Raw genomic sequence first — 115,343 nt, forward strand, 5'->3', positions numbered from 1 at the left:
GATCTCTCCCGGCTTTTATAGCTACATTGTCATCGCCGTTGTCAAAAGTTACATTTTCGATTAAAACATCTTTTGCATATTCAGAATCAATTCCGTCATTGTTATAGTTTAATGATTTATAGCTGATGCCTCGAACCGTTATATTTTGTGATTTTAAAAGATGCAGACACCAAAATGGCGAGTTTTCAATTCTAACATTTTCTACTAATATATTTTTGCAATTTAAAAACTGGATCATCTGCGGACGCAAAAAGTAACCTTCTCCAAACTTTCTGTCGTTTACAGGAACATTACTATGATTCATTTCCCTGCTCAGATTTTTACCTGGTCCTTCTTTAGCTTTAAAACTTTTCCATATTTTCCCTCCCTCGCCGTCAATTGTCCCTTCTCCTGTTATAGCGATATTGGTACAATCAACTGCATAAATCAACGGACTATAGTTATAGAGCATTGTACCTTCCCAGCTTGTCAATACTAAAGGATAATCCTGAGGGTTGTCACTGAATTTTATTTTTGCTCCTTTTTCTATTTTCAGATTTACATTACTTACTAAATGAATAGGTCCATTTATTTTATAAATTCCTTTTGGTACTATAATAGTTCCTCCGCCTTTCTTTTTACATAAAGCCATTACTTTATCAAAAACAGCTTTATTATTTGTAATGGAATCTCCTTTTGCTCCTAATTTTAAAACATTAACCTGATAAGCCGAAAATACAGGAGGCTGAATTCTGCTTATTATTGAATCAACTTTTGCTCTTGGAAAATCATTTTGCTGAGCAAATGAAACACAGGAAATTAATAGTAGAAGAAGATATTTCATTTTTTTAGGTTATAAGGTTCTGAGATGCTAAGGTTCTAAGGTTTTAGGTACAGATATTCTAAGATATTAAGGCTAATTCAGATACTTAGCATCTTAGAATCTCAGTACCTTAATTTAAATACCAATTTGTCACTGTATCTTTTAAGATATTTTCTATTGAATATTTATCGGCTTCCTTTTTGGTAAGCTGATGTGACCATGTTACTCTTTTCTTTGGCTGAAACCCTTCTCCAGTGTTATTGTATTCGGCATAAAAGGTATTTTTCTCTGCATCTGGTTTTGACCAATTTTCCCAGCCTTCAGATTTAATTTGTTTACCTAATTCGCAGTTTAGAAAAGCTGTTTTTGCATAAATGCGCCATGGTCTTCCTAGATAAACTGCATTTGCTGCAGTTTCAGCCGTTAGTTTACAGTTCTTAAAAACAAAACCAAAATCTACTCCTTCAGGAGTTGAAGCTGCTGTAACATACGAACTTTTAATACTGTGAATAACACAATTTTCAAATAAGGCTGTAGCACCTCCAAAGATAAAATCGGTTGTACCTTCTATATAGCAGTCTTTAAAGTACTGCTTTGCATTTTTTCCTGATAAGTATAAGGTATCCTGATTTCCTAAAATAGTACAGTTGGAAATTTTAGCGCGAGTTCCGGTAACAGATAAGGCTATTGCTTGTCCTTTATCACCCGAAGCATTTTTGATAGTTAAATTAGATGCTGAAAAATCATCTCCTTCTACTAAAAGCGTTGATGTATAAAAAGTACTGTTTCGTCCTAAATTGATTTTTGAAAAATTATCATCAAAGGTAATGATGGTATTCTCTTTGCTTTCGCCTTTTAAAATCACATTATTATTCCATTCCGGAATTCGGACTTTTTCATTGTAAACTCCGTTTTTTACATAAATTGTAACTTTCTCATAAGGAAATGCCGGACAGGCATACACTGCATCTTGTATTTTGGTAAAATCTCCTGATCCGTCCTGAGCAACTGTAATTAAACTGACATTTTTCTTTTCAGAAGCTGAAACTTTTGTACCGTTTTTAACTGCCCAGTCTGGAAATTTCTTTAAGACTTCTTTTGGCGCGTCTGTATACCATGAATAACCGTTTCGTCTTTCGGCGCCAATTTGATCTATTGACTTCTTTTTAATACCGTCACGATCACAGAAAAAAGGTTCATTTGTTTCTAAATCCATAAATCGAGCCCAAATTGGTCCCGCATTTACAGCAGGAATCATTTTTTTGTCTACAACTTTTCCTGCGTCGTTTAAAACTCTTTTTTCTTCTAAATTAGTAATTTTAGTTTTTTCGAACCATTCAACAGCACTTTTTACGGCGATAACTATTTCTCGTGAAGGTTTTTCAACAGCCATTAACAGCAAAACAATTTTTGTTGATTCGTAACCGCTTAAGGATGCCAGTTCAAAAGCTCTTGCATTTGCAGGGGCAAAAGTAAATTCATCATGCTGCGCGCACCACGCTGTTAAAACACCATTTTGTTTGTATTGTGTTTTTAAAATACAGTCAATTCCTTTGTCAAAAGCTTTTTTACTTTTTTCAACAATATCTTTTGAAGGTTTTATACTGTAGTAATCGGTTTCGTCTGCAACAGCTTTTATCACATTCATTATATTGATCATCGAATCATCATTATAAGTAATGTGTGTATAATATCCTTTTTTTAATGGATAAAACTGAGGCCAGCCTCCATTTGCATATTGTGCTTCGAGTAAATAATTTAATCCTTTTAAAAATGATTCTTTGTATCGCTCGTCTTTTACCTGCACATACATTTTAGACATAAAGAGCATTTCCTGAGTAGTTGCTCCGTTGTCTGTTGTGGTTTCTTTTGTGGTCTTTTTAATTTCAAGCAGATCCTTTTTTTGCGCAGGAGTCAGTTCATTCTGCATTTGAATGTTTTTTGGCCATCCGCCAATATCTCTTTGATAAAGCAGTACATTTTCGGCAATCTTTTTAGCTTCATCACTGCCAAACCATGATGCATCACTTTTACGAATTATATCCGACCAGTTTTTATATGTATTCTGTGCCTGGATGCTAAAACTCAAAGCAATACTAAAAAGTAATATGATTTTTTTTAACTGAATCATTTTAAAATTTTATTTCGTTACCCTAAACCAATCAACGGCCACATTTCCAGAATCGTTTGTTACTTTTTCGCTTAAAGCAAAAAGTCCCATTTTAGCACCAATCCATTTTCCTTCGGTTGAAGTAAAATCATTTCCAATAGGCTGATAGTTTTTATCGTCTAAGCTGTAAAAGAAACTGCAAATGCCGCCTTTTTTAACTTTCACTTTCAAATAAATTGTATTGTTGGAAATCAAAACCGGTTTTGTTTCGGTTTCTGAAACCGTTTTATTAAAAGTTCCTGTTTTTTGATTTAGATATAATTTACCGTTATCATTTTTAAAACACAAATAACTATAATCCAATCCCATTATAATTAGTCCCGTCGATTCTCCGTTGAGCCTTGTATTAAAAGTTAATTTGGCTGTCGCCGAAAATTCTTCAGCAGGGAACTTCTGTAATAATAAATTTGGAGCTTCAAAAATTCGTCTGCTGTCTTTAATAATTGTCATGCAAAACAAATTCAAATAGCCCATACTTGTAGGGAAACCCCAGTTTATTTGGGAATTTGCCTGCCACTGCCATTGCAATCCTAATTTTGGTTCGTTAAATTCATCTGATGCAGCCGGATTTTCAATTGGATATTTTTTGCCAACATTTGGTTTTTTATAAGTTGTAACAGGTTCTCCAATTCCGTTTTTATCAAAATCCTGCCCCATTACCGGCCAGTCTTTTTCCCATTTCATAGGCTGTAAATGCACAATTCGTCCGTAAGCGCCTTTATCCTGAAAGTGAATAAACCAGTCTTCTCCAGTTTGTGTCTGCACCCACGCTCCCTGGTGCGGACCGTTTATTTTCGTTGATCCCTGTTCTAAAACTTTTTTCTTCTCATAAGGACCAAAAACATTCTTCGATCTTAAAATCGTCTGCCAGCCAGTAGGCACTCCTCCTGCCGGAGCAAAAATATAATAGTAATTGTTTCTTTTGTAGAATTTCGGGCCTTCGATTGTACCTTCGCCGTCATGTCCGTCAATTACCATAACTTCATCGCTATTCGCAATTGTTCCTTCGGCATTCATGCTGCATACTACAATTAAACTTTTAATCTGTGCACGGCTTCCGGCAAATGCATGTACTAAATAGGCTTTTCCGTCATCATCCCAAAGCGGACTCGGATCTATAAGTCCTTTTCCTGCTTTTACTAAAAGAGGTTCTGACCATGGGCCTTCGGCTTTTTTTGATTTTATCATGTAAATACCAAAATCAGGATCTGGATAGTAGATATAAAATTCATTGTTATGATAGGTTATGCAGGGTGCCCAAACGCCATTACCGTGCTGCACTTTATCATAAGTATCAAACGGAGGCTGTTTTGGCAGTGCATAACTTAGAATTTTCCAATTTACCAAATCTTTAGAATGCAGGATCGGCAGTCCGGGAATACAGTTAAATGAAGATGCTGTCATATAAAAATCATCTCCAACCCTTACAACATCTGGATCTGAATAATCGGCATGAATAATAGGATTTGTGTAAGTTCCGTCTCCATTATCCGGTGTCCAGGCTTGTGCCGTATTTTTTTGAAAAGAAAAAACGGAAAGGAGAAGAATAACGATTTTTATATTTTTCATTTTTAAATTATTATTTTATTTAACCCGACAGTCCCGAAGTCTCGGGATTAAAACCTGTCGGGTTTGTGTAATTAAGACGTCTGGAATTAGTTTGAGGACTTACTCTGCCATTCTTCGACTTAGCTCAGGAAGACAATAAAAGCCACACAATCCAGAATTAATAATTGATAATTAACAATTATAAACTATCTATTCAATTCTAAAGCTGCCAAAATAAAAGGACCAGTTGCTTTAGGGTCGTTATCTTTTTTTCTTTCGTTTACATAATATTCATAAGAACCATCACGATATGGAGTTCCTCCTAAACCTGCAACTTGACAGCAGTTTGTTAAAGTAATCCCGCCATCTTCGTCAACTTTTTTAATTAAAACTGTTGTTAATCCGTCAAACGCTTTATTAGCCAGTTTTTTATATTTTGATGGTAAATATCCTTTGTTTGCTCCTTTTGCAAAAGCATACGCAAACATAGCAGATCCTGAAGCTTCTAAATAATTTCCTTTTTCTCCTCCTTTGTCTGTAACCTGATACCACAATCCAGATTTGTCCTGATATTTTGCCAAAGCTGCAGATGCGTTGTTTAAGTATTTTATCAGCTCTGGTCTTTTTGGGTGATCTTTTGGAAAATAATCTAAAACATCTACCAATGCCATTACATACCATCCTAAAGCTCTAGACCAGAAATTTGGAGAATTTCCTGTTTCTTTATTTGCCCACGGCATTGCTTTGCTTTCATCCCATCCGTGGTATAACAGTCCTGTTTTTGGATCTGTAGCATGCAACTGAATTAATTCAAATTGTTTTGCGATATCATCAAAACTTTTTCCGTTTTCAAATGTCGCAGTATATTCTGCATAGAATGGTTCTCCCATATACAAGCCGTCTAACCACATTTGGTTTGGATAGATTTGTTTGTGCCAGAAACCGCCGCTCGCAGTACGAGGCTGTTCTGTTAACTGCTGGCGAACCAACTGCATTGCTTTTAAATATTTATCCTGTTTAGTTTCGGCATAAATAGCAAAAAGCAGACGTCCAGGAACCACTAAATCAATATTGTATTTGTCTAGTTCATAGGTTTTAATTGTTCCGTCTTCCTGTACTAATTCATCTACATAACCTCTTATGTAAGCTTTGTAACGAGGATCTGGATTTTTCTTGTTTAATTCTTCAATTGAATGCAGGACCAAAGCATGAACATAATCCCATTTTGGCTTTTTGGCATCATCAAGCATATAGCTTTCTGGATGACGTTTCATTAAAGTTAAAGCCATTTTATCTGACCATTTCATGTCTTTCGAAATAACGATTTCTTTTTTTGTCGTTTCTTGTGAAGTTACTTTACAGCCTGTTAAAGCCATTACGCAAACTAATAAAACCGACATAAAACTGTGTTTCCTACTATTTTTCATTTCAAAATATATTTAAATTCTACTATTTTTCTACTTCTAATGCGGCCAAAATAAAAGGCCCTAATCCGTGTGAGTTGTCTATTTTAATTTTCTCCTTAATATAATATTCAAAAGAACCGTCTCGGTATGGATTTCCTCCTAAACCTGCACTGGCACAAACCTGTGTAATATGAATTTCGCCGTCTGCATCAACTTTTATTAGTTTTTCAGTTATGGCATTAAAACCTTTTTGAGCTATTTTTTTATACTTTGCTGGTAAATATCCTTTATTTACTCCTTTCGCGAAAGCGTAAACAAACATTTCAGATCCCGAAGCCTCAAGGTAATTCCCTTCTTTATTTCCCGCATCTGTAACCTGATACCATAATCCTGATTTGTCCTGATATTTTGCCACTGCTTTTGAAATATCATTTAGATACTGAATAAGTTCTTTTCTTTTTGGATGTTCTTTTGGCATGTAATCCAAAACATCAACCAGAGCCATCATATACCAGCCAATAGAACGCGACCAGAAATTGGGTGAAACTCCGGTTTCTTTATTCGCCCAAGGCATCTGTTTGCTCTCATCCCAGGCATGAAAAAGCAGTCCGGTTTTTTTATCGAGCGTATGCAGATGTATTTGTTCGAATTGTTTGGCAACATCATCTAAATCTTTTCCATTATCAAATTCAACGGTATAGCGTGCATAGAAAGGCGTTCCCATATACAAACCATCAAGCCACATTTGATACGGATATATTTTTTTATGCCAAAATCCTCCTGAATTTGTTCTTGGATGGGTTTCCAATTGTTTGCGTAGTGTCTGTATTGCTGTTAAATAACGATTGTCGTTTGTTCTTTTATAAAGATCAAACAAAAACTTACCCGGATTTACATAATCGATATTATAATCTTCAAGTTTGTAATTCATAATTTCTCCCGAAGGATTAATTACTGTTTCTCCGTATGCTTTGATGTAATCTGCATAAATAGGATTATTTGTTTTTTGATACAGTTTTTCAAAAGAAGTCATCAATAAACCCAATTTATAATCCCATTTTGGTTTTTCGTTATTATCAACCTGCCAGGCCTGCGGAGCACGTTTGATAACAGAAAGTGCCATTCGCTCTGACCATTTTAAATCTTTTGAAATGGTATTTGAGGATTGTGCCAAAAGTGCATTCAATGAAAACAGCATCATACTTATAAGCATGATTTGGGCAAAACTAAAATGGCTTTTCTTTATCATCTTAAATCAATTTTACTTGTTTAATTCTACTGCACTCAGCAAAAATGCTGCTAATGCCGGCGAACTGTTGTCTTTTGTTTTGCTTTTAGCATAATATTCGTTTGTGCCATCACGGAATGGTTTTCCGCCTAATCCTACGTTTGATGAAACATTTGAAATTGTAATTTCATTATTTTCATTTGTTTTGACAAATTCTTTTACAAATGCATCAAAAGATTTTTGTGCTGTTTTTTTATACGAAGCGTTTAAATATCCTTTATCTGCTCCTTTTGCCAAGGCATAAATAATCATTCCTGAACCTGATGATTCTAAATAGTTTCCCTGCAATTCTGGTTTATCAGCAACCTGATACCATAATCCTGACGGACTTTGTGCCTGAACTGCGTTTTTTGCTATTTCATTCAAATAACTTACCAATTCTTTTTGTTTTGGATGATTTTTAGGATAATAATCCAGCGTTTCGACCAAGGCCATCATATACCATCCTATTCCTCTGCTCCAGATTGTTGGTGATGTTCTTGTTTCTGCGTTTGCCCAGCCAATTTCTTTACTTTCATCCCAAGCCTGATAAGGCAGTCCTGTTTTTTTATCTACTATATAAGTATGAACCAATTCAAACTGTTTTGCAATATCATCTAAACTTTTACCATTTTCATACTTAACAGTATACTGCGTATAAAAAGGTTCTGCCATATACAAACCGTCAATCCACATTTGATTAGGATAAATCTGCTTGTGCCAGAATCCGCCGCTTGCTGTTCTGGGCTGGCTTTCAATCTGCGTTTTTAATTGTTTGATAACTGTTAAATAGCGATTGTCTTTGGTTACGTCATATAAATTAAACAACAGTTTTCCCGGATTTACATAATCGATATTGTATTCTTTAATATCATATTTGGCAATATTTCCATTGGCGTCAATTAGTTCATCAGCATATTCTTTTATGTAATTGAGATATTTTTTGTCTTTCGTTTTTAAATACAATTTTTCAAAAGCAGACAAAGTCAAGCTCATTTTATAATCCCATTTTGGTTTCTCAGTTCCATCGATCTGCCAGGCTTTTGGATATTTGTTCAGTATTGTTACAGCTGTTTTTTCTGACCATTTTGCTTTTGCCGAAACAGCAATTCTACTTTGATTTTCATTGTTCTGACCTACAGTAAAAATGCTGTACAACAGGAAAAACGCAAAGACTGTTTTTTTATAGTTCATTCTTATATTTTGTTTTGAAATAAGGCTTTGCCTTTAATCTTCGTTTTTTATTTTATGGTAATTATTTGAAAATCTTTTTTAAAAAATGGGTTGTAAAATCAACAGTCTGGTCAAACCAGGGTTGAAAAAACCAAAATGAGTGAGGTGAATTTTCGATTGTATGAACCTCACTGTAAATTTTATATTGATCCAGAATTTTTATCATATCATCTCTTCCTGCATGAAACCTCGAAATACTGCTGTTTATAAACAATATTGGAGGCGTATTTTTATCAGTGTGGCTTAAAGCCGATGCATTCTTCCAGTTTTCTTCTTTTTCTTCATAAGAACCTCCAAGCCAAAACGATGCCATTTCTCCTTCTGATGATTCGGGATGCCTGAATGCTAATACGCCGTCTACATTAATAATAGCATTTACTTTTGATGATTTACTTTTATTTAACGGATCATCAAAAGCTGAAATTCCATTTGTTGTACCAATCAAAGCTGCCATCTGACCTCCCGAAGAACAGCCTAAAACCGCAATTTTGTCTGGATCTACTTTGAATTTCTTTGCATTATCTTTTATAAAACGAATGGCATTTTTTACATCATATACTCCGTATGGATATTTTGCTTCGAGCGACAACCTGTATTCTATTGTAAAACAAGAATAGCCTTTTGAAGCAATTTCCTGTGCCAAAAGATTCATCTGATTTTTATTTCCTGAACGCCATCCGCCGCCATGAATCATGATAACTGCAGGATTTTGTTTTTGCTTATTATTTACAAAAGCATCCAAATGCAGTATTCTGTCTTTTGATGTAAAATAAACCACATCGCTAATCTGGTTTACATTTTCATTTTTGGCAATTTCCGGTATTGTTATTTCCGGGTATTTCTTTATCAATTTATTATAAGTGCTTTTTACGGTGTACGACGTATCGACACTGTAAGTACGCTGTGCATTTACTGCACAGGAAAAGCATAACAAAATGAATACAATTTTTCGCATTAAAATCAATTTACTTTTTAGTTAAGAAAGGAGTCTGGCACTTTGGCCAAACTCCTTTTTAACTTCTTCAAAAAAACAAATGTTCTCAAAAAACTAACAAATTACTAATAACCAGGATTTTGAGGAAAATCTTTATTTTGGTTTAAATCCAATGCCGACTGAGGTATTGGTCTTAAAATTTTAAGCTGACCGTCTACACCAACAAAATTTGCTGCTTTAATTTTATAATTATATGCAGAAGCTCTTGCTACTAAAGTTCCGGTGCGTTTTAAATCAAACCATCTTTTATATTCTCCTAATAATTCTCTTCCTCTTTCATCTAAAATATAATCGATGTTGAATTGCCCGATTGTTGCATTGGCAACTCCTGCTCTTCTTCTTACTTCGTTTAAACGATCTAAACCTGTTGAAGGCACACCTGCTTTTAAATAGGCTTCGGCAGCAATTAAATAGGTTTCTCCTAATCTCGAAACAATAATATCTCTCGTACTTACAGGACCTGTGCTAGAAGGTGTAGTAGGATCCGGATCATCAAATTTCTTAACCGGAATAGTATAACAGTCTAAGTTTTTGATTAATGTATGTGCTGCAGAATACTCTCCCCACGGGTGGTAAACAAACGTAGCCGATAATCTTGATGCATTTGCTGTCATCCAAGCCGTTTTATCTGCTGGTGTAAACCATTTTGGCTCGTAAAAGTGTCTAACTTTTAGTGAAGCAGGATTTGAACTTCTGTAATAAGGATAGTATAAAATTGTTTTTGTTACACCATTTGTTGTTTCAGGACCTTCTACAATTTCTGTCATAAAAGTAGCATTCCATCTTGCATCACCTTTTTCATATAAACCTAAAGCATAATCTGTAGGGCATAAATTATAGCTTCTTAACGGAGCTCCAGTTTCTGCTCCTCCTAAATACGAACTGAAATAATAAAATTGGTTGTTTCCTAATTTTGTTGGGTCTGTACTTGTAGAAGCTTTATCATATTGAACAGAAAAAATAGTTTCAGCATTTAAATCGTTTCCTGGTTTAAACAACTGATCGAAAGCAATTGCAAGGGTCTGTCCTCCAATTGCTGCATCGGCATAAGCTGCTGCTTTTGAAAAATCATCGGCTTTACCATAAGATTCATATCCTCTGGTTAAATACACTTTTGCTAATAAATCATTAACCGCTCTTTTGTTTACTCTTCCGGTTGTACTATATGATGTAGTTCCAACATTTGCCAAAGCAAAATCTAAATCAGATATTATTTGTGTGTAGACTTCTTCAGCAGAATTTCTTGTAAAAGATAATACAGGAGTTGTAACATGTTCGTTTACAATTGGAACTCCGCCATAAGTCTGTACTAACAAAAAGTAAGCTTGTGCTCTTAAAAAACGGGCTTCACCCAATAATGTATTTAAATTGGCTGTCTGCTCTGTTACAGATGAATAATAAACTGCTTTATTTACTGATTGAATTAACTGATAACAAGGACGGTATAAATCTGCCACGTTATCTGAAGTAGGAATTAAAAGCGCGTACTGGCTCAAACCTGCTGGTTCCGGAGTTCTTCCTTCTGCATACATATCTGTTCCTGATTCAAACAACCACGGATTTCCTCCGTAAATGCTTTTAAGCCAGGCATAATTTGTATTGATTAATAACTGAAATCCAGATGCGGTTTTATAGGTTGCATCGGCAGGAACATTTGATAAACTTTCCTCCTCAATATAATTGCTGCAAGAACTTAAGCTTGTAACAATCATTCCTAACATTATTATTATTTTTTTCATTTGATATCTTTATTAAAATTTAACACTTACTCCCAATTGCGTTGTTATTGATGCCGGACGATTTACTCCAAAAGATGAAGCTGCCCATTCCGGATCGTATCCATCAAAATTTGTAAACACAAATGGGTCTAACACATTTACATATATTCTTAAATTACTGATTTTTAGTTTTTTCAATAATTCAGAATCCAGTGTGTATCCTAAAGATATATTTTTAATTTTCACGTAAGAAACGTCTCTGTAGTAAGCAAATAATGAAGTCCAGTAAGCTCCTGCTCCTGTTGCTACAGGTCCTGGTCTTGGATTTGTATTGTTAGCATTAGCTTCGATTCCTGCTCCATTTGTTGGAATAAAATAATCCATAGCTAATTTTTGGCGTCCTCTGTCACTTACATCTGCAAAGTTTTGGTGAAAAGTACTTAATACTGTCTGCCCCTGACTGGTAAGAACTGAGAAATTGAAATCAAAATTTCCAACAGTCAGTTTAGAATACAAACTTCCCTGCCATTCCGGATTTGGGTTACCAATTACCGTTCTGTCATCTGTATTAAATTTACCATCACCATTAAGGTCTTTTGGTTTTGCCTGACCCGGAAGCATGTTATAAGTTGCTGCTTCTGCTGCCTGGCTTTCCTGCCATACACCATCATAAACATAGTTGTAGTTAGGATTTAAAGGAGATCCTAAAATTAATTTATTACCAATATCACTTACCTGATCCTGGTTGTAAATTGACTCTAATTTGTTTACGTTTTTAGTAAAAGTAAATGTAGTTTCCCAGTTTACTTTTTCGCTTTTGATATTTTTTGTTGTTAACAAAACTTCGACTCCTTTGTTGCTTACAGAACCCACATTAGCAAATGTATTTTTGTATCCTGTTTCAAGTGGTAATTCTTGTTTGTAAATTAACTTATCTGATAATCTGTCGTAAACGTCAACACTACCAGAAATTCTGTTTCTTAAGAATCCGAAATCAAGACCAAAGTTAAGTTCTCTTGTTTTTTCCCAAGTTAAAGCCTGATTGGCTAAATTTTCAGTCTGCCATCCCGAAACTACATTAGCTCCGTTAGCATAAAAAGTCTGCTGATTTAATAATGCCTGAGAAGTATAAGGTGCTACGTTATCATTTCCTGTATATCCTAAACTCGCACGAAGTTTTAAATCTGAAATTACTGAACTGCTGGCAAGGAAAGATTCTTTGCTGATTTTCCATCCTAAAGCTACAGAAGGGAAACTCTGCCATTTATTGCCTTCAGATAAAACAGAAGAACCATCCCATCTTGTAGAAGCTGTCAATAGGTATTTATCTCTAAAGCTGTAATTTACACGAACCGCATAAGAGCTTAATGTATTTTTTTGATATCCTGAATTGATATTATAACTAGTCTGCACTCCAGATCCCATATTATTTGAACCAACATCAAAAGGCTGATTGTTAGAATACATATAAGATGTTTTATCTGTATTTGAATACAAACTCTGTAGTAATAAAACGCTGAAATCATGCACTTCATTAAATGTATGTTTCAAATCAATTTGATTATCCCATGTATAATTGAAATTGTTGAAGTTTTTAATTGAAGCAGAATTTTTTCCGTTTAATGTTACTCCGGCATTAGTTTGTGCTTTATATGATGCGCTTGTTTCTGTATTTTCAATTCCTCCGGCAAATGTTGTTTTAAACGAAAGCCATTTTAAAGGCTGATATTGGAAGAAAACGTTTCCAACTGTCTGCCAAGTTTTTTCTGTTTGAGAAGAATTTGCAATTTCCATTAACGGGTTTACCGTTGATGTTTTGTTAATTGCCCAAGAACCATCAGGATATGTTAGTTTACCAGGCAAAAAGAACAAAGTTCCCACCTGCTCATTTCCTTGTGCATCAACTGCCCATGGCGACATAAGCGGACTAAGTCTGAAAGCATCCTGCATAGCCAGATCTGAACCTAGTTCTGTATCCAGACGAGCAATCGTAATATTTGCTCCGGTAGTAAATTTGTCGTTTATTTTATGATTTAATCCTAATTTAAAAGAATATTTATCTGTTGAATCGTTATCGATAAGTCCTTCATCACTTTGTATACCAAATCCTAAGTTATAACTTAAACCAGAATCTGAACGTCCTGTAACATTTAAATAATTATTTTGTGTCATACCCGGTTTAAGTACCGCATCTGCCCAGTCAAAATTGTAACCACTGTTAGCTCTTGAAACTAATAGCGGACTTTGATTTCCTGCTAAAGCTGCCAATTGAGCCGGAGTTTGTGTTGCTGGCGTAGCACTCATATAAGCTACCTGATGAAATTTCCACCATTCTTCTCCATTCATCATTTTTGGCATTCTCGCCGCTGTTTTTGTACCGTAAGAAGAATCAAAAGTTACATTGATTCCCGGTTTTACATTAGCACCGCTTTTTGTAGTTACGATAATAACACCGCTGGCACCACGAGAACCATAGATTGCAGCAGATGAAGCGTCTTTTAAAACATCCATTCTTGAAATATCCTGCGGATTCAAAAAGTCGATATTATCAACAGGAACACCATCCACTACATATAAAGGAGATGATCCTACTAATGAGTTATTTCCTCTAATTACAACTTTAAATCCGTCACCAGAACGTCCTGATGAAGATGAAATCTGAACCCCAGGCGTGCTTCCCTGAATTGCCTCAAGTGCGCTTGTAGTATTTCTTTCTGTAATTGTTGCAGCACTAATTGTACTTACAGATCCTGTAAGGTCTGTTTTCTTAACAGAACCGTATCCTACAACCACTACTTCGTTTAATGAATTGGATTGTTCTGCAAGGCTTACGTTTACTTTTGTTTTTCCGGCAACGCTTACTTCCTGCGTTTGAAAGCCTAAATAGCTGATAATTAAAACAGCTTTGTTACTGGTTACATTTATTTTAAAACTTCCTTCAAAATCTGTCGAAGTTCCATTTTTAGTACCTTTTTCCTGGATATTTACACCCGGCAGTGATAGTCCGGCAGCATCAGTAATTTTACCTTCTATTGTGGTAGATTGAGCGCTCACTGTATGGCTCACCAGAAAATTCAGGAAAAATAAAAATACAAGATTGTATTTTATTTTTTTCTTTAATGATTTTTGAATGTTCATAATTTTGTTAAGTGGTTTTTTGGTTAATAGTCATTAGTATTTAGTTTATTCTACTTTTTTTTCATTGATGTAGGTATTTATAAAATTGATATTTTTTACATTCTTTAATAAATAGATCGAGTCTACTTTTTGGATTTTTACGTTTTTCAGCGTGATATTTTCTACAGGAGATTCTTTATAACCTTCGGCCCAGATACTGTATTTTCCGCCATTTTTTACGTTTACATTTTCAAGATTGATGTTTCTTATTACTGGTATAAAGTTTCCGGTTTGTGACCCGTAAACGTTATAAAACATATTCAGTTTTAATACACATTCTTTAACTGTTCCTACTTCAAGGTTTCTAACAAATACATTTTCGATAATACCGCCTCGTCTTGAATTAGTTTTAATTCTTATGGCACGATCCAGATTTGGACTGTCCATTACGCAATTTTCTACAAACACATTGTTTACTCCGGCAGAAATTTCACTTCCAATAACAACACCGCCGTGCCCGTCGATCATTTTACAATTTTTTACTATTATATTTTTACTCGGAATGGCTACTCTTCTTCCATCAGCATCACGTCCGGCTTTAATAGCAATACAATCGTCGCCGGTATTAAATGTGCAGTTTTTAATTACAATATTTTGTGAATACTCAGGATCACAGCCGTCATTGTTTGGTCCGTGGCTGTTTACCGTTACACCGTCAATAATCATATTGTTTGTTTTTATGGGATGTAAAATCCAAAAAGGAGAATTGATAACCGTAATATCTTTTACCAAAACCGTATTACATTCAAAAAACTCAATAAAATTTGGACGCAGGTATCTTCCTTCTCCAAAAATTCTCTGCTCAACCGGAATGCCTTTTTCTGCCATATCAACCAAAACTTCACGATTTGTCGGGTCGTTTTGAGACGGAATTCCTTTTTTCCAGCCATACATTTTTGCACCAGACCAGATCCACCAATTAGTACTATCAGCCTGACCATTTAAAATTCCTTTTCCTGTTATGGCAACATTAGTTTTGTTTTTAGCATAAATAAGCGGTGAATAATTCATTAATTCAGTTCCTTCCCATGAAGTATGAACCATTGGATAATCTTTTGGATTTAAACTGAACAAAATTTCAGCTTTATCTTCTAAATGAAGGTTTACATTGTTTTCTAAATGGATGGCTCCGGTTAAGTATTTTCCGTTTGGAACCAAAACTTTTCCACCCCCATTTTCAGTACAAGTCTGAATAGCCTTTTCAAATGCCGCAGTGTTCAAAGTTTTACCGTCTGCAACAGCTCCAAAATCATTAATATTATAGGTTTTATCCTGAAAATTTGTTTTTGGGAGGTTTTTTATTGTTAATTCCATAGTTTTCCACGGATCAGTTTCAGCTTCAGGAGTAATTTTTTTTGAGCACGATATAGTCAAAATGACTGTTATGCTTAAAAAAACAACTGATTTGAGCGCTATAACCTTATTTGTAATCATTTGTGTGGAATTTCTAGTTTAACGAGGTGAAAAGATCAATAATTATGTAATCGATTACACGAAAATAGAAAATATGTTTCAACGAACCAAATTTATTTAGAAATAAATTGTATTTTTAATTTTTATTAAGAATTATAATTACATTTAATGCAAAAATTATTATAATTTATTATCATTGTAGAATATAAAACGTTGTAGTAATTTGTTATGGTAATCGATAACATTAAACAACAGATTATATAAAAAAAATGTATTTTTGTCGTAGAATTTAACTTGTAAACCCCTTTTTAATGAGCGAAAAAGTAACCATTTATGATATTGCCGAAAAACTAAATATCACTGCAGCTACTGTTTCCAGAGCGTTGAATAACAACCCGAAAATAAAAGAAAGCACTCGTGAGTTGGTTATTAAAACTGCTGCCTCAATGAACTACAAGCAAAACAAACTTGCTTTAGCATTAAAAAGCGGCCGAAGTAATAATATTGGAGTGATTGTACCACGTATTGACAGCAACTTTTTTGCTTCTGTCATTCGTGGTATTGAAGAAGAATTACAGCCTCACGGTTATCAGGTAATTATCTGTCAGACTCATGAAAGCAAACAGAGAGAAAATGAAAATCTATATACTTTAATTGATGCTCAGGTAGACGGCATTCTGATGTCAGTTACTGATGTAACCAGCGAAAATGATGATGCTTTCAACAATGTATTACAAAAGAATGTACCACTTATCTTTTTTGACAGGAGCAAACATATTGACGGCGTAAGCTCTGTAACCATTAACGATTTTAGAGGCGGTTATTTAACCACTAAACATTTAATTAACGAAGGATGCCGTTACATTGCCCATTTTTCTGGAGATCAGTCTTTGGAAATCTTTAAAAACAGGTTTTTAGGCTACAAACAAGCCCTTTTAGATCACGGAATTGAATTTAAAGAAGAATATGTAATACCGGTAAAAAGTATGGTTGACGCCGGAAAAGAAGCTGTCGATAAACTGCTGCAATTAGAAACTCCTCCTGATGCAATATTCTCATCGAGTGATTTTGCAGCTTTAGGAGCAATTCAGGAATTAAAAGAAAGAAATATTAGCATTCCGAATGAGTTTTGTGTGGCTGGTTTTAGTAATGAACCTTTTACAAAATTCATGGAATTATCGATTACATCTGTAGATCAGTCGCCGCTTGAAATGGGGAAAATGGCCGCACGTGTTTTCTTAGAACAAGTCGATAAAACAGATACTATTAAAATAGAAAAAAAGGTAGTTCTGGCACCTGAATTACACATTCGTAAATCATCTTCGAGAACAAACTTTTAAAATATATTTTACCTTCATAAATTATAAGCTCATTTAACGATGAGCTTATTTTTTTTAACCATAAACAATAATAAACCATCCCTATGGAGCTTTTATCATGATGACTCTATTCTTCTACTATAAATATTCAGCTCCTCTGGAGCTATCTTACGTAAATTGTATTCATAAAAAAAGACGCACTGCTGTGCGTCTCTATATAAACTTTTGATACTTTGTATCTCTGTACCTTCGTACCTACAAACTTAAAGCGAAACTCCTCTTTTCCAAGGAATAAAGTCGTTTTGGTTTAAAAGTGCTGCTTTGGTTTTAATTGTTCCGCTGGCAACATCTATAATAAACTCTAACATTTCATCTGCCATTTCATCGATAGATTTTTCACCAGTAATAATACCTCCAGTGTCAATATCGATAATATCTGACATTTTGTTTGCTAATTGAGTGTTTGATGAAATTTTTACAACCGGAGCAATTGGGTTTCCTGTTGGAGTTCCTAAACCTGTTGTAAACAATACCATATTAGCACCAGAACCTACCATTGCAGTTGTACACTCAACATCATTTCCTGGTGTACATAGTAAAGTTAAACCTGGTTTAGTGATATATTCACCGTAATCGAATACTCCGGTAATAGGTGAAGTTCCACCTTTTTTAGCAGCTCCTGCAGATTTCATTGCATCTGTAATTAAACCGTCTTTAATGTTCCCCGGAGAAGGATTCATATCAAATCCTGAACCAGCATCAACAACAGTTTTTTCATACCACTGCATTAAGTCTAAGAAACGTTTTCCGCTCTCGTCTTCAACACAACGGTTTACTAATTCCTGCTCAACACCGCATAATTCAGGAAACTCAGAAAGAATTGTAGTACCGCCTAAAGCAGCCAATAAATCTGAAGTTACTCCTAAAGTAGGGTTTGCAGAAATTCCAGAGAATCCGTCAGATCCACCGCACTCTAAACCAATTCTTAGTTTAGATAATGGAGCTGGTTCTCTTTTTATTTCGTTTGCTTTTTTAATCGCTTCGAAAGTATCTTTAACAACACTGCTTAACATCTTTTCGATAGTTCCAATTGACTGCTGATCGTAGATTAAAACAGGTTTTTTACTGTTTGGATTGATCGCGTCTAAAGCATCTTTAAAAATCGAAATTTGAAGATTCTGGCATCCTAAACTCAAAACTGTTGCTCCGGCAACATTTGGATTGTTTACATAACCAGCCAATAATTTAGCAAGACTATGAGAATCCTGACGAATTCCGCCGCAGCCTCCTTGGTGTGTAATGAATTTTACCTGAATATTGTTGAATAAATTCGCATCATTTGAAGCTTCCTGATTTCCTGCTCCTCCTGTTTCTGATTTTACCAAAGAACGTAACAATAACTGATAATCGTTTTCTTTTGGTTTCATCAATTCTTTCTCAAAAATATCTTTTAAGATTTCGATGTTTCTGTTTTCACAAAATACTAACGGGAAGAATAACCAAACATTTTCAGTTCCAACTTGTCCGTCTTCTCTGTGATAACCCTGCCAGGTTCTGTCTTTCCATTTATCAATATTTGGAGCATTCCAGCCAATCGTTTCTGTTTTACCAGTAACTTTATCACTTTCGTGTTTTACATTTGCAGTAGAAAGCAATCCTCCTCTTTCGATTCTTGCACTTGCTTTACCTACTAAAACTCCGTACATAATGATTCTGTCCCCTACATTAAAAGGAACCATTGCAATCTTATGTTTCATTTTTACATCAGACTCAACTGTAACTGATTCTCCTTCGAAATCAATTACTTCGCCTGCTGTAAGATCCACCAAAGCAACCGCTACATTGTCGGTTGGGTGAACTTTTATCAATTTTTTCTGCGCTGCCATAATTAACCCTTGTTCTTTTTGTTTTTTTTATCTTTTTTTATTTGATTCTTTCCTGAAACTTAGCAAAACCAGCTTCAATACCATTAGCATCAATTTCTTCTAAAGCAATTGTAATTGCTCTTGTTAATCCTGATATTTCAGTTAAATCTTCATCCCAGAAATTTTTGTTCTGCAAAGTAAGTCTTGCAATTTTCTCATAATCATCTGATTTCCATAAACCATCAAAGAAAGTTACAATATCGTCACTATCATTTACCGGTAAACTTTGTCCGTTCCAAGTTCCTTTGTAGAAACGAATCAACGCTGCAAAAGCAAATGTTAAATGAACTGGAAGTTTACCGTGAATATCTACATATCCTGTTAAACTTGGTAATACACGAACTTTAAATTTAGAGATTGAATTTAAAGCGATAGATGATAATAAATGTTTCACAAATGGATTTCTGAAACGGTCTAAAATTTCTTCAGAGAAACTAGCCAATTCTGCTTTATCCATGTTTAAAGTTTCGTTGATTTCTTCAAACAATGCTTTATTGATAAAACCACCAGTAAATTCATTATCAACTGTTTCTTTTACAGTTTCATTTCCGTAAAGTAAAGAGAATGGCACCATTGCTGTGTGCGCTCCGTTAAGGATTCTAACTTTACGAGTTCTATATGGCTGCATATCAGAAATGATTTTTACATCTAAATCTGTTTTGTCAAACGGAAGTTTTGCTTTCAGTTTGTCATCACCTTCAATTACCCATAAAAAGAAAGTTTCTGCACTTACAATTAAATCATCTTTATATGAAAGCTGTGCATTATATTCTTCAATCTGATCTTTTGGATAACCCGGTACAATTCTGTCTACTAATGTGTTATGCCAAGAACAGCTGTTTGTTAACCAAGATTCAAATTCTGCACCTAATTTCCAGTCTGCACTGTATTTAAAAACGATCTCTTTTAAAGTATCTGCATTATAATTAATTAACTCGCAAGGAATGATTGTTAATCCTTTATCTGCTGCTCCATTAAAATGCTTAAATCTTTCATTTAAAAGCACTGTTAATTTTGCAGGAAAAGATACAGGAGGCGTCATTGTTGGAAGATCAGAAGCAATATATTCAATACCCGCTTCAGTAGTATTTGAGATAATAAAAGCCAGCTCTTCTTCTTTAGCTAAAGACAAATACTCCTGAAAAGAAGCATAAGGATCTACTGCTTTTACAATATTGGTAATCAATTCTTTTTCCTGAATTTCTTCGCCTTTTTTTACACCTTTCATGAATAAAGTGTATAATCCGTCCTGTGCATTGATCATATTCACAAGCCCTTTATCAATAGGCTGTACAACTGCAATACCAGCATTAAAATCTGCTTTTTGGTTTAATTTCTGAATAGCATACTCAACAAAAGCTCTTAAGAAATTACCTTCTCCAAATTGTACAATTTTAATTGGAAGCCTGTTTGAAAACTCTGAATTTGATCTGTTAATTTTTTCCATTTTAATTCTCTCTTTAAAAGTGTTATAAATAATCACTTAAACCTTATTCGTTCCTTTAAAACATTGTAAATGAAACATTACACCTGATTTTAAAATAAAACCTGCTGTGAGGAGTGACAGGAATTATTTTGCAAGCGTAATGCTCAATTACAATCTCTAAAATCTAAAAAAAACGCATCTAAATAAGGGTTGGCATGATTACTCCTTATTTATTTTCTTATATTTTTTATGATGTCAAGAACCTGACTTACTTTGGCTGTTAAACCGTCAAAGTCTTTTTTGTCTAATATATCTTTTGAAATTAATTGTGAACCTAAACCAACACAGGTTGCTCCTGCATTAAGCCATGAACTCAAACTTTCAACAGTTGGGTAAACACCGCCTGTAGGCATAATGTTTGTCCACGGGCATGGTCCTTTTATGGCTTTTATAAATTCTGGTCCGTAAGTATCTGCCGGAAATAATTTTACAATTTCACAGCCTAATTCTTCTGCTCTTGCAATTTCGCTAAGCGTACCGCATCCAGGAGACCATAATACTTTTCGGCGGTTGCAGGCAATTGCAATGTCTTCTCTGAATACCGGAGTTACAATAAAATTAGCTCCTAAACTCATATATAATGATGCCGAAGCTGCATCTGTAACAGAACCCACTCCTAAGATCATTCCCGGAAGTTCTGCCAAAGCGTATTTATTTAAAGCACCAAAGACTTCATGTGCAAAATCACCTCTGCTGGTAAATTCCATTAATCTGGAACCACCGTCGTAACAAGCTTTTAAAACTTTTTTACTTAATTCAATATCAGAATGAAAAAACAACGGCACCATTCCGTTATCTTTCATTGTCTGCGCAACCTCTATTCTTGAATATTTTGCCATTTTTCTAATTAATTATCTTGATACTAATGCAGAACCATCACCATCAATCATATTTTCAACTTCTTTTAAAGTAACCAGATTATAATCGCCTGCAATTGTATGTTTTAAACAACAAGCTGCCACAGCAAAATCTAAAGCTCTCTGGTTATTATTTTGATATTCTAACAGTCCGTAAATTAGTCCTCCCATAAAAGCGTCGCCGCTTCCTACTCTGTCAACAACAGGAGTTACCTCTTTTACAGCTGCCTGATAAATTGCTTTTCCGTCAAACAAAACACCACCAATTCTTTGGTGTGAAGCACTTACAGAATAACGAAGTGTTGTTGCTGCCACTTTTAAATTCGGGATTAACTGAAACAATTTTTCGTATAAAACAGGAAGCGATTTTTCGTCCTGATAATTCGGATTTACTTTCGGAATTCCTAACATAAAATACGCTGTATCAATGTCTCCTAAAATAACATTGCTGTATTGCAGCATTTCCGGCATAACTTCGCTTGGCGCTTTACCGTACTGCCATAATTTTGATCTGTAATTTAAATCGCAGGAAATTTTAATTCCCAGTTTATGAGCCACTTTAATAGCTTCTAAACAAGCTTCTGCAGCAGTTTGTGAAATAGCCGGCGTAATACCGCTCCAATGGAACCATTCAGCTCCTGCTAAAACTTTCTCCCAGTCTACCTGCCCTTTTTCAATAGATGCCATTGCACTGTGTGCACGATCGTACACTACATTACTGCCGCGTGTTCCGGCTCCGGTCTCCAGAAAATAGATTCCTAAACGCTCTCCTCCGTAAACAATGTTTTTAGATTCGACATTCATTTTTCGTATTTCTTTCAATGCCGATAAACCAATCTCATTTTGAGGCAATCTTGTAACAAATTCAGCATTTACACCATAATTTGCCAGAGAAACACATACATTAAATTCTCCGCCTCCGTATGTAGCACCAAATGCTGTTGACTGCGAAAAACGTAAATGTCTTTCTGTCGATAAACGCAGCATGATTTCTCCAAATGCAACTACTCTACTCATACTATCTTTTTTATATTTTACCATTAAGACATTAAGAAAATTAAGCTCTACTTTATATTCTTTTTGCAATTAAAGGTTAAGTTTATTAAGCCAATTTGCTTAATTATCTTTATTACTTAAGTAACTATTTATTAAACCAAAAACTTAATTTTCTTAATGTATTAATGGTTTAAAAAAAATTAAAATTTGAAATATTCTTTAGCATTATTGTATGAAATATCAGAAACTAATTTCCCAATCCATTCCATATCATTTGGAAGTTCTCCGCGTTTGATTTCGTCTCCAAGAAGATTACATAAAATACGTCTGAAATATTCGTGTCTTGGGAATGATAAGAAACTTCTTGAATCTGTAAGCATTCCAACAAAACAGCTTATTAATCCCATATTAGAAAGTGCATTTAACTGCTTTGTCATTCCGTCTTTTTGATCTAAAAACCACCATCCAGAACCAAATTGTACTTTTCCGCGAACGCTTCCGTCGTTGAAGTTTCCAATCATTGTTGCCATAACTTCGTTATCAGCTGGATTTAAGTTGTAGATAATTGTTTTTGTCAATTTATCTTTACTGTCTAAAGCATTTAAAAAACTAGATAGTTTTTGTGCCTGCGGATAATCTCCAATAGAATCCCATCCTGTATCTGGACCTAAAATTCTGTGCATACGAGCATTATTGTTACGCAATGCGCCTAAGTGAAATTGCTGCACCCATCCAAACTCATGATACGTTTCTGATAGGAATACCAAAACAGCACTTTGGAATTTTAAAGCTTCTTCTGGCGTTATAGTTCTGTTTTCTCTTTTCTTTTTGAAGATTGAACTGATTTCAGATTCTGTAAAATCTTCAAAATAAATTTGGTCTAAACCGTGATCGCTTAATTTACATCCGTTTGCATTAAAAAATTCAATTCTGTTTCTTAATGCTGCCTGTAAATCAGCAAAAGTATTAATTGCAACTCCGGACACATCCCCTAATGTGTCCAGATATGCATTATAACCATCATTAGCAATTAAGATGGCTTTATCAGGTCTGAAAGCCGTACTCATTTTAATTCCAGTCGAATTGTTGGCGAATTTTTTGTGAAATTCTAAACTGTCAATTGGATCTTCAGTAGTACAAACTAATTCAGCGTTTACTTTTTTAAGAAGGTTCTGCGTGCTGTAAGCCTGAGAATTTATTTTCTCTGTTGTTTCTGTATAAATTTTCTCAGCTGATTTTTCATTCAACAGATCATAAATATCAAAATAACGAGCTAATTCTAAATGCGTCCAGTGGTACAAAGGATTACGCATTGTATAAGGAACTGTTTTTGCCCAGTTTAAGAATTTATCTTTATCAGATCCGTTTCCTGTTACAAACTGCTCATTGATTCCTAACGTACGCATTGCACGCCATTTGTAATGATCGCCGTTAATCCATACATTCGTAATGTTATCAAAAATCTTGTCCTCTGCAATAAACTGCGGATTTAAGTGATTATGGTAATCAATAATCGGCTGATTTTTAGAGTAATTGTGATATAACTCTTCAGCGTATTTATTTTCTAATAAAAAATTGTCGTGTATGAATGTATTTGCGCTCATGTCTTTTTTAATATAATTTGAGAATTATTCTTCGTTTGAAGGTTTTCCAATTGTAGCTAAGATTCCACCGTCAACATATAAAATATGCCCGTTTACAAAATCACTCGCTTTGGAAGATAAAAATATTGCTGCTCCGGCTAAATCACTTGGATCTCCCCATTTTGCAGCAGGAGTTCTGCTTATGATAAAATCATTAAACGGATGTCCGTCAACTCTAATTGGTTTTGTCTGCTCTGTTGCAAAATAACCTGGCCCGATTCCATTGATTTGAACGTTATATTTTGCCCATTCTGTTGCCATGTTTTTCGTCAGCATTTTTAAACCGCCTTTTGCAGCAGCGTAAGCAGAAACCGTATTTCTTCCTAATTCGCTCATCATAGAGCAAATGTTGATTATTTTTCCCTGACGTCTTTCAATCATTCCTTTTGCAACATGCTTAGAAACGATAAATGGACTTACTAAATCAATATCAACCACTTCTCTGAAATCTGAAACTTCCATATCCAGAAGCGGAATTCTTTTAATAATTCCGGCATTGTTAATCAGTATATCGATTGGTCCAACTTCTGCCTGAATTTTAGCAACAGCATCTTTTACTTCCTGTTCTTCAGTTACATTAAATTTGTAACCAACTGCATTAATTCCTTCACTTTGAAGTTCTTTTACAGCGTTATCAATTTTATCCTGAGATGAATTTCCGTTTACAACAATTGTTGCTCCGGCTTGTCCAAGTCCTTTTGCCATTGCCATTCCCAGTCCGTGCGTACTTCCTGTAATAAGGGCAATTTTTCCTTTTATGTCAAATAAGTTTGTCATTTTCTTATCTTAAATCAGTGATTTTACAAACATCCATATCTCCGTAATCTAAGTTTTCACCCGCCATTCCCCAGATAAAAGTATAGTTGCTGGTTCCTGAACCTGAGTGAATTGACCAAGGAGGCGAAATTACTGCCTGATGATTGTTCATCCAGATATGTCTCGTTTCTTGCGGTTGCCCCATAAAGTGGCAAACTGCCTGATCTTGCGGAATATCTAAATAGAAATAAACTTCCATTCTACGATCGTGAACGTGTGCCGGCATAGTGTTCCAAACGCTTCCTGGTTTCAATTCTGTCATTCCCATTTGCAATTGGCAGGTTGTAACAACGCTTCCAATAATCATTTGGTTAACCGTACGGTGATTTGCCGTTTCCATTGTACCCAATTGTAGTTTATTAGCTTCAGCTAAACTTACTTTCTTAGTAGGATAAGTTGTGTGCGCTGGCGCAGAGTTTAAATAGAATTTAGCAGGATTGTTTTTATCATCACTTTTAAAAACCACTTCTTTATTTCCAGCTCCAATGTATAAAGCATCTTTAAATCCTAATTCATAAGTTGTTCCTTCAACAACCACAGAACCGCTTCCTCCTACATTAATAATCCCTAATTCTCTTCTTTCTAAAAAATAAGGCGCTTTAAGCGGATCGATTGTTTCAAGAACTAAATCTCCTTTTACCGGCACTGCAGAACCTGCAATATATCTGTCGTAATGTGAATAAACCAATACAACTTCATCTTCCTGCATTAAATCATCAATTAAGAATTCTTCTCTCAATTGCTGTGTATCATATTTTTTTACAGCTTCTGGGCTTGACGCGTATCTTGAACTATATTTTGTCATAATTTTTATTTAATGTAATCGATTGCACAAAATTAATTTTTTATATTGAAAAACCATAATTCAAATGAAAAAATTATTCAATTTAGAAAAATTATCCATTACAAATTTGTGATCGGACTGTATCTAGGAACTAAAGATTTCATTACAATCCATCCTGTTAAATAACATACAGCACAGATAGAGAAGATGATAAAATACCCTGCTTCTATTCCTTTGAATCCCATAAAAACCATTTCAGTTTCTTTAGCATAATCAAACAAAACTCCAGAGCCTTTATTGATTAAAGTCGATCCTACTCCTCCTGCTAAACCACCAATTCCTGTAATTGTTGCAATAGCTTTTTTAGGGAACATATCTCCTACTGTTGTAAAAATATTTGCCGACCAAGACTGGTGTGCCGCTCCTGCAATTCCAATGATGATTACCGGAACCCAGTAACTGATATATCCTAACGGTTGTGCAATTAAGGCCAGCAATGGGAAGAAAGCAAAAATTAACATCGCTCGCATTCTTCCTTCGTATGGGTTCATTCCTTTCTTTTCTACAAAATAAGTTGGAAGCCAGCCGCCAATAATTGATAATAATGTAATCATGTATAAAACAAATAATGGTAAAGCTGCTTCTGTAGAATCCATTCCGTAAACTGAGCTTAAATAAGCCGGAGTCCAGAATAAGAAAAACCACCAAACACCATCTGTCATAAATTTACCAAAAGCAAAAGCCCAGGTTTGTTTGTATTTAAAACAGTCTACAAATGAAACTTTTGAAGTTGTTTCCGGAACATAACCTTCTAATTTGCTGTCTGCAATATCATCCTGCTGAATATAAGCTAATTCTTCAGGACTTACTCTTGGGTGTCTTTCTGGTTTGTCGTACATGAAAACCCAGAATCCCATCCATATAAAACCTAATGCTCCAATAATGATGAAAGACATTTCCCATCCAAATGATTTTGCAATAAACGGAATTGTAATTGGAGCTGCCAATGCACCAACTGTGGCACCAGCATTAAATATACTTGTAGAAAATGCTCTGTCTTTTTTAGGAAAATATTCTGCTGTCGTTTTAATTGCTGCAGGAAAGTTTCCAGCTTCTCCAACTGCCAAAACAAAACGAGCAAAAATAAACAAAGCCACACTTACATTAATTACAAGTCCCGTGTCGTTTATTGTACTTATAATTTCTTTTGATCCATGAAATCCTACCAGCCAGTTTCCGGTAATAATTCCAGAAGTAGCGATACCGCAAAATGCATGTAAACAAGCTCCTATAGACCAAATTCCAATTGCCCACAGAAATCCTTTTTTAGTATCCATCCAGTCTATAAATCTTCCTGCGAATAATAAAGAAACGGCATAAAAAATAGAAAATAAAGCCGTGATATTTCCATAATCGTTATTTGTCCAATGAAATTCCGGTGCAATAAAATCACTCCAAGTTAAAGACAAAACTTGTCTGTCGAGATAATTAATAGTGGTTGCAAAAAAAAGCAGAGCACATATACTCCAACGATATCTTCCTGCGGACTTAACGGTTTGATTTACTGTAACAGCATCGGTTTGACTCATGGTAACGGGTTATTATAGTTAGATATTTTTTTTGGAAAAATCTTATACACACTACGCATAATTTAAACACATTAAAATCAATATTTTAATTTTATAAAACCGTAATAATGTAATCGATTGCACAAATATAGTTTTTAATCTTTATATTCCAAATAAATTATATATAAAATTATTTTAACTATGTAATTTAATATATTGCATAAAAAAAAGAACTCAAAATTACACATTAAACAATATATATGTTAAAAGTCAACAGGTGAAATTTATACGTTTTTAGGGGTAAAATTGTCCTAAAACAAGATAGTTTTGAAAGAGTTTTATCCTATATTGTCACTTTTAAAACAAAAGCTGCAAACAAGCAATAAATCATTGTAAAACAACTAATTAAACTTAAAATTGAAAAACACAAAAACCCTTTATTTACTCACTGTCCTGCTTTTTTCAGGAATTGTATTACATTCAAGTGCTCAAAATCAGGTTATCCCGCTTTGGAATAAAATACCTGATGAAATCAAATCTGCCGACTATAAAGAAAAAGAAGTTACAACAGATGGAAAAGTACAAAGCACCAGTTTAGTTACAATACCCACCTTAACTGCCTTTTTTCCGGCTGTAACAAAGCCAAATCAAACTGCTGTAATTATTCTGCCGGGCGGAGGTTACCAGCATTTAGCCATTGATAAAGAGGGAACAAAAGTCGCGCAATGGTTTAACAGATTGGGGATTCCGGCTTTTGTGCTTAAATATAGACTTCCGAGTGATTTAATTATGAAGAATAAAAATGTTGGGCCGTTACAGGATGCACAAGAAGCTGTGCGTTATGTAAGACAAAATGCAGCAAAATGGAATATTGATCCTAATAAAATTGGAATATTAGGTTTTTCTGCCGGCGGACATTTAGCATCAACTGCCTCAACACATTATGATGACAAAGTGTATGAGTCTGCATATAAAGTAAGTGCGCGTCCGGATTTTTCTCTTTTAATATATCCGGTGATTTCAATGGAAAACGAAACGACGCATAAGGGTTCTCAGACTAATTTATTAGGAAATAATCCGTCTCAGGATTTAATTAACTCATTTTCAAACGAAAAGAAAGTCACCGCGCAGACACCGCCTGCTTTTTTAATTCACGCTACAGATGATACTGTTGTGATACCGGAAAATAGTATAAATTATTATTTAGCACTCAAAAAAAATGGTGTTACAGCGGAGTTACATTTATATGAAAAAGGAGGTCATGGTTTTGGTTTAGGCGTAAAAGATACAAGCAGATTCTGGACTAGAGACTGTGAAGAATGGCTTAAAGCAAATGGTTATAATTAAAAAACAGAAAAGGCAAAACGTAATACGTTTTGCCTTCTATTTTAAAAAAAAACAAAAAAAAGAAATTAAAAACCAATTTTAATTTTTCCTAAGCAGTCACTTCTTGTTCTGCAATATTTTTCTTGGGAACCGGAACTGCTTTTGCAGCCACTTTTGGTTTTGCTGCTGGCTTCTTTTTGCCAAATTTCTGTTTTCCCCACCAGATAATAAATCCGGTAATAGGCAGTGTTGCAGAAATCAAACTGGCAAAAAAAGCAATAAATTTCCCTGTAAGCCCCAGTACGCTTCCCACATGAATATCATAGTTCATTCTGCGGATTTTATCCGGAATATTTGCATCTATATATTTTCCTGAAAAAGGTGTTTTAATCGAGATTTCTTTTAAACTCTGCTGATCAAAACTATAACGGTCCATATTATAGAATGTATTTTTTTGTTTGTAAACAAAAGCTCCAATAGGATCTGCCGGTTTTGACGGAATTGATATCAAAATTCCAGATGCCTGCGGATTTTCTTTTTGCATTTTAAGCAAAACTTTATCGGCAGTAGTAATATCAAAAGCTTTAATATTAGTTGTATCAGATTTTGGAGATTCACGGTTTTCAGTCAGTGGTTTTCCTCCAGAAGTAACCCAATACAAGGATTTACTCCACCACCCAAAACTCCAAACCAAACCGGTAACAGCAATAAAGAAAAGAAAAATACAGCTGTAAAAACCCAGTACATTATGGAAGTCATAATTAACACGTTTAAAACTCGCATCCAACTTAATTTTAAAACTCTTATCGATAATTGATTTGATCCATTTGGTTGGCCACCAAAGCACTATTCCTGAGATCAAAAGCACAACGAAAATTAAAACTGCAACACCTACAATTGGTCTTCCAATATCATACGGAAGCCATAAAGCACGGTGGCCGTTTAATATCCATCTGAAAAAATCCGGAGAATCTCCTCTAGAAAAAGTTTTTACGTTTAATATTTCTCCTGTATACGGATTCATATAAACGCTGATAAAAGTTCCTTGTCGTCTGCCTTTTTTAGGCTTTTCTCCCTTTTTCCCTTTAGCTTTTTCAGAAGGCTTTTCCTGAGATTTTATCTCTCCTTTTTCACCTTTATTTTCAGCGATATCATTTTTTCTGCCTTTTCTTTCACCTTTTTTATGTTCCCCCTTTTCTCCTCTGCCTTTTTCGTTATCTTCTTTTTTTTCAACAAAATAACCTATAATGGCAGCATCATCTTTTTCACCAAAAGTAACACTTGCAGCATGCTTGTTCTTCATCTTTTTATCGGCTATAGTTACCAATTGTGAGGGAAGTAAAAATGCTTTTTCCTGAGGCTCTACAAAACGCCAGTCTTCGATAAAATCTTTTATTTCATTTTCAAAAACATAAATACAGCCCGTAAGACTTACAATAACGACAATAATTCCAGATGCCAGACCAAGCCATAAATGAAGCCAGGCCATAACACGCTTAAAAAGCGATTTTTTGCTTTTTTTCTTAGTATTAGGTTTTGGTTTTGAAGAGGAAAACATATTTTTTGATAGATAAATAGAATAAATAAAACCGCAAGTCCCCGCCAAAAGACTCACGGTTTTAAAAAAATAATTAATATTTTAATTTCTGAATTGCAGTAATCTGACCGCCTTCAACTTTCATACCTTGTGTAGCTGCTGCAGAGGTACCATTGATGGTATAAATCCAGTTTCCATCAGGTGTATTTACACCAAGAACAGCAGAATTTCCATCTTCTGTAGCAATATTGTAACGAGTAGTAGCACTTGTTAATAAAGCCGGGATGCCCGTAACCCATTTAAAGGTTTGGTTGTATACATCAGCAACAGCTAACTTAACAGCTCCAGAATTAGTCCCAGGAGTTCCGTACATTAATAATAAGAACTTACCATTTGAGATGTAACTTGTTGAAGAAATTTTGTACCCTCCTGATTTTTCCTGAACATTAAAGAAGTAAGATTTGTCAAATTCTGTAGTGCCTTTATTAATTCTAACAACAGCCGAAGGTTTTGTAGAACTAACTACACCATTAGCTGTTCCAACAGCTCCAGAAAATCCGTAAGCATCTCCTTTTTCATCCTGAAACAATCCATTAGTAAAATAAGCTCCTAAGTAACTTGTACGGTCATCTTTAATTACTTTTTCTAATTTTAGGTCTGGATAACTATATACAGCTACCCAAGTACTATCAGCATGTCTTGTTCCAAAAGTATCCGGAGCAATACCATTAATTTTCATATAAGGCATAAATACTTTATCTCCCACCTGAGTTGCCCAGGTAAAATGAGCTCTTTCTGCTAAATCTGGATTTTTATTTCCAATTAAAAGTCTGGTATCTTGTGATACGGTTCCTGTAAGTATCGACTGTTCTGCATCAACTTTATACATATAAGAAATTGAAGCCCCGCTTCTAGGTACTTTTACCATTAAAATATCTTTGTTAACGGGTGCAAAAACTTGTACTGTTTCCGCCTGGAAATTTGAAGTCTTAGTTAAATCTCCATTCGCAGTTAAGCCATAAGTAGTAACAGCTCCCGGATTTCCCTGACCGTATAGAAAACTAAAAAATTTATTTTGCGTTGATAAATAGTAACGATAAGTACCGTCTTGTTCTAATCCATTTCCTGCTGTGGTAATTGATCCTTTTGTAATGTCGTCAGCAGTTAATAAATAATCTGCTACTCCAGTTGCTCCTGTAGAAACAGTAACTATATATTTTGATTTTCCAGTTTCTCCACTACTTCCTTCATTTTTTTCGTCGTTACTTTCACATGAAGTAAAAGTGAAAGCAAACGCAGCTAATAGTAAAGGTAATTTGCTAATTGTTTTCATAAGTATTAAAGTTTATATTAAATTATTTATTTGACTTGTTAAAGAAGTATCTAAATTTTAGATAAAAAGCACGACTAGGTTTTTGAAGTGAAAAATTATCTACAAGCTCATTATCCAATAAGTTTTGACACTCTAAGGCGATATTGTATTTTCCATCGGCCATTGTGTAAACCAAGTTTAAATCATGCTTAAACTGTACTGGAATATCGTGTTTACCATTTGAGCCTCCTCTACTTGGCCAGTACAAATAATAAGCATGTACATAAAGAAGATTATAGCCTGCAGATAAATTATTTCCTTTTTTAAATACATCGTTGAAAAAAACTGTTCCATCCAGATTACCAAATAAATAAGGAATATTGGGTACTCTGTCCTTGTAGTAATAGGAAACAAAATTTTGCTCTGGCTCATATTTGGTCATATTGCGTATATCCTGATAAGTCATATTAATACCAGATGTAAAACGCTTTTTGTAAGAGTATCGAATCTCTCCATCAATACCTTTTGTTCTTACACTTCCCTGATTAACAGTTACAGTTTTGTTCTGATTATTATTAAATTCAGTACGAATAAAATCAGCAGCATTACGATATATACCATTTACATCAAATGTTAAGGCATTAATATCATTAAAACTAGTTTGATAACTTAAACCCAAATTAATATTGTTACTCGATTCTGGTTTTAAATTATTATTACCCTGTAAATTATCATTGGGATCACCAAAAATTTCATTCGATGTAGGTAATCTATAGGTTTTTTCATAAGAGGCTTTTAGCTGCAAATTTTGCTTTAAATAATAGCTGCTTGCTCCTCCATAACCTAAAGAAGATGATTTATCATTTAACTCCATATAGGCAACATCTCCCCAGTTTCCAGAAGGATTATAACTTCTGGTGAGAGTAGTTTTTAAATCATAATTCTTTAAAAATAATGAGGTACTCCATTTTTGATTGAAGTCAAATTTATAGCCCAATGCCAAAATATTCTTTTGCAGCTTTTCAGGCTGCTGATACGTTATGGACTCAGGATAAAGTTCATCACTTCCTTTACGGTCAAATGTGTTAAATGTATTGTTTATTAACAAAGAATGACGTTCTCCTATAGCATAAGACGCATTGAAAGTAGCTATTCCATTGTTGTTTTTAAATTTATACAGAGATCTGCCGGCTTCTCCACCCGGGCCAGCATTTGTTGTATATTGCCCAAACCAATTGTATCGTCTATTTACAGTATCTACAGTTTGTTCATAACCAAAATTAAAATTTCCCGTTACATCCACATTCAGCCCTTTTGTAAACAAATCTTTTACCTGGTATTTTAAAGTAGGCATCAAAGTATTCCCGCGTATATACCTTTCACCAAAAACTGCTACCATTCTGGCTCCGGTTTGAATATCCGCCTTATTTTGTCCGGCTGTAAAACCAATCATTAATTTATCGGCATATTTTTTACCTGTAATTCCAATATTAAAAATTACAGTTTCATTATGGTAATTATCATGAAATCTTCTTACTCGTGTTTCTGGATAATATTTACCAGTTTCCAAATCATTGGTTTCAACATTTACCCAATAATTATTATCCGAATAATTTTGAAATGCATTAATCTCTGTCGTAAAACCACTTTTTGAAATATAGCCCGCGTTTACAGCAGTTTTAAACGTATTGAATGATCCAAAGGAATAAGAAGCATCCACATATGTTCGAGGTTTGCTGTTCGTTACAATATTAACAGCTCCTCCTAAAGCATCTCCACCCAGCCAAATAGGCACAACACCTTTATAAACCTCTACACGATCTGCCAGGTTAATTGGAATATTATTGATTTGAAAAGACGAGCCGAAATTATCCATCGGCACACCATCAATAAAAATTTTAATCTGGTTCCCAGAAAACCCATTAATGGATAATTCTGATCGGGATCCTACACCTCCAGCCTCGCGAAAACGTACTCCTGAAACCCTATCTAAGGCATGTGCCAGATCTAAAGTGGAGTTATGCAGTTTTTTTGCATCGACGGCAGTTACGTTATAAGCTTGTTTATTGATCTTTTCAACTGCCGAACGTCCTAGTACAGATACATTTTCTAATTCCTGTAATTCGTTGTCTAATTGAACCGGAATATTTATACTAGTTCCAGAAACTTCTATACTTTTTTTAAAGCCCGAAAAACCAATTGCAGAAACTTTTATAGTATACCTTCCCGGTTTAACATTTTTGAAAGTAAACTTTCCGTTTTCGTCGGAAATCATACTTAAGTCAGTTTTTTCTATTACTATTGTTGCGAATGGAACTGTTTGCCCAGATTTTTCAACGACTTGTCCGGTCACTGTAACCCCTTTATCTTGCTGGGAAAATGACAAGAACGAAAAGAAGAAAAATAAAATAAAAAATAAAATTTTTGGCGTTGACATATATTTAATTAGACTAATTATAAATAACTTTGGCGCAAAAGTACTCTCAACTGCTTTAAAAAAGTTAGGGAAAAACGGATTATTATTTTGTAAAAACGGATTATATTTTGAAGATCAAATCGAAACTATCAGCCCATGAAAAACCAATTATTAATATTGAAATCAAAGACCATTACGATCCAAAAAGTATTCTTACAGAGGAAATTATCGACATAAAAAAGGAAGAAACAGATGAAATAAAAAGTCACATATTATCTACTGACGGAATGGTTCTTATTGATACTCGAATATGTCTTAGTAAATCGCAGACAGATGTTTTTGAGATTAACGAAGAATGCGTTGTAATGGATTTTGTAAACTCCGGCAACATCGAAACCAATATCGAACTCCCTGAATCAGATAAATACATTAAGGAAAGTACACACAATATTTTTTACACCACAAAATTTAAAGCTACTTATACTATACCCGCATTTGAACAAGTAAATTATTTAGCTATTATTTTCTCTAAAGAATTTTATTATAACATAATCAATGAGGACTGGAAAGTCCATGAAAAATTCTCTAAAAACATTCATTTAAAAAAATCAAGTTATCTCACAAATAAATACATTCCATTTACTCCGGCAATACAATGGATAATTTCTGAAATTAGAAACTGTAACCGAAAAGGTGCGCTGAAAAAAATGTTTCTCGAAACCAAAATCAGAGAACTTTTAATACATCAGCTCGAAGCCATTATTACACAACCCGGACAAAAAGACAAAATTGACGATGAAGATTACTCTAAACTTCTGGAAGCAAAACTAATTCTGGAAAAAGATTATGTTCACGCTCCAAATCTAACTGAACTTTCGAGAATGATTTCGCTGAATGAATTTAAATTAAAAAAGGGTTTTAAAGCCTGTTTTGGAACAACTGTTAAAAGTTTTATTATTAAATTACGAATGGAATATGCTAAAGAATTATTTAAGGATAAAGCCTCAACAGTAAGCGAAGTAGCCTATAAATGCGGTTACAAAGATATTTCTCATTTCTCGGCTGCATTTAAAAGTTTCTACGGCTCTTCTCCTCAAAAATTTAAAAGCAATTGGGACTATATTTATTTTTGGATTACCGGAATTCTGATATTTAGCTAATAAAAAAGGATTTTAGATTAAGGCTGAATAATCAGCCAAATCTAAAACCCTAAAAAAATTAGACAGTATTTGTATAACTATTTTCTACAAGTTACCCACGATCAAATGAATATGTCAAATTTTAAAATTAAAAATCGTCTCTCCAAAAACATTTTTAACCGCAAAAACCATAAAAGCGCAGCAAAAAAGGTAAAACGCTGTTCTTTGATTTCTACGCAGCAAATCTATGCTCAGTTTTTGAAAAATCATTACGGCTTTCCGCATTCAGCAAAGATTTTTTCTAAAAATTTTGAACCTCCTAAAACACAAGGAATCTAAAACTTTAAACCTCATACTTTTACAATTTATAACGAAGTTTTTAGATTAATAAAATACATTTAAAATTATCAAAACACAGAAAATAGCCCCCAAAACATCTTTCTTGTTCTAGATTAAGCTGAATTGAAATTGGAACCAATAAATTTGCAATATAAATTACAAGTTTTGTCAAAAACCAAAATCAAAAAAAGAAAAACTTAGAATCTTAGTGTCTTAGTACCTTAGAATCTTAAAAAAAATCTTTCTTATTCTAGATTAAGCTGAGTTGAAACTGGAACCAATAAATTTGCAATATAAATTACAAGTTCTGTCAAAAACCGAAATCGAAAAAAGAAAAAACTTAGAATCTTAGTGCCTTAGAATCTTAAAAAAAATCTTTCTTGTTCTAGATTAAGCTGAATTGAAATTGAAACCAATAAATTTGCAATATAAATTACAAGTTCTGTAAAAAACTGAAATCGAAAAAGAAAAAACTTAGAATCTTAGTGTCTTAGTACCTTAGAATCTTAAAAAAAATCTTTCTTATTCTAGATTAAGTTGAGTTGAAATTGGAACTAATAAATTTGCAATATAAATCACAAGTTCTGCGAAACTGAAATTTCAAAGTGAAGAAAAAACTTAGAACCTCAGTATCTTAGAATCTTAGAAACTAAAAAAAAATGAAAACACTTGAATTCTTATTACTCGGAAAAAACGAAGCGATCCTGGCCATTTTACTTCGCCTTGTAAATGCTTATGAAGACTGGAACGCAGTCGCATTTAGCAGCGAAACAGAAGCTCAGGACTATTTTCAGAATCACAAAATCGACGTTGTTCTATTGAGCTCCGGAATCGAAGACCATGTCGAAAAAGAGTTTACTTTATTTTGCTTAAAACAACAGCCAGACGTAGAAGTAATTGAACATTTTGGCGGCGGAAGCGGATTATTAAAATCAGAAATTCTCCACCGCTTACATCTAAAAGGAAAAATCTAGGCGCCGCATTTTTCTCTTTTAAAAATTCACTAAAAGCTTAAATAATAATCTATTAACGAATATTCGTCGCTAAATCGACGATATATCGTCAGGATCACTATTGCCTTTTCTGAAAACCTTTTAAAATCAAGACATTAAAAACAAGGCATTTATTTTGAATGCAAAACACTGAAAATCAAATACAAAATATTTCAAAACCTTTATTTAACAACAAAATCAAATTATCATGAAAAAATTAATCCTTACAGCAGTTTTATCTTTAGTAACTTTTATCGGATTCGCTCAAAAACCAAGTCCGGCACAGTTAGATCCAACCAACCATACTTTAGTCTTAATTGATTACGAAAGCCAGATGGCCTTTGCAGTAAACAACATTCCAATCGATCAGCTTAGAAACAACACTGCTTTAGTAGCAGGCGCATCAAAAATATTCAAAGTTCCAACCATTGTAACAACAGTAGCCGAAAAATCATTCAGCGGACCCGTTTTTAAAGAAATTGAAGAATTCTACCCGCAAAAAACATCAAACTATATCGACCGTACTTCAATGAATACCTGGGAAGATATTCCTGCTCACAAAGCTATAGTTGCAAAAGGTAAAAAGAAAATCGTTCTTGGCGGTTTATGGACAAGTGTTTGTATCGTAGGGCCAGCTTTATCAGCAATCAACGAAGGATATGATGTTTATGTAATTACAGATGCAAGCGGCGACATTTCTAAAGAAGCTCACGAAATGGCTGTAACCCGTATGGTTCAGGCTGGTGCGCACCCAATTACTTCATTACAATATTTATTAGAATTACAACGTGACTGGGCTCGTCAGGAAACTTATGTTCCTGTGACTGATTTAGTTAAAAAATACGGCGGAGCTTATGGTGTAGGTGTTCAATATGCTCACGAAATGTTGAAACACTAATTTTAGATGGAACACGGATGAAACGGATTCGCTATCGCTAAGACGCAGATAAAAACGGATTTTAAAATTCATAAATAAAAACCTGCGCAAATCCGCGCCTTTGCAAAGCAAATCAGTAAAATCCGCGGGCCAAAATACTTCCAGAAAAACAAAGAAAGGCTGTGTAACCGCACAGTCTTTTTTTACCCAAAACCAACTTAAAATACCACAACCATGAAACTCTCTTTTAAAATAGCCGCTTTTCTTTTAATTATCTCCCTTCCTATTTTCGGGCAAAGCAAAAAAGCAACTCTAATCGTTCATCATGCTGTAATTCACACTTTAGACAATAAAAATACAATCGTTGAAGCCATGGCTGTCGCCGATGGAAGAATCCTAAAAACAGGAAAAAACAGCGAAATTTTAAAATTAAAAGACAAAAAAACTACCCTAATCGATGCTAAAGGAAAAATCATTATTCCCGGAATATTCGATTCTCACATGCACATCATCCGCGGAGGAAGATTTTATAATACCGAATTACGCTGGGACGGCGTTCGTTCCTTAAAAAGAGCTTTGGCGATGCTGAAAGAACAAGCACAAAGAACTCCAAAAGGACAATGGGTTCGTGTGGTAGGCGGATGGAATGCTTATCAGTTTGAAGAAAAAAGACTTCCTACTTTAGCCGAAATCAACGAAGCAACTGGCGATGTTCCAGCTTTTATTCTTCATTTATACGGACACGCTTATTTGAACAAAGCAGGTTTAGAAACTTTAAAAATCGATGCTAATACGCCAAATCCAAATGCGGGATTGATTGAAAAAGATCCAAACGGAAATCCAACCGGATTGTTAGCTGCAGAACCAAATGCTTTTATTTTATACTCTACACTTGCCAAACTTCCAGAATTGACACAAGAAGAAAAATTCAATTCGACCAAACAATTTATGACAGAAATGAACCGTCTTGGCGTAACTGCTATTATGGATGCAGGAGGCGGATTCCAGAACTTTCCTGACGATTACGGTGTAACTAACGGTTTGTGCAAAGACAGCGATTTAACGATCAGAATGCCTTATTATTTGTTTGCTCAAAAAGCAGGAACAGAATTAAACGATTACACAAAATGGATGCAGACAGTCGAAATTGGCGAAGGCTGTGACGACGATCATCATTCAGATAAAGTAGAATATCACGTTCAGGGTGCGGGAGAAAATTTAGTTATGAGTGCCGGAGATTTTGAGAACTTCGACAAACCAAGACCAGAATTAAGCCCGGCAATGGAAGGTCAATTAAAAGAAGTTTTATCCTTATTAGTAAAAAACAGATGGCCGTTTAGAATTCACGCTACTTACAACGAAAGCATTACAAGATTTTTAAATGTTATTGAAGACATTAATAAAGAAACACCTTTAAACGGACTTTTATGGTTCTTTGATCACGCCGAAACAGTTTCTACAGAAAATTTAAAACGTATTAAGGCTTTAAACGGCGGTATTGCAATTCAGCACAGAATGGCATATCAAGGTGAAAGTTTCATTAAAAGATATGGAAAAACAGCTGCTGCAAACACCGTTCCGCTAAAGAAAATGTTCGAATTAGGAATTAAAGTGGGAATGGGAACAGACGGAACCCGTGTAGCAAGTTACAATCCGTGGGTTGGTTTATACTGGCTTACAACCGGAAAAACTTTAGGAGGTTTAAAATACATGAACGACGAAAATATTGCAGACCGAACCACAGCTTTAAAATTATTCACTTACGGAAGCGCACAATTAATCAATATTGAAAAAGACAGAGGAATGCTGACTGCAGATAAATTAGCTGATTTCTCAATCCTTTCTGATGATTATTTTACTACTTCTGAAGAAAATATCTTAAACATCGAATCAAAACTTACAGTTGTAAACGGTAAAGTAGTTTATGCTGATAATGACTTTAGAACTTTTGCAAACGAAAAACCAAAAGCAATTCCAGACTGGAGTCCGGTAAATTACTTTGGAGGTTATCAAAAAAATTAAATCAAAATGAAAAACACATTCTTCTTATTGTTGCTTTTGGGAATCCTTTTTTCTGCAAACGCACAACAAAAACCAGTTTTCCAAAAGCTGCGATATGAGGATGATTTCACTTATCTAAAAGCTGATTCGACGAAAACTTTTTACGAAAAAATCAAATATATTCCGTTAGGAAAAAACGATAAATATTATGCTACAATTGGCGGAGAAGCAAGACTGCAGTATACTTATACCGTTAACAATAAATGGGGAGACGAATCTGACGACGATGGATATTTACTTTCACGTTATCTGCTTCATGCAAATGTTCAACTGGGCGTTTTTAGAACATTTTTTCAATTGCAAAGCAGTTTAGCAAACGGTAAAACAGATCCAAGTCCGGTTGATGAAAATCAGTTAGACATACATCAGGCTTTTTTGGATATAGATTTTATCCGAAAAGAAAATGAGCAGTTAACCCTGCGTTCTGGAAGACAAGAAATGTCATACGGTTCCCAACGTCTGGTTGCCGTGCGAGAAGGTCCAAACAGCCGACTTGCTTTTGACGGATTGAAACTATTTTATAAAAAAAACAATTGGCAGTCAGATGTTTTTTTTACACATCCTATTGCCAATAAACAAGGAACTTTTAATGATAGTTTTAATGAAAATGCCAAGTTTTGGGGAAGTTATACAGTAATTCATAAAGTGCCGTTTATTCAAAACATCGATTTATATTATTTGGGTTTATGGAAAAGCCGAGCTGTTTTTGATGATGCCGTTGGTGCAGAAAATAGACAATCGATTGGAACACGAATCTGGAAAAACAAAGGAAACTGGAAATACGATTTTGAAGGTGTTTATCAATTCGGGAACATCAATCAAAAGACAATTTCAGCCTGGACCATTTCTTCTTTTGCTTGTTATACTTTTGAAAACATAAAATACACTCCGGAAATTGGATTAAAAACAGAAATCATTTCTGGTGATAAAAATTCTGGCGATGGCTATTTACAAACTTTCAATCCGTTATATCCAAGAGGCGCTTATTTTGGTTTAGTTGCCCTTATAGGTCCATCAAATTTAGTTGACGTTCATCCTTCAATCAATTTTAGTTTGTCTGAAAAATGGGGACTTGGTATTGATTATGATATTTTCTGGAGACAAACCATAAGTGATGGTATATACGCACCAAATATGCAGCTTTTATATTCCGGAAAGGATACAACGGAACGTTTTATAGGTTCACAGTTAATTTCAAATGTAAACTACGACCTCAATAATCATTTAGGTTTTACATTAGAAACCGGCTGGTTTAATGCAGGTTCATTTTTAAAAGAAGTCGGTTCAGGAAAAGATTATTTTTATGCAGCATTGACGGCACAATTTAAATTTTAATAAAGAACCATAGGTTTTGTACATTTTGCAGGGATGGATTTTAATCCGTGTATAGATCAAGATTATTTTTATGCAGCGCTGAAAGCACAATTTTAATTTTAAATTTGTGTAATTCAAAATCCTAAAAATGGAGAAAACATATTCGGTTGTATTTTATTCTAAAACATTGGTTGAGCCTGTTAAAAAATTGAAAGACTTTTTAAGAAGCAAAATTAAATGGTACAACAGCTGCAATTCTGAAGCACATATTACGATTTGTGAATTTACAATTGATGATTCTCAACTAGATTCATTCAAACAAAAGCTTGCTAAAATTTCAGATACTTTTACGCCTTTTCAAGTAAATTTAGATCATTTTGATTCTTTTCCAAATGCTGGTGCTTTTTTTATTGGTGTAAATGAAGATTCAAAAAATCATTTCGTCCCAATAATGAAAAAGATCCATGAAACTTTAAAGTCTTTAAAGCATAAAAGTGATAATCCGCATCTGTCAATCGGACGAAAATTAACTCCTGAAAACCTTAAAATTGCTTCTGAACTTTTTACCACAATTGACCTTCAATTTGAGTGCAATGAAATTGTTTTAAGAGAATTTGATCCCCTAGTAAAACAGTTTTTTGTAATTGATGCTTTTAAATTTGGAAGTAATCCAGAACCTGAGTTTGTTCAGGGAAGCCTTTTTTAACCGCAAAGTATGTCATTGCGACGAACGAAGCAACCACACTAACAAAAATCACAAACTCATTCAGCAAAATGAGATTGCTTCGTTCCTCGCAATGACCATGCAAATCAGTTTAAATCCGTAAAATCTGCGAGCCAAAAAATTTCGTATATTTGAATTTTACAATTCACAAATATGAAATCCCTAGATTCATTTTACAAAGATATTACTGAAGGTTCAACAGTAGAACCCACTTCCCTATTACCAAACGACATTCAAAAAGAGATTGGTCATTTTAATGTTTTTGATATTAAAGAACTTCTGGAACGTATGAAAGGAAAGCCTGGAATGCCTTATGACAGAAGAGCTTATTACAAAATAAGTTTAATTAGAGGGAAAAACAGAGCCGAATATGCTGATAAAGTAATCGACATTGAAAAACAGGGATTGTTATTTGCAACTCCAAAAATTCCGTACAATTATTTACCGCAGGATACCAATCAAGGCGGACAATTTTGTGTATTTACAAGCGAGTTTTTATCTAAAAGTAAAAGCGGCATTGATTTAGACGAACTTCCAATTTTTGCTTCAGACGGTTATCCTATTTTTCAGTTATCAGATGAAGAAGTGGAAGAAGTTGCTTTGATTTTCAAAAAGATACAAAAAGAAATTAATTCTGATTATATTTACAAATACGATTTAATCCGAAATTATGTCGCTGAACTAATTCACTTTGGACAAAAATTACAGCCCATAACAGCACTTTATTCTAAACACAATTCGGCAGCAAGAGTTTCTTCTTTATTTGCCGAATTATTAGAAAGACAATTTCCAATTGAATCACCCAATCAGCGTTTAGAACTAAGAACTGCGAAGGATTTTGCCGAAAGATTATCGGTTCATGTGAATCATTTAAATAAGGTTCTAAAGGAAAACACCGGAAAAACCACGACCGAATTAATCAGCACCAGATTAACAAACGAAGCTAAAATACTTTTAAAGCAGACAAACTGGAATATTTCTGAAATCGCCTATTCGCTTGGTTTTGAAGAATTAGCGCATTTTTCAAACTTCTTTAAAAAACAGACTTCTTATACGCCACTGGCTTTTAGAGCTTAAATTTTGTTTCAAGTTTCAAGTTGATATTCTTTGTGTGTTTTAACCGCAAAGAGCGCAAGGTTTTTTCTAAGCTTTATGTTATATAAACATAAAGTTCGCAAAGCTTTACGTAAAAAACTTTGCGAACCTTGCGTAATCCCTAGCGTTCTTTGCGGTTAAACCTGAAGCTTGGAATTTGAAACTTCTAAAAATTGGAATTTATCACTTGTGATTTGAATTTCGCAAACATCGGTTTGATATTTACAATTCCCCAAGTCTGCTTCGCTCCTACCTTTGTCTTATCAATTTAAAAGATCGAAAAGATGAATTTATCAAACAACAAAATTTTAATTACGGGAGGTGCAAGCGGTATCGGACTTGGACTTACCGAACGATTTATTCAGGAAAACAATACCGTGATTATTTGCGGCAGAAGAGAATCAGTTTTAAATGACGTTAAAGTAAAATTCCCTTCAGTAATTACAAAAGTATGCGACCTTTCTAAAGAAGAAGACCGCACTGCACTTTATGAATGGATTACAGCTAATCATCCTGATTTAAACGTATTAATCAACAATGCCGGAATTCAAAACTGGATGTCGATTACTGATGCTGATTTTTATGCAAACATGAAAAATGAGCTGACTACCAACATTGAAGCTCCACTGCATTTAACTTCACTATTTATTCAGTTACAATCTCTAAAAACGGTAATGAATGTAACTTCTGGATTGGCGTTTTCGCCTTTTGCAAAAGTTCCGGTTTATTCGGCTACAAAAGCGTTTTTTAGATCGTTTACGCTTTCACTTCGTCACTTATTAAAAGAAAAAAACATCGAAGTAATCGAAATTATTCCGCCGGCATTAAACACAGATTTAGGTGGAATTGGTCTTCATGACGCACATCCAAGCGTAAGCAGTTTTATAGAATCAATTTTTGAACAGCTGAAAGAAGGAAGACAAGAATTGACTTTTGGAACCAGCGAAACGAGGTTAAATGCAAGCGTTCCAGAATTAAAAGCGTCATTTAACGCATTACACGATAACTGAAATTAATTTTAAACACATAGAAACATAGCTATTGTAAACGCATAAAAGGCATTTCATTTATTAAAACAAACATAGAAATGCAGCTAAAAAAGAAACTTAATTTATCTAAATCTCACATTGCTATGTGTTAGAAACTAGTTTCTTTTTACAATCTTTTCAAATCAAAATAAAATTTATGTTTCTATGTGTTTAAAAATAATCATATCGTAAAGGTCTTCGACTTCGCTCAGACTGACAGAAAAACAACAACAAATAATTCACAATTTATAATTCATAATTCACAATTAACAATTAAAAAAATGGCAGTAAATACAAAAACAGCTCTGGTTACAGGCGGAAGCAGAGGTTTAGGAAAAAATATGGCAATTGCGATTGCAAAGAAAGGAATCGACGTAATTATCACGTACAACAGCAAAAAAGAAGAAGCTGATTTAGTAGTAAAAGAAATCGAAGGTTTAGGTCAAAAAGCGGCTGCACTTCAATTAAATGTTGCTGAATCAAATACTTTTGATGCTTTCTACAAAGAGGTAGAATCAACTTTAAAAAACACTTTTAAAACAGACAAATTTGACTTTTTAATCAACAATGCCGGAATCGGGATTCACAATTCTTTCATTGGAACAACTGAAGCTGAATTTGATCAATTAACTAACATTCAGTTTAAAGGTCCGTTTTTCTTAACTCAAAAAGGTTTAAATGTAATGAATGACGGCGGCGGAATTGTAAATATTTCTACAGGTTTAGCCAGATTCTCATTTCCGGGTTATGCAGCGTATGCTTCTATGAAAGGTGCCATTGAAACTTTAACTAAATATCAGGCAAAAGAACTTGGAGCAAGAAAAATCAGGGTTAATGTCGTGGCTCCGGGTGCTATCGAAACTGATTTTGGAGGCGGAGTCGTTCGCGACAATGAGCAGATGAACCAGCAGATTGCTTCTGTAACTGCTCTTGGAAGAGTTGGTTTACCAGATGATATTGGCGGTGTCGTTGCCTTTTTATGTACCGAAGATGCACGTTGGATAAACGCACAAAGAATTGAAGCTTCTGGAGGAATGATGCTTTAAATAATGGTTAATGGTTAATGGTTGATGGTTTATTGTTTATAGTTCATCATCATAACTCATAACTCATAACTCATAACTCATAATTCATAATTCATAATTCATAATTCATAAAAAAACAAAACCCGATAAGCTTTAAAAAACTTATCGGGTTTGCCGTTTCAAATATAATTGAATTAGTAAGTATTCTTTATTTAGTCTTTTTGAATTGAGACATCAAATCCGCCGTTTTTATCAAAAACAACATCATAGAATTTTGAATCTTTTTCTACTCCTACTTCATAAGTGGTTTGATTTTTATCATCTACTACAACCGAAACTTCTTTTATGGCTTTGGCAGGATAATTTTTCTTCAAATAAGTCTGTGCTTTAACAGGAAGCTGACTTAACGGAATTTGTAATTCGTATGCTTTTAAAACTCCTAAATTGTCGTAAACCGCAAGAGCTTTGGTATTTTTATCGGTATTAAATTTGGCTTCGTACCTAATTTCGTCATCGTCATCTCCAACATATCTTACTGACCATACGGGAACTTTATTTGGATATTCTTTTTCAAATGTAAACCTCACTTTTTCGGGTGGTGTTACAACACTATTTTGTCCGATAATAAACCCGTTCCAGAATAAAACTATAAGTAAGAATACGTTTTTCATGACCTGAATATTTAAATTGAAAAATCGAAAACCTTATACTAAAAGTATTACTTTTAAAATAAATTTCAAATATTTTTTATTAAAAATAATATTACTTTTTTAACCTGTCCGTCAATTCCCTTTTATAGGTTATTCCAATAGGCAGTTTTTCATTTTTAATAACAACAAAATCTTTTTCAGTCGCTTCAATTTTATCGAGAGCGACAATATAGGATTTATGAATACGCATAAAATTCTTCTCCGGAAGGCATTTTTCTAACTCAGTTGTGGTAATAGACGCCAGATAAGTGCGTTTTGTAGTATGCAGTTTCACATAATTTCCAAAACTCTGTGCAAACAAAAGCTGGTCTAATTCTATTTCGATAAAATAACCGTCAACTTTTACATTAACCGTATTTATGGCAATTTCTTCTTCTTTAGCTTTTGTAGTTTCAGTCGAAAAGAAACGATCAATAGCTTTTAGAAACCTCGGAAAATAAATTGGTTTTAATAAATAATCAATTACGCCATAATCATAACTTTCAAGAGCAAATTCAGAGTAAGCCGTTGTTAGGATTGTTTTAGGATGATTAGGAATAATTTTTAATAATTCCATTCCAGAAATCTCAGGCATATTAATATCCAGAAACATCAAATCGACTTTATTTTCTCTAAGATAATCCATTGCTTCAATGCCGTTATAGCCCTGAAAAACCAACTCTAACTTTGGATTTTGTTTTATATAATTAGCTAAAACATAATGCGCTGCAGGCTCATCATCTACAATTATGCATTTTTTAGGATCTCTCATTAGCAAATCTTTTCAATTGCAGTTTCAAATCAACAATATAAGTATTTTTATTATCCTGAATATCCAGATTATAATTCTTTCCAAAAATTAAATTCAATCTTTCGATTGTATTTTTTAAACCAATTTTAGTTGAAACCACGGCATCAGTTTTCTTTGGAATTGAATTTACAACATGAAGATGAAGCTGTCCTTCCTGAACCGTAATAAAAATTTGAACAAAACACTTTTCTATAGCGCAGGTTCCGTGTTTAAAAGCATTTTCAATAAAAGCAATTAAAAGCATCGGCGAAATTTTATACGCATTTTGATTGTCTATTTTATAATCAAAAGTTATATCGCATCGATAGCCGACACGCTCTTTTTCAAGCTGAACGTAACTGTTAATAAATTCTAATTCATCTTCTAAAGATACGCATTGTTTGCTGTTGCTTTCCAGCTGATAACGCATTAACTGCGAAACCTTCATGATTAAATCCGGTGTTCTGTCCGGGAATTCTAAACTAATTCCGTAAAGCGTATTAAAGGTATTAAATAAAAAATGCGGATTCAACTGTCCTTTTAAAGAATTCAGCTGCATTTGGTTGAAAAGCAAAGCTTCTTCCGTACGTTTTCTGTGAATTCTGTAGAATTTAAAAACAATAATGGGACTTAAAATACAAACCAAAGTTCCTAAAACGCTCGCCAATTGATAGACATAGCTTCGCTGATGCGAATTTTGATACAAATGGCAGTTACTGAACATATCGAGCATAGTAATCTCATACAAAACAATCGAGAAAACAAGAACTCCAAAAATGGTTAAGAATATATAAGTTGCCGGACGGCGGGTTTTAAATAAAATGGGAAGAAGAAAAAAACGATTAAACTGGGCATGCATGTAAAGAATGAAGTAGAAAAAAATGCCCATTAAAACGGAAGTTAAAGAACTAAATAACATCCAGTCGTTTTTTAATGTGTATATGGTAAAGGAAAACGCGACGACGGCAATTTCCTGCCACCACTTATTATCCAGTATGTTATCAAATTTTCTGCTCATTTTTAAAACTTAAATAGAGTACAAAGTACGGACAAATATTTAATTATTTTTTCCAATAAATGACCAATTGAATTGGTCATTTATTAGTGCAGCACATCACTTATCATGACTTTTATCAGCACAAGACAAATAAATTTGTTCTATAATTTCACACTTGAGTTTATGTACTTCAAAAAAATTACCATTTTATTTTTCTTGATTTTTGCCTCAGCCAGTTATTGTCAAACCCTGTCTTTAAAAGAAGCAATAAAAACCGGGCTTGAGAATTACGGTTCTATCAAAGCAAAAAACAATTACACCAATGCATCAAAGGAGACTTTAAAACAGTCTCGCCGTGATTACCTGCCGAATCTTAACTTATCGGCACAGCAGGATTACGGAACTGTAAACGGACAAAACGGGCCATTGTATGGTTTTGGAGGTCTCGGAGTTGCTTCTTCCGGGTTACCACTTCCGGAACAAAACTGGAATTCGGCTTTTGGCGCACTTTATTTAGTCAACATGAACTGGGATTTTTTCACTTTTGGAAAAATACAGGAAAAAATCAATTTATCTAAAATTGATGTTATGGCTAAAGAAAAGGATTTACAACAGGAAAAATTTCAGCAGGAAATCAAAATTTCGGCTGCCTATTTAAATCTGTTAGCAAGCCAAAGATTACTGATTTCACAGCAAAAGAATTTAGACCGCGCACAAGTTTTTAAAAAGACAGCTGCGGCGAGAGTTAAAAACGGATTATTGGCAGGTGTCGATTCGACTTTGGCAACTGCAGAAGTTTCTAAAGCTAAAATTGCTTTAAACCTTGCCAAAAACTTCGTTAAAGAACAAAACAACAAATTAGTCGATTTAATGGGAGTTGCACCTCAGGATTTTGTTGCTGATACTCTTTTTGTAACTCAGATTCCAAAAGAATTAGTTACCAAAGAAACCGCAGGAGACAGTCTTCACCCCTTATTACAATTCTACAAAACGAAAATCGATTACAGCAATCAGCAGGTTAAATTGTATAAAAGATTCTACTATCCTACAATGAGTGCTTTTGGGGTTTTACAAACCAGAGCTTCGGGATTTGATTCTTCGTATGCAACCAATCAAAATGCTTTTACCAGAAACTACTGGGATGGTGTAAATCCGGATCGTACTAACTACTTAATTGGAGTTGGAATTACCTGGAATTTAACCACGCCTTTTAGATCAAGTAAACAAGTAAGCGCTCAGAAATTTGTTTCTCAGGCCATGCAGGAAGAATACAATCAGGCAGACAGAGAATTAAAATCGCAGTTGAATTTTGCCGAAGATAAAATCAAAATTACTTTGGAAAATTATGCCGAAGCACCAATTCAGGTTGAAGCAGCTAAAAGAGCTTACATACAAAAATCGACTTTATACAAAAACGGTTTAACTGATCTAACCGATTTAACACAAACAATGTACGTTTTAAATCGCGCTGAAATCGATCGAGATATCGTCAATAATAACGTGTGGCAGTCGTACTTATTAAAAGTCGCTGCAACAGGAAATTTTGACCTATTTATAAATGAATTTTAATTATAAATCCTAATGAATTTAATACGTTTTGCACTCCGCAAACCCATTTCCATTTTAGTATTGGTTGCGGGTCTATTTTTCTTCGGAATTGGTGCCATCAAAGACATTAAGGTAGATATTTTACCAAAAATGAATTTGCCGGTTATCTATATCGCGCACCCATTTGGAGGTTACACGCCAGACCAGATGGAGGCTTATTTTGCCAAAAACTACGTAAACGTTTTACCTTTCTCGAACGGTATCAAATCTGTAGAAACCAAAAACATTCAGGGGTTAATGATTATGAAATTAACCTATTATGAAGGAACGAACATGGCTCAGGCTGCTGCCGAGTTAAGTGCGCTTTCAAACAGAATCCAGGCGGTTTTCCCTCCTGGAACGCAGCCTCCGTTTATCATTCGTTTTGATGCCTCTTCACTTCCAATTGGTCAATTGGTTTTGAGCAGTAAAATACGTTCAAACAACGAATTACAGGATTTAGCCAACGTTTATGTTCGTGCTTCGTTTACTTCGATTCCTGGTTTATTATCTCCGGCTCCATTTGGAGGAAGTCCAAGAACAATTGAGGTAAACGTTGACCCGGATTTACTTCGTTCTCATAATATGACGCCAGACCAAATTGTAGAAGCGATTCGTTTGAATAACCAAACGGCTCCTTCTGGAAACGTGCGTATGGGCGACAAAAACTATATTACACCTACAAATAATACGATTAAAGAAATTAAAGATTTTGAGCAGATTCCTTTATTCAAAGGCGGTGTCCAAAACTTAAAATTAGGCGATGTTGCGTCTGTAAAAGACGGTGCCGACATTACAGCAGGTTATGCTTTGGTAAACGGAAAACGTTCGGTTTACATTAGTATTGCAAAAGCGGGAGATGCTTCGACTTGGGATGTAGTTCAGAAATTAAAATCAGAACTGCCTAAAATTCAAAGCACACTTCCGGAAGATGTAAAATTATCATACGAATTTGACCAGTCAGTTTATGTAATAAACTCCGTAAAAAGTTTGATTACTGAGGGTATTATTGGTGCGGTTTTAACCGGATTAATGGTTTTATTATTCCTGGGTGACCGTCGTGCGGCATTAATCGTAATTATGACAATTCCAATTTCGATTATTTCCGGGGTTTTATTCCTTAAATTATTCGGACAGACTATTAACTTAATGTCATTATCAGGATTAGCTCTTGCAATTGGTATTTTGGTGGATGAAAGTACGGTAACGATCGAAAACATTCACCAGCATCTCGACATGGGAAAACCAAAAGCACTCGCCATTTGGGATGCCTGTCAGGAAATTGCTTTACCTAAATTATTGATCTTACTTTGTATTCTGGCCGTATTTGCACCAGCATTTACAATGGTTGGTATTCCGGGAGCATTGTTTCTTCCTTTGGCTTTAGCAATTGGATTCTCAATGGTAATTTCATTCTTGCTTTCGCAGACTTTTGTTCCTGTAATGGCAAACTGGATGATGAAAGGCCATGAAAAACACGAACATGGTCCAGAAATTACAGATGATGAAGCCGAATTTAATGACAGCGGTATAACTCCAGAATCTGAACAAAATCTAATCACTCAGAAAAAGGGTTATGTAGAAAGAGAAGATACAAATAACAACGGAAAGATAAGTGTTTTCGAACGTTTCAAAATTCGTTTCATGCGAACTTTAGATCGTTTGTTTGTTCATAAAAAAATTACAACAATTGTTTATTTAACAGGTTCAATAATTCTTGCTGTAATATTTATTAGTTTAATTGGAAAAGACGTCTTCCCGAGAACCAATTCAAGCCAATTTCAGCTGAGAATGCGCGCGGTTGACGGAACACGTTTAGAGAGAACCGAAGAACAAGCCAGAATTGTTTTAAAAGAACTGGAAAAAATGGTGGGCAAAGATCATATCGGAATTTCTTCTGTTTATGTTGGTCAGCACCCTTCTCTATTCTCGATCAACCCAATTTATCTTTTTATGGCAGGTTCTCACGAAGCGGTTTTCCAAGTGAGTTTAAAAGACTATCATGAAGATATGGACGATTTTAAAGATGAGTTTAGAGCAAGACTTAAAAAAGTATTGCCAGACACTAAACTTTCTTTTGAGCCAATCGAATTGACGGATAAAGTTTTAAGCCAAGGTTCTCCTACTCCAATTGAGATTCGAGTTGCCGGAAAAGACAAAAAGAAAAACGAATTATACGCTACTCAAATTGTAGACAAACTAAAAGCGATTTCGTATTTCAGAGACGTGCAGATTGGTCAGCCAATTCATTATCCAGCAATGAACATTGATATTGACAGAACCCGTGCTGCCGAATTAGGAGTTGATATGAATGACATTTCGCGTTCACTTGTTGCTTCGACCTCATCTTCTCGTTATACCGAAAAAAATAACTGGGTAGACGAAAAAGCAGGATTATCATATTCTGTTCAGGTTCAGGTGCCGTTAAACAAGATGAAAAGCAAAACCGATATTGGCGAAATTCCGGTATTAAAAAATTCGCTTCGCCCTGTTTTAAGTGACGTTGCCAAAATTACACCGGGATTTGTGAGCGGTGAAAATGACAATTTAGGGGCCATGCCATACATTACCGTTACAGCAAACATCTACCAAACCGATTTAGGTACGGCATCAAAAGATGTAAGCAAAACAATTAGTTCATTAGGAGAATTACCTCGTGGTTTATTTATTACACCAATTGGACTAAGTACTGTATTGACCGAAACATTAAGCAGTTTACAAACAGGATTATTGGTTGCCGTTTTCGTAATCTTCTTAATGTTGGCCGCTAATTTCCAGTCATTCAAAGTTTCGTTAGTAATCTTAACAACAGTTCCTGCGGTAGTTTTAGGAGCATTATTAATGCTTACTATTACAGGTTCTACATTAAATTTACAGTCTTACATGGGAATCATCATGTCCGTTGGGGTTTCTATTGCAAACGCCGTACTTTTGGTCACGAATGCCGAACAGCTTCGAAAAGTAAATGGAAATGCCTTAGAATCTGCTAGAGAAGCTGCAGCACTGCGTCTTCGTCCAATTATCATGACATCTGTTGCGATGATTGCGGGAATGTTACCAATGGCAATTGGTCACGGCGAAGGAGGCGATCAGGTTTCTCCGTTAGGAAGAGCCGTTATTGGCGGATTATTATTTTCTACTTTTGCCGTATTATTAATCCTGCCGCAGATATTTGCGTGGGCCCAAGAAAAAACATCGACACAATCTGTTTCATTAGATCCTGAAGACGAAGAAAGTATTCATTATATTTCATCAATAAGTAAGTCGAAAGTTGGAAAGTCATAACTCGTTGAGTGTAATTATTTTTTTAACACATAGAAACATAGATTTTAATTTTAAATAAAAAAAGGTAAAAGAAAAAACTAGTTTTCACACATAGTCCCGATAGCTATCGGGATGTATTAAAAAAAAGTGAAACGCCTTTTATGCACAAAGAAAAGCTATGTATCTATGTGTTAAAAATAATTAATCCTAAAGAGTTAAAAACATATTCATTATATAAAACCAAAAAATGAAAAGTAATATTATAAAATCATCTGCATTATTATTTACAGCACTAGTTGTATTAAGCAGCTGCGAAAAGAAAAAAGAAGAAACTGCGAAAGCAGAAATCGAACCAAAAGTTGAAACTTTCGCTTTAACGAAAGAAAAACTAACAACAGAATTGCGTTTGCCAGCAGAATTAACCGGTTTTCAACAAGTTGATTTGTATGCAAAAGTGAGCAGTTTCGTAAAAACCTTAAAAGTTGATATTGGTACGAAAGTAAAAAAAGGACAGCTTTTAATTGTGTTAGAAGCACCAGAAATCAGTTCGCAATTGGCTGCAGCCGAATCGAGATTGAAATCTATGGAAGCCATTTACGCAACCAGCAAAAGTACTTACAACCGTTTGTATGAAACAAGCAAGGTTGAAGGAACGATTTCTAAAAACGATTTAGAAATGGCAAGCGGTAAAAAGAATTCTGATTATGCACAATATCAGGCAGCAATTGCAGCACACAAAGAAATCTCGATTATGAGAGGCTACTTAGAAATTCGTGCTCCGTTTGACGGTGTTGTAGCAGCTAGAAATGTCAATTTAGGAACATTTGTTGGCCCAGCAGGAAAAGGATCTGATTTGCCTTTATTAACGATTCAGGAGCAAAGTAAATTGCGTTTGGCGGTTTCTGTTCCAGAATTGTACACAGGATATTTGCACCCAGGCGACGAAATGAGTTTTAATGTAAAATCGTTACCTGAAACTTTTACTGCTAAAATTACCAGAATGTCTGGTGCTTTAGATTTAAAATTACGTTCTGAAAGAGTTGAAATGGACGTTCACAACACAAAAGGAAATTTATTGCCTGGAATGGTTGCCGAAGTTCTTTTACCGCTTAACGCCAAAGACAGCACTTATGTAGTGCCAAAATCAGCAGTAGTGAATTCTGCGGAAGGTTTATATGTGGTAAAAGTAGTAAACCACAAAGCGACAAGAGTTGACATTAAAAAAGGAAGAGAAATCGAAGATAAAATTGAAATTTTCGGCGATTTGACTCCAAACGATAAACTGGTAAAAATTGCCAGCGAAGAAACTAAGGAAGGCGATGTCATAAACGAATAACCTGCGTTTAGTCTTCTTTTTAGTAGATTACCAATTACTGTACGCATTCTTCGGAGTGCAAATTTAATTTGCCTAAAGGGCAGTTCCCTCTGATTTGTGGGGAGCTGTCCTTTTTTTGCATTCTTGTAAAAAACTCATTTATGTATTTAAATTAATGAAAGAGCGTCTTTTTACAACGTAAGTTAGTGATTAAGAAACCATTTTCAATACGATAAAAATATTAATTTTTTATTTTTCTTTCTTTTCTAAATTTAACACCTCTGCTAAATGTTCTCTTTCTGTATCGGTCAAAGACTTTAATCTAGCAGCTCCATAAAGCATGTAAGCGAATACTTTAAAAATATCATGGGTATTCTTTTTCAATTCTTTAACATATTTTGGCAAAACAACTTGATTGATCGTTTCTTCTTGAATTCCTAGGTGTTGGCATGATTTCAACCAAATTATCATTCTTTTTTTATGACTATAATTTAAAGAGCTTACAATGTTTTGAGAAAATAACATAAATAATCCAATACAAATCCCAATAGAACTTGCAATCATAATTCTACTTATTATAGAAAAATCTTTTAGTAAAAAAAGCAGAGATACTAGAAACGAAGACATCCCCAAAAAAAATGGAATCGAGTATAATTCGTAATATGCTACAACCTTAGGATGTTTCTTAAATAATATATTGGGACAAATCACTTTAAACAAATCTGTACAGAGTTTTTTATGGTCATTTATATCTTTTAAGTTAATACGTGAAGTAAGTAATTCAGCAATAAATGATTGCGTTTCTTGAGATTGGTTAAAATTATCAATTCCTGAATCCAATGCTCGTGAAATAGCATTAACTATAATATTATTCTCTGTTTTTTCTTGTAACAACGCTTCTACGAAATAGAAGCTTATTTGATATTCAAAAAATGATTTATGAGCAAACTTAAAAAAATCTTTTCTTGTCAAATCATTTACTAAAATACCACTTGAGCGAACATCCGTCAATATACTTTCTTCTGCATGTACATTGTCTGAAAAACGTTCACGGAACCCTGCACGTTTTGGTAAAATAGCAGAATCTGAATGAATTAAATCCTCTGGAAAATTCTTATAAAGCTTCATGAAAATTATTTCCAAATCATTACCGCTAATTTGATTTGTGTAACCGTTCAAGTTAAGCATGCCAACTGCAATTCCTAACATAAAATATTCTCTTTCTTTTTCTGTGAGAGGAGATTCAATTTTTTTACTACTTTGTCTAGCGTAGCTATATTTGATAAACTCTGAAATTACTAAAGCAGAGTTTATTTTTTCTTTATTATCCAATAAGTTACTTTCTTTCCATATTACTGAAATTAGGAATAAAATTGCCGGACGCGAAACTAGGTCAAAAAAATTACTATTAGTTGAAGTTTCTAGAATTTCTAGAATTTGAAGACGTGTAGCTTCATCAACACATCTCAAAGCTTCATTTATTTGATTTTCATTAAATTTTTCTAACAATAATGCTTCTGAGTATGACGAACCATCGTTAGGTTTATCTATGCCTAGGCTCGTTTTTAATTCACGATCATCAAGAAAAAAGTTTGGTCTTCCAGTAATCATTATTTTTGATTTATCACCAGCAAATTCCCACAATCTTTGAAAATGATTTAATCTCATTTCTCTATCACCAATCATATCCATTTCATCAAAACCTTCAAAAATCAATAAAATTCTTCCAGCTTTATGAAGTTTCATAAGAGATAAAGGTTCCATTCTATAATTTGAAGACCAAGTAGATAGAACTTCCAAAAGACTCAAATTTCTTGGACTTTTCCCCCGCAGTTCAATTAACAAAGGAATTCTATTTTTATTAATATCTTTTAAAAGCTCAATAGCAACTTTAAGAGATAGTACACTCTTACCACAACCATATTCTCCTAATATGGATAAATGTCTATTCTCAGATTTTCCAGCCCAGTCTAAAATATAATTCTCAATATTTTCTATTACATCGGGTTCTCCTTCAATTTTAAAATTTAATGGGACATAAGTGTCGCACAAATGCAAAGGGCTACTACTATTAATTTCTTGCTTTTCAAAAAGTTTCAATAAATAATTCTTATAAGCTGTAAAATCCACCAACTCATTAAGCATCTCTTCTTCACACTTGACTTTAATTTGAATTCCTTCAAAATTAATTTCATAATTCTTTTCGACAGTATTTTTTATTGCGATAATATAACGAGATGGAAATTCTTTTAATGAATTACAAAAACCTATAAATTCTTTAATCTCTTCATTGCTAGGCAATTCATAATCACAGTATATAGCTATAACCTCATTTTCTTTACCGTATTTAGAAATAAAGCATTTATAATCTCGATAAAAATCATTATCAAAATCAATAATATATTGCTTGTCCGCAAAAGTTAGAAGTTCAAACACGTGCTCGTGCCATGGCATTTTATCTTCTTCCCTGATGCCAAAAATCGCATGTAATGTTTCTGTTTTTTGCCAATTGTGTTTTATGATAAGATTTTGTGATGTTAACCAATCTTTAAATTGTAAAAAAGCTTCAAAAAACAAACCTGAATTTTCATTAAACCGATTCTTTTCATAATGTCTTTCACTAATTGGCCCATTCCAGTTTTGATGGATTTTATATATAAAACGTGTTAATGTAATTATACAAATAAGCATTACAACATAATCACTAAAAGTAACATTTGGAGTAGAATAACTAGTTCCAATAACTAAATTTGTTGTTTGTAATAATGCTCCAATATATCCGACACCAGAAAATATTTGAAGTAATACTGTTGATATTAACATAACCATTGAGGTTACTCCAAAGAAAGCAAACCTCTCTCTTGTATATTTTTTAAAAATTTTTAAATATAAAATGTAACCTATACATACTAATAAAAGAATAATAAGAACGGTTATAAAAATTGCGACCATTTGAAAAGAGTAAAATAAAAACATCTTATAATTAGTAAAAAAACATACTAATATCTAAAGAGTTAGTTAATAATTTATGATTATTGTCAAAAAAAGACAAATAACGAATAATTAAAGATTAATATGAAATAAATCTTAATAAAATTTTAAGATTAGTTGGTGAAAATTTACTAACAATAAAAAACCTCGATCTTAAAAAAAAATCGAGGTTTTTCCATTTTATAAACTCTACTCCTCACTCAAATAAGGGTTCAAAATCTCCGCCAATTCATTGAGCCAATAATAATTGTCTTCAAAATTTGATAGTCCTATTTGCAGGGTGTCGTGTTGTCGCATTACGGCGAGCGCTAAAATGCAGTTTACTTGTCTTAAAATTTTAGCCATATCTTCTGGATCTATAATATGGTTAAAAAAATCAATCAGCCTTGTTTCGGCTTCTTTGGAAAGGGTGTTTGTTTTCATAAAGTGAAGAATTTAAGAAAAAACCCTCATACCTTAGCAGTCTTACGCTTCTTCACGGCGTCAAAGTCCTTTCGGAGCTTTACCACATAGCACGAGGGCAAATTTTATGTTGTCTTAATGTGAAGATTTAAGAACTTCAAATGTAAGAAAACTTTTTAAAAAGAAAGATTTTTCTTTCAATTAATATATTCCTTTTATCAAATATAAGAAATCTATATTTCAACAGGTATTTATCGCATTTTTGTCATTGCAGGAACGAAGCAATCTCACTAACCATGAGACACAAAGTCTGATTCTGTAAATGTGGTTGCTTCGTTCCTCGAAATGACAAACAGAACGCAAAAAAAGACGAAACATTTGTCAGGCTGAGCGAAGTCGAAGCCCTGCTCCTATAATTGTCAATCTTTGTAGAGCTACTAATGCGGTCTTCGACTTCGCTCAGACTGACAACAAAGCGCAACAAAAGCACCTGCTAGCGCGAGCGTCTCGCTCGTGAGCCAAAGAATGTGTATAAGCGAGACACTCGTGTCAACAAAGGGAATAATGTCAAAAAGTTGCTCATTGCATAATTTTAATTTAATATTACACGAGTTAACAAACATTTTTATGAAAACTTTTATCCCTTTACTATTTCTTTTAATACTCTCATCTTGCAATAAAAATCCTTCAGATGAAAAGTATGAAAAGAAAATAGTCGAAAATAAATATTCAATATTCATTCCAGAAAGTCTAGGAGCAACAGCTGAATTAAATAATATAGCTTCAATACAATTTCAAAATTTAAGTGAAGACTTTTATGTTATTGTTCTAGACGAAACAAAAGAAAGTTTTGCAAATGCTATTAAAAATAATCCAACTAATATTACTCCTGATTTAGATGGGTATCATAATGTTATTGTTAGTCATTTTAAAAAAATAACCCAAAAAGATTTTAAGGTTTATAACATAGAAAAAAAGAAAATCAATTCTTCAAATGCAATTGTATTTTCAATGTCGGGAATGAATGATAATTATCCTGCCTTTTATAGATATGCAATTATTGAAGGTGATCAACGATACTACCAAATAATGTCTTGGACCAATATTCCGCAAGAAAAAAAATATACTGCAAGAATGAATAAAATCATTGAATCTTTTAGTGTAGAAGAAACTAATTCTTCTATAAATAAAAGTCATCTTGCCAAAGACAAGACAAAAAAGGAAAAATTAGAATTAGAAAAAAACAACTCAACAGAGATTAGCTATGAAAAACCTGATGAAGAAATTCAAGAAATTGGCAGCTTATTTAGACCAGAAATAATGCAACAGGAAAAAATTAAACTAAGTAATGGAAAAAATAATTACCAGTATACCTTAACTAATAGTGACTTATTAGATAAAGACCTAGAAAACATAAAAAATCATTCAAAAAAAATAGCAATCAATTATTACAATTTATTAAAAAGAACAAACAATCCTTTTAGTTATAACAAAATTATTGTAAAAATAATTCATAGAAATAATAAAATTGATCGTTTTGAATATTCAGAAAAGGATATAAAAGATATTTCAAAATAAAAAAACCTCGACCTTAAGTCGAGGTTTTTCCATTTTATAAACCCTACTCCTCACTCAAATAAGGATTCAAAATTTCCGCCAATTCATTGAGAAAATAATAATTCTCTTCAAGATTTATTACACCAATTTGAAGGGGTTCATGTTGTCGCATTAAGGCTAAAGCTAAAATAAAATTTACTTGTCTTAATATTTTGGCCATATCTTCTGGATCTATAATATGGTTAAAAAAATCAATCAGCCTTGTTTCGGCTTCTTTGGAAAGGGTGTTTGTTTTCATAATGTCGTAGTATTAGGAATATAAAAACCCTTGTATTTTAGTGTTCCTAGCGCCTACGACAGCGCTTACGGTCGTTTCCGATACCGTACACATAATACAAGGGCAAATCTTGTTCTAATTTAAAGTCGTAATTATAGGAACTTCAAATGTAAGAAAACTTTTTAAAAAGAAAGATTTTTCTTTCAATTAATATATTGCTTTTATCAAATATACTAAATCTATATTTCAGCTGGTATTTATCGCATTTTTGTCATTGCGAGGAACGAAGCAATCTCACTAACCATGAGACACAAAGTCTGATTCTGTAAATGTGGTTGCTTCGTTCCTCGAAATGACAAACAGAACGCAAAAAAGACGAAACACTTGTCAGGCTGAGCGAAGTCGAAGCCCCGCTCCTATAATCGTCAATCTTTGTCGAGCTGCTAATGCGGTCTTCGACTTCGCTCAGACTGACAACAAAGCACAACAAAAATAACAACAATTCTAAACCCAAAATCTCTACAAAAATATTCCTATTTTTGAATATAAAATATCACAAACTTTAATATGACTTATAACATTAGTGATTGGGAAGAAAAACAAAAAGGTTATTTAGTTGTATCTGTATTGTGTCTCATTTTCGGAACTTATTTTTTTATCAAAGTCATTAGTGGAAGTTATGCCATAGAAAAATCAGACCTTGAAGTTTATGAAAACCTGATCATTTCGAACGCTCCTAAATTCAAAGAAAGAAAAGGGAAAAGAAGCAGAAAATGGATAGAATTTAATTGCATTAATAATAAAAGTACTTTTGAGATTGCTGGCTATGACTATAGTTGTGTGAATGATGAAGAAGTTATAAATGAAATAAAAACTGGAGATACCATATCAATTGCTATTTTAAAAGATGATTTGAATGATTTCAACACGCAAAATTCTTGTGAAATTCATTCGCTAGCAAAAAATGATAAAGAATACCTCGATCTTAGATGCAGAAATGAAGTAGACACTGGAGGAGGAAAAAGGATTTTTCTGATTTTGTTTTCACTATTTATTTTGACAGCCATTGTATATTCTCTTCCTAAAAAACCTAAACTTTTTGATATAGTTGATCCTATACTGATAGTTGGAATTGGATCAATAATACTTGCTTTCATTCTTTATTTAATTACATTAGAATTATAGATAACGCATTGAAAAACCAAAAACATTAAAACAAATTCTTGATCCATAACATTGATGTTTTTCATACATGACAAACTGAACGGAAAATAAAGAAAAGAGCCTTAGGCTCGATCAATATTGCAGGGCTGGATTTTAATCCAGTTATTACATAGATTCCACATTAAAAGATCCATAGGATCGAAACATATTTTCTACATCATCAATATATGCCGTTCCTAGGGAACTCTTGAATGAAATTGTTTTTCATTCAACGGATTAAAATCCGTTGCTGCAATATTTTTCATTCCTAACGGAATTTTGATTTAAAATTTAGAATATTCAACCACTAACAAAAAAATGCAGGACCAAAATATGATCCTGCATTTTTCTATAAATTTGATAAATCTAAATAGAAATTTCTTTTTTAAGCTCTCTGGCGCTCGTGTATTCCTTCTTTAATTTCTTCCACCATTTTTTTATTAAAAGCGGGCAAATCATTCGGGTTTCGGCTGGTTACTAATCCATTGTCTACGACAACTTCTGAGTCTTCCCATTGTGCTCCGGCATTTATTAAATCGTTTTTAACAGAAAAGAACGAAGTTACTTTTCGACCTTCTAAAACATCGGCATCTACCAAAATTTGAGGCCCGTGACAAATAGCGGCTATAGGTTTTTTACTTTCAAAAAAAGAACGTACAAAATTTACTGCAGCTTCTTCTCTTCTTAATAAATCAGGATTTATTACTCCTCCCGGCAGAACCAAAGCATCATAATCTGCTTCATTTGCCTGATCTAATACGACATCAACATTATATTCTTTGCTCCAGTTACCGTCTTTCCAAGATTTAATGGTTCCAGATTTCAAACTAACGATATCTGCATTCCAGCCTTGCTCTTCCAGATAGGCTTTTGGTGATGCTAATTCTGATTCTTCAAAACCGTTTGTTGCTAATATTGCTATATTCTTTTTCATGATTTTAAATGTTTAAAATGTTATTAATTTTGATTTAAGTTAAAATTAGTTATTTCAAACAGCCAGCAGAAACAGATCCTGTTAAAGCTTTCTTTAATAAAAGTTAATTAATTGAAAATCAAATTTTAATTAAAAATTAAACTGAAATTATATAAGATTGTGGTCAATTGGGATTATTATTTTATAGCAAGAATGTTTAAGAAAAAGTCCCAGAGGGACAAAATATTTATAGAACAATTCATTCTATTCAAAAAGAGCCCTAGTGGGTGAAATATTATCAACAATATATCGCTACGATGGAGCTTTTGGTACGGTATGTTTTATGAATCTATAAATATTTCATTCCACCGGAATTCTTATCAAATCTATTCATTGCCAATCTTTGTAGAGTTTCTCACGAAGATTTCTCCCTTCAGTCGAAATGACAACTTACTTTAAAAATACCTTAAAAATCTTCAATCACTTATTTGTTCCTATAGGGTTCAAAAAATAAATGTTATTTTTGATAATCTTTTCAAAAGCACTTTATCAGATTATTGGATTTAAGCATTTCAGCTTTTATACAAACAGCAACACTTAACATAGCATCTATGAATGTTTTACTCATTGAAGATGATAAACGCATCAGCGAATTTATTATAAAAGGTTTAGAAGAAAACAACTTTACCGTGCATCTGGCCGAAACCGGAGAGATGGCGCGCGACCTTGTACAAGAAAATACCTGGGATATTATTTTGATGGATATCATGCTTCCGGGAATCGACGGCATTCAGCTTGTGAAATTAATGCGTTTTAAAAAGATTCATACTCCTATTTTAATGCTCAGCGCATTGAGTAATACCGATGATAAAGTCACAGCCTTAGATTCTGGTGCCGATGATTACCTTGTAAAACCTTTTCATTTTAAAGAACTCATTTCGAGAGTCAACGCGCTTACGCGAAGAACAAAATTCAATTATAACGAGCCCGAAACTTTATATACCTGCGGTACTTTAACCATTAATCCAGACGAGCATAAAGTAACAGAAAATGATAAACTAATTGATCTTTCGCCAAGAGAGTACAAACTGCTTTTGTATTTATTAGAAAACAGAAATAAGGTAATGTCGCGAACTCAGATTTTAACTGCTGTATGGGGAATTAACTACGACAATAACACCAATGTTGTCGATGTGTATATTTCGTATTTGAGAAACAAAATCGAACACAATCATAAGTTCATTCACACCATAAAAGGAATTGGTTATATGCTAAAAGAATAAGTATGAAAATTCGTGATCGTTTTACCTTAATTTCTTCTCTGACTTTCAGTGTTGTGTTTGTCATTGCTTCGCTTATTACCTATTTTTCTTTTTACAGTTATTCAGAAAAAATTGTTTACAACGAATTGCAGAAAACCTGTTTACTTACGGGAATTTTTTATCTCGAAAAAGATGAATTACCAGAAAACCAGCATTTAATAATTGGCCAGCAATTCCGTGAAAATTCACTCGAAATCATCACGCGTGTTTATGATGAGAAAAATCAAATTGTATACGGCGACAAAACTTTAGATAACAATATCAATCAGTCACAGCTGGATTATGTTCGAAAAAACAGAAAATTAAGTTTTAAGTCCAAGCATCACTTTTACTTTGGGAGTTATTATCATGACAATCAGGGAGATTTTGTGGTTTTCGTTAAAAAAAATGATACCGATTTTAAAACCATGACCGACCGACTTTTGATTATTATGATTTTGGTTTTAATTTCGGGTTTAATCAGCATTTATATTGTCAGCCGGGTGCTTTCTAATCTGGCTTATGCTCCAATTAAAAATATTATCAATCAGGTAAACGAAATCCAGGCTACTTCATTAGACAGGCAAATTGTTTCTCCAAATTCAAAAGATGATATTCAGGAACTTATAGAAAGTTATAATAACCTGCTGAAACGCCTTTCGGATACTTTTATCATTCAGAAAAACTTCATCAATTATGTTTCACATGAGTTTAAAACTCCTTTAACGGCTATTTCGGGAAACCTTGAAGTTTTTGCACAAAAAGACAGATCAAGTGCCGAGTACAAAGAAATGTCTGAGAAAGTATTAGAAAATGTCTATCAAATCGAAGACACTATGAATACTTTAATGATGCTTTCCGGTCTTCGCGAAAATATGGAACTCAACGAGATTTTTAGAGTCGACGAATTACTCTGGGACATTAACGATCAATTATCTGCCAGTTATCACTTAAAAGGCCAGATTCAAATTGCATTAGAAGTTCTAAATGACAAACTGCTTTCGATAAAAGGAAATTCTAACGAAATCAAAATTGCGTTGTTTAACATTATCGAAAATGCCGTTAAATATTCAGCAGGAAATCCAATAAAAATCAGTTTGTTAGAACACAATCAGCAGTTAAAAATTGTAATCGAAGATCACGGAAAAGGCATCAGCGAAGAAGACCTCCAATTTATAAAGCAAACCTTTTACAGAGGTAAAAATGTGAGCGATATAAAAGGAAGCGGTATTGGACTTCCGTTGGCAAATGTCATTTTCAAACAAAATAATATTGAGTTTACGATTGCTTCCAAAAAAGACGCTGGAACTACTGTAACGCTGGTTTTTCCTAAACTCTAATCGTTTTCTAATCTAACTCTTACTGGTTTCTAACAGACATCAAATTACGGTTTAATACGCGGCAGATAACTTTGCATTTCATTAAATCTACTTAATTTGAAACGTTTATTTATAACTCTGTTTTTAATTGTATCACTCAAAAGTATGGCTCAGATTTCAGCCATTACGGATACAATTGTTCTTTCGCGAAATCAGGCCGAGGCTTTGTTTCTGGATAAGAACATTTCTCTTATTTCTGAAAAACTAAATATCGACATTGCCGATGCACAGGTCATTCAGGCAAAATTATGGCCCAATCCAACTTTAACCATCGGCGAAATTAACCTTTGGAGTAATGCTACCGCACAACAACTGCCTCCGTTATGGGGAAATTACGGAAAAACACAGCAAGTCAATGCAGAACTGGAGCAGCTGATTCAGACAGCGGGAAAACGCAAAAAACTGATTGCGATGGAAAAAGTAAATGCAGAAATCGCTAAAGAATATTTCAAGACTTTTTTACGCAGTTTAAAAATCGAATTTAGAGACAACCTTACTGATTTACAATACAATCAGGCGCAGGAAGCGGTTTACCAAAAACAGCTTTCTTCGATGCAGACTTTACTAAAAGCTTACGGAAATCAAGTAGCGCAGGGAAATATTGGCAAAGGCGAATATGTTCGTTTAAAGGCTTCTGAATTGCAGTATTTAAAGGAAATCAACGATTTACAAAAGGAAAATAATGCATTGCAAAAGGAGCTTAAAGTTTTAATGAATCTTCCTGCAGCAAGTTTTATCAAACTGACTGACGAAGGTTTTGTTCCGGTTAACAAAAATATCGAAGATATCAATCTGGCAAACCTGATGGAATCAGCAATTGAAAATCGTCCGGATATGAAAGTCCTGAAACTCGGAAACGAATACAACGACAACAAATACAAATACGAAAGAGCCATGCGCACACCAGATGTAACACTGGGTATTAGTTACGACCGTGGAGCAAGTTTAATGAACGATTTCGTGGGTGTTGGTTTCTCGCTTGACCTTCCGTTTTTCAATCGAAATCAGGGAAATATAAAAGCAGCAAAAATTGCGATCAATCAGGGTAAACTGCTTACTGAAGAAAAAACATTGAGCGTACAATCTGAGGTATTACAGGCTTATCAGGATTTTATCACTACTAAAAAATTATACGAAAGCGCCGATGCCAGTTTTGAAGCCGACCTTGATAAACTTTTGGAAAGCTATCGTAAAAACTTCCTGCAGAGAAATACCAGCATGCTCGAATATCTGGATTTTGTAGATGCGTATTTAGACAACAAATCGATATTGCTCAATTCGAAAAAAGACCTGAATAAAAATCTCGAAGAACTGCGCTACATCACCGGGCAGGAAATCAATTAAAACATCAATTTCTCAAAACAAAAAGATAATGAAGAAACTTATAATCCCAATACTTGGGTTAATGCTCGTTTACGGATGCGGCAAGAAAGAAGAAGTAAAAAAAGCTCAGGATGAAAAATTCTGCATCGATAAAGATTTAAAAGAAAAAATTACCATAGAACAGGTACAAAAACGTGCCGTGAGCGAATCGATTAACCTTACCGGAAATATTACTTACAACGGCGATCACGTGGTTCAGTTTAACAGCCTTGTTGAAGGAATTATTACCAAAACTACTTTCTCACTAGGCGATTATGTAAAAAAAGGACAAGTTCTGGCAGAGATAAAAAGTACAGAACTAAACAGCATGCAGTCTGAAAGTAAATCGCTGCAATCGCAGATAACTGTAGCACAGCGCAATTTACAAGCCACAAAATCGATGTTTGAAGATGGAATTTCTTCTCAAAAAGATTTATTGCAGGCACAAAGCGAACTGGATGTTTTAAAATCTTCTTTAGAAAACGTAAGGGCCAATCTGGCAATGTTCAGCGCAAGCAGTGAAAGAGCTGTTTTTCAAATCAAAGCACCAACAGAAGGTTTTATTGTAGATAAAAATATCAGCCCGGGAATGCAGATTACAAACGAAAGCGATCCATTATTCACCATTTCTGATTTAAAAGAAATCTGGGTTTTGGTAAATGTTTATACCAGTAATCTTAAAAACATCAGCGAAAACATGCAGGTCGATGTAACGACGCCAGCTTATCCTGGAGAAATTTTTAAAGGAAAAATCAATATGATGTCTAAAGTTTTTGATGCCGATGAACACGTTTTAAAAGCACGAATTGTAATGGACAACCGAAACATGAAATTAAAACCGGGAATGACAGCCGATATTACAATCGATAAAAGTAAAGGCGGTGAAGAACTGGCAGCTATTCCTGCAAAAGCAGCTATTTTCGACAACAACCGCGATTACATTTTAATCTACAAAAACGATTGCACAATCGAAACCAGAGAAATAAACCCCGTTTTAAAAAACAACAGCTGGCTTTATTTTGATAAAGGTGTAAATGAAGGAGAAAAGGTAATTACCAAAAACCAGCTCCTGATTTACGAAAGATTAAAAAACTAAGCATCCTTAAAAACGGATAAACACAATACAAGACATGAAAAAATTTGTACAAGGTCTGGTTGCTTTTTCCTTGAAAAACTCGCTTATTATATTCTTTTTTACAGCCATTTTACTGGTTGCAGGAATTGTGAGTTACATTCATACGCCCATAGAAGCATTTCCCGATGTAACCAATACAAGGGCCAGAATTATTACGCAGTGGCCTGGACGAAGTGCCGAAGAAGTAGAAAAATTCATCACGCTTCCGATATCCAAACAAATGAATACGATTCCAAAAAAGGCAGAAGTACGTTCTATTTCTCTTTTTGGATTATCAGTCGTTACGGTTTTATTTGATGACGGAGTTGAGGATTTCTATGCACAGCAATATGCTTCAAACCGTCTTAACGGACTGGATCTTCCAGAAGGTGCCGATGTTGAGATCGATCCGCCGTCTGGAGCAACGGGAGAAATCTTTAGATACGTTATAAAAAGTGATCTTCCTATTAAGGAAATAAAAGCCATTCAGGATTGGGTTATCGAGCGGGAATTGGTTTCTGTTCCCGGAGTTGCCGATGTGGTGAGTTTTGGAGGTGAAGAAAAAATGTTCGAAATCAAAATCAACCCAACTGAACTTGAAAATTACAATTTATCGGCATTAGATGTTTATGAAGCTGTTTCAAAAAGTAATATCAATGTGGGCGGAGATGTCATTAATCGAGGCGATCAGGCGTATGTTGTACGAGGTGTCGGCTTAATTAATAAAGTCGAAGATATTGGCAATATATTAATTGAAACCAAAGGCGGAGCACCAGTTTTAGTAAAACATGTAGCCGAGGTTTCGATTTCGGCAAAACCAAGATTAGGACAAGTAGGTCTAGACGGAAATGATGATGTTGTAGAAGGAATCGTTGTAATGCTTCGAGGAGAAAATCCGGGAGAAGTTATTGGCAGATTAAAAGAACGTTTGAACGAATTGAATGAAAGGGTTCTTCCAGATAATGTTAAAATCGTACCGTTTATTGACCGTACCGAATTGGTCAATACAACCGTAAAAACGGTAACCAAAAACTTAATCGAAGGGGTTTTACTTGTTTCATTGATTGTGTTTGTTTTCCTTTACAATTGGCGTACCTCGTTGATTGTAGCGACTGTGATTCCACTTTCGTTTTTGTTTGCAATTGTAATGTTGCGAATTCAGGGACTTCCTGCGAACTTGATTTCTATGGGAGCGCTCGATTTCGGATTACTGCTCGAAGGAACATTGGTTATTGTAGAAAATGTGTTCGTTTCTTTAGAAAAGAAAGCTCATAAAGTGGGAATGGAATGCTTTAACAATATGAGTAAAATGGGATTAATCAAGAAAAGCGTCGGAAGTGTGGCTACCTATATTTTCTTCGCCCTGATTATTTTGATTGTCGCATTAATGCCAATTTTCTCATTTACGAAAGTAGAAGGAAAAATGTTCTCTCCCCTGGCCTTTACTCTAGGTTACGCCTTATTAGGTTCGCTGATTTTATCACTTACCTACGTGCCAGCAATGTGTAAAGTGATGCTGACGAAAAACATTGTCGAAAAAGAAAACATGATTTCGCGTTTCTTTAGAACCAATTTGTTCAATCTTTTTAAATGGAGTACCAAACACCGTAAATTAACGGTTTATTCGTTTCTGGCTTTATTGGCAGTTTGCTGTGTACGATTTGCATTTTACGGATCAGAATTTATTCCGAAGCTGAATGAAGGTGCTATTTATGTAAGAGCAACGCTTCCTAATAGTATCAATTTGGATGAATCGGTTCGTTTGACAAAAGAAATGAAAACCAAGATCCGAAAGTTTGAAGAGGTAAAATTTGTGCTTTCGCAGACGGGACGACCAAATGACGGAACCGATCCAACAGGATTTTTTAATATCGAATTCCATATCGAATTAAAACACAAAGACGAATGGAAACACGACATCAGCAAAGAAGAACTGATTGCCGAAATCAAAAAAGTTCTCGATGTATATCCCGGGATTGCCTTTGGTTTCAGTCAGCCTATTCAGGATAATGTTGAAGAATATGTAGCAGGAGTAAAAAGTCCGCTGGCCATTAAGATTTTCGGAAGCGATCTTTTTCAAATGGAAGAAATGGCGGCAAAAGTTGCTAATTCGATTAAAGACGTAAAAGGAATCGAAGACATTAACGTTTATAAAAATATTGGACTGCCCGAATTGAGAATTCAGCTTGAAGACGAAAAAATGGCACGTTATGCCGTAACAACTGCCGATGCACAGGCAGTTATCAGAATGACGATTGGCGGGCAGGCTGCAACAAAATTTTATGATGACGAAAAAATCTTTGATATTACCCTGCGTTTTGAAAAAGAATACCGTGATTCTAAAGAAAAAATCGAAGGCATCCTGATTCCAACAATGAATGGAAAAAAAGTGCCTTTAAAAGAAATTGCAACCGTAGAATACAAAACCGGGCCAACTTTTATTTACCGCGAAGGAAACAGCCGCTACATTGCCGTAGGTTTTAGTATTGAAGGACGAGATTTGGGAAGCACGATCGAAGAAGCTCAGAAAAAAGTAGCAGCCGAAGTTAAACTTCCAAAAGAAAACGTCATGAAATGGGCGGGAGAATTTGAAAGTAAAGAAAGAGCTTCTAAACAATTAGCGATGATTGTACCCGTTGTATTGATTCTTATTTTATGTCTGCTGTATTTCAACTTTGGCAATTTCAAAGACACCATGATTGCCGTAAGTGCCATGCCGTATGCCTTTATTGGAGGATTCATATCGCTTTGGGTAACAGGAACCGTTTTCGGAATCTCGGCAGGAATTGGATTTATCATCCTTTTTGGGGTCAGCGCGATTGACAGTATTGTCCTCATCGGAATGATTAAGGAAAATATGCGTGCCGGAATGCATTTACGAGATGCTATTTCAGAGGGAATTCACAGCCGTATTCGTCCAATTGTTATGATTGCCTTAATGGGTTCTTTAGGATTATTACCTGCTGCTTTATCGACAGGGATGGGTTCTGAAGTTCAAAAACCGCTGGCGATCATGATCGTAGGCGGACTTATAACCTGTATGATTCTTTCATTAACGGTTTTACCTCAGGTTTTTTATCTCGTTTACCGCAAAAAAGATACAAGCAATACCGAATCTTAATCTTACTTCTATATAAATTGAAAAAAGCACCTTTGGCAGTTTGTCCAAAGGTGTTTTTATAAATAATACCACAATCAAAAATCCCCCATTACAATGAAATGACAAAGCAATAATGCTATTAAATTCTCTTTTTATGAAAAAGAAAGCAGACAATCAAAAAACAGATGAAATAGATAAAACTGAGCTGCTGAATAAAGTCAGACTTAGTATAAATGAAAAATGTCAGGATTGGGTTTTATTCCAAAACGGAACGTATATAATTTTTGATCACGCCGAAACTATTCCCGATATAGAAAATGAAGCCATAAAATTAATGAAAGATTTCGGCCCCGTTTATGTGCAAACTCCATCAGAAGATTTTGATATCACCGACTTAAAAAAGACTGAAGGCTGGATTATTTCCGGACATTGCTACGGAATGTATACCTATGTAAATCCAAAAGAAATAAACTGGAAAACTCCAGATATGGCAGAAATAGGTTTGCATGGACGCAATAAAAGAGAACTTGATGGCAGAAATCCTGTTATTATTTATGTCAATAGAAAAAGGGTTGATAATGTTATCTCAAATCCTTTTTAATAACCAAATATTTCAAATCGGTATTTCCAGCATTTTTAATTCCATGTTCCATATTCGACGGACAGTAAAAACTGGTATTGGGGCCGGCGGTTTTGGTTTTTCCGTCAAGGTAAAATTCGGCTGTGCCTTCTAAGATGTAGAAAAATTCTTCTTCGGGATGATGATGCGGCGCATGTGTCGATTTTCCAGGTTCGACAATGCTCATTTTTAATGTGTTTTCCTGAGTGAAGTTTTTGTCACCAAACCAATATTGGTAACCTGCTTTGGTTTTCGTGGCTTTGTCTATTTCAAAATGATTGACACAGTTTTCGATTGTGTATTGTGGTGCTGTGGTTTCTTTTTTAGTTTCCTGAGAGAAAGTCTGCTGGAAAAATAAAACAGCAATTGTGATTTTTAGGAGAGTCAGCGTTTTCATTTTTTTTATTGTAATGTTACGAAAATAATTTATTGAGCTTTATAAAAAAATAAAATCTGTCGTTAATAAATATGCAATTATTAAATTATGAAAAGAAGTATTAAAAAATATTTGAACAATACAAAAGTAAATCCTTATAAATTATCTTCTAATCAACAGGAAATTTTAGATAGACAAATTAATCAAGATAATAGACTATATATTGAAGCAGAATATATTTATAAGGATTTTAAAAAGAAATATGACTTGTAAAATCTTCTTGCCTAGTAGTCAATTCGATTTTTTGATTGTCGATTATCATTGTGGGGCTTCGACTTCGCTCAGCCTGACAAAGATTTTGCATCCTTTTTTGTACTCTGTTTATTTGTGAAATTCTAATCTTCGTTGATTTACGAGTGTGATCCTTCCTTCCTCAAAATGACAAACTCAAAATTAAAATCATTTTCTACAAAAGTCCCAGAGGAATGAAATATTTATAGAATATTTCATTCCTCTGGAATTTTAATAACCCGAAATAAGTATTCTACAGCAAGTCCCAGCGGGACGAAATATTTATAGAAACAATTAATCCATTTTGACAGAACCCCAGCGGGGTGAAATATTTTTTATATTTATAACTATTAATACGTCGCTCGTCGGGAATTTTAATAAGCGGAAATTGTTCGTGCTAACATTATCAAGTTTAAAACTTTGATAAAGTTCTAATAAAAAATATACGTTCTCGCCCAGACCCGATCGAAATGGCATCTTTTTGTGGTGGGGTTCACCACAAAAAATATAATGCAGAGCGGCAAATGGTCATGAAAAACCGAAAAACTTCTGCTTATCAAAAAAATCACATCACTAAAAATCTCAATAAAATAGAGGGTTTGCAAAGAATTTCAAAAACGCTTATTGCACGATAAGAAAATATTATGATAAAAATATTTTGAAATTCGAAAATCCGCCATACATTTGCCTAACAGTGTTAAACGATTTAATACTTGAATACAATGGCTAGCAAAGATCGAATTTTAAGACAAAAAGAAGAGACAAGGAATAATATCCTTGGCGCTGCTTATGATATCGTAAAAGATGAAGGCTGGAATGGTTTGAGTATGCGTAAAATTGCCGACAGAATTGAATATACTGCTCCTATTATTTATGAATATTTCTCGAACAAAGAAGCAATACTAGAAGAACTGACAGGCAAAGGTTTTATTAAACTGGCAAAAGAGTTACAGACTGCGAAAAACAAGTTTGAAAAACCCGAAGATCAGTTAGAAGCCATGTGGATGACTTATTGGGATTTCGCTTTTACTAATACTGAAATGTATCAACTTATGTTTGGTGTTCAAATGACCTGCTGTGCACAGCGATGTTCGGCTCAGGAAGCACCTTACAAATTGTTTACTGGTGTTATTGCTGAAATTATGAAAGACAGCAATCCTAGTGAAGATATCATAAAGCAAAAATATTTTACTTTCTTTTCTGTTATTCATGGTTTAATCGCCATAAACATCATTAACAAAAGTGATATTTTAGAAACAATAAATGCCCAGATTTTGAAAGATGCCATTACTGGTATCATCAAATCTATACAATAAAAAAATTTTCAATTTTACTTAACAGTGTAAAATGATTTAAACGGGATAATATAAAATCCTTTTTTTTATAACTTTCGCTTAACACTGTTAGAAAATTTAATAAAAGTAATAAAAGCTCTTTTTTTAGACTTTTACTTAACATCGTTAGATAATTTAATACTGATTCGAAATAGAATTGGAAAGGCTTACTGTATAGAAATTTGCGCACTTTTACTTAACAACGTTAGATAATTTAATTCAATTAAATATGAATCCCGAGAATGCCAGAATACCAAAGAATTTTATCCGAGAAAATGTTCAACCAATTAAAACCACTATGAAAATGAAAAATGTAATTATAACCAGTTTTATTCTGGCCTTAGTATTAAGCAGCTGTGGCGACAAAAATCAAGCGCCTACTGCCCCGCCGCCACCGGTTTTACCAGTTTTAGCTATCACAAGCGCAAACACAACTACTGATGCTGAATATCCAGCATCTATACAAGGAACCGTAGATGTTGAAATTCGCCCGCAGGTTAGCGGAAACCTTGACAGAATTTTTGTTGACGAAGGTGCTTATGTAAGTAAAGGACAAAGTTTATTTAAAATCAATGAGCGTCCGTTTCGTGAGCAGTTAAACAATGCTTTAGCAAGTCTACACGCAGCAGAAGCAGCTTTAATCAACGCTAATTTAGAAGTTGATAAACTGACTCCGCTAGTGCAAAACAAAGTAGTTTCTGATTATCAGTTAAAAACAGCTAAAGCTTCTCAAAAAATTGCTGCTGCCAATATCGAGCAGGCAAAAGCAATGGTAGGTTCTGCTAAAATCAATTTAGGATATACTAACGTAACAGCTCCAGTGAGCGGATACATTGGAAGATTACCTAAAAAACAAGGAAGTTTAGTTTCTGCATCTGATGTTGAACCTTTAACAACTTTATCAGACGTTCACGAAGTATTTGCTTATTTCTCTTTAGGCGAAACAGATTTCATCAACTTTAAAGAGCAATACAAAGGAAGTTCACTTGGTGATAAAATCAAAAAATTACCTCCGGTTACTTTGATCTTGGCTGATAACAATGCTTATCCACAAACCGGAAAAATTGATATGGTTGACGGTCAGTTTGATAAAACTACAGGAGCAATCACGATTAGAGCAACATTCCCAAATGCAAACGGAACATTACGTTCTGGAAACACAGGAAGAATCCGTTTAGGATTACAGCACGACGATGCGATTTTAGTACCACAGTCTGCTACAGTTGAAATGCAGGACAAAGTATTTGTTTTCACTGTAGGCAAAGACAACAAAGTAACTAAAATGCCTATTACAGTTGTGGGTAAAAGCGGTACCAATTATTTAATTAAAGAAGGTGTAAAAACGGGTGACCAAATCGTGTTAAGCGGTATTGACAAACTTCAGGATGGTCAAGCGATTCAGCCTGAAAAATCAACTAAAGTTGCCGAAGTAACTAATAAAAAATAATTCTAAAACACAATGTTCAAAATATTTATACAAAGACCTGTACTGGCAACTGTAATTTCCATTTTATTGGTAATTCTGGGGGTATTAGGTTTAACTAAACTGCCTTTACAACAGTTTCCTGATATTGCGCCTCCATCGGTTTTGGTAACGGCGGTATATCCGGGAGCTAACGCAGAAACGGTTTTACGTTCTGTGGCACCTTCTATCGAAGAATCTATAAATGGTGTAGAAAACATGACTTACATGAGTTCTACAGCCAGTAACGACGGTACCTTGGCTATTACAGTTTTCTTTAAACTGGGTACAGATGCCGATCAGGCTGCGGTAAACGTACAAAACCGCGTTGCTCAGGCAACCAGCCAGCTTCCTGCCGAGGTTGTACAGCAAGGTATTGTTACGGCAAAACAACAAAACAGTTTCATCATGGCAATTGGTATGTACACTGATGATGAAGCAAAATACGATCAGACATTTGTTGCCAACTATGCACAGATTAATATTATTCCGGAACTAAAACGTATTCCGGGTGTAGGTTCTGCCAGTATTTTTGGCGGTGTAAAAGATTACTCTATGCGTGTTTGGTTAAATCCAACACAAATGTCAACTTATAAAGTAACGCCAAGCGAAGTTATGGGCGCTATTCAGGACAAAAGTTTAGAAGCGGCTCCGGGTAAATTTGGAGAGCGAAGCAAAGAAGTTTTTGAATACGTTATTAAATACAAAGGGAAATTAACTAAACCAGAGGATTATGAAAATATTGCTATACGTTCTAATGCAGATGGTTCAGTACTTCGCTTAAAAGATGTAGCCAGAGTTGAACTTGGTGCTTACTCTTATAACAGTTTAACTCGTTTAAATGGTAAAAAAGGAATTGTAATTGGGGTTATTCAGTTAGCTGGATCTAACTCAAATGATATTCAGATTGCCATTAATAAAATGATGGAAAAGGCTTCTAAAGATTTTCCAAAAGGTATAAAACACAATATTTTCTATAGTACAAAAGTATCTCTTGACCAGTCTATCGAACAGGTTGAGCATACATTACTAGAAGCTTTTATACTGGTATTTATTGTGGTATTTATCTTCTTGCAAGATTTTAGATCAACATTAATCCCGGCTATTGCTGTACCTGTAGCAATTTTAGGAACGTTCTTCTTCATGCAGTTATTCGGATTTTCGATCAACCTTTTAACGCTTTTCGCATTAATTCTGGCGATTGGTATTGTGGTCGATGATGCCATTGTGGTAGTCGAAGCGGTGCATGCGAAAATGGAGCATAAACGTTTGTCTCCAAAAATCGCAACCCATGAAGCAATGCACGAAATAACGGGTGCTATTATCTCGATTACGCTGGTAATGGCTGCTGTATTCCTGCCGGTTGGTTTTATGGAAGGCTCAACAGGAGTTTTCTATCGTCAGTTTGCCTTTACGATGGCGATTGCAATTGTAATTTCGGCTGTAAATGCCTTAACATTAAGCCCAGCGCTTGCGGCATTATTTTTAAAAGATAATCACGGAGCTCACGATCACGACGCGCCTTATGTGAAAAAAGGATTTAAAGAGAAATTCTTTACCGCTTTCAACAGCAGTTTTGAATCGTTGACAAACCGTTACACAGGCGGACTTAAATTCTTAATTAGAAGAAAATGGTTGAGTTTAGGCGGATTGGCTTTAATTACATTGGCAACAGTGATAATGGTAAAAACAACTCCTCAAGGGTTTATTCCAACAGAAGATCAAGGATTTATTGCGATTGCAGTAAATACGCCATCTGGAACATCATTAGACGGAACTCAAAAAGTAATGACTGAAGCTGAGAATACTCTAAAAGCATTAGACGCTTCACGATTTGTAACCGCAATTTCAGGTTTCAACTTATTGACCAACTCTACAAGTCCATCTTCTGCTGTTGTATTCGTATTGCTTAAACCAAACGAAGAACGCGGCGAAGTAAAAAACATCGACGAAATCATGAATCAGGTTCGTGGTAAACTGGGCGCTATTTCTGGCGGAAGTTTCTTCGTATTCAGTTTCCCAACTGTTCCCGGATTTAGTAACGTTGAGGCTTTAGATTTAGTTCTTCAGGATAAAACAGGAGGAAAACTGGATAAATTCAGCGGTATTTCTCAAAACTTTATCGGCGAATTAATGAAACGTCCGGAAATTGCCGTTGCCTTTACTTCTTTCAAAGCTGATTATCCTCAATTGCAATTAGAGGTTAACGATGAAAAAGCAAATCAATTGGGTGTTAATGTAAAAGACATTTTACAAACCATGCAGGCTTACTTTGGTAGCGCACAGGCATCTGACTTTAACCGATTTGGTAAATATTACCGTGTGGTTGTTCAGGCCGATATCGAAGACAGAGCTGATCCAACAGCAATTGACAGAGTTTTTGTAAAAAACAAAACTGGCGAAATGGTACCAATAAATACATTAGTAAAACTGACTCGTATTTATGGCTCTGAAACCGCTTCCAGATATAATTTATTTAACTCAATTTCTATTAATGCGATTCCGAAACCTGGATTTAGTTCCGGAGACGCCATTAAAGCCATTGAAGAAGTAGCAGCACAACAATTACCTGCAGGTTACGGGTTTGAATTCTCGGGCCAGACTCGTGAGGAGATTTCGTCAGGAGGGCAATCGGCAACAATATTCTTACTGTGTTTGATATTCATTTATTTCTTACTTGCCGCACAGTACGAAAGTTACATTTTGCCTCTTGCAGTAATCTTGTCAATCCCTGCAGGTATTTTTGGAGTATTCGTTGCTATTGGTTTAACTGGAATTGAAAACAACATTTACGTACAAGTTGCTCTTGTCATGCTTATCGGACTTCTCGCCAAAAATGCCATCTTGATTGTGGAATTTGCGGCGCAGCGAAGAAGATCAGGACAAGGTTTAGTAGCAGCTTCAATCATGGCAGCAAAATTACGTTTGCGACCAATTATCATGACGTCTCTTGCTTTTGTGGTAGGTTTAGTGCCAATGATGAGTGCCAAAGGTCCATCAGCACAAGGTAACCACTCCATCAGTATCGGAGCAGCTGGAGGGATGCTTTCGGGAGTAATTCTAGGATTGTTTATCATTCCTGTTTTATTCATCATCTTCCAGCATTTACAAGAAAAAGTGAGCGGAAAACCAATCGCCGTAATTCATAACGAAGAAAAATAATAAATGGAAAACTATATAACAACTATTCTTGTCGCCATCATATTTGGCATCGGATATATATCGTACAGAATATCAAGAGATCTAGAAACTAGAAAAGATACTTGTACAGAGATCTAATTTGTTGAGAAAAAAATTAAACATATAGAAACATAGTCCCGATAGCTATCGGGATTGTCTCGAAAAAAGAGAATAAAAGAAACCAGTTTCCACACATAGAAAACTATGTGCATTTAAAATAAGTGAAACGCCTTTTTTAATGCCTCTACAAACTATGTTTCTATGTGTTTAAAAAAACTAAACCCAACGGATAAAAAATTTAATAAAAAAACAATGAAAAATCATATAACCAAAATCGTGACCTTCGCCATTCTGATCACGACTTTAATATCCTGTAAAGTCTCGAAGGATATTGAAACTCCAAAAGATGCATTTCCTGAAAATTTCAGGAATGCATCAGTTTCGAGTGATACAACCAGTATTGCCGATGTGGAGTGGAAAAACTTCTTTACCGAAAAAGATATTATAAAATTAATTGACAGTGCCGTTGCAAGAAACAACGACCTTCAGATTGCCGAAAAGAACATCGAAATTGCTCAATACCGCTTTACACAATCAAAATGGGGAAATGTACCTCAGGTAAACTTGTTTGTAAACGCAAGTACGAGCAATCCGTCTGACAATAGTTTTACGGGATTAAACTTAAATCAGGCAATTGGAGCTAAACATATTGACGACTATTCTGCTGGAGCTTCTCTTTCTTGGGAAGCTGATATTTGGGGAAAGATCAGAAACCAAAAGAAAGGGGCTTACGCAGGATATCTTCAATCTGAAGAAGTAAAAAAAGCATTGCAGACCAATATTGTTGCTAATGTTTCTAGAGGATATTATAATCTTTTGATGCTGGACGCACAATTGGATATTGCCAGACAAAATCTTCGTTTAAACGATAGTACAACCAATATTATCAAATTAAAATACGATGCTGGTCAGGTAACTACTTTAGCGATTCAACAATCGGAAGCACAAAAATTAAACTCAGCGCAATTGATTCCATTATTGGAACAAAACATTGCAATTCAGGAAAATGCTTTGAGTGTTTTAACAGGTTCATTTCCTGATTCAAAAGAAAGAACAATTCGCTTAAGCGCTATTGAAGTTAAAAACAATAACGCAATCGGAATTCCGTCTTCATTAGTAAGCAGAAGACCTGATGTAAAAAGTGCCGAATTGGCGCTTAAAGCTGCCAACGCAAATGTCGGTATCACGAAAGCGGATTTATACCCAGCTCTCAGAATTACGGCTCAAGGCGGCGTAAACTCTTTCGAAACCAGCAATTGGTTCAACATTCCGGCTTCATTATTCGGAACTGTTGCAGGCGGATTAACACAGCCTCTTTTAAATAACAAAAGAGTAAGAACACAATATAATATCGCTGTTGCAGAAAGAGAAAAAGCAGTTTTAAGCTTTAGACAATCTGTTTTAGTTGCTGTAAGCGAAGTTTCTGATGCTTTGGTTAAAGTAGAGAAATTACAACAACAGGAAACTTTCTTAAAAGAAAAAGTAAAAACGCTGCAGCAAGCGATTAAAAATGCAAACCTTTTATTCAAAAATGGTATGGCAGAATATCTTGAAGTTTTAACGGCGCAGGCCAATTTATTGCAAAGCGAACTTGAACTTGCTGATATCAAAAGACAACAACTTACAGCCAATACAGATTTGTACCGCGCTCTAGGCGGAGGCTGGAAATAATACCCGTTACATTACCCGTTAATTATTTATTTTTTGAGATGAAAACGCTGTGAGACCTTTGGGTTTCATGGCGTTTTTTAGTTTAACTTAACCGCCAACGACGCAAAAGTTTTTTTGTTTCTCGTAAAGACGCGAAGTCGCAAAGGTTTGTTTTTCACGCAGATTTAAGCAGATTTAAGCAGATTTTTTTTTAAGTATATTAAATTCTGCGCAAATCTGCTTAAATCATTTTAAATCTGCGTGAAATAAATCCTTAAATAACTTTGCGCCTCTGCTACTTTGCGAGAGCCATTATTCAGTTTGCATCAAACAAAAAACTTATCTAATTTTAGTCTTTCGCAAAAGCAAAAATAAAATGACATCTGACCAACAGAAATACCTCAATCAATTAAAACAAACCATCGAAAGCTACTACCCGCTTTCTGATCAGTCTTGGAAACAGATTGAAAGCACCACAAATTTCCAAATCCTTAAAAAAGGAGAAATACTATTAGGAAACGGAGAAATTGCTAAAAATCTTCATTTTATTGCAAAAGGAATTTTGAGAGCTTTTATCACAGATGAACAAGGAAATTTCTATAACAAAAACCTTTTTCTTGAAAATTATTTTGCGGGTTCTAAAGTTTCGCTGATGCTCCAGACTCCCTCTAATTTTACAATTGAAGCTTTAGAAGATTCTATTGTAATCAATATAAACTATAAAAAATATATGGAGCTGATCTACCAAAACGACGATCTCAAAAACTTCTATATTGCTCATTTAGAGAAAAACTGGATTATCGAAAAAGAACAAAGAGAAGTGGCGTTGGTTATGCAGAACGCAACAGAAAGATATGTTAATCTTTTGGAGAAACATCCCACTATTGCAGATCGTGTTCCGTTACTGCATATTGCTTCGCACTTGGGTATTACGCCCACGCAGTTAAGCCGAATTAGAAAAAGTTTGGAAAAAGATTTGTAAATCAACATATGTAAAGGCTTTTCTGAAAAACTCAATTTACCTTTGTCAGTATAATTCAAACTCGTCATTTACAATGAACCCTATAAACCTCATCAAAGACAATATTGACAACCTAACCACTCTTTGGAAAACCGTTGCAGCTCCTCTCCTTTCTTATCATAAAAACGATCCTTTTGAGGTTTCTCGTATCAAAAACTCAGGCTGGCCAAATAGATTATGGTTTCGAGAAGATATTACCGAAGAAAACTTTCCGCAGATTCAGGAAATCATGGAAAAAAAACCAGGCTTAGTTATTCCGTACTGGGATATTTTTGGAAGCAGTTCTAAGGAAATTTTTGAAAAAAATGGTTTTAATATCCGTATTCAGCTTGTTGCAATGGTTTTAAAACTGGGAGAAAAATTACCGCTTCAAAACAATCTCACTTTTAAAAGAGTTTTAAATGAAGAAGATGCCAAAACCTGGTCAGATATTTATCCGCTTTCTTTCAGTTATATAATCAGCAAAGAAACTTTGGTTCACAATTATAAAAATGTGAAGTTTTATTTAGTGCATTTTGAAGGAAAAGCGATTGGAACGCTGACACTTTTTCAAACTGAAAAAACAATGGGAATTCACGGTGTCGGCGTTATTCCTGAAATGCGCAAAAGAGGTTTCGCAGAAGAAATCATGAAATTTGCCATCAACGAAGCCATTGATGCCAATTGTGAATATGCACAATTACAAGCATCTGCTCTTGGAAAAGGAATTTATACCAGATTGGGTTTCGAGGATTTGTTTACGATTACGAATTATCAGCTTACGTAAATATCAAATACCATCTTTTTTGCATTTTTTGTCAGGATGACAAACTATGTGGTTATTCTAAATAAAAATCTAAAATCAAAATGTCTCAAATGCCCCTAAAATAGTCGGAAATAGCTGTTTCATGAAAAAATAAGAATAGTACATTTGTAATACATTAACTGATAACTATTTAAAAATAAACCACATGAAAAAAGCAAAAATTATTTTTTGGATTACGACTACTATTATTTTTCTATTCGAAGGTGTTATGCCGGCTTTGACTTCACAGACAGAATTGGCCAAAGAAGGAATCAGACATTTAGGCTATCCTGAATATTTTGGAAATGCTCTTGTAATTTTCAAAATTCTGGGTGTTTTGGTTTTAGTTATTCCATCGGTTCCTAAAAATGTAAAAGAATGGGCGTATGCCGGATTTGGTTTCGATTTTATATTTGCTTCAATCAGTCATTTTGCGGTAGACGGAATCAATTTTCAAAGTTTCTTCCCACTAATCTTTTTAGTGATTCTGGCAATTTCTTATATCTATTATCATAAAATAGAGCGATACAAAAATATCGCTTTGTAAAAACTGCAAACGATGATAGAAGTTTTCAAAACAAATGTTCAGGAAGTGGAAGAATCTATAATGATTGTAGGGAAACTTCTTGAACATTTCCCTAACAGTGCGATCAATTTTGACCTTGAAGACTGCGATAAAATCCTGCGTGTTCATGGTGCTTCTATTTCAAATCCTAAAATAATCGAACTTCTAAATTCGTACGGTTTTCATTGCGAAGCACTTTTATAAATCATAATTTACTGATTTACAAAATATTAATATAAAAAATCGTAATTTTAAAATCCTAAATTTTAAAATATTTCAAAATGAATATTCCTGCAGAACATCAAACTATAATGCCGTATTTGATTTTACAAGGCGCATCAAAATTTATCGACTTTACCAAAAAAGTTTTTGGAGCTTCAGAAACCAATACAAAATCTGTACGTGAAGATGGAACTATTATACATGCTGAAATTACTTTAAATGGAAGCACAATAATGATTACAGATGTAATACCCGACTGGTCAAAACAAACCTCTCACTTATTTGTTTATGTTCCCAATGCTGATGAAACTTATAAAAAAGCAATTGAAAACGGAGCAAGTTCTTTAATGGGATTAAGCAATAAGGAGTATGGCAGAACCTGCGGTGTAACAGATCCGTTTGGAAATGTATGGTGGATAACATCTGTACAATAATCAATTTAAAAGCAATGATATGAATACAAACGTTCAAAAAGATATTGTTGAAACATTTAAAAAATTAAATGATATACTTTCTAAATTTTCTGAAAGCGAATTAAATCTCATTCCCTATCAAGGAAGCTGGACTGCCGGACAGGTCGTACAGCATATTATTCTGGCTTGTTCCGGATTTCCGGAATTATTTGCGGGCAATACCGAAAAAACAACCCGAAAACCCGACGAAAAAATCAAGGATATTGACGGTCTATTTTTAAACTTCAATATAAAAATGGATGCTCCTGTTTTTCTTCAGCCTGAAAAAAAAGAATACAGCAAAAATGCTTTGAATATAAAATTGCTCAAAATTGAATCAGAATTGTTAGACTCGGCATCAAAATATGATTTAACGCTTACTTGTCTGGATTTTCAGGTTCCCGGTTTTGATAAATTCACAATGTACGAATGGATTGATTTTGCTTTAGTACATACACAAAGGCATACACATCAGTTAAACAATATTTTTGAGTATATAACTAAACTCTAAATATAAAATCAAAATCTAAAACTATTTTATATTCTGGTTTTCTTAGATATTCTGAAAAGACATTAAAAAAAGCGAAATCAAACTTCAATAGTTAATTTCGCTTTTTTATTTTTTTAGATTAAAACTAAATCTTAAACTCTGCTTCTTCCGCTTATTAATGAAATAACAAATAAAACCAAGAATATAAAGAATAAAATTTTTGCGATACTGGCGGCTCCGGCAGCTATTCCTCCAAAACCAAAAATTCCCGCTACTATAGCTAGAATTATAAATGTGACTGTCCAACGTAACATAATATTCAATTTTAAGTTAAAAAATAGGACTTTTTATAAAGTCTGATTTGTTTGTATCTCAAAGTTCCTGTTTACTTACAAAAACAATTAACTCAAATGCTATATTTTTTAGCGCAATCAACTACAAATCATAATTTTATCAGTACTTTTTAGAATTTCAGTTTCAACCTTATACAATTCCCATGTAAATGCTTTAGAGTTAATTTTTTGATCGATTGAGTTAATCGCCCCTCTGTTCCCAAGGTAATTTTAACCTATAGAAATTTAGATATGGAAGCAGTAACTACTCAAAACACTTTAGCAGTAAAACTGGGTGTCATTTTAGAGAAAACAGACCGGTCTTTTGAGGAATTGGGTGTTTTAAATCCTGCCATATATCAAGATGGAAACAGCGTTCATATGTTTTACAGAGCTGCAAAAAGAGGAAATTTTTCAACCATTGGATATTGTAGATTCGAGGGGCCGACAACTTTAGTTGAACGTCGAAGCGAACCCTTTTTTGTACCGGAATATATTTATGAAATTCATGGTGTAGAAGATCCCCGAATTACTAAAATCGATGATAAGTATTATATGACTTATGTTACTTACGATGGAATAAATGCCTGCGGAGCTGTAGCAGTATCAAAAGATTTGACTTCGTTTAAAAAGAAAGGAATTATAACTCCAAAATTCATTTTACACGAATTCACCAATTTGATCCGCAAACATTTACAAAATCCAAGTGTTGCAAGTATATTGGCTTTTAATACTGCCCGAAATTATCCTTTGAGCGAAACAATAAAGGAAAATTTATTAGTATGGGACAAAAACGTTGTTCTGTTTCCTAAAAAAATAAACGGAAAATTTGTGGCTTTACACCGCTTATTTCCTTCAATTCAATTTTTTTCATTTGAAAAGAAAAAAGACCTGACGGTAGATTTTTGGAAAGATTACCTTAAAAACCTGCCTGATTATATTGTAATGGAGCCCAAATTTGAACACGAAACAAGTCATATTGGACCGGGAGCTCCGCCAATTGAAACAAAAGATGGATGGCTGTTGATTTATCACGCTGCCGAAAGACGCGAAAAAGGTCTTGTTTATCATGCCTGCGCCGCTTTATTAGATCTAAATGATCCCAGTAAAGTGATTGGAAGATTAACAAAACCAATTATTACGCCATCAGAATATTATGAAAGACATGGTTATATAAATTATGTGGTTTTTCCAACCGGAACTGCCATTTTTGATGACCAATTATATATTTATTATGGTGCCGCCGATGATAAGATTGCGGTGGCTTCTCTGAACCTAAACGACTTATTAACCGAATTAAAATTGAACTCCCATGAAGAAGATATCAAATAAATCGAAAATTGTTTTTCTTTCTACATTTCCGCCAACGCAATGCGGAATCGCAACTTATACTCAAGATACCATTAAAGGAATTACCAGTGTTTTTGGTAAATCGATAACTTGTGAAATTTGCGAATTGGTCGATAAGCCAAAAGCAAACCCAACACAAGCCTTTACATTAAATACAAAAGACAGAGCAGAATATACAAAAGTTGCCGAAGAAATCAATAAAGATAAGAGTGTAAAATTAGTTCACATTCAGCATGAATTTGGTTTATTTGGAGGGAATTACGGAGATCATTTGCTAGACTTTTTAAATACGGTAAAAAAACCGGTTACTTATACTTTTCACAGCGTTATTCCTAATCCAAATGAGGAATTAAAAACCTTTGTAAAATTACTTTTAAGCTACAGCAATTCTGTTTTTGTAATGACTAACCAGTCAAAAGAAATTTTGATAAAAGACTACGATGTTAATGAAGAAATAATTACTTGTGTACAACACGGAACTCATATTGTAATCTATGAAACTCCGGAACAGGCAAAAGCTAAATTCGATATTCAAAACAAAATTGTATTATCAACTTTTGGACTTTTGGGCGAAGGAAAAAACATCGAAACCGGTTTACAGGCTTTGGCAAAAATTGTCAAAAAAGAACCAGATGTATTGTACCTGATTATTGGCAAAACGCATCCAAATTTAATTAAAGACGGTGTTGATGTTTATCGCGATAAATTGGAAGCACTTGTTGATGAATTAGATTTACGCAAAAATGTTCGTTTCATCAATCAATATTTAGATACTGAGGAACTTTTAGAATATTTAAAAGCTACTGATATTTATTTATTTACATCAAAAGATCCAAACCAGGCTGTAAGCGGCACTTTTGCTTATGCTATGAGCTGTGCATGTCCAATGGTGGCATCAAAAATTCCGCATACAAGAGAAGTTTTAACCGAAGACTGCGGTGTGTTAGTTGATATTGGGGATGTCGATCAATTTGCTGAAGAAACATTAAAATTAATTGCCGACGAAAATTTAAGACATGAAATGGGAATTCAGGCTTTTACCAAAATGAGAGCTTCATCTTGGGAAAATGCCGCATTAACTAACATGAATACGTATAAAAAACTAATTGAAAATCCAGCTGATATTAAATACAGCTATCCGGATATTCAATTAAGACATATCAAAAAATTAACTACAGATCTTGGTATTATCCAGTTTAGTAAAATCTCGGTTCCAGATTTGGAATCAGGATATACTTTAGATGATAATGCACGTGCATTGATTGCATTTTGTATGCATTACAAATTAACAAGAGACAAAGACGATCTTCCTTATATTTTAATTTATCTGGATTTCATCGAAAGATGCCAGAAACCAAAAGGAAACTTCATCAATTATGTGGATCAGGAATATCGTGAACACGTTGAACAAAATGCCGAAGTTAACCTTGAAGATTCTAATGCAAGAGCAATTTGGGCTTTGGGAACAGTTGTGGCAAATGCTGATATTCTTCCTGAAAATATTTCAAAAAAAGCATCAAAATGTTTCCTTAACTCATTAAAATGGGCCGAAAATATCCAGTCGCCTCGTTCTATTGGTTTCGCTACAAAAGGTTTGTATCTGTATCACAATGCTATTCCAAACTTATATGTTGCGGCCATTATCAACAAGCTGAATGCTAAACTGCTTGCAAATTATGAAGACACTGCTTCTGAAGACTGGCAATGGTTTGAAAACTATTTAACATACGGAAACGGTATTCTGCCAGAATCAATGTTATATGCTTATCTAGTAACTAATAAACCGGTTTACAAAAAAGTTGCATTAGATTCATTAGATTTCTTAATGTCTAAAACTTTTATCGATGGTAATTTCAAAGCCATTTCAAACCAAAGCTGGTATCATAAAGGTTCTGAACCACAAGAATATGGAGAACAGCCAATTGATGTTACTTATACAATCCAGACTTTAAATGCTTTTTACCAAGCCTTTAAAACTCCGGAATATAAAAAGAAAATGAAAACTGCATTTAACTGGTTCTTAGGAAAAAATCACTTAAATCAAATTATGTACAATCCGGTAAGCGGAGGCGGTTACGATGGTCTTGAAAAAGAAAACGTAAACTTAAATCAAGGAGCAGAATCAACTGTTTGTTATTTAACCGCAAGATTATTAATGGAAAAATTTGCGCTTTCAGAGTCTAAAGTTATTCCCTTAATAAAGTCAAGAACCGGTATTGCTATAAACTTATAAAGAAATTCAATTATAGAAAAATTTCAAATTCGAAATTGCAATTTGAAATTTTTAAAAGCAATAGACTGACCAAAATTCTATTAAACCCGGAAAATCCCTTTCTTAATGAAAGGGATTTTTTGTTAGAAAAAACACAAACGCAAATGTTCTCTAAATATTGTGATTTGATGAAAATTATATAAGGCTCAAAAAAAGTTCTGTAAAGTTTTTTAACAAGTATAGAGGTAACTTTCATATATAATTTAAAAAGTGGAAAAAACTGTTAAATATTTGATTTTGAAACTACAACTAACTTAAAAACAAAACATTTTGATTCTCAGCTTAAAAAATACATTCGCACAAATTGGTAATGCTGCATTATTTGCCAATAGGTTTTTTAAGGAGGTTTTTATTCCCCCTTATGAGACAAAAGAGTTTTTGAAACAATGTTATTTAATTGGTTACAAATCACTTCCATTAGTAGCCATAACAGGTTTTATTATGGGATTGGTATTAACAATTCAATCAAGACCTACATTAGTAACATTTGGTGCCGAAAGCTGGCTTCCTGGTATGGTGGCGCTTTCTTTAATTAGAGAAATTGCTCCAGTTATTACAGCTCTAATCTGCGCCGGAAAAATCTCTTCGGGAATTGGTGCCGAACTGGGTTCGATGAAAGTAACAGAACAAATAGATGCTATGGAAGTTTCTGCCATCAATCCTTACAATTATTTAGTCGTAACAAGAATTTTAGCCTGTACCTTAATGGTGCCTATATTAGTAATTTTTGCAGATGCTGTTGGTATTATAGGCGGTTATGCCGGAATAAACATTCATGGTGATGTTAATTTCTACCGATATCTAACCCAGATTATCCAATCATTAGAATTTTCAGATCTGATTCCCGCAACGATAAAAACATTCTTCTTTGGCTATTTCATAGGAATGATTGGCTGTTATAAAGGATTTAATGCTGCAAATGGAACAGAAAGTGTAGGACACGCTGCAAACTCGGCAGTAGTTACAGCCTCTCTAAGCATATTTATTATTGATATGGTAGCCGTGCAATTAACTGATTTAATTTATTAAGATGATTAAAGAAGAAAAAAATACCGAACCAAAATCAAAAGATAAAAAGCAGACTCCAATTATTGAAATTAAGAACCTGCATAAAACTTTTGGCGAAGACAACCAAATTCTAAAAGGCGTTAATCTTACTGTGAACAAAGGCGAAGATTTAGTGATTTTAGGACGTTCAGGTTCAGGAAAATCAGTTACTATAAAATGTATTGTGGGGCTGATTGAACCAGATCAGGGCGAAATAATTGTTTTTGATGAAAATGTACTGGACCTTTCAAAAGATGAATTAAATAAAATGCGTGTCCGTATTGGATTTTTATTCCAGAGCGGTGCTCTTTACGATTCAATGTCGGTACGAGAAAATCTGGCCTTTACATTACGCGCCCACAAAAGGGATTTAAGCGAAGAAGAAGTTGAGAATGAAGTGATAGAAGCCCTTGAAAGTGTAGGCCTTGGCGATGCAATTGATAAAATGCCTTCTGAATTATCAGGCGGAATGCGAAAAAGAATTGGTTTGGCCAGAACATTAATTTTAAAACCCGAAATCATTCTATATGATGAACCCACAACAGGATTAGATACTATTACTTCCAGAGAAATCAGCGAATTAATACTTGATATCAAACACAAACAAAAAACCTCATCGATCATTATTACGCACGATATGGCGTGTGCAAAAATGACAGCTGACAGAATTATGGTTTTAAAAGACGGTGTAATTCATGCCGAAGGAACTTACGAAGAATTAGAAAAAGACGAAGACGAATGGGTACGCTCATTTTTTGAATAAAAAAAGCAAAATAAAATAGTAGAAATCATGGAGAAGCAATCTGGATATACTTGGAAATTAGGAATGTTTGTAACAGTTGGACTGTTGCTTTTTATAATCGCCATTTATTTTATTGGAAAACAAAAAAACCTATTTGGTTCAACATTCCACATCACATCAAAATTTAAAACGGTAAGCGGTTTAGAAGTTGGAAACAATGTCCGCTTTTCAGGTATTAACATTGGAACAGTCGAAGAAATCAGATTGATAAATGATTCTTCGGTAGTCGTTTCAATGGTTATAAAAGATGAAGTCCGAGAATTTATAAAAACAGACGCCAGAGCCAGCATTGGTTCAGATGGATTAATGGGCGATAAAGTATTGACTATTACTCCGGGCGTAAAATCTACAAAAGTAATCGAAGACAACGGCGCCATCGCTTCTATCAACGGAATTGAAATGAACGACATCATGAAAAGCGTTAAAAAAAGTGTTGATAATGTAGGGGTTATTTCAGAAGAACTGGCCATTTTCAGCCACAGTATGAACAACGGAAACGGCGCGCTGGCTAGATTAGTAAGAGATGATAAAATGGCAAACAGTGTTTCGAATACGCTTTCGAATCTGGAAACTGGTACAAAAGGTTTCAGCGAAAATATGGAAGCTGCCAAAAGTAATTTCCTGTTTAGAGGCTATTTCAAGAAAAAAGAAAAGGAAAAAGAGAAAAAACAGGAAGAAATAAAAGAGAAAAAAGAAGAACAACAGGAAAAGGCTGCTAAAGAAAAAGAAGCCAAAGCCAAAGAAGAGAAAGAAAAACAGGAAAAAGCCAAAGAAGAGAAAGAAAAGCAAAAAGCTGAAGATGCTAAGAAAGAGGCTGAAAAGAAATAACTAAAACTCTGCGCCATGAAAACTTCATATAAAAATATAAGCCTTAAAATACTCAAATGGACAGGAATAGTAATAGCGGGAATACTGCTGTTACTTTTTTTGATTCCGCTGTTATTTCCCGGAAAAGTAGCCTCAGAAGTTAAAAAAATTGCAAACGAACGTTTAGATACCAAATTAGAATTTTCGAAGTCTAAACTTTCATTTTTTACCCATTTCCCTTCATTGACTGTCTCACTTGATGACATATCTATGACGGGTTCAAAACCATTTGGAAATGATACTTTATTAAAAGCAGATCAGGTGGCTTTTGGAATAAACCTGAAAAGATTAATTTTTGACAGCGAAGTTAAAATCAATAAATTATATGTTTCAAACGCTTTAATAAATGTAATGGTCAACGAAAAAGGACAGGCCAATTACAATATTTACGTTGCGCCTGAAGACCGAAAAAACGAAAAAGAAGATCCAAATGCTCCCGAAGAAGGAACAGCAATAAAATTAGAACGAATTGATTTAGAAAACTGCCACGTAAAATACAACGACCGCTCGGCTAAAGTTTTAGTCGATGCCAAAGGTTTCAATTATATTGGAAAAGGAAACCTGAGCGATGATATTTTCGATTTAAATACCGATGCAAAAATCGATACGCTGGATTTCTACTACAACCGAACTGCATATCTAAGAAAAAAAGCCGTCCGCGCTGATTTAATTACCAGAATCAATACGCACGCACTTTCATTTATTCTTCAAAAAAATGAATTACAGATTAACAAACTGCCTTTAAAGTTTACCGGTTTGTTTACCATTTTAAGAGACGGTTATAAAATTAATATCAAAGCAGCATCAGAAAACACAACCGTAAAAGATTTACTTTCTGTCATGCCTCCGGAATATTTAACCTGGCTGGAAAAAACCGAAATTTCAGGAAAAAGCGATTTGGTACTTTCCTTTAAAGGAGATTACAATGTTTCGAAAAAACAAAAACCCAATTTAGCTTTTAATCTAAAGATAAAAGACGGAGCCGTTAGTTATCAAAATGCGCCCGTTCCGCTTACCGATTTCCAAATGGATTTAAATGCCATGCTGCCCTCTCTTGATACTGAACAGTTATTGGTAAACCTTCGAACTTTACGTTTTAAAGTAGGCGAAAAAGATTATTTCAACGCTTATCTGCATAGTAAAGGTTTAAGCGAAATGAATGTAGATGCCAGTATAAAAGGTGCTTTGGATCTTGCTGTTGTTGACGCTGCAATTGGTTTGGAAAAAATTGATTTAAAAGGAATTTTAAAAACCAATATTCAGGCAAAAGGGCTTTTCAGCACCTCAAAAAAACTGTTTCCTAAAACAATCGGTGGTATTTCGCTTCGAAAAGGATGGCTGAAAACAGACTACTACCCTAACCCAATTACAGATATTACCTTTGTAGCCAACGTGCTTAATAAAGCCGGGACTTACGAAGATTTAATTGTAGCTGTTTCTCCCGCTTCTTTTGTTTTTGAAGGAAACCCCATGTATGTAAATATGGCCTTATCAGATTTCAGCGATCTGTCCTACAATGCTAAAATTAAAGGAGAACTCAATGTGGGCCGAATATATCAGGTGTTTTCACAAAAAGGTCTTGATGTAACCGGTTACGCAAAAGCCGATTTATCTCTTAAAGGAAAACAAAGCTACGCCAATACGGGGCAATATAGCAAACTGGATAACCGAGGCACAATTCTGCTTAAAAATATCAAAACTACTTCAGAATTATTCCCAAAAGCTTTTTTTATAAAACAAGGAAACTTCCGTTTTCAGAACGAGAAAATGTGGTTTGAAAAATTCTATGCTTCTTACGGAAAATCTGATTTTGATATTAACGGATATCTTTTAAATACTATAAATTATTTTTTGGAATCGCACGGAACTTTAAGCGGTGACTTTAATATGAAATCTAAACTCATCAATGTAGATGAATTTATGGCGCTGGAAAAAGGTGAAAATAAAGACCGAAAACTCGAAGTTGATTATGCCAAAGAAGACCATCCAAAAATGAGCGGTGTGGTTATGATTCCTAAAAACTTAAATGTTTCGCTTACTGCAAATGCCGATAAAGTAGAATATAACGGATTAAACCTAAACAAACTTTCAGGAAAAGTGGGCATTACCAAAGGCGGTTTCTATCTAGAAAATACTTCTTTAAATATTATCGACTGTATTCTTGGAGTTAATGCAACATATAAAGACGAATCACCGACTTCTGCACATTTTGATGCACATTTCACGGCAAAAGATTTCAGCGTACAGCGTGCTTACAAAGAAATTCCGATGTTTCACGATATGGTAACTGCCGCCGAAAAAGCACAGGGAATTATTTCTGTTGATTACAAAATAAAAGGTGATTTAAACGGAAATATGGGACCAATTTACGAATCGCTTGAAGGAGACGGAACAATTAATCTTCGTGATGTAAAAATTAAAGGTTTAAAATTATTTGAAAGTGTGAGTTCTCAAACTGGTCAAAAAGGATTGGACGATCCTAAAATGGAGGGAATTGAAATCAAATCAAACATCAATAATAATCTAATCAATATTGAGCCTTTTACGTTTAGTGTGGCAAGTTTTAAACCCACAATTAAAGGAACAACGAGTTTCGATGGACTTTTAGATTTAAGAATGCGTTTAGGGCTGCCGCCGGGCGGTATTATAGGTTTTCCAATCGTAATTACCGGAACGCACGAAAATCCTAAAATTAAAATTTTCAGTAAAACAGGCCAAAAAATTATTGGAGCAGTTTACGACGAAAAGAATAACAAAGTGGTCAAAAAAGAAAAAGTAAGCAAAAAGAAATCCTAATGAAAATGCAATGAAAAAGAAAAAACAAAATGGCGGAAGTGCATTTGAAAAATTTGCTTCAAAAGTTTCAAAAGCAGCCGGAAGCACTACTGCTTTTATAGGCGCTTTTGTTATTGTGGTTGCCTGGGCAGTTTCCGGGCCTATTTTCGATTATTCTGAAACCTGGCAATTGGTTATCAATACCGGAACCACCATTATTACTTTTTTGATGGTTTTTCTAATCCAGAAAGCCCAGAATAAAGATTCTTTGGCCATTCAATTAAAGCTGAACGAATTGGTAGCTTCAGGTGAGCGCTCAAGCAATAGTCTGGTTGATATTGAAAATATGACCGAAGAAGAAATGGTTATTATTCAAAAATATTATCATCATTTAGCTGAGCTGGCTAAAAAAGATGAAAGCATTAGAACCTCTCACTCTGTTGCCGAAGCACATTCGCAGCATGAGTACAAAGATAAAAACAGAACCAAACATCGTGCTGCACGAAATACAGATAAAAAATGAAATTACGTTCGACAGAAACTTTTTGGCCTTTAAAAAATGCAATGAATACCAGTTATCCTTCAATTGATGCCGATATTAAAACTGAAGTTTTGATTATTGGCGGAGGAATAACCGGTGCTTTAATGGCTTACAAATTAATTACACAAGGAAAAAAAATAGTATTGGTAGACCGCCGTGATGTCGCAAATGGAAGTACTGCGGCAAGTACAGCCTTACTTCAATATGAAATTGATGTGCCATTGCATGAATTAATAAAAATTAGGGGAGAACAGTGTGCTGTAGAGAGTTATAGAAATGGTAAAAAAGCCATTTTTGACCTGCGAAATATAATTGATACTGTAGAAAGCGACTGTGGATTTGAATTTAAAAAAAGTATTTATTTTACATCTTACAAAAAAGATATCCCGTTTTTAAAAAATGAATTCAAAGCCCGTAAATACCATGATTTTGATGTTACGTGGCTTAACAAATATGAACTCGAAAAAATGGGATTAAATGCCATAGCAGCAATCGAATCAAAAACGGCTGCTGTTATGGATCCGTTTAAACTTGCTTGCGATTTATTGTATTACTGTTATGAAAACGGAATGCAGATTTTTGACCGAACCAACATCACTTCTATTCATACTCAAAAAGGAAAATGTGTGGCTCATACCGAAAACCGATGCACCATAACAGCCGATCATGTTATTCATTGCACTGGTTATGAAAGCACTGAAACAGTTCAGGAAAAAATAGTCGATTTAAAAAGTACTTATGCGCTCGCATCAGAAAGTGTTCCTGAATTACCTGCAATTTTAAAAAATGCTGTTATTTGGGATACATCTTCACCATATTATTATTATCGCGCTACTTCTGACAACCGAATTATTATGGGTGGCGGCGATGAGGAATTTAAAGATCCCAAAAAACGTGATAAATTAATACCCAAAAAAGAGGCATCATTACTTAGACAATTTAGACGAAGATTTCCTGATATAAACTTCAAATTGGATTATTCCTGGGCCGGAACTTTTGGCGAAACCAAAGACGGACTTCCCTATTTTGGAAAACCTGACCCAAAGAAAAACGAGCATTATGTTCTGGGCTTCGGCGGAAACGGAATCACCTTTAGCGTAATAGGCATGAACTCGATTGTAGATTCTATAAACAATAAAAAAAATCTGGATTTAGAGTATTATCGATTTGGGCGTTGAAAAAAGTACTAAGGTTCTAAGATGCTAAGGCTCTAAGTTACTAAGGCTCTAAGTTGCTGAGAAAAAAACTTAGTACCTCAGCACCTCAGTAACTTAGCAGCTCACTTAAAGAACTAACTCCATCTGTATATTACATCGCTTGTATGGCGTTTCCAGACCAAAGACTTTTTCGAAGCCTAATTTATAGTATAAGTTTATGGCAGGTTTTAAGATTGTGTTACTTTCCAGATAAATCTTTTTTGCGCCAAGTTCCTTTGCTTTGGTAACAATGGCCTGTCCTAAAAGCCAGCCGATATTTTTACCTTGGGCTTTTGGAGAAACTGCCATTTTTGCCATTTCAAAATCATAATCGGGATTGTTCATTTTGATGAGAGCGCAGACACCTACAGGTTCGTTTTGATATAATGCCACCAGAATTTTTCCGCCTTTATTTAAAATATATTCTTCAGGATTATCGAGTGCTTTATAATCTGCTTCTTCCATTTCAAAATAATTCGAAATCCATTCTACATTTAAAGCCCGAAACGCTTCCTGATATTCCGTTTTATATTCTACAATTTCAACGTCTTTGCTTTCGCGAAGTTTTTTTTGATCACTTACACGCTTGAACATTGATTTCTGTTCCAATAAAAATTCCCATTCCTCAAGCGCTGCCCAAAGATTGTGTTTCGATTCAGATATTATACCGTCGATTGCCACATCAATATCTTTTAATTGCTGTTGTATTTTCTGCGAAAGCAAAACTCCTTTTTCAGTCAAAACAACATTGTTTTTTCGCTTATCATCTGTTTTACTTTCTTTTACAATTCCTGCATTACTCATTTCCTGAATAATTTTACTTACAGAAGGCTGAGAGTGTCCAATTTCATTTGCAATTTCGGTAATAGTAATTTCTCTCTCTTCTGTTAAAATATAAAAAACAGGAAACCACTTCGGCACAAAATCTACACCGTATAATTCATAAATTTTAGAAGCATCATCTGTAATAACAGCTGTCATTAATCGCAAACGGCTTCCTAATGCCGCTTTGCCTACTTTATCAAAAAATTCCATATTATAATTAATTATATAATCAGTTATGCAAATGTATAAAAAAAATTTCCATTGATGGAAATTTTTTTTTAGCTTCTAAGGTTCTGAGATACTAAGATGCTAAGTTTTTACTTAGAATTTAGTTTTCTCTAACCTATCTTGCTTTATATATTATGCTTAATAGCTAGCGACATTATTTTTTAAGGCATTAAATGATTAAAATTCTGAGTTCAAAAAAAATTAAGATTCTGAGTCGCTGAGCCTTTCGTTTAACTAAAAACCTCAGCGACTCAGAACCTTAATATATTCTTTAGCGGCTGAGATTTTAAGGTTCTGAGTTACTAATTTTCTTAGCAACTTAGTATCTTAAAATCTCAGCAACTTTATATATATCTTGCTTAATAGCTAACGACATTACTTTTCAACTGTGATGGAAAGCTTAGAATCTTAGCACCTCAGTAACTTAGCATCTTAAAATCAAGCTGTAATCCCCATTGGATTCAAATTAAACTTGTATTCTTTTGGACTGCAGTTGAATTTTTGTTTAAAGATTTTAGAGAAATAACTTCTGCTTGTAAATCCTATGCAGTATACGATTTCAGAGATATTTAAATCTGATGTTCTAATAAGGATTTCGGCTTTTAGAACGCGCATATGTGTGATATAATCGTTTACCGTTCTGTTGTGGATCATTTTAAAACCTTCCTGAAGTTTGTTTGGAGAAAGACCTGATTTTTTACTTAATGATTTAATAGTAAAAGGCTCTTCTGGATTTGCTTTTATTACTTCTGAAAGTTCTTTTATTTCTTCCATTTCTCTTAAATTCAAACAATTTGTTTCTTTCGAAAATGAATTTACATCATCTGTATGCTGTTGAATTTCCATTGCCAAAATAATTCTCAAAATTCCTTCTTTCAATAAATTTCTAACAATTCCGGTTTGTGTTACGGCATTTAACTGTTCGATTTTCTCGCCGATTTTTAAATTATAAGAACCGGCATAAAAGAATTCTTCATTTAAGTTTTCTTCAAAAAACGTTTCTCTCACCATTTGGTTTAAAGAATTGGCATGGCTTGGTTCAGTCTGTGTTCCTACAATTATTAAAGTAAATTTTGTTTTTTTATCTTTTTCAAAATATAAAACATTATCCTGATTTAGTTTTGAAGTTACAATAGCAGTCTGAAATGTTTTTAATTTTCTTTCTTCGCCTGAAAGTCCAAAACTATGCGAAAGATTGCCTTTTGAACAATAAGCAAAATATATAGGTGAAGATGATCCGTTTATAACATTTAGTTTTAAATCAGTCGAAAAAGTCATATCAAACTGAACATATGAAATATTATCGTTAAAGGAAGCACCTATAATAGACCCTTTTGCAAAGTTATTATTGACTTCCATTGTATATTCATCAACGTCAAAAGTTACCTTTCCGCCGAAGTTTGTATTCAATTCTTCAAATATGTTTTGAATTTTCTCTGTATGTATAGTAACTATTTTCATTTTGTTTCGATTTAAATTCTGTAATTTTAAATGAGATTTTAAAACCCGCATTATTACGTTTTAAAAGCAGATTCAAAGTTCGCTCAATCGTAAACCAAAAATGTTATATAATTTTCCCCAATTGTTTTATAATTACTAATTAATGATATTTTTAACTCAAACAAACTATTTCTTAATTCAATAAATGAAAAGCTATTCTTTTTCTCCTATAAGTTCACCAGATTCTAAAGTATTGATTTTAGGCACAATGCCCGGAACAAAATCTTTAGAGTTAAATCAATATTACGGACACAGCCAGAATAATTTCTGGAAGTTTATGTTTACAATTTTTAAAGAAGATTTCTCAACTGATTATGAGACTAAAAAAGCCCTTTTGCTAAAAAACAAAATTGCACTGTGGGATGTTTTACAATACTGCGACCGCGTAGGAAGTTTAGACAGTGCCATAAAAAACGAAATCGCAAATGATTTTGAAACTTTTTTAAAACAACATCCTAATATCAATACAATATTATTTAACGGACAAAAAGCAGCGGCGTTCTTTAAAAAGTATGTTCATTTAAAAAAAGACTATACTCTTATTACACTGCCCTCAACAAGTCCGGCAAATGCCAGTAAAGCTTTTCAGTCAAAATTAGATGAATGGAAAGTTATAGCTTCGCTTTAACTATTTTAATATCGACTAAAAAATAATTATGATTTCGCGGCAAAAAATACAAAATGTTGAAATAATATAACTTTTGAACTTTAAAATATAACACGAAATTTCTCAGTCTAATATAATTTTACAATTAAGAAATCAAAGCCAGGATTTATACGGATTGATGATGAAGGAAGGCTTTTTTTAATTATAAGATATTACTAAGACAAACTTTAACAAGTTTAGATTATAAAGAGAACATTGGTTATGTTAGTTTATTTTTGAGAAAAAAGCTATTCTAAATTTCTAGGGTAGCTTTCTTTTTTTATGTACTTTGAAATCACCTAATTATGAAAATTCAAACTTATTACAATCATATACGATTTTACACACCGCACCATTTTGTGTATTATCCTGTTTTAACGCTTTTTCTGGTATTCAGCGTTTATTTTGCTTTTACTACAAACGAATGTCTGATCTGGTCGTTTATAAGCGCTGTATTTGTGTTTTTATTTTTTCTTGCTTATATGCTTCGCCAGCATTATGCACTTATTTTACAAAACCGAATTGTGCGCTTAGAAATGCGTCACCGCTATTTTACACTTACAGGAAAACGTCTTGAAGAATTTGAACACAAATTAACCGACGATCAAATATTTGCGCTGCGATTTGCTCCAGACGATGAATTTCTGCCTTTGCTTGAAGATGCTTTAAAAAATAACCTCACGGGAGATGCCATCAAAAAAGCAATCGTGCATTGGAGAGCTGATTATAATAGAGTTTAAGATGAACATTTTAGATTTTAGATTTTAGATTTTAGACTCAAAATAAAATCTAAAATCTAAAATTCTTAAATATCTTTTTGCTTCCTTTTATTAAACAGGATATAAAACAAAAGCAGCACTATCCATACCGATAATACTACTGCAAAAAATATAGGCATTATTGAAGGATGCAGATAATTAGGCTCGTAAAAATAACGGTCTAAAGTCTCGAATTTTTCACGAAGCGCTTTGTGATCAAAATTATTATCCAGTCCGCCAAATAACCTGTCCGGATTTTCTACATAATAGAAAATTTCAGGTACAAGAATGTTTGGTTTTACGTGGCTTTCAATATTGTATTTTTTAAATAAAGTATCCAGTTTTGCAAATTCATGTTCAAGCGAATCCTGTTTGTATTTATACAATAATTTATATCGTTTTACTGCAGCTTGGTATTGTTGTTTTTGCACTGAATCATTATGAATTGATTTGAACAACGATTTATTCTGAAGAAAAATACAAATATCTTTGTCGTATTCCGGACTTACTTCCTGACCTTTAAAGATAACCTGTGTACTGTCTCCAATACTGGTTTTCTTAATAATTCTATCCTTAATAATATTTCTATCAAGGCCTGCAAAACCTAGAAGAGAATCGGTTTTTCCTGAAACTTCATTATAGGTTTCTGTCAAAACTTTCAGCGTATCGATACTATAATATGTTGTTTCAGTATTAAACTGATCGTGGTAAATTAAAACTTGTTTTTCTTCTTTAACAACCGGATACGGTTTTGGATATAGAATGTTCTCGTAATTGAACAATTTTTCTGAATGATACGAGCTTGAACCGTACAAAAAAGGATTTAAAACATTTAACAGCTTTTTATCTTCATTGTAATTTTTCTGAGATAATTCTCCTCTCAACTTTGCATTTTGACCAAAGCTGAAACTAACAAAAAACGTAAAAGTAAAAAAGGAAACCAGAAGTAAGAGAAATCCAATCTGGAATATTTTAGCAGAAGAATATTGCTGTCTTGCATGATTCTTCAATAAGAAAATTAAAAAGAAAAGAAGAAACAAACCACTCACAAAAAAATGCGAAATCGACACATCATCATAAAACTTAAACCTGTAAAACTCTGAGTAAATATCGATTTTCTTGATTCCTTCAAATGTAAAATAGCCGTATAAAAAATAAGCTAAATGTACAATTGCCAAAATAATAAAAGACTTAACGAAGTATTGTTTTAAGGACTTGTTCATAACAAAGGGTTTATATTCAAATATAGTGAATGACAACGACAATGGCAAAACTCAATATTTTATATATTCTGCTATAAAGCCATATTCTTAAAATGCAAAAACATATACATCTGAATATCAAAATAATAAACCAGTATAAAATTAATTTGCATGATTTTTTTTGTTAACTTTAATTGTTAAATTTCATTAATAAACCTAAACATCAATCTCATGAAAAAATTAGTTTATTTTTTGATAATTCCCCTTTCCTATTTTTCGGCTCTTGCACAAACTACCGCCGAAATAACTAAAGAAAATACTTTAACTGAAACTCAAAACGACGACAGAAAAATTCAGGATTATCAGCCCGATGATCTGCCATGGCACGGAAGAAGGTTTAAAGCAACCGCAGGTGCTTTTTTTCCTGTAAACAATACCGAAGTTGAAGTGAACGGAACAAACGGCAGAATTGGAACTGATATTGATTTTGAACGTGATTTAGGTTTTCAAAACAATACTGTCTCCTTTTTTGGAACTTTTGAATGGCGTGCTTCACGCAGATCCCGTTTTAATCTGGAATATTTTTATTTAAAAAGAAATTCAACAAAAACGCTTCAAAAAGAAATTGAATTTAAAGATCATGTGTATCCTGTTAATGCCGAGGTTGCGGCTTTTATGGATAATCAGATGATTCGGTTTGCTTATGGATATGCAATTGTCTCTAAACCGAAATATGAACTTGGTTTATTAATTGGTGCTCATATAATGCTTGCCGATGTTGGAGTTGGACTGGTTGGAAACACTGTACAGGCACAATATAGAGACAATGTTAATTTTACTGCTCCGCTGCCCGATATTGGAATTTGGGGCGAATTTGTACTCGGAAGAAAAGTGGGTTTATATGCCAACTTAAATTATTTTGCCTTAAAAATAGATGATATAGACGGCAGAATTGTGAGTTATAATTTATCGGTTTTGTATAATGTATATCAAAATTTTAGTTTAACTGCCGGATACACCGGATTAAATTTTAGAGTTGATGTTGCCAGACCAAAAATTGACGGTTTTTTTAAATGGGGTTATAACGGACCAACTATTGCTGCAACGTATAGTTTTGGTAATCATGTGAAGTTTTATAAACACTAAAAAAAATAATGGCTAATGGTTAATTATAAATTGTGAATTGTGAATTATATGATAAAGCTTCTGCCGGAGCGATGTAAGGACATAATTTGTAGAAAATAATCTATATGAAATACAAAACTCCATAGAAGCGCCATTTTTTATAAAAAACCTACAATCAAAGTTCGCAAAGCTGCATCAACACAAAGCTTTGCGAACTTTGCGTTTTATAAACACAATATATATCATTCTTGGCGTGCTTTGCGGTTAAATAAAACGGCAAACCTGAAACAAAAAAATAAAAAAACAAACCCGACATCTTTTGCAAGATATCGGGTTCATTCACTTAAACTTAACTCAAAATAAACTACTTATTTCTCAATTGGAGTAAATTTTATAGCTGTTCCTCCTCCAGCTGCCAATTTGATATTTAAAACGCTTTTGTTATTTACTTTTTGCTTAGAGATTGCAACCGGATATGGATTTGTTTTGTAATTCGCTGCGCTGCCGTCAGCATAGATTTCGGCTTCGTATTCTTTTCCGGCATCTAAGAATGATAAAGCAACATTTAGATCTCTTGCATTTTGGTTGGTAATTGATCCTAAATACCAGTTTTTCTCATCCCAGTCTTTACGTGCAATTGTAGTGTATTCTCCAATTTTAGAATCTAAAACTTTGGTATCAGACCAAGTGCAAGGCACATCTTTTATGAACTGAAATTCAGGTTTGCCAACATAATTTTCCGGTAAATCAGATGCCATTTGCAATGGACTGAAAATGATAACATACAATGCCAATTGGTTTGCCAGGGTTGTCTGTACTCTTGCTCCAGAAGGTGTTTTGTAATCAAAATTGAAATTCCCCGGAGTGTAATCAAACGGTCCAGAAAGCATTCTTGTAAACGGTAAAGTTGTTAAATGCTGCGGTGTGTTTCCGCCGTCTACAGACCATGCGTTGTATTCCTGCCCTCTTCCGCCTTCCTGAGACATAAAGTTTGGATAGGTACGCTGTAATCCTGTTCCTTTTATTGGCTCGTGATTATCGATCATGATGTGATATTTGGCCGCAGTTTCGATCACTTTTCTGTAATGACGAGATGCATACTGGCTGTCATGCCATTCTTTTTTATCCAAATATTTGTTTACATAACCTGTTTTAACTGAATTCACGCCCATTTTCTGATACAATTTAAAAGCATCTTCTAATTGGCTTTCATAATGTTTAGAAGCACCTGCTGTTTCATGATGTCCTATTAAACGAACATTTTTCATGGCAGCATATTTTGTAATTTCTTCCAGATTAAAATCAGGATATGCTTTTACAAAACTAAATGCACTTCCGTCGGCAGTCCAGTCGCCGTCCCAGCCCTCGTTCCAGCCTTCAACCAGAACGCCGTCAAAATTGTTTTTCGCAGCAAAATCAATATATTCTTTTGTATTTTTTGTTGTGGCACCATGTTTTGGGCCTTGTCCCCAAGTAAATTTTTCTAAGTGCATACCCCACCAGATTCCAATATATTTAGAAGGTGTAATCCAGGAAAGATCTTCAATTTTTGAAGGTTCATTTAAATTCAGCATGATCGTGGAAGTTGCAACCTCTCCCGGATTCTCACCCACAACAACTGTTCTCCAAGGTGTTTTAAATGGAGTTTCAACATATACTTTTACTCCGTCTGCCCACGGCACTAAATCACTTTTGTATTGTTTGTCGCTTGTTTTTAAAAGTGTCATCGAAGCAAAATCAGTCAAATTAGCCTCATGAATTGCTACATACAATTTATTTTTTGTTTCAAAAGTAGCCGGCGTATTAATTGTATCAGTTTTACTTATAGGAGTTTTACGGTATTCACTTTCGTAATAACTATTTTCGCGGTGTACCGGAATCCACCAAACGTCGTTGTTGTCTTTAAAAGTAAATTGCGTGATTTCATTCGAAATTTTCACTTTACCTAAATTAGGCTGTTTTGGAAATTCATATCGAAATCCTAAACCATCATCAAAAACTCTGAAAATAATATCTACTAAACGTTCTTGTCCTTTTGATTCTTTTAAATGAACAATCAATTCGTTGTGGTGATCGCGGACTTTTTTGAATTCTCCCCAAGGCTGTTCCCAGGTTTCATCTGCAGATTTTTCTTCGGTAGAAACGACTTCAAAACCGTCGGTCATTTTTTGAATTCCCTGAAATTCAAATCCTAACAAAGAGGGTTCTATAACCGATTTTCCGTTTTTAGAAAAGCTGTATTGAGGCTGTCCTGAAGGTGTTAATTCAAAAATTAATTCGGTGACTTTTCCCGGCGAGTTGATTTTATATGTTTTTTTAGTACTGCAGGCAAAAAGAAGCATTGAAGCTAAGGCGATTATACAGTATCTATATCTTATGTTTCTCATTATGTATTGGTATTAATTACGGCTCTTATTTTATTTCGTTTATTAACTGTTTTGCTTTTGCAGGCTGCATTGAAACAAAATAATTAAAGGCCTGATCCAGCTTGTTCTGAACATCGGCATTCCCTTTCTTTTCTACACGCAGATTGTACATTTTGCTTATTTCCGCAAAAACAGATTCGGTATTTTTAACTCCGGCAAATGCTTTCACTTTTTCGATATACGTGTATCCAAATTCAACTGTAGGTTCGAACATTGTTCCTTCTCCAAAGTCATTCCATGTAATCAGCTGCAGATAATTTAAATTGGCATTTTTAGCTAATTCGAGTGTTGCATCCAGCGTTGCGCCATTGTTGTGTTCAATTGTCCATCCAATTGCTGCTCCGCCGCCGCCTTCGGCATAAAAGTCTTTAAAACCAGGATAAGCACTTCCCATAGCAACAGAAAGTTTTGGTTTTGTGTTGGTGTAATAATTCGTTAAGAAACTATTGTCTTTATAAACCCAGGCATATTCTCCAGATGCATTTGCACCAGCTTCTACAGACTGATCCCAAAGGGTTAAAAATGTAGGTTTTGTAGTTAATGTATTAAAAACATTCGTCCATTCGGCAGGTGTCTGCAATACAATTGGCCCAAAATTAAGCAGTAATGGTTTTCCGTTTACTTTAATGTAATTGGCATTATTAAAATAGTTTTTTTCCATGTAAGCCAAATCAGTTTTTGCAGCGCTGGTTACAGAAATTGCTTTTCCGGCATTTACCACATTTGTTGTAGTTCTGTCTTCATAAACTATGGCATATTCTAAACCAACTTTGTCCAGAACTGCAATAAGCTGTTCTGTATTTTCTTTTACCATTCGGTAATCGTTTACGTCGTAAGTTCCGTACCAATCGATTAAAACACCATCGATTCCTGAATATTTCATCAATAATAAATGATTTTCAATCACATTTTTATCACCGGAATGATACGGTCCGATAAGAGGATAATAATACGACGCAATTTCTCTGCGGTTATTTGCTCCCACCGTATTCGGGTTTTTGTTTGCCATTGTCCAATGGTAGCCCCATTTTTTATCGGCGCTGCTTTCATTGGTTTCAAACCATGGCATGTAGTGAACATAAATTTTGGTGCTGTTTGTTTTTTCAATCGCAACCGGTTTAAGCGTTTCAGGTTTTACAGGCTCATCTGAATCTTTATCATCACTGCTGCAGCCAGAAACGATTAAAATGTTCATTATCCCGAAAAACAATAATGTGATATATCTTTTCATATTGATTTTTGTTTTTATTATTTTTTGCCACTCCCGATAGTTATCGGGATAAAAAATCAAAAAGGATTTTTATTAAAAACTTAATTCTCTAATCAGTGAAAATCATTTAATCTGCGGCAAAAATATTTTCATTAAAATTGAAGCCATTCAGATATCCTCATTTTAAAATATGTCAGCCTTCCACGACTAACCAACATGGAAGACTGACATTCAGTAACCTAATTTACCGGGTACCCAGGATTTTGTACCAGATTTTTATTAGTCGTTAAAACTGTACTAGGAATTGGGAAAATTGCTCTGTATTTTTCAGTTGTTCCTTTTTCCCACCATGGATTGAAGAATGTTCCAAAACGAATATTATCAGTTCTTCTTCTTCCCTCGAAAGTAAATTCTCTTAGTAATTCTTTATCAATAAAGTTAAGATCAATTACTGCCGGCATTTCTGCTCCAGCGCGAGATGTTATCTGCTGTACAAATGGTTTTGCCAAATCTGGTGAACCTAAACGAACGTAACATTCTGCCTGCATCATTAAAATTTCGGCATAACGAATTAAAACTAAATCATGATCGCGTTCCCATGTTTCTCCGGCTTTCATTTCGTATTTTCCTAAACGAACTCCCTGATTGTCTTTAGCGTTAGCTACACTTGTAACTTCTTCAGTATAAGTTAGAGGTTCTCCGTTATCCATCATAATTACAGTTCCTGTAGCCATGTTGATCTGATCTCCGGCAACCATACATTTCTTTCTTTTATCTGTATCAGCAAAAGAAGAATATACTCCCGGCTGTGCACACATTCCGTTTGCGCTCCAAGGATAATCGTTTCCAGAAACAGACATTGTTAATCTGTGCAGGTAGTGGCATGACATTGAGTTCATGTAATTTCCAACTGTACCCGCTTTTGAATCGTAAGGTATAGCAAAAATAATTTCAGGCGATTTCTCATTTTCTGTTGAGAAATTGGTAAAGAAATCCGGTGTTAATGTGTATCCCGAAACTTTTTGGCACATATTGATACAATCCTGCCAGCGTGGTGTTCCTATGAAAGCTTCAGAGTTAAGATATAATCTTGCCAAGATAGAATATGCCACATTTTTTGTCATTTTAGAATACACCACATTTGATGATAAATATGGAATTGCATCTAAGAATTCTTTTTCGACAAAATCATATACTTGTTTTCTTGTAGAATTTGACGGTAATGAAGTGTCTTCAAAATTGGTAACGATAGGCACGTTTCCAAATGCATCTAAAAGATTGTAATAGTAATATGCTCTTAATGCTTTTAATTCTGCATAAATTGGCGCTTTTGCCGCATCGCTTAAAGATGATTTATCGATTTGATAAATGATCGCATTAATTTTTGCAATTCCGGTGTAGTTGTAACGCCATGCTGCAAGAATCAAACGGTTATCTGCTTTCCAGGTATGTTTTTGTGCGTCCTGATATTGTCCGCCGTCGTACCAGTTTGTTCCCCTTGTTGGAATAGTAGCTTCATCAGAAACTGTTTCATTCAAAAAGAATACAAACTCACAGGTTGGGTAATTGTTCGATATGTTATCAGCAAATCCTCTTAACGAAGAATATGCTCCTCCTACTAATGCATCAACTTCTTTTGGAGTATTTCCAAAATTTCCATCCTGTACCTTATCATATAAATCCTCATTTAAGTTGGTACATGATATCGTAAAAAGCATGCTTACTAATAATGCTGCTGTTATTTTGATTTTCATTTTTTCTATTTTTGAGTTAGCCGCCTAGTTATTAAGCGTAAAATTTAATCCAACAGAAATTGTAGTTGGTCTAGGATAATTGTTAAACTTTTCGATACCAGGACCTGCTAAACCAGTTTGGTCTATTACTCCAGTCTGGTTGATACCGTCCTGCGCATTTAATCCAATCTCAGGGTCTACACCTTTATACTTTGTAAATACAGCAAGGTTTTCTCCCATAATGTACATTCTTAATTTAGAATTTTTGAAACCTAATGGTAAAGTATATCCAATAGAAAGTGTCTGTAATCTAAAGAAAGAAGCATCTTCTATCCAGTAATCTGAATATTTTGGAGCAGAAGTAATACCGCTTCCTAAAAAATCATCCGGTACATTGTAAGTTGGTAATCTGTTAGGATCATTAAGCATCATGTTTGTAGCATTAAGTGCTTTTTGCCCAAACATTCCATATCCAGAAATTCCAAGGTCAAAGTTTTTGTATGTAAAGTTCATACCAATACCTAGAGTTAAATCTGGCTGAATATTTCCTAAAGCTGTTTTATCAGCATCAACCAGAGCATTTTCTGCTACTACATCACCAGCTGCATTGTAGTATTGTATTTTACCATTTGCATCAAGACCTGCATTTCTAAATCCCCAGAAAGTTCCAACTGGATATCCTTCGGCAATAATTTGAGAATACTGCCCAGACATACCAGATAAACCGTGTAATGAACCACTGTAAATAACATCTGTTTTATAAGTAGGGTTTGAAAGTTTTTCTATTTTCTGAACGTTATGTCCTAAAGTTAAATTTGCATTCCATGTAAATTTATCTCCTCTTACGATATCAGCATTTAAAGTTAACTCAACTCCTTTGTTTGACATTTCACCTACGTTTGCCAGCATTGTTCCTACTAAGTAGGGAGGCTGAGGCACTTCATAAGTATATAATAAATCGTCTGTGTTTTTTTGGTACCATTCAAAAGATCCCGTAATTCTGTCAAATAAACTAAAATCTACCCCAATATTTAATTGTCTTGTTGATTCCCATTTCAAGTCAGGGTTTGGATTTTGTGTTGGAGAATATGCTAAACTCCATCTTCCTGTAGCAGGATCGTAGTAGCTGTCGTTTCCAACTCCTAAAATTGATAATGATTTGTATTCGCCAATTCCATCCTGATTACCAGTAACTCCGTAACCTACTCTTAATTTTAAAGAATTTAACCAGTCTTTTGTACCGCTCATGAAGTTTTCGTTAGAGATTCTCCACGCAGCAGATGCAGATGGAAAAGTTCCCCATTTGTTGTTTTCTCCAAAACGGCTTGAACCATCTCTTCTTACTGTAGCTGTAAGAAGGTATTTTCCGTCGTAACCATAGTTAGCACGAGCATACATAGAAACTAAATTTGATTTCCCTTTGTATGAATATACATCTCCTAAACGGTAATTAGAACCTGCACCTAAATTGTTATAACTAAAAGCATCTGTTACGAAACCAGAACGCTGTGCTCCAAATCCTTCGTAGATATTTTCAAGATAAGAATAACCTGCAAGCGCGCTGATGTTATGTTTGTCGATTACTTTAGAATAATTTGCATAAAGTTCTCCCTGAGCATTTGTATATTCTCCGTAAGTTCTTTGAGCATATCCAGACTCAGAACGTCCTTCCATGATAGCATAAGTTGGTTTATACGTACCGCCTTTGACTGCATTATGTTCTAATGAAATATTAGCAACTGCCTGAAAATCGTTTAAAAATTTAACTTCAGTTTTAAAATATCCTAAAAGTCTGTGTCTTTCATTATCAACTGTTCTGTTAGTTAAAATCTCAACCGGGTTTTCGTATAACGTATAATTCACATTCGTAAAATTTCCATTCTTGTCGTAAACCGGAATAGTTGGGTTTAAGTTATAAGCACGCTCAAAAATTCTATAATCAATAGGATGCCATTTGTCGATATTAGCAAATAAACCCATGTCGAATTTTACATCTTTATTGTCTCCAAGATATTGGTACGCATTTACGTTTCCGCTGATTCTTTCTAAACCAGATTTTTTAATAACACCTTCATTATTCAGGTAAGCAATCGAAGCTCTAAAACCGCTGTCGGCTTTTCCAGAATTGATACTTAAAGTATGAGATTGTGAAATTGCTGTCTGCTCAATCGCTTTCTGCCAGTTTGTGTTACCTCCAAAATCAACAGCGTCTTTATTTCCGGTATCGCGAACATAACCTCTCCATTGATTTGCAGATAAAAGATCTAAATTATCTGTTATATAACCAATGCTAGACTGGCCGTTGTAGACTACAGAAACTCCTTTTGTACCTGCTTTTGTTGTAATAATAATAACTCCGTTTGCTCCTCTCGATCCATAAATGGCTGTTGCCGAAGCATCTTTAAGTACGTCTACCGATTTAATATCTGAAGGCTGTACTACGTTAATATCTACACCAGCAATTCCGTCAACTACAATAAGCGGACTGTTGCTTGCTGTTAACGAAGTTCCTCCACGTAAGCGTATTGAAGCCCCTGCAGCAGGATCGCCAGAAGGGCGAATGATATTTAATCCGGCAACCTTTCCCTGCAAAACCTGCTCTGTAGAAGAAATTGTTCCTTTTACTAAATTATCTGCCGTAACAGTTGAGATTGCACCCGTTAAATCAGATTTCTTCTGCGTTCCATAACCTACAGAAACTACCTGAACTTCGTTTAACTGATAACCATCATTTTGCAGACGAACTTCCAATTTTGAAGTCGATGCCGTAATTTGAACTTTTTGTGTTGTTGATCCGATGAATGAAACTTCAATTGAACCTCCTACGGCTACCTCAAGGGTAAATTTACCGTCAAAATCTGTTGTTGCTGCGTTTCTGGTTCCTGTTTCTAATACCGAAGCACCCGGAAGCACAGTACCCGTATTGTCATAAACGGTACCCGTAACCAGCTTTTTTCCCTGAGCAAACATTCCTGCCGAAAGAAAAAGCATGAAAATCATGAATACCAGCGATTTAGTAGTCCACATTTGATGCAGGACTATTCTTTTATTTTTACTATTCATTAGAATGATGTTTTAATTTGATAGTGAATTATTTGTCTAAAGTTTTAAGCGGAATCGTTGTGTCTGAAATAGTTTTGTCTTTGTTGTCTTTTACCAAAACATGTATTTCGCTTAAAGCTGGAGAATCTTTTAGTTCTGAAACTAAATTGACAAATCCTTTTATCTCTGCAACTCCTCCGGTAAACTCACCAGAAATCACTTTTGTTCCGGCAGTAATCGTGTAGATTAATTTGTTTACACCCGGCTCATTATTTTTTCTATAGATTCCTAAGAAATCTTTTTGACTGATCTGCAATGGGAAAAATCCAAAAATTGGCGCTGGCGGCGGCACGTAAGCTCCTGCATATAATACCTGATCCGGAGTAGTTCCTGCCCAGTCATCTTTTACCATCAGGAAAACTAAGTTTTTCATCTCATAACCATCTGGCGCATTGTAATAATCTTTAGGAACTAAATCCATTTTGTAGAAACCGTTTCCTAAATCTTTAAGTTTTGTTTTTTCAACAATGTCCGGTAACCATGACTGATATTCTTGTTTAAGATCCCAATCGTTCAGTCCGCTGTGCATGTGAACACTTGATGCGCCTGCAAAACCCGGAGCTAAATTGGCATTAAACAAAATACTTACTCCTTTGTCTAAAGTTGGTTTTGTTGGATATGCTCTGATTAACTCATTTGCAGTATAAAATGTTGTAAAATCAGTGTAAGGCATATTCGCAACTTCAGATTGTTTAGATCCGTTTTTGTTTTTTAAACGAAACCAAAAGCCTGCACTTGCAGCAATTTCTGCCGGAGTTTTAGAAAAGTATAATGTTGGAGTTAAAGTAAAACTCCATACTTTGTTTCCTTCATATTTCAATTTGGCAAAATCAGATGAGTTTTCCCAATTGTTTGCATCTGGTTCAGATGGAGACCAGATCCAAATGTATAGATCTTCATTTTCAGCAAATGTAGTACTTGCAAGATCGAAATACCACGTCACTTTTTCATCATATTTGTAAACTACCGGAAATGATGACATTGCACCAACAGCTCCTGCGGCTTCTTGTGCCTTAGTAAAATTAGGAGCCATCAAAAGGGCAAGTAAAATTGTATATAGAAATTTTTTCATATTACTTTTTAGTTAATAGCATTTAATTTGAATACATAAGTCAAAAACGCAGTTCCTTCTGAAGAACGTACCAGCTGAATTTCCATTTCGCCGCTCTTTCCAGGGACAGATGATAATCTAAGTTCGTCTGTTTTTTGAGTTTTTTGTGCGTCGCTGTATAAGTAAATCTTAACCGCACCAGCATTAGTCTGCTGAAAATCTGAACTTAGTTCCCAGTATCCTTTTGGAGCAAATAAGGGAGGAACATTCCCAGTTACTTCATAACTTGTAGGTCTGTTTTTTTCGTCTACGCTGAAATTAATTTTAAAATCTTCGTAGTTAAAAAAAGTACTCAAGTTTTCTTCGTTTGGTTCGATCTTATTTGTCTTAGCAAATTCATCAACCATCTTTAAATTTGTTAATCCCCAATTGCCATTTACTTTCTCATAAATCGTAATTGGATCAACATAGCTGCCGTCTTCTGTATTATCGCAGCTAATGGCGAAAAAACACATAAAAAGAGCTAACCAGTAATAACTTTTACTTCTCATAAATTTTTGGTTTTTGTTAGTTTTTCATCCTCTTAAAAGGACAGCACGAAACTAGATCTTAAATAAATCTTAAAAAAAATATCTGCGAAAAATCAAGATAGATTTCAAACGTTTTCGTAATTAAGATACTGAATATCAATATTTTAAAATTTTACTAAAAACATAAAAATCAAGGTGTTGTTTAGATGAAAAGTGTGTGGATAATAATGGTAAATATGACAATATGAAAATTTTATATGATAATTTTTCAACTATACATATATATAATCACATTTTATTGTATAATTGCAAATTATTAGAGTACTTTTAACATTTCAAAGCCCTTTCCAGGCCTCTGAGATGCTTTTTTAAAGAAAATCTCAACAAGCTGCTCTTGACTCTAAAAACTGAAAATCATCAGTTTTAATTAATTTTGTATTTAAAACGAATTAACTCAACCTATAATTTATCTTACCCTAAAACCACAACCAAACCATGCAAAAAATATTCATTTTGTATTTTTTCATAATGGGTTTTTCTCTAACTGCGAAAGAGACAAATCCAATTCTTGAAGAATTAGATAAAGTGCTTCTTAAAAAAGAAGTCTACCTGAAACAGAAATACCGCAAAATAGAAACTTTAAAAAAGAATGTATCAAAGTATACCGTAAGCCAGAACAACGAAGAACTTTACAACACTTATATGTCATTGTTTGATGAATACAAATCATTCAAATACGATTCGGCATATTATTATTTAGAACAGTCAAAAATCAAGGCCAAAATCTTAAAAGATCCGAAGTATTTGGCTAAAAGCCGAATCAAAGAAGGTTTTGTACTTCTTTCCTCCGGATTATTTAAAGAAGCAATCGATACGCTGAATGTTATTGATGACAAAAAACTGGATCAAAAAAACAAATTTGAATATTATAACATTAAAGCCCGCGCTTATTACGATTTAGCCGATTATAATCGTGATCAGCGTTTTAATATTCATTATGTACAGCAGGGAAATCATTTCCTGAAAAAAGCCTTAGAATTAATTGGAACCAATACAAATGAATATTGGGCTGCCGAGAGTTTAAAACGCCTAAAACAGCAGGACTGGCGCGGTGCAGAATTTGCTTTCAGCTACTGGATTAATAACTATCATCTTCCACCGGATTATTACGGAATCGCTACTTCTAGTCTTGGTTATATTTATTCTGAAAGAGGTTATACAAAAAAAGCCATTCATTACTTAGCACTTGCCGCTATTGCCGATGTTAAAAATGCAACCAAAGAAACTGTTGCACTTAGAAATCTGGCAAACGAGCTTTTTAAAATGGGGTATTTAGACAAAGCAAACGAATATATCAATATCGCAATGGACGATGCTACTTTTTACAACGCCAGACATCGCAAAATTGAGATTTCGTCGATACTGCCGATTATCGAAAAAGCACAGCTGAATAATGTAAAAGACAAAAATGACAAACTGGAGAAGATTATCATATTATTGACAATCCTTACGCTTATAATCATTTTGTTCTCTATTATTATTTTCAAACAATTAAAAGAGAAAAACAAAGCCCGAAAAATAATGGCTTCGTCGTATGCGCAATTGCAGGAAATGAATGTAAGTTTAAGTGAAGCAAACGCAATTAAAGAAGAATATATTACGTATTTTATTAAAGCAACATCGGCGTTTATTAATAAAATAGATCATATTCAAAAAAGTACGCTTCATAAAATTATTACAAAGAAAACAGATGAAGTTATTGCGAGTTTAAAGCGTTATAATGTAAAGGAAGAAAGAGAAAATTTATTCCATCAGTTTGATGAAATCTTCTTGAAACTGTTCCCAACTTTTGTAACTGATTTTAATAATTTGTTTCCTAACGATCATAAATGCATTGTAAAAAAAGGCGAACTTTTAAATACTGAACTTCGCATTTTTGCTTTGTACCGATTAGGTATTCAGGACAGCAGTCAAATGGCGGAATTTCTGGAACTTTCTGTGGCTACAATCTATACGTACAAAACCAGAATTAAAAGCAAATCTGATTTTAAAGATACTTTTGAGGAGAAAATTATGGCGATTAAGACTATATAAGCTGCTAAGGTTCTAAGTTTTTTTCTCATTAAAAGCTTCGGAGAAGCGATATATCTATAGAAAAACATTCATCTCATAAAAAGAAGCTCCAGCGGAGCGACACATTTTTCTATGCCGCTCCGCTGGAGCTTTGCTGTATAAACATGAATATTTTCTACAAATATTTCATCCCGCTGGGATATCATGAATTAAAATAATTCGTGAATTCGCGGTGAAAACTCTTATTCAACATTTTCCAACTGCAGAATCATATTTTGATAATATTTACTAAGCGAGAACAATTGCTCAGCGAAAATCATAATGGCGAGCGGAACAAAGAAAAACATGATTAGATTTTCTTCATATAAAAGATAAGTTGTTATCATAAAAATACGAGTGTATTCAAGATAATAAATCCATTTTCGCTGTTCTAATATCGCACCGCAGTTAATTAAAGTAATGATGGTGATTGATAGGACAAAAACTTTATCATAGATTTCTAAATTATCAAAATAATAGGTAAAAACCGTAAGAAGTAAAGTGCAAAGAGCCAATTGGATATAAAGGTAATTTCTAAAACGAAGTCTTTGATGCGGATTGCTTTTATCCTGCAAAAATCGTTTTTCTAGTATCGGACGAATGTCCTGATCCATATTTGCCGGACTTCCAAAAACGGCCTGCCATCTTGCTTTAAAACCTTTTGAGCGTTTCCATAACTCGTATATTTCAAAATAATAATGAAAATGCTGCCAAAGGAAACTGTAACTTTTCAGCGGATGCGTTAATCCGTATTTGGGTTTTTCTTCTTCTTCCTGAAAAGTACCAAAAAGACGGTCCCAAAAAGTAAACATATCTCCGTAATTTTTATCGAGATATTTTTCATCAGAAGCGTGATGAACACCGTGAATTGAAGGCGTTACAAAAATATACTCCAGCCATTTTATTTTACCAATAAGCTGTGTATGGGTAAAAAAAGAATAAGCGCCATGCACAATAAGCATGGTAATTACCATTGTGGGGTGAAAACCAATTAGTGGCAGAATGCACCAAAATCCCGTTCGAATAACAGCCTGAAAAGTGGTAATTCTGGCTGCAGCGGTAAAATTAAATTCTTCGCTGTGATGATGAACAATGTGCGCAGCCCAGAAAAAATTGACTTCGTGCCCTAGTCTGTGATACCAGTACCAAACAAAATCTGTCGCCAGAATTAAGGCTGTCCAGACCAGAAATCCGCTTGGGATTTCAAAAATTCGGTAATCGTCGTAAATCAAATAATACAATTGATAGAAACTTGCGGCAACAAATAAATTAATCAATCGTTCTGCAATACCAATACTTATATTAGAAACAGAACTTTCATAATTAAAAATTTCAGGTCTTTTTTTTCGTTGTGCCAGCTTATATTCCAGAAATAAAAAAAGAAAGAAAGCGGGCATTGCAAAAGCTAGAAAATTAATATTTTTCATTTTTAAAGATTACTTTATTGATTTTTAAAGAACTAAAAACAACTAATTAAATTTAAAAGACAATTTCATCAATCAATATCTCTTGCTTTTTTACATGATATTGACTGATGAAACCCATCTTAGATTATGGTTATAAAAACTTAATTCTGTTTAAATTTTGGTGCTTCGACAGCGACTTCTTTTACAGATTGCGTCTCGGCTACTTTTTTAAGGGCGATGACATAAGCTGCAATTCTTGGCGTAACGTCATGTTTCACCGCAACTCTAAATACGGTTTCAAAACCTTTTTCTAAAATATCTTCCAGACGTTTGTTTATCTGGTGAATTCTCCATGACTCTAATAATGAGTTTTGAAGCCACTCAAAATAAGAAACCGTAACACCGCCGGCATTTGCTAGAATATCCGGAACGACCAAAACGTTGTTTTCATGCAGGATTTTATCGGCATCAGATGAAACAGGACCATTTGCTGCTTCGATAATTATTTTAGCGCGAATGTCTTTGGCGTTTTTCTGTGTAATTACATCTTCTTTTGCTGCCGGAATCAAAACATCAACATCTAAAAGCAGTAAATCTTCATGTTTAATGGCAACTGAATTTGGATACCCTTTAATGGTTTTATTATTTAGATTGTAATACAAAATCAGCTCTGGAATATTAATCCCGTCCGGATTGTAAAAAGCTTCTGAAACATCACTTACGGCTACAATCTTCACTCCTTTTTCATATAAAAACAAAGCCGAATGCAGACCAACATTTCCAAATCCCTGAATTGCGGCCGTAGATCTTGCCGGTCTTAATTTTAATTTTTCAAGTGCAAGCAGCGTAATAATGCTTACTCCTCTTCCCGTTGCTTCTACTCTGCCTAATGAACCTCCGGAATGCAGGTGTTTTCCGGTTACAACGGCATGAATCGTTTTCCCGTGAACCAGTGAAAATTCGTCCATTAACCAGCCCATTTCGTCCGGTCCTGTTCCCATGTCCGGTGCAGGAACATCTTTTTCCGGGCCAAAAATATCTGATAATGCTTTTGTATAAGCTCTTGTAATTCTTTCTAATTCTGTTTTAGAAAGTGTTTTTGGATCGCAGATAATGCCGCCTTTTGCTCCTCCAAAGGGAATTCCGGTTACAGCAGATTTCCAGGTCATCCAGGCGGCTAGTGCTTTTACTTCATCAAGATTTACGGCAGTATCATAACGAATACCTCCTTTTGAAGGGCCTAAAGCTGTATTGTGAATTACGCGGTATCCTTCAAAATTTTGTTCGGTTCCGTTATCTAATGTAATCGAAAAATTTACTACAATTTGTTTCTCAGGACGTTGCAGCTTTTGTCTGATCGATTCGTCTAAATTAAGAATATCGGCTGCTATATTAAACCTGTCAATCATCGATTGAAAGGGATTCTGTTTTATAATTTCTGTACTCATAGTATTTATTTTAAATTTTTGGGGTTTATAGAATTTGGGTTTAATAAAGTTTATCGTGAATAAAATCAACAGCACATACAACACGGAATTTTTGTCTGAAAACTGTGCATCGTACTATTAAGGTTTCTATTTGATCTCATTGTATTGGTTTTTACTATTTCTAAAAAAAGCCTTTCATGGTGCATGAAAGGCTCAAAAAAAAAAATAACTAACAAGTACTTTCTCTATTAACGCCATTTCATCCCATAGTTTGACATGCAGCACATCGTCAAGCAGCACATAAACGGGATGATATTTAGAATATAGTTTTTCATTGTTATGACAAATTTATAAATATATTTTATAAATTCTATCGAATTAGTAGAGTTAATTTTAAAAAAAACGCAAATTAACAGCAAAACAACTGTAAATTAAGACCTTAAAACAGTAAAAAAAATTACATAAATTGTGAGAAAACGATAAAAATGATCGCAATTAAGGCTAAAAGGATACCTATGAAGTTAATTTTTGATAGTTTTTCTTTAAAGAAAAGCAGGCCGACAAGACTTCCTAAAACAATAACTCCCATATTCATTCCGGCAAAAACTGTTGAAGGATTTTCAGCAAAAGCTTTATGTGCTTTTAAATAAAATAGAATATTTCCGAAATTGAAGATCCCGACTAAAGCTCCAAAAAGAATGTTTTTAGAACTTAATTGTACTTTTTTCAAAACTACATCATACACTACTACCAATAAAGAAACGGCAAGAGAAATATCAAATACAATAAACAAAGATGTTGTATAAGGCAAAGCGGTAAAAAGTGCAATCTGTTTAAAAAGAATATCGATAATCCCGAATCCTAAAAATACAGCGGCCGGAAATATCCATTTGTTCTGATCGTTTGTTGATTGTTTTCTTAAGATGAAAAGAAGCGCTATAAAACCAATTACAAGTCCGATAACTTTATAAGTATTAAAATCTTCCTTAAAAATTAACCAGGCGGCAATTATCGGAATAAACAAAGACAAACGCTGTGCGGCATCAGTCTTTACGATTCCCATATATTTGATGGAAGTAAACAAAAACAAGAAAACAATTGGCAGTAAAACGCCCACTGCTGCATAAATATTCCAAGGTGCATCTGCATGAACAACGGTTAAATCCGGAGTAAAGGTAAAATAGCAGAGTATTAAGGCTGTTACATAATTGAACGTAATAATCTGAATAGGATCTGCATTGTATTTTCGGGTTATTTTGAAGATCACACCCACCGTAACACTGCACAATACACTTAAAATAAGAAACAACATAAATTTATATTTTGAGGGGTAAAAGTAAAGTATTCTAAATTTAAAAGGCCCAGCCGGTTTTAAAAAACCGGCTAGACCAGATTAAAATTTTAAAAAGAAAGCTTTTTAAAGTTTGCTGATATAACTACCGTACATATCTTTAAACTGATGTCCTTGTGCAAAACGATCTTTACTCAGTTTTTTATATTCTACCAATGCCCATAAAACAAATTCTTTCATGAAATACTGGTCCTTTTTATCTAATTCAGGATGGTATTTTTTCAGTAAAAGGTCTAAAGGTGTTACTTCATCTAAAATACTTTGGTATTCCGCATCAGAAGCATCGTCTAATAATTCGAAACCGCTTTCTGCAAAAAACCATTCGATCAAATCAGAATATGGTGTTTTTTCTCCCGGTTTTTCCAGTTTCTCAATTTTCGGAAATAAAGATGGAAACAAAGTGCGAATTGCTGAACCAATTAAATGCTGTGCCACAACAGCTGCTCCCTCCTGCTCTCCTTCATAAACAAGTTCT

88 protein-coding genes (2 of these 88 only partly in view) are annotated in these 115,343 nt (G+C 34.2%); 45 read left to right on the forward strand and 43 right to left on the reverse strand.

Annotated features, from left to right (window positions below; genetic code table 11):
- The 10 genes from PQ462_RS14815 to PQ462_RS14860 all read right to left on the reverse strand — a co-directional run.
- Positions 1-823, reverse strand: the 5' portion of a protein-coding gene (locus PQ462_RS14815; protein ID WP_274250569.1) for a glycoside hydrolase family 28 protein. It extends 524 nt beyond the left edge of the window; 823 of the gene's 1,347 nt are visible here — the first part of the coding sequence; the start codon lies at positions 821-823; the stop codon falls past the left edge of the window.
- Between the two features lie 109 nt (positions 824-932).
- Complete coding sequence (gene pelA, locus PQ462_RS14820) at positions 933-2,933, reverse strand: pectate lyase (protein WP_274250570.1); 2,001 nt, start codon at positions 2,931-2,933, stop codon at positions 933-935.
- A gap of 9 nt (positions 2,934-2,942) precedes the next feature.
- The gene (locus tag PQ462_RS14825) at positions 2,943-4,541 is read right to left on the reverse strand and encodes a glycoside hydrolase family 43 protein (protein ID WP_274250571.1); all 1,599 of its coding nucleotides are present in this window, start codon (positions 4,539-4,541) and stop codon (positions 2,943-2,945) included.
- 185 nt (positions 4,542-4,726) lie between these two features.
- Positions 4,727-5,947 carry a glycoside hydrolase family 88/105 protein gene (locus PQ462_RS14830; protein WP_274250572.1) on the reverse strand — a complete coding sequence of 407 codons (1,221 nt, stop codon included), beginning with the start codon at positions 5,945-5,947 and terminating at the stop codon, positions 4,727-4,729.
- 22 nt (positions 5,948-5,969) lie between these two features.
- Positions 5,970-7,175, reverse strand: coding sequence for a glycoside hydrolase family 88/105 protein (locus tag PQ462_RS14835; RefSeq protein ID WP_274250573.1), 1,206 nt, complete (start codon positions 7,173-7,175; stop codon positions 5,970-5,972).
- Positions 7,176-7,187: 12 nt separating this feature from the next.
- Positions 7,188-8,387: a glycoside hydrolase family 88/105 protein gene (locus PQ462_RS14840; protein ID WP_274250574.1), complete on the reverse strand. Its 1,200-nt coding sequence runs from the start codon at positions 8,385-8,387 to the stop codon at positions 7,188-7,190.
- A 61-nt stretch (positions 8,388-8,448) separates the two neighbouring features.
- Positions 8,449-9,381, reverse strand: a complete 933-nt coding sequence (locus PQ462_RS14845) for an alpha/beta hydrolase (protein WP_274250575.1) — start codon at positions 9,379-9,381, stop codon at positions 8,449-8,451.
- A 104-nt stretch (positions 9,382-9,485) separates the two neighbouring features.
- Complete coding sequence (locus PQ462_RS14850) at positions 9,486-11,159, reverse strand: RagB/SusD family nutrient uptake outer membrane protein (protein WP_274250576.1); 1,674 nt, start codon at positions 11,157-11,159, stop codon at positions 9,486-9,488.
- A gap of 12 nt (positions 11,160-11,171) precedes the next feature.
- Positions 11,172-14,276 carry a SusC/RagA family TonB-linked outer membrane protein gene (locus tag PQ462_RS14855; RefSeq protein WP_274250577.1) on the reverse strand — a complete coding sequence of 1,035 codons (3,105 nt, stop codon included), beginning with the start codon at positions 14,274-14,276 and terminating at the stop codon, positions 11,172-11,174.
- Positions 14,277-14,321: 45 nt separating this feature from the next.
- The gene (locus PQ462_RS14860; protein ID WP_274250578.1) at positions 14,322-15,749 is read right to left on the reverse strand and encodes a glycoside hydrolase family 28 protein; all 1,428 of its coding nucleotides are present in this window, start codon (positions 15,747-15,749) and stop codon (positions 14,322-14,324) included.
- A 290-nt stretch (positions 15,750-16,039) separates the two neighbouring features.
- Here PQ462_RS14860 and PQ462_RS14865 point away from each other — a divergent pair, with 290 nt between their 5' ends.
- Positions 16,040-17,068 carry a LacI family DNA-binding transcriptional regulator gene (locus tag PQ462_RS14865; protein ID WP_012026231.1) on the forward strand — a complete coding sequence of 343 codons (1,029 nt, stop codon included), beginning with the start codon at positions 16,040-16,042 and terminating at the stop codon, positions 17,066-17,068.
- Between the two features lie 242 nt (positions 17,069-17,310).
- Here the strand turns inward: PQ462_RS14865 and PQ462_RS14870 are convergent, their stop codons facing one another.
- From PQ462_RS14870 to PQ462_RS14905, 8 genes are all read right to left on the reverse strand, one after another.
- A complete protein-coding gene (locus tag PQ462_RS14870; RefSeq protein ID WP_274250579.1) occupies positions 17,311-18,933 on the reverse strand; it encodes a UxaA family hydrolase in 1,623 nt (540 codons plus the stop codon).
- Positions 18,934-18,970: 37 nt separating this feature from the next.
- Positions 18,971-20,419: a tagaturonate reductase gene (locus tag PQ462_RS14875; RefSeq protein ID WP_121360727.1), complete on the reverse strand. Its 1,449-nt coding sequence runs from the start codon at positions 20,417-20,419 to the stop codon at positions 18,971-18,973.
- A 209-nt stretch (positions 20,420-20,628) separates the two neighbouring features.
- Entirely contained in the window at positions 20,629-21,297 is a 669-nt protein-coding gene (locus PQ462_RS14880; protein WP_012026234.1) for a bifunctional 4-hydroxy-2-oxoglutarate aldolase/2-dehydro-3-deoxy-phosphogluconate aldolase, read from the reverse strand.
- A 12-nt stretch (positions 21,298-21,309) separates the two neighbouring features.
- On the reverse strand, positions 21,310-22,332 hold the full coding sequence (locus tag PQ462_RS14885; RefSeq protein WP_044048511.1) for a sugar kinase: 1,023 nt from the start codon (positions 22,330-22,332) through the stop codon (positions 21,310-21,312).
- Positions 22,333-22,511: 179 nt separating this feature from the next.
- On the reverse strand, positions 22,512-23,915 hold the full coding sequence (uxaC, locus tag PQ462_RS14890) for a glucuronate isomerase (RefSeq protein WP_274250580.1): 1,404 nt from the start codon (positions 23,913-23,915) through the stop codon (positions 22,512-22,514).
- Positions 23,916-23,939: 24 nt separating this feature from the next.
- On the reverse strand, positions 23,940-24,731 hold the full coding sequence (locus PQ462_RS14895) for a gluconate 5-dehydrogenase (protein WP_073409989.1): 792 nt from the start codon (positions 24,729-24,731) through the stop codon (positions 23,940-23,942).
- 4 nt (positions 24,732-24,735) lie between these two features.
- On the reverse strand, positions 24,736-25,575 hold the full coding sequence (gene kduI, locus PQ462_RS14900) for a 5-dehydro-4-deoxy-D-glucuronate isomerase (protein WP_012026238.1): 840 nt from the start codon (positions 25,573-25,575) through the stop codon (positions 24,736-24,738).
- Positions 25,576-25,673: 98 nt separating this feature from the next.
- Positions 25,674-27,143 carry an MFS transporter gene (locus PQ462_RS14905; protein ID WP_012026239.1) on the reverse strand — a complete coding sequence of 490 codons (1,470 nt, stop codon included), beginning with the start codon at positions 27,141-27,143 and terminating at the stop codon, positions 25,674-25,676.
- A gap of 396 nt (positions 27,144-27,539) precedes the next feature.
- Between PQ462_RS14905 and PQ462_RS14910 the strand changes: the two genes are divergently transcribed.
- Positions 27,540-28,469: an alpha/beta hydrolase gene (locus PQ462_RS14910; protein ID WP_274250581.1), complete on the forward strand. Its 930-nt coding sequence runs from the start codon at positions 27,540-27,542 to the stop codon at positions 28,467-28,469.
- Between the two features lie 88 nt (positions 28,470-28,557).
- Here the strand turns inward: PQ462_RS14910 and PQ462_RS14915 are convergent, their stop codons facing one another.
- The 3 genes from PQ462_RS14915 to PQ462_RS14925 form a co-directional block, all read right to left on the reverse strand.
- Complete coding sequence (locus tag PQ462_RS14915; RefSeq protein ID WP_274250582.1) at positions 28,558-30,006, reverse strand: PepSY-associated TM helix domain-containing protein; 1,449 nt, start codon at positions 30,004-30,006, stop codon at positions 28,558-28,560.
- A 73-nt stretch (positions 30,007-30,079) separates the two neighbouring features.
- Positions 30,080-31,318 carry a DUF4374 domain-containing protein gene (locus tag PQ462_RS14920; protein WP_274250583.1) on the reverse strand — a complete coding sequence of 413 codons (1,239 nt, stop codon included), beginning with the start codon at positions 31,316-31,318 and terminating at the stop codon, positions 30,080-30,082.
- A gap of 22 nt (positions 31,319-31,340) precedes the next feature.
- Positions 31,341-33,734, reverse strand: coding sequence for a TonB-dependent receptor (locus PQ462_RS14925; protein WP_274250584.1), 2,394 nt, complete (start codon positions 33,732-33,734; stop codon positions 31,341-31,343).
- A gap of 107 nt (positions 33,735-33,841) precedes the next feature.
- Here PQ462_RS14925 and PQ462_RS14930 point away from each other — a divergent pair, with 107 nt between their 5' ends.
- From PQ462_RS14930 to PQ462_RS14970, 9 genes are all read left to right on the forward strand, one after another.
- The gene (locus PQ462_RS14930) at positions 33,842-34,873 is read left to right on the forward strand and encodes a helix-turn-helix domain-containing protein (RefSeq protein ID WP_274250585.1); all 1,032 of its coding nucleotides are present in this window, start codon (positions 33,842-33,844) and stop codon (positions 34,871-34,873) included.
- 977 nt (positions 34,874-35,850) lie between these two features.
- Positions 35,851-36,165, forward strand: coding sequence for a hypothetical protein (locus PQ462_RS14935; RefSeq protein WP_012026246.1), 315 nt, complete (start codon positions 35,851-35,853; stop codon positions 36,163-36,165).
- A gap of 226 nt (positions 36,166-36,391) precedes the next feature.
- On the forward strand, positions 36,392-37,081 hold the full coding sequence (locus PQ462_RS14940; protein ID WP_012026247.1) for a hydrolase: 690 nt from the start codon (positions 36,392-36,394) through the stop codon (positions 37,079-37,081).
- A 213-nt stretch (positions 37,082-37,294) separates the two neighbouring features.
- Positions 37,295-39,082 (forward strand): amidohydrolase, encoded by a 1,788-nt coding sequence (locus tag PQ462_RS14945; RefSeq protein WP_274250586.1) that lies wholly within the window; start codon positions 37,295-37,297, stop codon positions 39,080-39,082.
- A gap of 6 nt (positions 39,083-39,088) precedes the next feature.
- A complete protein-coding gene (locus PQ462_RS14950) occupies positions 39,089-40,456 on the forward strand; it encodes an alginate export family protein (RefSeq protein ID WP_274250587.1) in 1,368 nt (455 codons plus the stop codon).
- Between the two features lie 127 nt (positions 40,457-40,583).
- A complete protein-coding gene (locus PQ462_RS14955; protein ID WP_274250588.1) occupies positions 40,584-41,141 on the forward strand; it encodes a 2'-5' RNA ligase family protein in 558 nt (185 codons plus the stop codon).
- A gap of 171 nt (positions 41,142-41,312) precedes the next feature.
- A complete protein-coding gene (locus tag PQ462_RS14960) occupies positions 41,313-42,236 on the forward strand; it encodes a helix-turn-helix domain-containing protein (RefSeq protein WP_274250589.1) in 924 nt (307 codons plus the stop codon).
- Between the two features lie 302 nt (positions 42,237-42,538).
- The gene (locus PQ462_RS14965; RefSeq protein ID WP_274250590.1) at positions 42,539-43,264 is read left to right on the forward strand and encodes an SDR family oxidoreductase; all 726 of its coding nucleotides are present in this window, start codon (positions 42,539-42,541) and stop codon (positions 43,262-43,264) included.
- Between the two features lie 299 nt (positions 43,265-43,563).
- The gene (locus PQ462_RS14970) at positions 43,564-44,328 is read left to right on the forward strand and encodes an SDR family oxidoreductase (protein ID WP_274250591.1); all 765 of its coding nucleotides are present in this window, start codon (positions 43,564-43,566) and stop codon (positions 44,326-44,328) included.
- Between the two features lie 191 nt (positions 44,329-44,519).
- On the opposite strand, the gene PQ462_RS14975 is transcribed toward PQ462_RS14970, so the two are convergent.
- From PQ462_RS14975 to PQ462_RS14985, 3 genes are all read right to left on the reverse strand, one after another.
- Positions 44,520-44,978 carry a hypothetical protein gene (locus PQ462_RS14975; RefSeq protein WP_274250592.1) on the reverse strand — a complete coding sequence of 153 codons (459 nt, stop codon included), beginning with the start codon at positions 44,976-44,978 and terminating at the stop codon, positions 44,520-44,522.
- Positions 44,979-45,069: 91 nt separating this feature from the next.
- On the reverse strand, positions 45,070-45,768 hold the full coding sequence (locus PQ462_RS14980; protein WP_012026256.1) for a LytR/AlgR family response regulator transcription factor: 699 nt from the start codon (positions 45,766-45,768) through the stop codon (positions 45,070-45,072).
- Entirely contained in the window at positions 45,755-46,804 is a 1,050-nt protein-coding gene (locus PQ462_RS14985; RefSeq protein ID WP_274250593.1) for a sensor histidine kinase, read from the reverse strand. The genes PQ462_RS14980 and PQ462_RS14985 overlap by 14 nt, the downstream gene beginning before the upstream one ends.
- A 162-nt stretch (positions 46,805-46,966) precedes the next feature.
- On the opposite strand from PQ462_RS14985, the gene PQ462_RS14990 reads away from it, so the two are divergent.
- The 3 genes from PQ462_RS14990 (at position 46,967) to PQ462_RS15000 (ending at position 52,970) form a co-directional block, all read left to right on the forward strand.
- Complete coding sequence (locus PQ462_RS14990; protein ID WP_274250594.1) at positions 46,967-48,352, forward strand: TolC family protein; 1,386 nt, start codon at positions 46,967-46,969, stop codon at positions 48,350-48,352.
- A 12-nt stretch (positions 48,353-48,364) separates the two neighbouring features.
- Entirely contained in the window at positions 48,365-51,655 is a 3,291-nt protein-coding gene (locus tag PQ462_RS14995) for an efflux RND transporter permease subunit (RefSeq protein ID WP_274250595.1), read from the forward strand.
- Positions 51,656-51,881: 226 nt separating this feature from the next.
- The gene (locus PQ462_RS15000; protein WP_274250596.1) at positions 51,882-52,970 is read left to right on the forward strand and encodes an efflux RND transporter periplasmic adaptor subunit; all 1,089 of its coding nucleotides are present in this window, start codon (positions 51,882-51,884) and stop codon (positions 52,968-52,970) included.
- 228 nt (positions 52,971-53,198) lie between these two features.
- Here the strand turns inward: PQ462_RS15000 and PQ462_RS15005 are convergent, their stop codons facing one another.
- Complete coding sequence (locus PQ462_RS15005) at positions 53,199-55,901, reverse strand: NACHT domain-containing protein (protein ID WP_274250597.1); 2,703 nt, start codon at positions 55,899-55,901, stop codon at positions 53,199-53,201.
- A gap of 228 nt (positions 55,902-56,129) precedes the next feature.
- On the reverse strand, positions 56,130-56,363 hold the full coding sequence (locus PQ462_RS15010; protein WP_012026263.1) for a hypothetical protein: 234 nt from the start codon (positions 56,361-56,363) through the stop codon (positions 56,130-56,132).
- A 606-nt stretch (positions 56,364-56,969) separates the two neighbouring features.
- Here PQ462_RS15010 and PQ462_RS15015 point away from each other — a divergent pair.
- Positions 56,970-57,920 (forward strand): hypothetical protein, encoded by a 951-nt coding sequence (locus PQ462_RS15015; RefSeq protein ID WP_274250598.1) that lies wholly within the window; start codon positions 56,970-56,972, stop codon positions 57,918-57,920.
- Positions 57,921-57,963: 43 nt separating this feature from the next.
- On the opposite strand, the gene PQ462_RS15020 is transcribed toward PQ462_RS15015, so the two are convergent.
- Entirely contained in the window at positions 57,964-58,197 is a 234-nt protein-coding gene (locus PQ462_RS15020; protein ID WP_274250599.1) for a hypothetical protein, read from the reverse strand.
- Between the two features lie 546 nt (positions 58,198-58,743).
- On the opposite strand from PQ462_RS15020, the gene PQ462_RS15025 reads away from it, so the two are divergent.
- Positions 58,744-59,361 (forward strand): hypothetical protein, encoded by a 618-nt coding sequence (locus PQ462_RS15025; protein ID WP_274250600.1) that lies wholly within the window; start codon positions 58,744-58,746, stop codon positions 59,359-59,361.
- A 403-nt stretch (positions 59,362-59,764) separates the two neighbouring features.
- On the opposite strand, the gene PQ462_RS15030 is transcribed toward PQ462_RS15025, so the two are convergent.
- Positions 59,765-60,313, reverse strand: a complete 549-nt coding sequence (locus PQ462_RS15030; protein ID WP_274250601.1) for a type 1 glutamine amidotransferase domain-containing protein — start codon at positions 60,311-60,313, stop codon at positions 59,765-59,767.
- A gap of 590 nt (positions 60,314-60,903) precedes the next feature.
- Here PQ462_RS15030 and PQ462_RS15035 point away from each other — a divergent pair.
- From PQ462_RS15035 to PQ462_RS15060, 6 genes are all read left to right on the forward strand, one after another.
- Entirely contained in the window at positions 60,904-61,575 is a 672-nt protein-coding gene (locus PQ462_RS15035) for a response regulator transcription factor (protein ID WP_073410013.1), read from the forward strand.
- Between the two features lie 2 nt (positions 61,576-61,577).
- Positions 61,578-62,933: a sensor histidine kinase gene (locus PQ462_RS15040; protein WP_274250602.1), complete on the forward strand. Its 1,356-nt coding sequence runs from the start codon at positions 61,578-61,580 to the stop codon at positions 62,931-62,933.
- 144 nt (positions 62,934-63,077) lie between these two features.
- The gene (locus tag PQ462_RS15045; protein WP_274250603.1) at positions 63,078-64,316 is read left to right on the forward strand and encodes a TolC family protein; all 1,239 of its coding nucleotides are present in this window, start codon (positions 63,078-63,080) and stop codon (positions 64,314-64,316) included.
- A 28-nt stretch (positions 64,317-64,344) separates the two neighbouring features.
- Positions 64,345-65,430 (forward strand): efflux RND transporter periplasmic adaptor subunit, encoded by a 1,086-nt coding sequence (locus PQ462_RS15050; protein ID WP_274250604.1) that lies wholly within the window; start codon positions 64,345-64,347, stop codon positions 65,428-65,430.
- Positions 65,431-65,464: 34 nt separating this feature from the next.
- Entirely contained in the window at positions 65,465-68,569 is a 3,105-nt protein-coding gene (locus PQ462_RS15055; RefSeq protein WP_274250605.1) for an efflux RND transporter permease subunit, read from the forward strand.
- Between the two features lie 133 nt (positions 68,570-68,702).
- Entirely contained in the window at positions 68,703-69,149 is a 447-nt protein-coding gene (locus tag PQ462_RS15060; protein WP_274250606.1) for a hypothetical protein, read from the forward strand.
- Here PQ462_RS15060 and PQ462_RS15065 read toward each other — a convergent pair.
- Complete coding sequence (locus tag PQ462_RS15065; RefSeq protein WP_274250607.1) at positions 69,130-69,564, reverse strand: cupin domain-containing protein; 435 nt, start codon at positions 69,562-69,564, stop codon at positions 69,130-69,132. The genes PQ462_RS15060 and PQ462_RS15065 overlap by 20 nt on opposite strands.
- Before the next feature lie 87 nt (positions 69,565-69,651).
- On the opposite strand from PQ462_RS15065, the gene PQ462_RS15070 reads away from it, so the two are divergent.
- The 11 genes from PQ462_RS15070 (at position 69,652) to PQ462_RS15120 (ending at position 81,075) form a co-directional block, all read left to right on the forward strand.
- On the forward strand, positions 69,652-69,816 hold the full coding sequence (locus tag PQ462_RS15070; RefSeq protein ID WP_274250608.1) for a hypothetical protein: 165 nt from the start codon (positions 69,652-69,654) through the stop codon (positions 69,814-69,816).
- Between the two features lie 740 nt (positions 69,817-70,556).
- The gene (locus PQ462_RS15075) at positions 70,557-71,150 is read left to right on the forward strand and encodes a TetR/AcrR family transcriptional regulator (RefSeq protein ID WP_274250609.1); all 594 of its coding nucleotides are present in this window, start codon (positions 70,557-70,559) and stop codon (positions 71,148-71,150) included.
- A gap of 247 nt (positions 71,151-71,397) precedes the next feature.
- Positions 71,398-72,615, forward strand: a complete 1,218-nt coding sequence (locus PQ462_RS15080) for an efflux RND transporter periplasmic adaptor subunit (protein WP_274250610.1) — start codon at positions 71,398-71,400, stop codon at positions 72,613-72,615.
- A 12-nt stretch (positions 72,616-72,627) separates the two neighbouring features.
- Complete coding sequence (locus tag PQ462_RS15085) at positions 72,628-75,792, forward strand: efflux RND transporter permease subunit (protein ID WP_274250611.1); 3,165 nt, start codon at positions 72,628-72,630, stop codon at positions 75,790-75,792.
- 330 nt (positions 75,793-76,122) lie between these two features.
- Entirely contained in the window at positions 76,123-77,541 is a 1,419-nt protein-coding gene (locus PQ462_RS15090; protein WP_274250612.1) for a TolC family protein, read from the forward strand.
- Positions 77,542-77,896: 355 nt separating this feature from the next.
- Positions 77,897-78,502, forward strand: a complete 606-nt coding sequence (locus tag PQ462_RS15095) for a Crp/Fnr family transcriptional regulator (protein WP_274250613.1) — start codon at positions 77,897-77,899, stop codon at positions 78,500-78,502.
- Between the two features lie 73 nt (positions 78,503-78,575).
- Entirely contained in the window at positions 78,576-79,307 is a 732-nt protein-coding gene (locus PQ462_RS15100) for a GNAT family N-acetyltransferase (protein WP_274250614.1), read from the forward strand.
- Between the two features lie 184 nt (positions 79,308-79,491).
- The gene (locus PQ462_RS15105; RefSeq protein ID WP_012026279.1) at positions 79,492-79,872 is read left to right on the forward strand and encodes a DoxX family protein; all 381 of its coding nucleotides are present in this window, start codon (positions 79,492-79,494) and stop codon (positions 79,870-79,872) included.
- 12 nt (positions 79,873-79,884) lie between these two features.
- A complete protein-coding gene (locus PQ462_RS15110) occupies positions 79,885-80,094 on the forward strand; it encodes a hypothetical protein (RefSeq protein WP_274250615.1) in 210 nt (69 codons plus the stop codon).
- 77 nt (positions 80,095-80,171) lie between these two features.
- A complete protein-coding gene (locus tag PQ462_RS15115; RefSeq protein WP_121360691.1) occupies positions 80,172-80,546 on the forward strand; it encodes a VOC family protein in 375 nt (124 codons plus the stop codon).
- Between the two features lie 19 nt (positions 80,547-80,565).
- Positions 80,566-81,075 (forward strand): DinB family protein, encoded by a 510-nt coding sequence (locus PQ462_RS15120; protein WP_274250616.1) that lies wholly within the window; start codon positions 80,566-80,568, stop codon positions 81,073-81,075.
- A gap of 131 nt (positions 81,076-81,206) precedes the next feature.
- Here the strand turns inward: PQ462_RS15120 and PQ462_RS15125 are convergent, their stop codons facing one another.
- Positions 81,207-81,368 carry a DUF1328 domain-containing protein gene (locus PQ462_RS15125; RefSeq protein WP_012026284.1) on the reverse strand — a complete coding sequence of 54 codons (162 nt, stop codon included), beginning with the start codon at positions 81,366-81,368 and terminating at the stop codon, positions 81,207-81,209.
- A gap of 270 nt (positions 81,369-81,638) precedes the next feature.
- On the opposite strand from PQ462_RS15125, the gene PQ462_RS15130 reads away from it, so the two are divergent.
- The 8 genes from PQ462_RS15130 to PQ462_RS15165 all read left to right on the forward strand — a co-directional run bounded on the left by PQ462_RS15130 (position 81,639) and on the right by PQ462_RS15165 (position 92,218).
- The gene (locus tag PQ462_RS15130; protein WP_274250617.1) at positions 81,639-82,718 is read left to right on the forward strand and encodes a pesticidal protein Cry7Aa; all 1,080 of its coding nucleotides are present in this window, start codon (positions 81,639-81,641) and stop codon (positions 82,716-82,718) included.
- Complete coding sequence (locus PQ462_RS15135) at positions 82,699-84,969, forward strand: glycosyltransferase (RefSeq protein ID WP_274250618.1); 2,271 nt, start codon at positions 82,699-82,701, stop codon at positions 84,967-84,969. Before PQ462_RS15130 ends, PQ462_RS15135 begins: the two co-directional genes overlap by 20 nt.
- Before the next feature lie 309 nt (positions 84,970-85,278).
- Positions 85,279-86,037, forward strand: coding sequence for an MlaE family ABC transporter permease (locus tag PQ462_RS15140; protein ID WP_012026288.1), 759 nt, complete (start codon positions 85,279-85,281; stop codon positions 86,035-86,037).
- A gap of 1 nt (position 86,038) precedes the next feature.
- A complete protein-coding gene (locus PQ462_RS15145; protein WP_274250619.1) occupies positions 86,039-86,818 on the forward strand; it encodes an ABC transporter ATP-binding protein in 780 nt (259 codons plus the stop codon).
- A gap of 27 nt (positions 86,819-86,845) precedes the next feature.
- The gene (locus PQ462_RS15150; protein WP_274250620.1) at positions 86,846-87,685 is read left to right on the forward strand and encodes an MlaD family protein; all 840 of its coding nucleotides are present in this window, start codon (positions 86,846-86,848) and stop codon (positions 87,683-87,685) included.
- Between the two features lie 15 nt (positions 87,686-87,700).
- Positions 87,701-90,520: an AsmA-like C-terminal region-containing protein gene (locus PQ462_RS15155; RefSeq protein ID WP_274250621.1), complete on the forward strand. Its 2,820-nt coding sequence runs from the start codon at positions 87,701-87,703 to the stop codon at positions 90,518-90,520.
- 10 nt (positions 90,521-90,530) lie between these two features.
- Positions 90,531-91,022, forward strand: a complete 492-nt coding sequence (locus PQ462_RS15160; protein ID WP_274250622.1) for a low affinity iron permease family protein — start codon at positions 90,531-90,533, stop codon at positions 91,020-91,022.
- Positions 91,019-92,218, forward strand: a complete 1,200-nt coding sequence (locus PQ462_RS15165) for an NAD(P)/FAD-dependent oxidoreductase (RefSeq protein ID WP_274250623.1) — start codon at positions 91,019-91,021, stop codon at positions 92,216-92,218. The genes PQ462_RS15160 and PQ462_RS15165 overlap by 4 nt, the downstream gene beginning before the upstream one ends.
- A gap of 105 nt (positions 92,219-92,323) precedes the next feature.
- On the opposite strand, the gene PQ462_RS15170 is transcribed toward PQ462_RS15165, so the two are convergent.
- Positions 92,324-93,271 carry a bifunctional helix-turn-helix transcriptional regulator/GNAT family N-acetyltransferase gene (locus PQ462_RS15170; protein ID WP_274250624.1) on the reverse strand — a complete coding sequence of 316 codons (948 nt, stop codon included), beginning with the start codon at positions 93,269-93,271 and terminating at the stop codon, positions 92,324-92,326.
- A 456-nt stretch (positions 93,272-93,727) separates the two neighbouring features.
- On the reverse strand, positions 93,728-94,750 hold the full coding sequence (locus PQ462_RS15175; protein ID WP_183044567.1) for a helix-turn-helix domain-containing protein: 1,023 nt from the start codon (positions 94,748-94,750) through the stop codon (positions 93,728-93,730).
- A gap of 184 nt (positions 94,751-94,934) precedes the next feature.
- On the opposite strand from PQ462_RS15175, the gene PQ462_RS15180 reads away from it, so the two are divergent.
- A complete protein-coding gene (locus tag PQ462_RS15180; RefSeq protein WP_274250625.1) occupies positions 94,935-95,417 on the forward strand; it encodes a DNA-deoxyinosine glycosylase in 483 nt (160 codons plus the stop codon).
- 323 nt (positions 95,418-95,740) lie between these two features.
- Entirely contained in the window at positions 95,741-96,175 is a 435-nt protein-coding gene (locus PQ462_RS15185) for a DUF6526 family protein (protein ID WP_274250626.1), read from the forward strand.
- A gap of 65 nt (positions 96,176-96,240) precedes the next feature.
- On the opposite strand, the gene PQ462_RS15190 is transcribed toward PQ462_RS15185, so the two are convergent.
- Positions 96,241-97,416, reverse strand: coding sequence for a hypothetical protein (locus PQ462_RS15190; RefSeq protein ID WP_274250627.1), 1,176 nt, complete (start codon positions 97,414-97,416; stop codon positions 96,241-96,243).
- A gap of 210 nt (positions 97,417-97,626) precedes the next feature.
- Between PQ462_RS15190 and PQ462_RS15195 the strand changes: the two genes are divergently transcribed.
- Positions 97,627-98,541: a hypothetical protein gene (locus tag PQ462_RS15195; RefSeq protein WP_121360678.1), complete on the forward strand. Its 915-nt coding sequence runs from the start codon at positions 97,627-97,629 to the stop codon at positions 98,539-98,541.
- 347 nt (positions 98,542-98,888) lie between these two features.
- Here PQ462_RS15195 and PQ462_RS15200 read toward each other — a convergent pair whose 3' ends face one another.
- The 6 genes from PQ462_RS15200 to PQ462_RS15225 all read right to left on the reverse strand — a co-directional run bounded on the left by PQ462_RS15200 (position 98,889) and on the right by PQ462_RS15225 (position 108,593).
- Positions 98,889-100,907: a glycoside hydrolase family 97 protein gene (locus tag PQ462_RS15200; protein WP_274250628.1), complete on the reverse strand. Its 2,019-nt coding sequence runs from the start codon at positions 100,905-100,907 to the stop codon at positions 98,889-98,891.
- Positions 100,908-100,932: 25 nt separating this feature from the next.
- A complete protein-coding gene (locus PQ462_RS15205; protein WP_274250629.1) occupies positions 100,933-102,177 on the reverse strand; it encodes a glycoside hydrolase family 71/99-like protein in 1,245 nt (414 codons plus the stop codon).
- Positions 102,178-102,395: 218 nt separating this feature from the next.
- Positions 102,396-103,910, reverse strand: coding sequence for a RagB/SusD family nutrient uptake outer membrane protein (locus PQ462_RS15210; RefSeq protein ID WP_274250630.1), 1,515 nt, complete (start codon positions 103,908-103,910; stop codon positions 102,396-102,398).
- Between the two features lie 24 nt (positions 103,911-103,934).
- Positions 103,935-106,952 carry a SusC/RagA family TonB-linked outer membrane protein gene (locus PQ462_RS15215; RefSeq protein WP_274250631.1) on the reverse strand — a complete coding sequence of 1,006 codons (3,018 nt, stop codon included), beginning with the start codon at positions 106,950-106,952 and terminating at the stop codon, positions 103,935-103,937.
- A gap of 28 nt (positions 106,953-106,980) precedes the next feature.
- Positions 106,981-108,063 (reverse strand): hypothetical protein, encoded by a 1,083-nt coding sequence (locus tag PQ462_RS15220; protein ID WP_012026304.1) that lies wholly within the window; start codon positions 108,061-108,063, stop codon positions 106,981-106,983.
- 8 nt (positions 108,064-108,071) lie between these two features.
- Positions 108,072-108,593, reverse strand: a complete 522-nt coding sequence (locus PQ462_RS15225) for a DUF5004 domain-containing protein (protein ID WP_274250632.1) — start codon at positions 108,591-108,593, stop codon at positions 108,072-108,074.
- Positions 108,594-109,067: 474 nt separating this feature from the next.
- Between PQ462_RS15225 and PQ462_RS15230 the strand changes: the two genes are divergently transcribed.
- Entirely contained in the window at positions 109,068-110,666 is a 1,599-nt protein-coding gene (locus PQ462_RS15230; RefSeq protein WP_012026306.1) for a DUF6377 domain-containing protein, read from the forward strand.
- A 221-nt stretch (positions 110,667-110,887) separates the two neighbouring features.
- Here PQ462_RS15230 and PQ462_RS15235 read toward each other — a convergent pair whose 3' ends face one another.
- The 4 genes from PQ462_RS15235 to PQ462_RS15250 form a co-directional block, all read right to left on the reverse strand.
- Positions 110,888-112,111: a sterol desaturase family protein gene (locus PQ462_RS15235; RefSeq protein WP_274250633.1), complete on the reverse strand. Its 1,224-nt coding sequence runs from the start codon at positions 112,109-112,111 to the stop codon at positions 110,888-110,890.
- Between the two features lie 140 nt (positions 112,112-112,251).
- Positions 112,252-113,538: a Glu/Leu/Phe/Val family dehydrogenase gene (locus PQ462_RS15240; protein ID WP_183044566.1), complete on the reverse strand. Its 1,287-nt coding sequence runs from the start codon at positions 113,536-113,538 to the stop codon at positions 112,252-112,254.
- Between the two features lie 436 nt (positions 113,539-113,974).
- Positions 113,975-114,829 carry a DMT family transporter gene (locus tag PQ462_RS15245; RefSeq protein ID WP_274250634.1) on the reverse strand — a complete coding sequence of 285 codons (855 nt, stop codon included), beginning with the start codon at positions 114,827-114,829 and terminating at the stop codon, positions 113,975-113,977.
- A gap of 105 nt (positions 114,830-114,934) precedes the next feature.
- On the reverse strand, positions 114,935-115,343 hold the 3' end of the coding sequence (locus tag PQ462_RS15250; protein ID WP_012026310.1) for an AAA family ATPase. It continues 1,055 nt past the right edge of the window; the window shows 409 of its 1,464 coding nt (coding positions 1,056-1,464); its start codon lies beyond the right edge, outside the window — the gene reads right to left on this strand; its stop codon occupies positions 114,935-114,937.

Source organism: Flavobacterium sp. KACC 22758, assembly GCF_028736135.1.
GTDB lineage: Bacteria > Bacteroidota > Bacteroidia > Flavobacteriales > Flavobacteriaceae > Flavobacterium > Flavobacterium johnsoniae.

Coding starts and splice junctions, on each gene's coding strand:
- pelA (WP_274250570.1), bottom strand. CDS start 2,933: ATGATTCAGTTAAAAAAAATCATATTACTTTTTAGTATTGCTTTGAGT.
- PQ462_RS14825 (WP_274250571.1), bottom strand. CDS start 4,541: ATGAAAAATATAAAAATCGTTATTCTTCTCCTTTCCGTTTTTTCTTTT.
- PQ462_RS14830 (WP_274250572.1), bottom strand. CDS start 5,947: ATGAAAAATAGTAGGAAACACAGTTTTATGTCGGTTTTATTAGTTTGC.
- PQ462_RS14835 (WP_274250573.1), bottom strand. CDS start 7,175: ATGATAAAGAAAAGCCATTTTAGTTTTGCCCAAATCATGCTTATAAGT.
- PQ462_RS14840 (WP_274250574.1), bottom strand. CDS start 8,387: ATGAACTATAAAAAAACAGTCTTTGCGTTTTTCCTGTTGTACAGCATT.
- PQ462_RS14845 (WP_274250575.1), bottom strand. CDS start 9,381: ATGCGAAAAATTGTATTCATTTTGTTATGCTTTTCCTGTGCAGTAAAT.
- PQ462_RS14850 (WP_274250576.1), bottom strand. CDS start 11,159: ATGAAAAAAATAATAATAATGTTAGGAATGATTGTTACAAGCTTAAGT.
- PQ462_RS14855 (WP_274250577.1), bottom strand. CDS start 14,276: ATGAACATTCAAAAATCATTAAAGAAAAAAATAAAATACAATCTTGTA.
- PQ462_RS14860 (WP_274250578.1), bottom strand. CDS start 15,749: ATGATTACAAATAAGGTTATAGCGCTCAAATCAGTTGTTTTTTTAAGC.
- PQ462_RS14865 (WP_012026231.1), top strand. CDS start 16,040: ATGAGCGAAAAAGTAACCATTTATGATATTGCCGAAAAACTAAATATC.
- PQ462_RS14870 (WP_274250579.1), bottom strand. CDS start 18,933: ATGGCAGCGCAGAAAAAATTGATAAAAGTTCACCCAACCGACAATGTA.
- PQ462_RS14875 (WP_121360727.1), bottom strand. CDS start 20,419: ATGGAAAAAATTAACAGATCAAATTCAGAGTTTTCAAACAGGCTTCCA.
- PQ462_RS14880 (WP_012026234.1), bottom strand. CDS start 21,297: ATGGCAAAATATTCAAGAATAGAGGTTGCGCAGACAATGAAAGATAAC.
- PQ462_RS14885 (WP_044048511.1), bottom strand. CDS start 22,332: ATGAGTAGAGTAGTTGCATTTGGAGAAATCATGCTGCGTTTATCGACA.
- uxaC (WP_274250580.1), bottom strand. CDS start 23,915: ATGAGCGCAAATACATTCATACACGACAATTTTTTATTAGAAAATAAA.
- PQ462_RS14895 (WP_073409989.1), bottom strand. CDS start 24,731: ATGACAAACTTATTTGACATAAAAGGAAAAATTGCCCTTATTACAGGA.
- kduI (WP_012026238.1), bottom strand. CDS start 25,575: ATGACAAAATATAGTTCAAGATACGCGTCAAGCCCAGAAGCTGTAAAA.
- PQ462_RS14905 (WP_012026239.1), bottom strand. CDS start 27,143: ATGAGTCAAACCGATGCTGTTACAGTAAATCAAACCGTTAAGTCCGCA.
- PQ462_RS14915 (WP_274250582.1), bottom strand. CDS start 30,006: ATGTTTTCCTCTTCAAAACCAAAACCTAATACTAAGAAAAAAAGCAAA.
- PQ462_RS14920 (WP_274250583.1), bottom strand. CDS start 31,318: ATGAAAACAATTAGCAAATTACCTTTACTATTAGCTGCGTTTGCTTTC.
- PQ462_RS14925 (WP_274250584.1), bottom strand. CDS start 33,734: ATGTCAACGCCAAAAATTTTATTTTTTATTTTATTTTTCTTCTTTTCG.
- PQ462_RS14935 (WP_012026246.1), top strand. CDS start 35,851: ATGAAAACACTTGAATTCTTATTACTCGGAAAAAACGAAGCGATCCTG.
- PQ462_RS14940 (WP_012026247.1), top strand. CDS start 36,392: ATGAAAAAATTAATCCTTACAGCAGTTTTATCTTTAGTAACTTTTATC.
- PQ462_RS14945 (WP_274250586.1), top strand. CDS start 37,295: ATGAAACTCTCTTTTAAAATAGCCGCTTTTCTTTTAATTATCTCCCTT.
- PQ462_RS14950 (WP_274250587.1), top strand. CDS start 39,089: ATGAAAAACACATTCTTCTTATTGTTGCTTTTGGGAATCCTTTTTTCT.
- PQ462_RS14955 (WP_274250588.1), top strand. CDS start 40,584: ATGGAGAAAACATATTCGGTTGTATTTTATTCTAAAACATTGGTTGAG.
- PQ462_RS14960 (WP_274250589.1), top strand. CDS start 41,313: ATGAAATCCCTAGATTCATTTTACAAAGATATTACTGAAGGTTCAACA.
- PQ462_RS14965 (WP_274250590.1), top strand. CDS start 42,539: ATGAATTTATCAAACAACAAAATTTTAATTACGGGAGGTGCAAGCGGT.
- PQ462_RS14970 (WP_274250591.1), top strand. CDS start 43,564: ATGGCAGTAAATACAAAAACAGCTCTGGTTACAGGCGGAAGCAGAGGT.
- PQ462_RS14975 (WP_274250592.1), bottom strand. CDS start 44,978: ATGAAAAACGTATTCTTACTTATAGTTTTATTCTGGAACGGGTTTATT.
- PQ462_RS14980 (WP_012026256.1), bottom strand. CDS start 45,768: ATGAGAGATCCTAAAAAATGCATAATTGTAGATGATGAGCCTGCAGCG.
- PQ462_RS14985 (WP_274250593.1), bottom strand. CDS start 46,804: ATGAGCAGAAAATTTGATAACATACTGGATAATAAGTGGTGGCAGGAA.
- PQ462_RS14990 (WP_274250594.1), top strand. CDS start 46,967: ATGTACTTCAAAAAAATTACCATTTTATTTTTCTTGATTTTTGCCTCA.
- PQ462_RS14995 (WP_274250595.1), top strand. CDS start 48,365: ATGAATTTAATACGTTTTGCACTCCGCAAACCCATTTCCATTTTAGTA.
- PQ462_RS15000 (WP_274250596.1), top strand. CDS start 51,882: ATGAAAAGTAATATTATAAAATCATCTGCATTATTATTTACAGCACTA.
- PQ462_RS15005 (WP_274250597.1), bottom strand. CDS start 55,901: ATGGTCGCAATTTTTATAACCGTTCTTATTATTCTTTTATTAGTATGT.
- PQ462_RS15010 (WP_012026263.1), bottom strand. CDS start 56,363: ATGAAAACAAACACCCTTTCCAAAGAAGCCGAAACAAGGCTGATTGAT.
- PQ462_RS15015 (WP_274250598.1), top strand. CDS start 56,970: ATGAAAACTTTTATCCCTTTACTATTTCTTTTAATACTCTCATCTTGC.
- PQ462_RS15020 (WP_274250599.1), bottom strand. CDS start 58,197: ATGAAAACAAACACCCTTTCCAAAGAAGCCGAAACAAGGCTGATTGAT.
- PQ462_RS15025 (WP_274250600.1), top strand. CDS start 58,744: ATGACTTATAACATTAGTGATTGGGAAGAAAAACAAAAAGGTTATTTA.
- PQ462_RS15030 (WP_274250601.1), bottom strand. CDS start 60,313: ATGAAAAAGAATATAGCAATATTAGCAACAAACGGTTTTGAAGAATCA.
- PQ462_RS15035 (WP_073410013.1), top strand. CDS start 60,904: ATGAATGTTTTACTCATTGAAGATGATAAACGCATCAGCGAATTTATT.
- PQ462_RS15040 (WP_274250602.1), top strand. CDS start 61,578: ATGAAAATTCGTGATCGTTTTACCTTAATTTCTTCTCTGACTTTCAGT.
- PQ462_RS15045 (WP_274250603.1), top strand. CDS start 63,078: ATGGCTCAGATTTCAGCCATTACGGATACAATTGTTCTTTCGCGAAAT.
- PQ462_RS15050 (WP_274250604.1), top strand. CDS start 64,345: ATGAAGAAACTTATAATCCCAATACTTGGGTTAATGCTCGTTTACGGA.
- PQ462_RS15055 (WP_274250605.1), top strand. CDS start 65,465: ATGAAAAAATTTGTACAAGGTCTGGTTGCTTTTTCCTTGAAAAACTCG.
- PQ462_RS15060 (WP_274250606.1), top strand. CDS start 68,703: ATGAAAAAGAAAGCAGACAATCAAAAAACAGATGAAATAGATAAAACT.
- PQ462_RS15065 (WP_274250607.1), bottom strand. CDS start 69,564: ATGAAAACGCTGACTCTCCTAAAAATCACAATTGCTGTTTTATTTTTC.
- PQ462_RS15070 (WP_274250608.1), top strand. CDS start 69,652: ATGAAAAGAAGTATTAAAAAATATTTGAACAATACAAAAGTAAATCCT.
- PQ462_RS15075 (WP_274250609.1), top strand. CDS start 70,557: ATGGCTAGCAAAGATCGAATTTTAAGACAAAAAGAAGAGACAAGGAAT.
- PQ462_RS15080 (WP_274250610.1), top strand. CDS start 71,398: ATGAATCCCGAGAATGCCAGAATACCAAAGAATTTTATCCGAGAAAAT.
- PQ462_RS15085 (WP_274250611.1), top strand. CDS start 72,628: ATGTTCAAAATATTTATACAAAGACCTGTACTGGCAACTGTAATTTCC.
- PQ462_RS15090 (WP_274250612.1), top strand. CDS start 76,123: ATGAAAAATCATATAACCAAAATCGTGACCTTCGCCATTCTGATCACG.
- PQ462_RS15095 (WP_274250613.1), top strand. CDS start 77,897: ATGACATCTGACCAACAGAAATACCTCAATCAATTAAAACAAACCATC.
- PQ462_RS15100 (WP_274250614.1), top strand. CDS start 78,576: ATGAACCCTATAAACCTCATCAAAGACAATATTGACAACCTAACCACT.
- PQ462_RS15105 (WP_012026279.1), top strand. CDS start 79,492: ATGAAAAAAGCAAAAATTATTTTTTGGATTACGACTACTATTATTTTT.
- PQ462_RS15110 (WP_274250615.1), top strand. CDS start 79,885: ATGATAGAAGTTTTCAAAACAAATGTTCAGGAAGTGGAAGAATCTATA.
- PQ462_RS15115 (WP_121360691.1), top strand. CDS start 80,172: ATGAATATTCCTGCAGAACATCAAACTATAATGCCGTATTTGATTTTA.
- PQ462_RS15120 (WP_274250616.1), top strand. CDS start 80,566: ATGAATACAAACGTTCAAAAAGATATTGTTGAAACATTTAAAAAATTA.
- PQ462_RS15125 (WP_012026284.1), bottom strand. CDS start 81,368: ATGTTACGTTGGACAGTCACATTTATAATTCTAGCTATAGTAGCGGGA.
- PQ462_RS15130 (WP_274250617.1), top strand. CDS start 81,639: ATGGAAGCAGTAACTACTCAAAACACTTTAGCAGTAAAACTGGGTGTC.
- PQ462_RS15135 (WP_274250618.1), top strand. CDS start 82,699: ATGAAGAAGATATCAAATAAATCGAAAATTGTTTTTCTTTCTACATTT.
- PQ462_RS15145 (WP_274250619.1), top strand. CDS start 86,039: ATGATTAAAGAAGAAAAAAATACCGAACCAAAATCAAAAGATAAAAAG.
- PQ462_RS15150 (WP_274250620.1), top strand. CDS start 86,846: ATGGAGAAGCAATCTGGATATACTTGGAAATTAGGAATGTTTGTAACA.
- PQ462_RS15155 (WP_274250621.1), top strand. CDS start 87,701: ATGAAAACTTCATATAAAAATATAAGCCTTAAAATACTCAAATGGACA.
- PQ462_RS15160 (WP_274250622.1), top strand. CDS start 90,531: ATGAAAAAGAAAAAACAAAATGGCGGAAGTGCATTTGAAAAATTTGCT.
- PQ462_RS15165 (WP_274250623.1), top strand. CDS start 91,019: ATGAAATTACGTTCGACAGAAACTTTTTGGCCTTTAAAAAATGCAATG.
- PQ462_RS15170 (WP_274250624.1), bottom strand. CDS start 93,271: ATGGAATTTTTTGATAAAGTAGGCAAAGCGGCATTAGGAAGCCGTTTG.
- PQ462_RS15175 (WP_183044567.1), bottom strand. CDS start 94,750: ATGAAAATAGTTACTATACATACAGAGAAAATTCAAAACATATTTGAA.
- PQ462_RS15180 (WP_274250625.1), top strand. CDS start 94,935: ATGAAAAGCTATTCTTTTTCTCCTATAAGTTCACCAGATTCTAAAGTA.
- PQ462_RS15185 (WP_274250626.1), top strand. CDS start 95,741: ATGAAAATTCAAACTTATTACAATCATATACGATTTTACACACCGCAC.
- PQ462_RS15190 (WP_274250627.1), bottom strand. CDS start 97,416: ATGAACAAGTCCTTAAAACAATACTTCGTTAAGTCTTTTATTATTTTG.
- PQ462_RS15195 (WP_121360678.1), top strand. CDS start 97,627: ATGAAAAAATTAGTTTATTTTTTGATAATTCCCCTTTCCTATTTTTCG.
- PQ462_RS15200 (WP_274250628.1), bottom strand. CDS start 100,907: ATGAGAAACATAAGATATAGATACTGTATAATCGCCTTAGCTTCAATG.
- PQ462_RS15205 (WP_274250629.1), bottom strand. CDS start 102,177: ATGAAAAGATATATCACATTATTGTTTTTCGGGATAATGAACATTTTA.
- PQ462_RS15210 (WP_274250630.1), bottom strand. CDS start 103,910: ATGAAAATCAAAATAACAGCAGCATTATTAGTAAGCATGCTTTTTACG.
- PQ462_RS15215 (WP_274250631.1), bottom strand. CDS start 106,952: ATGAATAGTAAAAATAAAAGAATAGTCCTGCATCAAATGTGGACTACT.
- PQ462_RS15220 (WP_012026304.1), bottom strand. CDS start 108,063: ATGAAAAAATTTCTATATACAATTTTACTTGCCCTTTTGATGGCTCCT.
- PQ462_RS15225 (WP_274250632.1), bottom strand. CDS start 108,593: ATGAGAAGTAAAAGTTATTACTGGTTAGCTCTTTTTATGTGTTTTTTC.
- PQ462_RS15230 (WP_012026306.1), top strand. CDS start 109,068: ATGCAAAAAATATTCATTTTGTATTTTTTCATAATGGGTTTTTCTCTA.
- PQ462_RS15235 (WP_274250633.1), bottom strand. CDS start 112,111: ATGAAAAATATTAATTTTCTAGCTTTTGCAATGCCCGCTTTCTTTCTT.
- PQ462_RS15240 (WP_183044566.1), bottom strand. CDS start 113,538: ATGAGTACAGAAATTATAAAACAGAATCCCTTTCAATCGATGATTGAC.
- PQ462_RS15245 (WP_274250634.1), bottom strand. CDS start 114,829: ATGTTGTTTCTTATTTTAAGTGTATTGTGCAGTGTTACGGTGGGTGTG.